Origin of the sequence: Micromonospora sp. NPDC049081 (assembly GCF_040648835.1) — a bacterium.
Taxonomy (GTDB): Bacteria; Actinomycetota; Actinomycetes; order Mycobacteriales; family Micromonosporaceae; genus Micromonospora; species Micromonospora antibiotica.
Map to the genome: position 1 here is coordinate 1 of NZ_JBEZEK010000024.1, position 106,123 is coordinate 106,123.

Genomic DNA, 106,123 nt, shown 5'->3' on the forward strand with positions numbered 1-106,123 from the left:
ACCACCCAAACCCCCCACACCCTCCACACCACCCTCACCGCCAAAATCGACACCACCCACACCCTCCACACCACACTCCAACACCACCCCGACGTGAATCTCGTCGTCTTCGGCAGCGCCACCGGCACCCTCGGCAACGCCGGTCAGGCCAACTACGCCGCGGCCAACACGTTCCAGGACGCCCTGACGCACCACCGTCACACCCTGGGGCTCGCCGGCACCACGATCGCGTGGGGACTGTGGCACACCGAGTCGGGGATGGGCGCCGGCCTCCAGCAGCAGGATCTCCAGCGGCTCGGCCGGATCGGCGTACGGCCGATGGACGTCGCGGACGGCCTGACCGCCCTCGACGCGGCCGTCGACCTGGGGCAACCGGTGACCGTCGCGATGGGGCTGCACCTGCCCACCCTCGCCGCCCGTGCGCGTGACGGGCTGCTCGCGCCGCTCTTCCGGGCGTTGACCGGGCCGGTCGACGCAGCCTCGTCGGAGCGGGACGGTCCGGCGACGCTCAGGCCGCTGCCCGAACGACTCGCCGGGCTCACCGACAACGATCGGCACGCCCTGCTGCTGACCCTGGTCTGCGAGAACGCGGCGATCACCCTGGGCCATGCCGGGACGGCGGGCATCCCCCCGGAGCGGCAGTTCAAGGACCTCGGCATCGACTCGCTCACGGCGGTGGAGCTGCGTAACCGGCTCGCCACGGCGACCCAGCTGCGGCTCTCGGCCAGTCTGATCTTCGACCACCCGAGCCCGGCACAGCTGGCGAGGCACCTCGGTGAACGGTTGACGCCCCGGGAGCAGGACCCGTTCGCGGTGTTGTTCGCCGAGTTGGACCGGCTGACCGCCGACCTGACGGTGGCGGCACCCAACGCCGCGGCGATGGGCCGGCTGGCCGCCCGGCTGGCCGGCTTCCAGGACCGGGTGGAGGAGCAGCGGTCCGCCGTGGTGGCGGAGACCGGTGACGAGGTGACCGCGATCTCGACGGCGACCGACGACGAGATCTTCGACCTGATCGACAACGAACTCGGCATCGGCTGAAGGAGTCGCACATGACCGCACCAGTGATCATCGCCGGGGGGAGCCTGACCGGGCTCATGCTCGCGCACGAGCTGACCCTGTGGGGGATCGACGTCGTCGTGCTGGAGCGCAGCCCCGGCCTGACCGACGAGTCGCCCGGACAGGCGATCAACACCACCACCGCCGAGCTGCTCGACCAGCGGGGTCTGCTCGCCGGCCTGCGCGGGCACGTCTCCCCCGTGCAGGGCACCCACTTCTCGCTGATGTGGTTGGACATGTCGCCGCTCGACGGCCGGCACCAGCCGGCCATGCTGCTCGGGCACCAGTTCATCGCACGGCGGCTCGGCGACGCCGCCGTGGCCCGGGGGGCCGACGTGCGCCACGGCCACCGGGTGACAGCCTTCCACCAGGACGACGACGGCGTACGGGTCCGGGTCGCCACCCCCACCGGCGAGTACCACCTGTACGGCAGCTTCCTGGTGGCGGCCGACGGCGAGGACAGCACGGTGCGCGCGGCGGCCGGCATCGACTTCCCGGGGGCCGGCCCGGCGAACTGCGGCCTGGTGGCCGACGTGGAGGTAGCGGTCGCGGACCTGCCACCGGAGCACCGGGGGTCGAAGTTCTGCCCCGGCGGGGGCGTCTACTCGGCGGTGCCGGTCGGGCCGGGGCTGCTGCGGGTGATCACGGCGGAGTTCGACGTCGCGCCTCCCGCCGACACCGCGCCGACGACCGCCGAGCTGCGGGCGGCGATCGCCCGGCTCACCGGGGCGGAGTTCCCGGACGCGCCGGTGCGCTGGATCCGTCGCTACGGCGGCCAGACCCGGACCGTGGACCGGATGCGCAGCGGCCGGGTCTTCCTGGCCGGCGACTCGGCGCACACCTTCTATCCGTTGGCCGGCCTGCGCCTCAACCTGTGTCTGCAGGACGCCGTGAACCTGGGCTGGAAGCTCGCCGCGGAGCTGTCCGGGTGGGGCCGCCCCGACCTGCTGGACACCTACCACGAGGAGCGCCATCCGCAGGCGGTCCGGGCGGCAGCGGCCACCGATGCGCAGCTCGCGCTGATCCATCCGATCGACCGGGTGACCCCGCTGCGTGGCCTCTTCGCCGATCTCCTGCGCCTGCCGCAGGTCAACACCTACCTGTTGGAGCTGTCCACCGGGCTCGACGTCCGCTACGACGTCGGGGTGGAGCCGACCGGTCCGGTGCCGGCGGGTCGCCGGCTGCCGCATGTGCCGCTGACCGGCGTACGGCCCCTGGCCGCCCCGGCGACGGGGGCGACGACGTCGGGCGGCGTGGCCGACCTGCACCATGGCGGGCGCGGGGTCTACCTGGACCTGGCCGGCCGGACGCCCGAGGCGGCCGGACGCACCCTGGCGGCGCTGGGTGACCGGGTGGACGCGGTTCGCGCGGACCCGACCGGGGAGATCCCGGTGGACGCCGTCCTGGTGCGCCCGGACGGTCACGTCGCCTGGGCCGGGGATCCGGTCGCGGATGCCGAGGGGTTGTCCGGCGCGCTCAAGTCGTGGTTCGGTGAGCCGGCCGGGTGACCGGCGGCACGGCCAGCGCCCCCGACCGGTGGTCGGGGGCGCTGGCCGTCAGGGCGGTCGGGTCGGACCGGTTCGGGGCAGGCGGGTCAGGGTGCGGTGACGGCGTCGGCGAGCTGCTGCGACCAGGCGGTCACGGTGGGTGCGGCGGCGAGGTCGCCGAAGCGCACGCGCATCCCGGCGCGACGCCAGCCGTTGACCAGCCGCATCAGTTGCAGGGAGGTGAGGCCGAGCTGGACCAGGTTGGCGTCGTCGCCGATGGCTGCGGCGTCGAGGCCGATCACGACGGCGATCGCCTGCCGGATCTCCTCACGTGTGGTTGCCGTGGTTTCCTGCTGCACGGTGGGTCCTTCCGGTCGACTCAACGGTGCTCTTCGATGATCTTGACTACCGCGCAGCCGACCTCGATGCCGACGCCGACCGCGAGCAGCAGGACGTGGTCGCCCGGGCCGACGGCACCGGTGGTCACCAGGTGGTCCAGGGCGAGAATCTGGTCGCTGGCGCCGCAGTGCCCGACCGTGCGGCTGAAGTCCCACACGGTCTGCTCGGCGGTGATCCCCAGCGGGTCGAAGATCCCGTTCTGGAGTTGGTCGAGGGCCACCCCGCTGTGGGCGACCCGGGCGATGCCGGCCATCGTCACCCCGGCCTCGTCGAGCACCCGGTCGACGGTCTCGGTGACCAGGTCGCCGAGGTGGAACACCGGTGGGGTGACACCGTTGGCCCACTGCTCGGCCCAGTAGCGGGAGCGCGCCTCGAGGTCGACCCGCTGCCCGGTGGTGATGCTCGGCGGGAACAGTGGTTCGCCGCCCCGGTGCAGGACCTCGGCCGCCGGGTTGGACGCCGAGCCGACCGCGAGGAGTTCGGCGAAGCCGCCCCGGGTGGACAGCAGGGCGGCGCTCGCGCCGTCGGCCAGCACGTAGTGCGAGCTGATCCGCCAGCGGTCGACGACCGGGGTGGAGAAGTTGTCGGCGGCGGTGAGCAGGACGGCGGTCGACTCCGGGTCGGCCATCAGTTGCGCCGCCGCCAGCCGCAGCGCCGACAGCATCCCGTTGCAGCCGTGGTGGATCTCCAGCGCCGGCACCCCCCGCCCGCCGAGCGTCTCGTGCAGGATGTAGTGCGGGGCGGACCAGGTGTCGGGCCCCTGGTAGTGGACCGGGCAGTGCATCAGCGCCGCCACGTCCTCGGGGCGGTGGGCGGACCGCTTCATCGCCTCCGAGGCGGCCTGGAACGCCATGTCGGGGGCGGGCATGTCCGCTGCGACCGCGATCGAATGAAGATCGCTGTGGGTGCGGTTCGCCTCGTCGTACCAACCGCGTTTCACGGCTTCTTCGGTGGTGATGCGGTCCGGCAGATACGTGCCGACACCAGCGACAAAGACGTTCTGGACTTTCATTGCCACCCGCTTTCGGGAAATGGTGCGGCCAACATCCCCAACGGTCCCCGGCCCGCCTAACGGCGACCTAAAGAGGATCTTGGTACGGGCCGGTGGTGGCGCACCCGCCCGTCCGGCGCCCCACCCGGCGGGACGGATCCGGTCGGCGCAGCCGCCAGCACCGCCCCGACCGTCGGTCCGGGCCCGCCCGCTCGTGGCGAACGAGCAGGTGTCGGTACTTGCGGGGCGGCTTTTCATGAGGGAGAGTCACAGCGCGGGCGAGTCGCATCGCCGACAAGAGACCTCTATTCGAAACGCTCCCGTGCACGTCGTTCCCGGCACCCGACACCGCTGGCCCGGGCCCTCCCGCACAAACACCTTCGGCAAAATTCTCGGAACGGTCTTAACGACCATATCGACAACATGAAATAAAGCAGGTTGACACTCTCGCCGAAACATGATTAATTGCGATTCGTCACATCTCTTGGGGAGGGACACGTTGCCATCCGGGGATGATCGAGAGTCGTTGATCACCGCCGATCAACCAATTGTCTTCAAACTCCTCGGTCCCCTGGAAGTGTGGGTGGACAGCGTCCGCGTACCCCTCGGCGGCACCCGGCAGGAACTGGTGCTCGCGGCCCTGCTGCTGGCCACCGGATGCGTCGTCACCCTGCAACAACTCGTGCAGGTCGTCTGGGAGACGCAACCACCCTCGACGGCGGCGCACCAGATCCGGAAGATCGTGGCGGACCTGCGTCGGCGGCTGCCCCCCGGGCTGATCGTCACGGACGGGCCGGGCTACCGGATGGACGTCCACGACACGGCGGTCGACCTGAAGATCTTCGAGAGACAACTCGTCCGGGCCCGGGCCGCCGAGGACGGCGGCCGTCCCGACGAGGCCATCGACGCCCTGTCCACCGGCCTGTCCCTCTGGCGCGGCGACGCGCTGAGCGGCATGAACGGCCTCACCGTACGCACCGCTGCGGCCCGCGCCGACGAACGACGCCTGATGACCGTCGAACGTCTGATCACCCTGCAACTGGAGATCGGCGAGGAGGGTGACCTGGTCGGCCAGCTCCGGGCGCTGGCGGCCGAGCACCCGATGCGGGAGCGGCTGCTGGTCCTGCTGATGACCGCGCTCTACCAGGCCGGCCGGCAGGCCGAGGCCCTCCAGGTCTATGCCGACGCCCGGCAGTCGCTCGCCGACCAGTTGGGCATCGACCCCGGGCCGGAGCTGAACCGGCGGCACGAGCAGATCCTGCGCAACGACCCGGTCCTCGACCCGCGCGCCGCCACCCGGGCGTCGGCACCCGCGGCCCGGGTCGTGACGTCGTCGAACCGTCCGATGACGATCCCCCGGGACCTGGTCGACTTCACCGGGCACGTCGACACCCTGGAGTCGCTCGTCGGTTACGCCCGACCGGACGCCACGGCGCTGACCCTCGTGTCCATCAACGGAATGGGCGGTGTCGGCAAGACCACCCTGGCGATCCACGCCGCACACCGCCTGGGCAAGGGCTTCCCCGACGGTCAGCTCTTCCTGGACCTGCACGGCTTCACCTACGGCCGGGAGCCGGTCGACCCGGTCGAGGCGCTGGGCATCCTGCTGCGGGCGGTGGGCACCCCGGGCGAGCAGCTCCCCACCGACCAGGTCGGCAGGTCGGCGCTGTGGCGGGCCAAGACCGCCGACCGGTCGCTGCTGATCCTGCTGGACAACGCCAGCAGCGCCCAGCAGGTCCTCCCGTTACTGCCCAGCTCGGCCACCAGTCTGGTACTGATCACCACCCGGTCACGGCTCAACGGGCTGGACGGGACCCACTCGATCACCCTCGACCCCCCGCTCGACGACGAGGCCAGCGCGATCGTCCACCGGCTGCTCGGTGACCGGCACCGGGCGACCGAGGCCGAGGTGCAGGCCCTGGTCGAGGCGTGCGGGCGGCTGCCGCTGGCCCTGCGCATCGCCGTGGCCCGGCTGCACAACCGCCCGAAGTGGACGCTCGGCTATCTGATCGGCCGGCTGCGCCGCGAGGGACGGCTCATGCGGGAGTTGGTCCTCGACGACCGCAGCGTCGCGGCCAGCATCGGCCTGTCCTACCACGGGGTCGGTCCCGACCATCAGCAGATGTTCCGCCTGATCGGGATGTTCCCCGGGGAGAGCTGCGACGCCTACACCGCCGCGGCGCTCGCGGGCGTCGCGCAGGAGCGGGCCGAGCAGATCCTGGAGGACCTGCTCGACTCGCAGTTGCTCATCCAGCGGCAGCTCGACCGGTACGAGATGCACGACCTGGTCCGCAACTTCGTCCGCACCGTCCTCGCCCAGGACGACGACGAGAACGCCACCGCCCTGCACCGGTTGCTCGACTACTACGTCGTCACGGCGGAGACCGCGGCGAACCGGGTCCAGCCCGGTCGGTTCGTGACCGAAGCCCGGGTACGGCATCCGCCGCAGGACGTTCCGCCGCTGGACGACCAGGCGGAGGCGCTGGAGTGGTTCGAGGCCGAACGACGCAACCTGCTCGCCGCGATCGACCTGGCGACCGACCGGGGGCACGACTTCCACCTGTGCCACCTGCCCCGCACGATGGCCTTCTTCCTCTACGTCCGGGGCGAGATGCACGAGCACGTCGCCACCTTCCGCAACGCCGCGGCCGCCGCCCGCCGCATCGACGAGCCGGTCCACGAGGGACTGAATCTGATCAACGTGGCGATCGCGCACTGGTATCTCGGGGAGTTCACCGAGGCGCTGGAGTGTTACGCCGACGCGCTGGCCATCGCCCAGGACACCAACGACACCGTCGGGGAGGGCACCTGCCTGGGCCGGATCGGCATCGTCTGTGCCAGCATGGGCCGGTTCGAGGAGGCGCTCAGCTACCAGCAACGGGCGCTGGCCATCCACCGTACGATGGGCGGCCTGGCCGAGCAGGGCAATGCGCTGAGCAACATCAGCCAGCTACAGAACGTCCTCGGCATGCACGCCGAGGCGGTGACGAGCGCCCGTGAGGCGGTACGCCTGCTCGACGGCCGTGACCAGCCGGCCGACCTCGCCTCGGCCCTGACCCGGCTCGCCTCGGCGCAGAGCAGCCTGGGCGAGGGGACCGCCGCGCTGGCCACGCTGACCCGGGCGGCCGTTCCGGTGCAGACCACGAACAGCCGCCGGGCCCGGGCCATGCTCGAGACGCGGTACGCCGAGGTCCTGATGCGGCTGGGTCGGCTCGCCGAGGCCGAACGGCACGGACTGAGCGCGTTGAGCCTGCTGGGTGGCCTGGAGAACCCGGCGCTGCGCGCGGAGGTGGAGAACGTCCTCGGTCGGGTCTGCACGGAACGCAGCGACTTCACCGGTGCCCTGACCCGGCACCGGACGGCCCACGAGAACGCAGACCGGATCGGTCTGCGTCTCGAACAGGCGCGCGCGTTGGACGGTATGGGACGCGCCCACGCGGGTCTCGGGGAACTGGATCAGGCGATGACGGACTGGCAGGCCGCGCTGAGCCTCTACCGTGCCATGGGCGTCACCGGCGACGATCTGGAGCAGCACCTCGGGCGGCTGGAGCAGTCCCGGTCGGCCGTCGCGCACTGACCGCCGGCCCGATGCCGGGCGGCCACCGTCACGGGGCACGGCATCCGCACCTCGAAACAGCACCGCCCGACGACATCGATCAATGCGTTGCCATGGTGGGGCGTCCTAGAATCCGCTACGGATCGATGACGTTATTCGGTCGGCGGGCGCCTCAGCGTGGTCCACCATTGTCGAGCAACGGCCCGTCGGCGACCACCGTGACAACGGTGTGGCCCTCCTGACCGGCAGCTACCTGACCGCGATCTGCGCCGAGCCCGGTAACCGCGGAGGCCCCAACAGCCAGGCACAATACGACAGCGGCCCGAACCAGGATGCGGATCTTGAACATGACGTTCCCCCGATGCTCGTCGGTCGTTTTGACAATGCCACTGTCACAACCGTCGCTACCGGAACGATCCCACATCGCTACCCATGAATACCATTGCGATCCCAGATGGCGAGGACGACGACAGTGCGGCACTTATGGGCGCATGACGCAAAACGCATTCAAAACCAACGGTTGTGGCGACTTCGGTCTATCGGGTAAACATGGTGTGCCGGCGTGGACCGCCGTCGCCGCACCCGGGTGCCGCCTCCGCCACCGGCCGACGACACCCGCCCGGCGTCCCGCCGCCGTCGTTCCCGGCTCCCGGCGGCCCGCCCTCCCCACCGCGAACTGCGGCGATGTGGCCGGCGGGAACGGATCGGGACTGATTCGGTATCGACCTGCGCCACAGTGGCGTAGTGACTTGGGTTGACCAGACGGCGGACTGACTCGCCACGACAGCGCCGGCACTCCACCCGATGCCACGCACCGCCGACACCGCGCCGGCGGGCCCACTCGACGGGGGGAACATCCGTGAAGTACGAGATCCTTGGCGAGATACGGGTCCATGGCGTCGGCGGTGTCGTCACACCACGTACCCGCAAGACCGAGACCCTGCTGGCGGTGCTGCTGGCGAAGACGAACCAGATGGTCACCTCCGACCAGTTGCTCAGCGAGATCTGGGGCGAGGACACGCCCAGCCGGGCCAACGACGCGCTCTACGTCTACATCTCCCAGCTTCGCAAGGTGCTACGCGCCAGCGGCCACGACGCCGCCATCATGACCCGGCCCCGGGGGTACACCATCCTGACCGCCGAGGGCGACCTGGACGCCGACGAGTTCCGCCGGCTGGCCCACCTCGGCCAGCAGCTACGCCGGGCCGGCCAGTTCTTCCCGGCTGCCCAGACCCTGCGCAGGGCCCTCCTGCTCTGGGGCGGACCCGCGTTCAGCGGACTGATCGACAGCCCGGTCGTGTACGCGTACGCCACCCTGCTCAACGAGCTGCGCATCGAGTGCCTGGAGCAGCTGATGGAGATCGAGCTGACCCTCGGCGGCCACCGTGAGATCGTCGGCCAGCTCTCCGCCCTCATCACCGAGCAGCCCCTACGCGAGAAGCTCTACCAGTACCTGATGCTCGCCCTGCACCGTTCGGACCGCCGGGCCGAGGCGTTGGCCGTCTTCCACACCGCCCGCCAGCGGCTCGACATGGAGATCGGCATCGAGCCCTGCCAGGCCCTGCGCGATCTGCACCAGGACATCCTCCAGGACCGCGACCTCGGATCGTCGATTCTGGTCAGCCCGCTGGCGGCGGCGTCGTGACCACGACCACGGCGAACGTGCCGTACCGCACCGACGAGCCCGACCTCTGGCTACGCCGGTTCGGCACCCGCAGCAGCGGCGGACCCACCCTGATCTGCCTGCCGCACGCCGGCGGCGCGGCGACGTTCTTCCGGCCGCTCGTCGAACTACTCGCCGCCGAGGCGGACGTGACGTGCGTGCAGTACCCCGGCCGGCAGGACCGCCGCAATGAGCCGCCGGTCGGCACCATCGACGCCCTGGCCGACCTGCTGACCGAGGTGATCCGGGCGGCCGTGCCCGGACCGGTGGCGCTGTTCGGGCACAGCATGGGCGCGATCCTCGGCTTCGAGGTGGCGTTGCGCCTGGAACAGCTCGGGGTCGCCCCGCTGTGGCTGTTCGCCTCCGGTCGCCGGGCGCCCGGGGTGTCCCGGCACGAGACGGTCCACCTGCGCGACGACCGGGGGTTGCTCGCCGACGTCGCGGAACTCAGCGGCACCGATGACGACGTCTTCGCCGACGAGGAACTGACGGCGATGGTGTTGCCGGCCATCCGGGCCGACTACCGGGCGATCGAGACGTACGCGCCCCGGGCCGGGGTGCCCCGGCTGCGGTGCCCGGTGACGGCGCTGCACGGCAGTTCCGACCCCCGGGTCGAGCTCGCCGACGCGCGGGCCTGGGCGGGCCACACCGACGGCGGATTCCGACTGCAACCGTTCGCCGGCGACCATTTCTTTCTGCTGCGGCACTGGGCCCCGGTGGCCCGGGCGATCCGGGCGGATCTGCGGCTGGGCTGAGCCCCATCGACACGGACCGGCCCCGGTGCGCACAGGCAGCGGGGTCGGTCGGATGGCGTCCCCCATTGCCGTCCGCAGTGGCGAAGATCGGCGTCGATCGACGCGGGGTCCGGCTTTAGAACGGTTTCAGTGACCGGCCATAGCGTTCCCCAGACGGACAGTGGAGCGAGGGGACCGAAACACGATGAATGAATCGACCACCTGGCGAGCATTGACGACAGGCAGCACCGACGAGGTCGCGTTGGCCATCGACTTCGACGCCACCGGCCGCCCGGAGGCGCGGTTCGCCGACCTGGCACCGCACCTGGGGCCGGATTCGAGCGTGTGGGAGACCGTTCCGCTCGGCATGGACGCGTTGGCCGGGCCCAGCGGCGAGGGATACGTGAAGCGCTGGGCCGACGAGGTCCGCGACAGCGGCCGTACGGTGACGGCGGTCATGGGATTCTGCGCCGGGGGCGCACTGGCTCCGGCCCTGGCCGCGCAGGTGGGTCAGTGGCAGGCGGAGCCCCAGCTGATCCTGTTCGACCCCGAGACCGTCACGCCGCTGACCATGTACTGGCAGTTCGCCAAGATCATCGAGGTGGCCACCTCCTCGCTGACGCCGACCGAGCTGGACGAGGCGCGGGAGGCGGGCCGGCAGGCCCAACGCGACCTCGCCGGCCTGGAGCCGCTGGCGGACCGGCTCAGCGAGATCTTCGGACAGGTCGGCGCGGTGGCCTTCCCCCGACTCGGCCTGGACGCCACGAGCGGCGCCGAGGTGGTCACCCTCTTCCGCTCCTTCATCAGCTACCTCTGCGCCGCCGGCCAGTTCGACCCGCTGCCGGCGTGGTCGCGGGCGACGGTGCTCACCTCGGCGAGCCCCACCAGCGGCCTCAACGGGTACCGGACGATCAACCCGCAGGCCCCGACGAACCTCGCCGGCAACGAGATCACCTTCCCGGTCGAGCACGCCGGGATGCTCGCCGACCCGGCGGTCGCCGCAGCCACCCGCGAGCTGCTCGGCCGGGTACGGGTCCACGGGGGGGCACGGTCGTGACCGGGCCGGCCGCCGCCACCCGCAAAGAGGAGGCGCTGTGGATGCTCGACCAACTCGTCCCGGGCTCCGGCGTCAACAACCTGGCGGTGGCCCTCGACGTCGAGGGTGAACTCGGGGACTGGGAGCTGGAGGAGACCCTCGCCCGACTGCTGGAACGGCACGCCACGCTGCGTACGGTCTTCCGCGACACCCCGGCGGGGCTGTTGCGGCACGTCCTCGGCCCGACCGAGATCACCATCACGCTGGACCAGTACGAGGTCACCCGGGCCGACCTGGAGGAACTGCTCACCGACTACGTGGGTCGCCCGTTCGCGATGGACGGCAGCCCGCTGCTGCGCGCCGGACGGTTCCGCACCCCCGAGGGGGACGTGCTCTGCCTCGCCGTGCACCACCTCAACTTCGACGCCCTCTCCTCGGTGGTGCTGACCGAGGAACTGGTCGCCCACTACACCGCGATCTCGGAGGACGCCGAGCCGCCCGCCGAACTGGCGCAGCCGGCCCCGGTCTGCGTGGAGACGGCACCGAGCCAACGCAGCCTCACCTACTGGCGGGACCAGCTGGCCGGGTTCGACCCGTCCGGTCTCGCCCTGTGGTGCGAGGCCCCGGACGTGGCCCAACCGACCCTCACCGGCGACCGGGTCAGCGCCCGCCTGTCGGCGACGGCGTACGACGCGGTGCGTACCCTCGCCCGGCAGCTGCGGGCACCGGAGGCGGTCATCCTCTACGCGGCGTACAGCCTGCTGTTGTCCCGGCACGGCGCCGGCCGGGACGTCGTCGTGGGCGCACCCGCCTCGCTGCGGACCGCCGAGAGCAGCCGGGCCGTCGGCTACCACATCAACACGCTGCCGCTGCGGCTGCGCATCCCGCCGGGCGTCACCTTCGCCAGCCTGGTCGGGGAGGCCCGTGGGGTGTTCCTCGCCTCGATCATCCACCGCGAGGTGCCCGTCGAGGCGCTGATGGCGCAGTTCCGACCGGCCACCGGTTCCTGGCGCAACCCGGTCTTCAAGCACCTGTTCAACTACGTCCCGGACGAGGGGCAGGCCAGCTACGACCTCGGTGGGCTGCGGGCCGAACGACGCATCGTGGAGAACGGCTTCAGCAAGTTCGACCTGGAGTTCTTCGTCATCTCGACGGCCGGCGCGCTGGACGTACGGGCGGTCTTCTACACCGAGGTCCTCGGGCGGGCGGACGTGACCGCCATGCTGGCGCGCTTCGACGCGCTGCTGGTGACGCTCGGCCAGCGCAGCGGGGAGCCGGTCGACGCGCTACCCCTGCACGCCCCGGCGGACCTCGCCACCATCGGCGCGGCGAACGCGACCACCCGTCCGGTACGAAGCCCCTCGGTGCTGACGGCCATCGCCGCCCGGGTCGCGGCGGCACCGACGGCGGTGGCGGTCCGCGACGGCGACCGCGAGGTGTCGTACGCCCAGATCTGGGCGGCGGCGGAGCACACCCGGACGGCCCTACGCGCGGCCGGGGTGGGCCCGGGCGGGGTGGTCGCCCTGCTGGGCCGGCGGGGTCCGGAACTGGTCGGCGCGGTCCTGGGCACCTGGCTGGCCGGGGCCGCCTACCTGCCGATCGACCCGGCCCACCCGTACCAACGGATCGTCCACCAGCTCGACGACTCGGGCGCGGGGGTGGTGATCGCCGATCCGGGCACCCCGGTGCCGGAGGTACCCGGCCGGGTGGTGCTGCACCCGGTGGAGGTCACCACCGCCGAGCCGACCCCGGTCGACCCGGCCACCGACGGGTTCGCCGCCGGTGCGGACCCGGCCTACCTCATCTACACCTCCGGGTCGACCGGACGTCCGAAGGGCACCTGGATCACCCACCGGGCGCTGGCCAACCTGATCGAGCACTTCGTCGAGCTGCTCCACGCCGACGCGCGCACCGCGACCCTCTGGCTGACCACGTTCAGCTTCGACATCTCGGCCCTGGAGCTCTTCCTGCCCCTGGCGGCCGGCGGCTCGACCGTGGTCGCCCCGGACGCCGCCCGCACCGACGGGTCGGTGCTGCTGGACGTGCTGCGGCAGCATCCGGTCGACATCGTGCAGGCGACACCGACGACCTGGCGGCTGGTGGCCGAACAGGCGGGGGACGTCCTACGCGACGTCCAGCTGCTCAGCGGCGGCGAGGCGCTGCCCGCCGGGCTGGCCCGGCAACTCGCCGGGGCCGGCCGGGAGCTGCACAACGTCTACGGCCCCACGGAGACGACCATCTGGTCCACCGCGGCGCTGCTCGACGCCCCGTTCAGCGGGCCCGTCCACGTCGGTACGCCGATCGCGAACACGCAGGTCCTCGTCGTCGACCCGGAGGGTCGCGAGCTGCCGGTGGGCCTGCACGGGGAACTCTGCATCGCCGGCGCGGGTGTGGCGATCGGCTACCACCGCCGCCCGGAACTGACCGCCGAACGGTTCGGCGGGCACGAGCGGTACGGGCGGTTCTACCGCACCGGGGACCTGGCCCGCTGGCGGCCGGACGGCACCATCGAGGTGCTCGGCCGGATGGACCGCCAGGTGAAGCTGCGGGGCAACCGGATCGAGCTGGGCGAGGTCGAGTCGGTGCTCGGTGAGCATCCCGCGGTCGACGCGGCGGCGGTGCTGGTGCACGGTGGCGCGGACGGCACACTCGTCGCGTTCGTCGTCGGCCCCGACCCGCACGACGCCGTCCACGACGACCTCTGGCGGCACGCCATCGGGGTGCTGCCGCACGCCGCGGTGCCGCAGGAGTTCATCGTCGTGGCGGGCTTCCCGACCACCGGCAACGACAAGGTCGACTATCCCGCGCTGGGTCGGCTCGCCGAGGAGCGGCAACGCCGGGCACGCGAGGCCGTACGCCCGGCGGCGGCCAGCGGCGACCCGGTGGTCGACGAGCTGATCACCCTGTGGCAGGACCTGCTCGGCCACGCCGATGTGCACGCCGCGTCCAACTTCTTCACCGCCGGGGGGCACTCGTTGCTCGCCGCCCGGCTCGTCCAGCAGGTCGAGGCCCGGCTGCGGGTCCGGCTCGCGCTGGCCGACATCTTCGCCAACCCCACGCCGACCGCACTCGCCGAGGGCGTACGGGCGGCCCAGCGGCAGCGCCTCGACCGGATCTCACTCAACTAAGGAGCATCCACCATGACAATCACCAGCGACCTGCCCGTCGTCGACCTGCCCGCGCTGCCGTTCGAGCGCGACCAGTTCGACGTCAACGGCATCGCACCCCTGTTCCGCGAGCTACGGGACACCCAACCGATCGTCCGGGTGCGTACCTCGGCCGGTGACGAGGCGTGGCTGGTCACCCGGTACGAGGAGGTCAAGACGCTGCTCAACGACCCGCGTCTGGGCCGATCGCACCCGGAGCCGGCCAAGGCGGCCCGGGTCGCGAACGCGGCCGTGCTGACCGGGCCGCTGGGCACCCCGGACAAGGAGGTCGCCGCCCGGCAGCGGTTCCGGCGGCTGATCGGGCCGTCGTTCGCCGCCCGCCGGGTGGAGAAGCTGCGCGGGCAGGTGCAGGAGATCGTCGACCAGCTGCTTGACGATCTCGCGGCGAGTCCGCAGCCGGCCGACTTCCACGAGGCCCTCTCGTTCCCGCTGCCGGTCCTGGTCATCTGCCAGCTGCTGGGCGTGCCGACGGAGGACCGCACCGAGTTCCGGCACTACTCGGCCGGCGCCACCGCGCTCGACGACCCCGCCGCGGCGAAGGCCGCCTGGGAACGGCTCGTCGCCTACATGTACCGGCTGATCGACATCAAGCGGGCCGAGCCGGGCGAGGACGTCTTCTCCGACCTGCTCGCGGTCGCCGAGCAGGAGAACCTCACCGACGACGAGATCGCCCGGATGGGTGCCGGCCTGCTCTTCGCCGGCCACGAGACCACGGTCACCCGGCTGGACCTCGGCACCCTGCTGCTGCTCACCCACCCCGACCAGCGGGAGAAGCTGCAGAACGACCTGAGCCTGGTGCCGTCCGCGGTCGAGGAGATGCTGCGCATGGTCGCCCCGTCCACCCAGGACGTCCTGCCCCGCTACGCGCACCAGGACATCACGGTCTGCGGCACCGACGTACCAGCCGGTGACCTGGTCCTGCTGGCCTTCACCGCGACCAACCGGGACCCGGACGTCTTCGTCGACCCGGACCGCTTCGACATCACCCGCGACTCGGACCGGCACATCGCGTTCGGGCACGGGCCCCGGTTCTGCATCGGGTCGAGCCTCGCGCGGGCCGAGTTGCAGTGCCTGTTCGCGACGTTGCTCGTCCGCTTCCCCAACCTCCAGCTCGCTGTCCCCCCAGCCGAGCTGGAGTTCCGCGACTTCACCCTCACCGGTGGCGTAACCTCCCTTCCCGTCACCTGGTGAGCTGAGTTCGCGGAACCAACTGGCACCGCCGGCCACGTCCCGCCGGCGGTGCCAGTGCCGTGCCCGCCACCACCCTTCCGGCATACCCGGACCCGGCCCCACGGGATGCCCCGGCCCACATGGGCCGGTCCCCGCGAAACCCCGGTCCGCGCGAAAGCCCGGTCCGCGCGAAAGCGAAACCGCCGTCCACACCCGCCCGGAGCCCGGTCCCTGCACAGGTCCGCCGGCCGCGCCGACCGCTACCTGCCCGACCCGACTGCCGGGCACGGATCAGGTGCGAACAGCGCGGTGGCCGCCATCGGGGGGATGATGGCGGCCACCGCGGGTGGGGGGAAATGTCACTCGGCGACGCGGGTCTGCGCCGTCCAGCGGTAGATGACGACGTCGCCGTCGACTGCCGTCAGCGACTCTTCGGTGCGCTCGAAGTGCTCGTAGCCGCAGCCGTACCGGACTTTGATCTTCGGCTCCAGGCTGCTCACCAGCCGGGCCCGGAAGTCGTCGGGAAAACCGTTCGGGCCGCCCTCGAGACGAACCTTCACCTGCGACGTGGTCATGGCCATACCTCCGGCTCTGTGCGGTCGACGGGCTGTGCCCGACGGTGGGGTCGGGAAGCGCCGGTGCCGACGTCCCGGTCGGTGACGATGTCGGGCCGGTCCCCGGCCCGCACGGTCCGGGGACGTCCTCGGCCCCGCCCCTCTCGTCCCCGGTGCACGGCGATCAGCCGATCGTCCAGGTGTCGCCGCTGTCGAGCAGTTCGGCGAGCATCCCCGTCGGATCGTGCGGCATGGTCGCGGTGGCGTGCGCGAGCTGCGTGCGTACGGTGTCGTCGTAGCAGGGCCGGTCGATGGCGCGGAACACGCCGACCGGGGTGGTACTCAGGTCGGAGCCGGAGAGCCGGGTCAGCGCGAACGCGTACGCCGGGTCGGTGACCGACTCGTCGTGCACCACGATCTCGCCGGCGGGCACCTCCGCGGTGCGGCGTACGACGAGCCCGAAGCCGCCCGGCGGATGCGTGACGCAGAACCGGCCGTCCGCACCGAACCGGATCGGCTCGCCGTGGGTGAGCCGGATCAGGTGGTCGTCGCGGACGTCCGGGTCCTTGAGCGGCGCGAAGGCACCGTCGTTGAAGATGTTGCAGTTCTGGTAGATCTCGACGAACGCCGAGCCGCGGTGGGCCGCGGCGGCCCGCAGTACCGACTGCAGGTGCTGACGGTCGGCGTCCAGGGTACGGGCGACGAAGCTCGCCTCGGCGCCGAGCGCCAGCGAGAGCGGGTTGAAGGGTGTGTCGGGCGAGCCGACCGGCGTCGACTTGGTGGTCTTGCCCAGCTCGGATGTCGGCGAGTACTGCCCCTTGGTCAGGCCGTAGATCCGGTTGTTGAACATCAGGATCTTGAGGTTGACGTTGCGGCGCAGGGCGTGGATCAGGTGGTTGCCCCCGATCGACAGCGCGTCGCCGTCACCGGTGACCACCCAGACCGACAGGTCGGGCCGGCTGACGGACAGGCCGGTGGCGATGGCGGGGGCACGCCCGTGGATCGAGTGCATCCCGTAGGTGTCCAGGTAGTACGGGAAGCGCGACGAGCAGCCGATACCGGAGATGAAGACGATGTTCTCGCGCGGGATGCCCAACTCGGGCAGGAACCCCTGCACCGCGGCGAGGATGGCGTAGTCACCGCACCCGGGGCACCAGCGGACCTCCTGGTCGGAGCGGAAGTCCCGGGCGGTCAACGACAGGGCGACCTCAGGCATCACCGATCACCCTCTCGAAGACGTTCGCCAGTTCGCCGGTGGTGAACGGCGAACCCTCGACCTTGGTGTGGGACACCACGTCGACCAGGTACCGGGCGCGCAGCACCCGGGCGAGTTGCCCCAGGTTCATCTCGGGGACGACCACCCGGTCGTAGCGGGCCAGGACGTCGCCGAGGTTCGCCGGCAGGGGGTTCAGGTGCCGCAGGTGGACCTGCGCCACGGCAAGTCCCCGTCGGCGCAGCGCCCGGCACGCCGCCGTGATCGGCCCGTACGTCGAGCCCCAGCCGAGCACCAGCACCCGGGTGTCCGGGTCCGGGTCCTCCACCTCCAGGTCGGGCACCGGGATCGACGCGATGCGGGCCGCCCGGGTGCGGACCATGAGGTCGTGGTTGGCCGGGTCGTACGAGATGTCGCCGGTGCCGTCCGCCTTCTCCAGGCCGCCGATCCGGTGCGCCAACCCCGGGGTACCCGGCACCGCCCACGGCCGGGCCATCGTCTGCGGGTCCCGCAGGTACGGCAGGAACCGGCCGTCCGGGCCGTTGGGTTCCCGGGCGAAGCTGACCCGGAGGTCGGGCAGCCGGGACACGTCGGGCAGCAGCCACGGCTCGGAGCCGTTGGCCACGTAGTTGTCCGACAGCAGGATGACGGGGGTGCGGTAGGTCAGCGCGATCCGGGCCGCCTCGATCGCCGCGGCGAAGCAGTCCGCCGGTGTCGCCGGGGCGATCACCGCCAGTGGCGCCTCGCCGTGGCGGCCGAACAGCGCGATGTCCAGGTCGGCCTGTTCGGTCTTGGTCGGCATCCCGGTCGACGGGCCGGCGCGCTGCACGTCGATGACGACCAGCGGCAATTCCAGCGCGACCGCCAGGGAGATCGTCTCACCCTTGAGCGCCACCCCCGGCCCCGAGGTGGTGGTCACCCCCAGCGCCCCGCCGTAGGAGGCGCCCAGGGCCGCGCCGATCGCCGCGATCTCGTCCTCGGCCTGCACGGTGGTGATGCCGAACCGCTTGTGCTTCGACAGCTCGTGCAGGATGTCCGAGGCGGGCGTGATCGGGTACGCCCCCAGGAAGACCGGCAGCTCCGACCGGACGCCGGCCGCCACCAGGCCCAGCGCCAACGCCGCGTTGCCGGTGATGTTGCGGTACCGCCCGGGCGGCATCGGGGCCGGCGCGACCTCGTACCGGACGGTGAAGTCCTCGGTGGTCTCGCCGTAGTTCCAGCCGGCCCGGAAGGCGGTGACGTTCGCGGCGGCCAACTCCGGGCGGGTGGCGAACTTGCGTTCCAGAAACCGCAGGGTCGACGCGAACGGACGGGCGTAGATCCAGCTCAGCAGGCCGAGCGCGAACATGTTCTTGGCCCGTTCGGCGTCCCGCTTCGACACCCCCGTGTCGGCGAGCGCGCCGATGGTCAGCGTGGTCAGCGGCACCGGATGGACCTCGTACCCGTCGAGCGAACCGTCCTCCAGCGGGTTGGCCCGGTAACCGACCTTCGTCAGTTGGCGTCCGGTGAACTCGTCGGTGTCGACGATGATCGCCGCGCCGCGCCGCAGGTCGGCGAGGTTCGCCCGGAGCGCGGCCGGGTTCATCGCGACCAGGACGTCGGGTGCGTCGCCGGGGGTGAGGGCGTCGGAGGCGGAGAAGTGGAGCTGGAAGCTCGACACGCCCGGCAGGGTGCCGGCGGGCGCCCGGATCTCGGCCGGGAAGTTGGGCAGCGTCGCGATGTCGTTGCCGAGTTGGGCGGTCTCCGAGGTGAACCGGTCCCCGGTGAGCTGCATCCCGTCGCCCGAGTCACCCGCGAAGCGGATGACCACCCGGTCGAGCTGCCGGACCGGAGCCTGTCCCGTCGCCGCGCCGGTCGTCGTCGTGTCGTGCACCATCGTCGTCATGGTCTCGCCTCCCGATCGTCAGACGCCGAAACTGGAGAGCACCTCGCGCAGCCGGGCGGCGAAGGCGCGGGGGTGGGTGGTCAGGCCGGCGTGCCCGCCGGGGAAATCCGTGGTCGCCACCCCGAGGTGGGCCGCGAGGCGCTCGGCGGCGACGTAGCCCCACACGCCGTGCGAGTCCTGCCCGCCGGCCGGGACGACCCGGGTCGGCGCGGTCTTCATCGCGTCGAGATCGTCCATGTCGAGCCGGTAGTCCCGGAACGCGGGCAGGTCCCGGGCCAGGAAGAACTCGATGTTCGCGGTGCGCCGCTCGTCGGGTGGGGACATGGTCACCCCCGGCTCGGTCTCCAACCGGCGGAAGTCCACGCCGTTGAGCGCGCCCAGGCGTAGCAGGGCCGGCAGGCCACCGGTGCCCCGGTGCAGCTCCTCCGCCTCGTCCAGACCGGCGTTGACCGTGCGGCACATGTCGTCGGCCAGCAGGTCGAGGATCGGCGGCTCGTGCGTGACCAGCACCCGGACCTGCTCCGGGTGCCGGGTGGCCAGGTGCAGCCCGGTGAGGCCGCCGATGCTCGAACCGAACACCACCGCCGGCTCCGAGGCCACCTCGGCCAACAGCCGGTGCACGTCGTCGGCGTGGGTCTCCACGGGCACCGGACGCCCGTCGTCGGGGTCGATGACGCTGCGCGACAGGCCACGCCGGTCGTAGGTGACCACCGTGTACGCGTCGGCGAGCTGCTCGACCAGACCGGCCGCCCGGTCGGCGTCCCCGTCCCCGCCCTGGAGTATCAGCAGCACCGGCCCGGAACCACAGATCTGGTAGTACAGGTTGGCGTCCGGAACCCGAAGCGTGCGACCGATCTCACTCATACGCCCGATCGTCGCGGGCGGACCTAACGCGAACCTTGCGTGTGGCTGTAGCGCCCCGCCCGCCCGACGCGGGCCATCCTGCGGCGTGCCTGGGCGGCGGCAACGTCCGACGCGCGGGCATGCCCACCGGCAGCGCACCCGGCGGTGGCGTGCCTGACCCCGTCGCCGCCCGGCGGTGGCGCGCCTGACCCCGTCGCCGCCCGGCGGCGTGTCTAGGTGGTGGGGGCGAAGGTGGCGCGCAGCGCCGGTTCCAGCGACCGGCCGGTGGTGGGCGTGATGAACATTTCGGCCAGCAGCAGGTCGCCGAGGTGGGTCGGGTTGAGGCCCGCCTCCCGGCGCGCGAGACCGTGCAGCAGGCCACCGCAGCCCAGCGAGGCGCGGACGACGGGGGCGGGCAGACGGCCGACCCGACGGGGACGGCCGACCGCGTCGGCGATGCGGCCCATCATCGCCGCCCAGGTGAGATTCTCGTCGGCGACCGGGACGTCCTCGCCCCGGGCCTGTTCGAGCGCGTCGACGGCGACCTCGGCCACGCTGCGCGCCGAAGCGGCGGCCGTTCCACCGACGGGGACCGCCAGCGGCGCCCGGGACCGTGCCCACCGGTCGAGCGGGCCGGCCCAGTTGGGCAGCCGGTCGCCGGTCCGGCCGAACACGAACGGCAACTCCAGCACGGTGACCGGCAGATCCGGGCCGGCGGCGGCCCGGCCCTCCCGGGCCTGTTCCCACCGACACCTGATGTACGAGTGGCGGGTCGTGAGACGCCACCGTGGATGCAACCGGTCGAAGTGGGTGTAGTAGGAGCCCATGACGACCCCCCGGGTGAGCCCCTCCTCGCGGGCGGCGGTGAACAGGCGCACCACCGGGTCGACGAGTTCCCGACGCAGGAGCGGGTGGATCGGCCGGGGCAGCACCCGCTGCTCGTCCGCCCGGGTGGCGAGGACGACCCCGTCGTGGCCGGCGAGCAACGGCCGGAGGTCGTCGATCGCGGCGGACTCCAGATCGAGCAGGTGGTCGACGCCCGGCTGGGCGGTACGGGCCACCGTGGTGACCGGGTGGCCCCGCCCGCGCAGCACCCCGACCACATGGGTGCCGATCAGGCCGCTGCCGCCCACCACGAGAATTCTCACGTCCCATCGTCCACTCCGGACGGGGCGGCTTGTCAAGCGGTGCACCGCCGCGAGGTGCTGTCAGGTGCCGAAACCGAACGGCACGTAGCGGTCACCGAGGACGTGCCGGAAGCCGTACGGCAGGATGCCCGCCACGGTCGACGCCGCTATCGCGTAGGCAGGGTCGCCAGTTCGGCGAGGAGCCGTTCGGCGCGACGGGTGTGCAGGAACGCCCCCCGCTCGGCGGACACCGCCCGTGCCTGCTCGGCGGCGGCGGTCACGACCTCGACCGGCTCACCCTGGGCCCGCAGGAGCCGGGCCCGCAGCAGGAGCAGCAGCCCTTCCGGATGGCGCTGACCGCAGGATTCCAGATAGAAGTCGGCCTGGTCGAGCGCCGTCGCGGCGGCGTGGACCGCCCCACCGGCGATGAGCATCTCACCGAGCAGCCCGTGCCAGGCGGCGACGTCCGAGCGGGGCGGGTCGAGCAGGTGCGAGGCGATGAGCTGTCGCGCCCGGTCCGCGTTGCCGATCGGGTCCCGGCCGGTGACCGCCAGCGCCCAGTAGCGGGCCAGCCGCTGGTAGGTGCCGAGGAAGACGAAGGAGAACCCGGGATCGACCGCTATCCCCCGCCCGGAGGCGCGCAGCGCCAGCACCGGATCGCCGACGATCACCGCGATGCGGGTGGCGGCGCACGCCCACACCGTGACCATGTACGGGTCCTCGCCGGCCAGGTCTTCGAGCCCGTCGAGCAGGGCCCGCCCGTCCGCCACCGCACCGTGCAACGTGGTGACCTCGGCCAGCATCGCGGCCATCAGCAGCTGGAGGTCGTGCCGCACTGGGTCCCCGTCCCGGCGCGGAATGTCGAAGATCATGTCCCGGGACCGGTCGAGCCAGCGGATCGCCTCGCCGATCTCCCCGTAGTCCCACTGTTGCAGGCCCCAGGCGTGCAGACCGCAGGCGAGCACCCACGGATCGCCGGACTCCTCGCCCCAGCGCAGCAGCCGGCGGGCCAACGGGGCGCTGCGGTCCAGCTCGATCGCCTGGACCAGGGCGGCCCAGCGGGAGTAGAGGAAGCTGGCCGCCTCCCGTTCCAGGCCGAGGCCACAGGCCAGGTGCTCGGCCCGCTCCAGCAGGTCGGTCACCGAGAAGCCGTACATCGACCGCATCCCGAGGACCGCGGTGAGCTGGGCCAGCGCGGCCAGCTCCCACTCGGCGAGGCCCGCGCCGCGGGCCACCTGCACCGCCGCGCGCAGGTGTCGCTCGGCGACGTCGAGCGCCGACTTGCCCGCCGCGTGCCGGCCCGCGCGGATCAGCGCCCGGGCCGTCCGGGCCGGCTCGGCGAGCAGACCGGCGGACCACAGGTGGTGCGCGAGGCGCTCGGCCACCGTCTCGGCGTCCGGCCCGCCCCGTTCCAGCGCGTCCGCGATACGCAGGTGCAGCTGCCCGACCTGTGCCGGTCGGGTCGTCGCGGCCACCGCCTCGCGCACCAGGTCGTGGGCGAATCTCAGCGAGAACGGATCGTCCGGCCGGCTCTCCAGCATGCCGAGCGCCTGCACCGGTTCCAACCGTTCGAGGCAGCCGTCGAGGTCGAGGCCGGCGGCGCGGGCGAGCAGTCCGAGTTCCACCTCCCGGCCGATAAACGCGGCAATCCGGAGCAGGTCGCGGGCGTCGGCGTCCAGCCCGGCCATCCGGTCGATGACCACGTCCCGTACGGTGGCCGGCACGCCGGCCCGCCCCCGGGGCCGGTCGTTGAGCAGGCGGGACAGCTCCCGGACGAAGAACGGGTTCCCGGCGGTGCGGGCGAGGATGCCGCGGGTCGCATCGGGGGTGGGCACGGCACCGGTCTCCCGGCGGATGAGTTCGGCCACCTCGGCTTCGTTGAGGTTGCCGAGGATGATCCGCTGGTGGCCGGGGAGCCGGCTGAGCGTGGCGAGCATCCGGGACAGTGCGGAGCCGGGGGTGGGGGCGCGGTCGCGTAGCGCACCGATCAGCGTGGTGCGGTCGGGCAGGCGGGCCGCGAGGTGGCTGACCAGTTGGAGTGACGCACTGTCAGCCCACTGCAGGTCGTCGAGCACGAGCACCATCGGCCGCTGCGCCGAGGCCGCCGCGATGATCGCGACGACCTGCTCGAAGAGCCGGAACGGGAAGCCGTTGTCGGGCAGCACCGGCGCGGCGAGGACATCCCGGCGCGGTTCCAGGAGGCTGCCCAGTTCCCGGCCGACCGAGGTGTGTCGTTGCCCGGCGGGCAGCCCGTCGAGGACGGCGCGGATGACCTGCACCCACGGCCACATCGCGGGGGCGCCGCCGCCCTCGGGGCAGTGCCCCCGGACGACGAACGCGCCGCGCTGCTCCGCCTCTGCGGTGGCCTCCCGGAGCAGCCGGGTCTTGCCGACCCCGGGCTCGCCCTGGACGACCACGAGCGCGGTGCCCCCGGCGAGGGCCGCCGTGGTCGCGTGGCGCAGTGCCGCAAGTTCGCCGGCCCGGCCGACCAGGCCGCCACCGGTCGGGGCCTGTAGCGGGGGTGCCACGGGCGGCACCGACCGCGGCGACGCCGGGCCGAACGCCCGGTGGTAGGCCTGCCCCAGGGCCGGGCCGGGGTCGACCCCCAGTTGCTCGGCGAGGTCGGTGCGGACGGCCCGGAACACGGCCAGTGCCTGTGCCTGCTGACCGGCGGCGGCCAACGCGGTGACCAGGCTCGCCTGCACCGGCTCGTGCAGGGGTGCCATCGTCGCCGCCAGGCGCAGGGGGGCCAGCACGTGGTGCGGCTGCCCCAGCGAGACGGCCAGGTCGGCGGCGACGACGGCGGCGGCGAGGAACTCCCCGTCCAGCGCCGCGAAGAGGGCGACGGCACCCGGCCGGTGCACGTGCCCGTCACCGGCCGGCCCCCGCCACAACGCGAGCGCCCGCAGGTATGCGTCGAGGGCGGCCACGCCCCGCCCTCCGACCCGGTGGGCGTCGGCGGCCACGACGTGCTCGCGGAAGGCGACCAGGTCGAGCATCTGCGCCGTGGCGGACAGCCGGTAGCCGGTCGGGTGCCGGTGCAGGTAGGAGCCGACCGCGCGGGGTGGTAGCTCGGGTTCCAGCAGGCGGCGCAGCGCACCGACATACTTGTGGATGACGTTGAGCGCGGTCGCGGGGGCGTCGTCTCCCCAGACGAGGTCGATCAGCTCGGTGGCGCTGACCGGCCCACCGGCGCGGGCCAGGAGCAGGGCGAGCAGGTAGGCCCGCTGGCGGGGACCGGGGTCCAGCTCGACGCCGTCCCGCCAGGCCCGGAGCGGGCCGAGGATCTGCAGTCGCAGTGCGCCTGGCGAGCGGATCCGGTGCTCGCCCCCGACGCCCTGTCCCGACATCAGCCCCGCCACACCTCGGTACCCCCGGCCGTCGACGACATCGACGGCCTTCAGCTTACGCGAAAGGCCGCAATGCCGACCGGAGAGCAGGGCGTGCCCGAGGCGGTGGCCGGCTGACCGGGCGTCACTCACCAGCGCCAGCCGTCGCGCCCGTTGTCCGGCACGGACTCCACACTCAGGTGCGCGTTCAGGCCGTGGCCGGTCAGGTAGGTCTGGACGAGTTGGCCCTGCACGACCGTGTTGTTGTAGATGCTCATCGAGGTGCTGTCCTGGTGGACGCACCAGAGCTGTCCCTCGCTGTGCGGGTCGTAGTCGTCGAGCACGACGTGGGCGCCGGGCCGGGGCAGGCCCCCGTCGGGGGTGGACGTCAGGTACTCGTCGCCGTGGAGCAGATAGAAGCACCGGTCGGCACCGCGCTGCCCGGCCGGCACCGGCTGCCACTCCCTGGTGCCGGTCGTGGTGGGCAGCAGTTGTACCGGTCGGCCCTCGACACCGTCCGGGCCGGCCACCCCCAGCTCGGCCTCCGTGCCGGCGGGGGCGGTGACGGGCAGGATGTCCCGCCGCAGTTCGAGGTCCGTCGAGGAGGAGAAGAACCAGCGTTGGTACGGCGAGTCGGTGGCGTCCCGGGCGGCCAGCAGGAAGTCGCCCGGCAGCGCGGTGAGCGCCTGCCCGGTCAGGTAGTTGAGCAGGGTGTACGTGCCGTCGCCGTTGCTCACCGGCCGCCACAGCTGGGCCAGCGACGGTGACCAGCCCAGTGCGGCACGGGCGTCCGGGGCGGCGTCGGCCAGGCCCAGGTAGCGGTCGTCGGTCGAGTTGCCCTCCCGTACCCGTTGCAGGCGCAGGTGACCGGGGAACTCGTTGTCCCATTCCAGCCGCCACTGTTGCGCCCGCGACGGGTCGTACGCGGTGTCCACGACGAGCGGCCCGCCGTTGGGCTCGGCGTCGGCCACCCGGGTGGTGGCCGCGTTGCGCAGCAGGGCCCGGCCGGGCATCGTCGGCGTGGACAGTGGTGGCACCTCCGCGGCGGCGCGCAACTCGAAGCCGTAGGTCACCGGGTGGTGGTCGGAGTTGATGATCGTCGTCTCCGTGTGGGCCTGGAAGAGCCTCGGCGCACCGTTGCCGTAGGCGGTGACGGCGTAGTCCAGCGTGCGTACCGGCCCCAGGGTCGGGTGGGTGTTGCCGTCCGGGGCCATCACGCCGTACTGGTTGGCCGGTAGGGCGTTGCGCAGATCCTGGGGCTCACGGTTGAAGTCGCCGAGCACGATCCACTCGTACGGGCCGTTCGGGCCGGGATTGTTCTGGATGTACGTGCGGATGTTCGCCAGCGTGGTCGGGATGTCGTTGCCGGCTCCGTTGCCCGACCAGCCGTGCACGGTGAAGAAGAACGTCTCACCGATCCGCACGCCGAGCGCCGGCCGGGCACCCGCCTGACCGGCGACCAGGGCGATCTGGTCGGCCCGCTGGGCGGTGGCGATGGCCAGGTTGACCCGGTTCGGGCCCTGCGTCGAGGTGTCCGTGTTCAACCAGTAGAGGTGACGGGTGGGTTCACCGAGCAGGGTGCCCAGGTAGTACTCGTACACCGGAGGGAAGACACCGTTGTTCTGGAACACGTTCTGGGTGTACTGGCCCCGCTCGTGCGCGCTGCCGGCCGGTGGCGACCCGGCCTCCTGGAGCGCCACCGCCAGCGCCCCCGCGCTGAGGAAACCCGTCACGGTCGCGTACTTGTTCTCGTAGGTGCCGCCCGCGCTGGAACCCGCGCCCTGCATGTTCCAGGTCACGACCGTCCGGCGGTTGCCGTCGCGTGGTTCGAGTTGGCCGACGTCGCGCAGGAACAGCGACGGCCACCGTTCGCCGGTGCGTACCGCGACACCCTGGCCGGCGTAGTTCACGGTCTCCCGGCCGGACCAGTCCTTGATCGCCGCACCGCCCTGGCTCAGCGGGGTGAACGCGCGCGGATTCGCCTGGTCGGACCCGAACTGGTAGATCGCCTCCGCATCGGCGCCGTCGCTGGAGTACGGCTCGTAGGGCAGGTAGGGACCCCCGGCGACGGACTGTTTGATCATCGTGTTGCGGTGGAAGACGTTCTGCGGGCCGGACGCGCCGGACCACTTGATCGCCTTTGCCGCCGCCGCCCACCAGATCGGAAACCAGGTGCCGTCCTCCAGTTCGCCGCCCTCGCCGCCGCAGTTGGCGGTGCAACTGCCGGACCGGTGCTCGTACGGGACACGGACGGTGTTGCCCTCGAACAGGTTGTAGCGTTCCCAGCCGCCGTGCAGGTTGAGGTCGGAATCCAGGTCGTTGCCGAACGCCACGTTGCCGCTGGCCGACCACTGGAACGTGAAGTGCCGCAGGTTCCGGCTGGTGTTGTAGGCCCAGAGCGAGTCCCAGACCCGGCTGCCGCGCAGGTAGCCGTTGCCGCCCTTGCCCTTGTTCCACGCCCCGTCGAACGTGTTGTGCTCGATCTGGAGGTTGCGGGCGACCTCGGTGACGATCGGGTGCGAGCCGGTCATCGACCCGGCCAACCCACGCGCCCAACTGTTCGCGGCCCACTTGAAGGCGATGCCGTGTATGGCGTACTCGGGGGCCAGGTTGCCGTAGTTGTGCACGGCGTCGGTCGGGCTCGGCTGGTAGACGCCACCGAGCAGCTTGGGCAGGCCGGACATCTCCTGGGAGAACGCGAAGTTCTCGAAGCCGACGCCCTCCACCGCACGCAGCGGGGTGATCTTGCTGGTGTAGACGTTGCCGGCGATCGGCGCGGAGCCGTCCGAGGTGGAGTCGACCGGTGCGTCGTACTCCAGCGGGCGGTCCAGGGTGACGGTCTTCGCCGACGTGTTCACGGCGGTCGCCCGGAACATCTGCTGGCGCATGTGCAGGTTCTCGCGGGTGCCCGGGTCGTCCGGCGCGAGCCCCTGCTGCTCGTAGAATCGCAGGCTGTTGGCGACCCCGACCCAGACGTAGCCGCCGACCCGGAAGCCGTCCATCTTCGCCTTGGCGTCGAGCCGGATCACGTTCTGCCCGGCGCGGGCCGAGAATCCGGGGTCGGTGGAGGCCGATCCCAGTTTCTGGCCGGAGGCCCAGTGCTGGTTGATCGAGCCCTCGAACAGGTCCTTACGGTTGGCGGGGGCGGCGGACCACTCGTCGGCGTACCGTTCGGCGACCTCGCGGGTCTGCACCTTGAACAACGCCCGGCCCGGCCAGATCCAGCCCCCGGTGCCGGTGTCCGGTGCCGAGCCGAACGTCATGGTGTCCTGGTTCCACCGGCTGCCGTCGGCGGTCAGCGTGTCGTACCGGGTGTTGACGTCCGGCCGGAACACCACCCGGGTCCCGCCGCTGCCCGCGCCCTGGCCCCGCAGCACCAGGAAGTTCGCGTCGACGTAGATCTGCCGGGAGATGTCGATCCGCCCGGCCGGCAGCGCGATCAGCGAGAGCCGGCGGGCGTTGCCGGACGGCGAGCAGTTGGCCTTGATCCGGTCGATGGCCGACTGGAGGCCCACGCTGTCGTCCACCGAGTCGTCCGCACGGACCCCGAACTCACCGGCCAGCCGGGCCGGGTCGATCGTGCAGGCGCCGCCGGCCAGATCTCCGTCGGTCGGCAACGACTGGCCGCCGAGATAGCCGACCCGGGACCAGTCGGGCATCCCGGCGACCCCGCCGATCCGGTTGCCGGCGGTCAGCTCGGCATCCCCCGCGACGCCCGCCACCAGCGACGCCGCCCCGCCTGTCGACGGCGGCACCCCCGCCGGCCGGGCCGCTGCCTGCGCCGACGACGGCGGGGGCACGGCGACCGTCGAGATGAGCAACAGCCCCAGCAGTACGCGGGCAGCGCGGACCATGAGCGTCTCCCTGTTCCGGGTGGATCAGTACCGGTAGTAGTGCGCGTCCTTACGGCCACCGGAGGCGGTCGTGCCCTCGGCGGCGATGCCGATCCCGGTGACGCCGTTGTAGAACGTCTCGTACTTCCGGTTCGGGCCGATCACCAGGAAGGTGTCGGTGCTGGTGTTGAAGTGCCCGACGACCGAGATCAGGGTGGCCTCGCTGCCGGTCGGCACCGGCCCCCACCAGCAGTCGGCTCCCGGGTCGAGGACCGGGCCCAGGGGCAGGGTCTGGTTGTTGAGCGCCAGGTACTCGAGGTGCACCCGGTAGTTGCCCCAGGGGCAGAGCTGCACCCACCCGTCGCGGATGGTGGAGGCCGAGGCGGGCGTCGTGGGCGCCACGACCAGCGCGACCGCGCCGATCGACGCGACGACCGTCGCCAACACCCGCCGGAGCTCGAAACGCTTCGATGTCATGCCAGGCAGGGTAGGTCGCCCCAGTGGACAGACAGTGAATCCCCGATTCAGTACGCCACACCGCCTGATCACCCGGCACTATCGGTGACGGAGAAGCCGAGAGTGGTCGTGGCGTGCCGCACCTCACGACCGGGCCGTGAGCTGACCCCTCCGGCCCGCGCTGAGGTCACCACTGCGAACCGGCGCGTCATCAGCCGAACACACCCGGTGATGTTCTTCGATAGTGTCGCTACATGGCCCACAGTCGTGAACAAGCCCCTAGGCAACGATCGATCCCCGCAACGCACTCGCACCGGCCGCCCGGCGGGCACGGTGGCCGGCGGTGACGGGTCCAGATCCTGCATCAGGGCCGTCCCCGTCGGCTCGGCCCGCGTGCACCGGCCGTGTCCACTGAGGTCATCGCGGTACTGCGTCTCGCGCCACTGGCGCTGGGCTGGCCGAGCGTGTATCGGTTCGTCAGACGCGACATCGACGAGATCATCGAGGTCTTCGACCGGACGGTAGGGCCGATCATCGACGCGAGCATCACCGGCGAAGGCCGACAACGGGAGATCTCGCGGATCCTGCTAAGCACCAGCGTCAAGGTGTGTCTGGGCATGTCGGGCTACGCGCAAGCCGTGGGCATCGCATTCCAGGCCGACCGGGCCGTGCTGGGAAGCTCCTTCACCCGGGTGTACGACGACCTGTTCGACAACTTCCACGTCCCCGACCTGGACGAGCGGTTGACGGTCCTGTTCGACGGCGGGTCCTTCCAGCCGCAGTCGGATGCCGAGATAATGCTGTTGGGGCTCTACCGCGCCATCGAGACGGTGCTGCGGCACGAGGATTCCGTACCGGTCCATGCGGCACTTCGCCGGATGCACAGGTTCCAGATCCAGTCGCGGCAGCAGCGCGGTTCCGTCGTCTCGGGGCAGGCCCTGCGGCGGATCACCCGCGGCAAGGGCGGACTCGGCACGACAGCGCTCTTCGGGCTGCTCCGGCCGGCGCTGCCACCGCTCGACCAACGGCTGCTCGTGGAACTCGGCGACGTCCTCCAGGTGTTGGACGACTACCACGATGTGGCGCTGGACCGCGCCACCGGCGTGACCACCGAGGTGACGCTGGGATCGATCACCCTGTTCGAGACCGGCCGACGAATCGGGCACCTACGCCGGGAGTTCCGCCACCGGTACCCCGAGGGCAGCCGTGACCGACTGTTCGGCATGCTGTTCATGATGCTGGCGGGTGGGCTGGTCCATCACCTGATCGACCGACATCGGCAGCGATCCGGCACCCTCGCCCGCCCGCGTCTACCCGCAGCGGAACCCGACTCCACCGATCGCCGGCCGCATCGGTTGCTCCTCTGGCCGGCGGGGAACATCCGTCCCATGGCGGCAAACCCCCGTGCAGATGACAGCCGCTGACGTACAGGCATTGTCTAGCGGTTTGTCTTCACGTTCGGTGGGTGTGCGATCGCGGCCGGTAGAGTAGGCGGGAGAAAGTCGATCGCTCCTGAACAGTGAACCCGGGAGACGAGCGGGCCGCGTGGTCGCCGTGGCGAGGAGCACGGCGGCAGCAGCGCGGTGGGGTGCCGGTGAGAGGCGGCAGGCGGTGGGGACAGCAGAGGGAATGCTGGCCGATTCGGGCAGCGTACGGCCGGGCGTCCTGATACCCCCGGCACCACTGGGCTGGCCAACTGCGTTGTTGCGGCGACTCGCCGTCGGCTCTCACCGGTCGTCCTTTGCACACGCCCGCAATGTGACACTGGGCTGGCTGGTGGCCGCCGTGCTTGCTGTGATCACCGATCGTCTGCTGGTCGAACACGTTCTGGCTACCTGGACCGCTGTCGCGCTGATCGGGTACACGCTCACGCGTGCTGCCGCACTGGTGCTCTTCGAACGGCGGCAACAAGCCTTCGAGTGGAGTTGGCTCGACGCGCAGTCACAACTGCTGCGGCGACACCCCTTCGAGGTGGTCGCGCTCCGGGTACAGGTAACCGTCGAGGAGAGCCGGTCCGCCGTCCGCACGGTGGATCTGACCAACCCCGCCGACGTGGCCTGGTTGCTGAACCAACAGGCCGACCTCGGTGCCGGCGTCTCACCCCAGGCGCGAATCGAATTCGGCTACTGGGGCAACGACGGTGCCGGGCGCGGCAGCGACAGCGTGCGGAGACGTCTGACCGACCTGCAGATCCGCCCGGTGGACATACCCATCACCTGGGCACGCATACGTTTTCCGCAGGCCCGCTACGTCGCGGTGGTGGACGACGCCGGGTCTGGCGACCGGTGGCCCGGCCGGGTGGCGCACTGGTCCCTCAGCGGGCCGGTGCAACTCACCACGGCGCGGGCGACGTGATCCCCGGCCCGCCCGACAGTCATCCGCGAGCTGCCGGCTCCGCCTCCGGCGCTTCCACCGGCCCCGGTCCGGGCCGGCCCAGACGGTCCTGAAGCAGCGCGTGCCGGAACTGGTAGAGCGGCCCCACCTGGCGTAGCACGCCGAGCTTGTGCGCGTCCGCAAGAAACGTCATCAACCGTAGCGGCGTTTTGCCACGCCACGCCAGCCAGATCCGCGCCAACACGAGCTGAGCCCACGCGCTGGTGGCGTAGACCATCATCCCGAGGCCGGCAGCCCCGAGCAGCAGCCCCACCGAGGCACCGAGAAGTCCCTCCGTCGCCGGGGTCAGGTGATAGATCAGGCCGTACTGTTCGGCCCCGACGACGCCCCCCATGAAGCCACCGACCAACGCACCGGCCGTCGCCCCCAGGACGGTCCCGTACAGGACGGTGCTGCGGTCACCGCGCAACACGTTGCCCGGACTGGCCGGTTCCTTCGTCTCGGTCGGCTCGGTGAACCGTCGCACCATTCCGAACACCAGGCCGAAGAACAAACCGATCAACACCCCGTAACCGGCGCTGAACAGCAGACCGACGATCAGACCACCGACCAGGGCGCCCACCACGCCGAAGCCGATGTCCCGAACCAGAAACTCCGGAGCCAGATCCGCGCGGCGAAGCATCCGGGGCACGAACCGACGTGGCCGCTTGTCCCGCAACCTTCCCAGCGGGAGCGCGGCGAAGAAGCCAACTCCCAGGCCGAAGGCCGCCCCCAGGTAGGGCCGGCCGAACAACGCGAACATCACCCAACCCAGTAAGCCACACCCCAGCGTGCCCACCGTCACCCGCACGACCTGCGGGACCGGACGGGGCACCGCCCGGGTCAACTGCCACCAGGCGAGGTCACGGGTCCCCAGGGTCTGGAGATGCATGGCCAGGAAGACCAACGCCTGCTGGGCGACCGCAGGATCCCACCGACGGGAGGCCCGGGTCGGATTCGGCACGCCACGGTGCGGGCGGGCACGGAACACCGTGGGGATGAACCGATCCAGGAAATACTCCTCGACGTCACGCTGCCGGGGAAAACGGTCCCTGTCGAGCAGCTCACCCGGTGACACGTCCTCAGCTCCATAGACGGTCCGTGCAAGCGCGAGCATCAGCGGGTTGGTCAGTGTCTGTGCCAGCTCGTTCGACGGATGGGCCACCAGGTCGGCCAGGACCGGCTCCCACTCCTCCAACCGGGCGTCGGCGCTGGCGTCAAGCAGGAAGTTCGCAGCCGCCTGAGGTTCAAGCGGCCGAAGACGGACGACCAGCACACCCATGAGCAAGTTCTGTTCGTTGGCCGCCAGGAATTCCTTCGTACGGCAAGTCAACACGAAAGGCTCGCCGGACCAGTCGCTGTCGAGCGCGTGCAGTGCCACGGACCGAAGCGCTGGTGCCATCTCGTCCAGGCCATCCAGGATCGGCAACACCATGCGCTGGGTGACGATCTCACGGACCGCGGTGGCGCCGAACCGGACCTCGCTACCCAGGAACGGATAGTCCTCCACCAGTCGCCGGACCAGCCAGTCGTCGAGGTTCTCCGCCGGGTCCCAGGAGGCGATCTGCAACAGCAGCGGCACTCGCCCGGTTGCTTCCTTAAGCAGGTCGAGGGCAAGAATGACGCACAGACCCGTCTTACCCGAACCTGGTTCGCCGATGACCACCATTTTGCGGGGCTGCCCGACGAATTCATCGATCAGCCGCGGTAGCTCCCCGGTGGACGGCAGCGGTACCCGGGCTCTCGGCCGTTCCGTCACCTCCCAACGGACCGGCATCTGACGCGTCTCCTGAAGCTGACGCCGACGAGCCTCCTCATCCCACTGCTTGCGCACCTCGATGGCGAGCACCTGCACGGCCTGGTCGACCTGCTCCTCGGTGCTCGGCGTGCCGGTTCCCGGCGGGGCGACCTTCAACAGCGGCAGCAGCGCGGCCACCGTCGACACGATCGTCAGCACTGTCGTCAGGTTGGAAACACCGAACCGCATCCACACGCCTGCGGTGACGGTGCCCAATACAAACCAGAGGAGTAGTGGATACGCCGCCCTACGTCGCCACATGTTCGCCATCGAACCCCGTCGACCTACCCTTCACCCCGCACCGACGCCGCGTGCATCCCCACGCCCACGAAGCGTGCCACGCCCATCGCAGGCAGTAAAGCGGGGGCAGTGTCTGCCACGGTGAGCGGTGCGGTCCTCAAGGTCACAACGGGAGATCCAGGCGATTCGATCTCAGGGACCCGTCAGGACTCCTCTCTACCTCCGAGCTGACGCTGCGCCCGTTCGGCGACCTCACTGGAGACCCTGCCCATCACCGATCTGGCCCGGCCGAAGGCGCCCACACCGAAACGGCTGGCGGCACCGATGCCCTCCGCACCGGTCTCCAGCACCTTGTCCTTGACCCCTACGCCCGTGTCGAGGACCTTGTCACGCACCCCGGTCCCCGATTCGAGGACCTTGTCACGCACCTCCACCGCCGCGTCCCGCCATCGCCTCGCACTCCACGACCGATGGTCGCGATCGATGCCGAGCCGGCCGTGGAACTCGACGACGGCGGTCCCGACGTGGTTGGTCGAATGCACGACGGCGCGGGAAGTGGCCGGATTGAGCAGCACCTTCGCGTTGGCCGTCCCGGCGGCCGCGTCCATCCGGGCCAGCAGACGCTCGGTGCTGCGCGAAATGAGATCAAGGCGATGACGTCGGGCGATCCGGACAGCGACCCGATGCTCCTCCAGGTCTTCCGGCGACGCATCCAGCACCCGGTCGAGTTCGAGCACGGCGACCGCGTCCTGGAGCTGGAAGCAGCGGGCCAGCACGGCGAGCCACTCCTGCACCTTGATCTCGGCTTCCCTGGACGTCCTGGCCAGGTCACCAATCTTGGTCTGGGTCTCCATTTTCTCGGCGATGGCGTCGAGCTGCCGCAGCGCGTACGCCTGGGTCCGGGCCAGTGGCACCGGCGTGGCCTGCACCTTCGACCAGGTGACCTCGGAAACCCTGCCCACCTGCTCGCGGATCGTCAGCGCCTCGTCGATGACGAGTTCCACCCCGATCATGTCCGCCACCACCGCATCGGTCTGGGCACGGAGCACTGCGTCGACCTTGGCGTCGATCACAGCGAGGTATTCGGTGATCTCGTCCATGGCCTGTTGCATCGCAAGTTGCGTCATCAGCCCGGCGGCGCCGGTCAGGACCGCCGGATTGGTCAGCAGTGTGCCGGGGTTCTTGTGCACTATCTCCAACAGACCGGTGATCTTGCCACGGTCGGTCAGCACGGCACGGCTGAGGCCGTCCCCCGAGCCCTTCATCAGGTCGTACTTCTTCATCGCCTGCGCCGATGCCGCGGTCAACTGGACCCAGCGACCGGAGTGCTCCGCGATCTCGGAGCCGCTCTTGGCGATCGTCGATCCGGTACGCAGGGTGGAGCTGAGCCTTTTGAGCCCGAGGTCTTTCGACGGCAGCCGTTCAGCGGTAAGGAAGCGATCGACAGTCGCCGGATGCCCGATGACCGCCAGACCATCGCCGTCACTGATCAGCTGAATCTCGTTCTCCAACGTCCACTCCTCGCGGCCCTGGCACGAATTCGTCCCACGCTACCGGCGACGTCGCCACCCTCACCATGGGCCGCTCGTCCCAATGGTCTCGGGGTCGGTGGATGCCGTGCAGTAGGTGGAACCGGTGGCCGGACGGCTCATTCCGTTCGCGGCCTACCGAACGATCCGGTGAACAGCGCATTGACCGCAGAACAGCGGGAACACGGGTCGGCAATTGCTCCCGGCGGCGTCGGTCGCGGGCTACGACTCCCTATCCGAGACTCAGACCGTGCCGTTCCAGTGCATCCTGGATGATCCCGAGCGCCTTCGGTCCCATGCCGTGCAGCTTGGCCAGCTCGGCGCGCGGCACTCCCACGAGGTCACGCAGCGTCGGATAGCCGGCGTCACGCAGGGCCCGAGAGGCGGGCGCACCGATCTTCGGCAGGGTGTCGAGGTCGGCGCTCACAGCACTGATCGTAAGCACACCCGGGCAGCGGCGCGGTCCCGCGTACCCCGGGCCTCATCCGCCAGCACGACGACTCCTTCCTGCCCGCATCGCCCGCAGACTGACACGGCTCGGTCCTGTTCCGGCACCTGGTCCAGCGCCTCGCCGACACCGCCCTCACCGGACAACCTCCAGCCTGGCTCACCCCACCCCCCACCTCCGGCAGAGCCACCAGGCACCAGGTGCATCGGGCACGCAGCGGGCAGGGCTGGCTGAACGCCTAGGCTCGGCCCATGGAAGGCATCGAGGCTGGGGCCATGTTCCTGTGTGGCGCGCTGAGTTGCCTATTCGTCTGCCTCATGCTGTGCGCCGTCGCTGCGACATGGGCTACCCGGCCCGAACGTAGACGCTGAACCCCCATCCACGATGCCCGGCGGACCTGCACCACCCTCCTGGCCGACCTCGACCTGCCTCGACGGGGCGTCATGCGGATCCCCCGGCACGGCCGCTTCGCGGTGCCGATGGAGATCTACACCCAGGTCTCGTCCACCGCGACCCGGGACGCCCTCAAGCGCCTCGGCGCATCGCTCACCCCGTAGCCGGGCTACTGTGCTTCGCTGCGGTACGACAGCAGAAAGGCCACCTCCCGAACTCGGGAAGCGGCCTCTGACCTGCGGAACTGAGAGTGGGCGATGCTGGTATCGAACCAGCGACCTCTTCGGTGTGAACGAAGCGCTCTCCCACTGAGCTAATCGCCCTCAGCGCCGTTGACTCTACCCGATCGTGGGGCGGAGCCAAAAACCCGGGGTGCCCGTTCAGGTCGTGGCGAGGTAGCGCAGCAGTTGGGCGACCAGGTCGATGCCGAGGCTGTACTTGAGCGAGAGCCAGAGCACCACGGCGACGAAGACCAGGCCGACGGAGCCGAGCAGGAACCGCACCGGCAGCGACCTGGTGGTGGCCCACCGGGTCCAGGCGTGGACGTGGCGGCGGGTGAAGCCGAGCAGTCGGCGGGCCCAGTGGAACTCGACGGCCCAGATGGCGAGGCCGGCGATGACGATCAGCCAGCCGGGGCCGGGCAGCGGGATGAGGGCGATGCCGACGGTCACCACGAGCGCCCCGGCGACGGCGATGAATATCTTGAGGGCGACCCGGCCGGTGGGGTTGGCCCGGATCAGCTCGAGGGTGGTGCGCAGCCGCCAGCGCCAGCCGGTGGGGCGGGCGGCCAGGGCGGTACGGCCCGACCGGCCCGCGCCGCCCCGGGCCCGCCCGTTGGCGGCCGGTCGGGACCGGCCTCGGGCGGCGCGGGAGGCGCCGGCGGTGCGCCCGGTGTCGGAGGTCGTCCGACCGTCTCGGTCCGATGGTGTGATCGGCACCCTGTCACCCCGCCTTTTGGCTGCTCGGGCCCCTACTTTCGGTGACTCGGCCGTACTCACCGCATCCACTGAGGAACGCTTCGTGGCCATTTCACCCCCCAGTGTCGTCCTGGACCGTCACTTGCGCAGACCACTGGACGTTACCGGAGTAAGTCGACGACTGAACCACCCGACTTCGGACGGGCTCCCGACTGGGCAGAACCGGAAATCCTACAAGAATTCTCACATTCTCACGGCGATTCGGACCCCCTTCCCACCACTGGGTGAAGTCAGCGTATGGCGGAGCGTAGCCAGCAGTAGCACCTGAGTATGGGAAAAGCGGGACACGCGCGTTCCGCAGCGGTGCCGGGGGGAGAACGTCCATGAGTGTCATCCGACCGACGACCGTAGAGGTCGAGACGTCGCTAAGGCTCGTCGCGCCTGACGCCACCGCATTGCCGGTGCGTGCCAGCCTGCGTTACGACCCTGCTGATCCGTATGCGGTCCATGTCCTGTTCCACGCCGAATCGGCCGGGGGCGAGGCGGTGAGCTGGTCCTTCGCCCGCGAACTGCTGGTCACCGGCCTCGACGAGCCGGCCGGCATCGGCGACGTCCGGGTCTGGCCCTGGGCCACCCCGCGCGGCGACTTCGTCGCGCTGGCCCTGTCGTCGCCCGACGGTAACGCCCTGTTCGAGGTCCCGCGCAGTGTGCTGGTGCGCTTCCTGCGCCGGACCTACGTCGTCGTCCCGCGCGGCCGGGAGGCCGAGCACCTGGACGTCGACACGGCGGTGACCCGGCTGCTCGCCGGCCGCTGACCGACCCGTACCGGAGCCGCGCGGATCTGCCGAGTCCGCGCGGCTCCGGCCGTCCACTTCCAGTCCGCACCATTCCGACCCCCACCGCCGGTACGGACCGACCGTTGGGCACCCGGGCGCGACCCAGCCCGCCGGTACGCGACCCGACCGCCGGCCCCGGGCGCCACCCAGCCCGCCGGTACGCGACCCGACCGTCGGGCACCCGGCCCGACCCAGCCCGCCGGCCCGACCGCCGGACCCCCAGGCCCGGCCGCCCACCGCCGGACCCCGGGCCCGGCCGGCCACCCGTCGGGTACGCCGGTCAGCCGTGGGTGGTGATGCCGCCGTCCACCGGGATCACCGCGCCGGTCAGGTACGCCCCGGCCCGCGACGACAGGTAGATCGCCGTGCCGGCCATGTCCTCGGGGCGGCCGATCCGACCGAGCGGCACCTGCTGGGCGATTGCCGCCCGCGACGCCGGGTCGTCCAGGGCGAAGGCCATCATCTTGCTGTCGAACGGGCCCGGGGCGATCGCGTTGACCGTGATCCGCTCGGCGGCGAGCTGGTGGGCCAGGCTGCGGGTGAGCATGTGCACGGCTGCTTTCGTCGCGGAGTACGCGTACACCTCCATGGCCGGCACCCGGAGGCCGTCGATGGAGCCGATGTTGATCACGCGGGCTGGGTCGTCGTCGTCGGCTGCCGCGCGCAGCAGCGGCAGCAGTGCGGTGGTGAGCCGGAAAACCGCCTTCACGTTGACCGACCAGAGCTTGTCGAACGCGGCGTCCGGGTACGACTCCAGCGGCGCACCCCAGGTCGCGCCCGCGTTGTTGACCAGCACGTCGAGCCGGTCGTACCGTTCGCCGACGGCGGTGGCGAGGGCCTCGGCGCCCGCGTCGTCGCTGAGGTCGGCGGGGATCGCCTCGCAGCGCCCCTCGGCGGACAGTTCCTTGGCCACCGCCTCGCACACGTCTGCCTTGCGGGACGAGATGACCACGGTGGCCCCGGCCCGGACGAAGCCCCGGGCGATCATCAGCCCGATCCCCCGGGAGCCGCCGGTGACCAGGACCGTCTTGCCGTCGACCGAGAACAGATCCGTCATGAGCACCCCATCGCACGTCGCGGTCCTTACCGATCGGTAACGTAGTCCGGTCCCGGCGGGCGGACAACCCCGCGACGGTCGACCGGGCCACCCGGGAGCGCGACCGGGTCCCGTCGCCGGGATGCGACCCCGGCCGTCCCCGGTTACGGTCGAAGACGATGGTCCCTTCCGGTCAGCTTCCCCCGGCAACCCGTCCCGACCTGCCCAGCCCCGAGATCGACATCCTGGAGCTGGGCGACCTCACCCCCGGCGCCGGCCAACCCCGGCCGGTCCTGCTCGACGACGATCTGCTCATCCTGGTCACCGGTGGGCACGGCATCGTCGAGCTGGACTTCCACGCGCTGCCCTGCCGGCCCGGCACCCTGCTGCGGGCCACGCCCGGCCAGGTGTTGCGCTGTCCCGCGCGGCTCGACGCGATCGTGCTGCGCTGGCACGCCGACGCCCTGCACGGGCTGGACGTCGACCCCGCCGCGGTGCCGCACCACCACCAGCTGACCGGTGAGGACGAGGACGCCGTCATCAACGAGGTCTCCCAACTCGTGGTGGACCACCGGCGGCACCGGGACGACCCGGCCGTCCGCGCCCTGCTCCGGCACCAGCTCGCCGTCCTGCTCATCCGGCTGGCCCTGCTGCCCGCTGCCCGCGACTCCGAACGGGCACCCGACGACACCGATCCGCAGCGGACCGAGGCGGCCACGTTCCGCCGGTTCTGCCGGGAGGTGGAGGCGGGTTACCCGTACACCCGCCGGGTGGAGGACTATGCGGCCCGCCTGGGCTGCTCGGTGCGTACCCTGACCAGGGCCTGTCTGGCGGTGACCGGGCGCAGCGCCAAGCAGGTGGTCGACGAGCGGGTCGCGCTCCAGGCCCGCCGGCTGCTCGCCGCCACCGACGAGCCGGTGGCCCGGATCGGTCGCCAGCTCGGCTTCCCCGAGCCGACGAACTTCGGCCGGTTCTTCACCCGGGAGGTGGGGGTGAGCCCGGGTGCGTTCCGGGCCGCCCGGGGGCGGTCACCGCAGCGGATCGTCGCGCCACGTCGACCCGGCGGCCCCTGCACCCCCGCCGGACGGGCATGATGGCAGGGTGCAGATCTCCGCGCGCGGCGACTATGCGGTTCGAGCGGCCCTGAGCCTGGCCACCGCCTACCCCTCCCTGCTCTCCACCCAGGCGATCGCCAGCGAGCAGGACATGCCGCGCAAGTTTCTCGAAGCGGTCCTGGCCGACCTGCGTCGGGCCGGCGTGGTCCGCGCGCAGCGCGGCGCCGAGGGCGGTTACACCCTGGCCCGACCGCCGCGCGAGGTCACCGTCGGGGCGATCCTGCGCGCCGTCGAGGGCCCGTTGGCCGGGGTACGCGGGCTGCGCCCCGAGGAGACCAGGTACGAGGGCTCGGCGGAGAACCTTCCCCGGCTCTGGGTGGCCGTCCGCGCCGCCGTCCGACAGGTGCTCGACGAGGTGAGCCTCGCCGAGGTGGTCAGCGGCCGGCTCCCGACGCACGTGCGGAGGCTGACCACCCTGCCCGACGCGTGGGAGCCGCGCTGAGTCACCGCGTCCGTCCAGCTCGGACCGGAGCAGGTTTCGGATTTGGTGGATGCGGGCATCTACCGGGTCGAGACGGCAACGACGACAGGGAACGCGAAGGGAGCGCCACGATGGGCCTGATGTTCCGTAAGCGCAAGAAGTACGGGCCGATCATCCTGAACTTCACCGAGAACGGCTTCTCGTCGTGGAGCATCAAGATCGGCCGCTGGTCCTGGAACTCCAAGGCCAAGGCGCACCGCGTCGACCTGCCGGGGCCGCTGTCCTGGAAGCAGGACAAATCCCGGGCGTGACGTCCTTCGTCGAACGGGGCACCGGTGGTTCACCGGTGCCCCGTTCGACGTCTGTACCCCGCTGCGGCATCGGTCGGGTTCCGGATTCGCCGGGTCGGCCCCGTCCCCACGGCGCAGAATCGCCGCATGGCACGCGACGACGGGAGCTATGCGCGGGCACGCCGGCACACCCTGGCGGCCTGCGCCCTGCTGTTGGTCAGCTACTTCCTGATCCCGTTGGAGCCTGATCCGAACGGCCTGCGGCTGACCCTGCGCGCGGTGGGCACCCTGCTGCTGATCGCCGTGGTCACCTTTCTGGTGACCCGCCAGGTGGGTCGTCAGCTCGGTGCCGCTGCCCCGGTCGGCGAGGACGAGGTCCGGTCGTTGAGCCGCCTGGTGGTGGCGTTGGTCGCCGGGCTGCTCGCCTTCGCGGTGGCCGACTACGTCGTGGCGGGCAGCGGGCCGGACCAGTTCTCCGGGCTGCACACCCGGCTGGACGCGCTCTACTTCGCCCTGACCACCCTCACCACCGTCGGCTACGGCGACGTACACGCCCAGGGGCAGCTCGCCAAGGCGATCGTCTGCGTGCAGATGGTGTTCAGCATCGGGGTGATCGCCACCGGGGCGTCCATCGTGGTCAGGCAGTTGACCGGGAGGCCGGGGCGGGGACCGCGCTGATCAGCACGTCCCCGCCGAGCCGCCCGTGCTCCGGGTCCCGGCTGACCGCACCGGTGTCGAGCAGCTCGGTGAGCGCGCGCCCGGCGTCCACCGCCCGGTACGCCGTCGCGGTCAGCGCGTGCCGCCGCAGCTCGGTCACCGTACGCGGACCCTGCCGGGTCAACTCGGCGAGCAGTTCGCCGCACAACGGACCGGCCGCCGGTGGCCCGGCGACGTCGAGCAGCCCGCCGGCCGGGTCGCGGTAGCGGATCGCAGCGCCCCCGCCGGTCACCATGGACCCGTCGGCGCCCCTGGACCCGTCGCCCGCACCGGGCCCGTGGGTTGCCCTGGACCCGTCGGCGGCACCGGACCCGTCGGCGGCCCAGAGGGCGTCCTTGAACGCCTCCAGGCTCTTGTCCAGCCCGGTGCCGAAGGCCACCCGGCGGGCCGGTGACCCGTCGACGGGCACCAGCTCGACCTCGGCGACCAGCGGAAACCCTGCGGCGGTCAGAGCCGGCCGCAGGGCGGTGGTCGTGGCGGCGGTGAGCAGCACCTCGGCCGGTCGGCCGGTGGTCGTGGCGGCCAGCAGCGCCCGGTCCGGCGGCACGCCGTCGACCAGGGTGAGCAGCGGTGCGCCCGCCGCGCCGGCCGCCTTGAGTGCCACCGGCAGCCGGGCCGGGTCGCCGGGCACCACGTGCACGGCCACGTCACCGGGCAGGCCGGCCTCGACGACGCCGAGCCGGGCGGGCAGTTCGGGGCCGCCGTCGGCGAGCACCAGCACGGTGAGCCGCCGGCCCCGGAGCCGGTCCGCGTGGCCGGCCACCACCCGCAGGGCCGCCTCGGCGCTGCCGGGGTCACCGGCGTACGCCAGCGCGAGGGTGGCCCGCCGGGAACGGTGCAGCGCCCCCGGCAGCCAGTGGTCGAGCTGGCGGACGAGCAGCTCCCGCAGGACGGCGTCGATCGACATGCTGTCGTTCTACCCTACGGCCGTTCAGACCGGGACGGAGATCCCCACCCCGCCCCGGGTCTGGCCGCCGTAGCGGGCCCGTTCGCGGTCGAGGTCGAGCCGGCCGATCCGCTTGCGGGCGGCGAGGGTGTCCTCGTCGAGCTGGTCGGCCGGGACGATCCAGACGATCTCGAACTCCAACCCGTCGGGGTCGCGGCCGTAGAGGCTCTTGGTGGTGCCGTGGTCGGAGGTGCCGACCAGGGCGTCGGCGGCGGCCAGCCGCTGTGCGGTCGCGGCCAGCTCGTCGAGGGTGTCCAGCTCCCAGGCCAGGTGGTAGAGGCCGACGGTGGCCCGGCCGGCCTGCGAGCGGCCGGCGTTCGCGCCGATCTCGAACAGGCCGAGGTCGTGGTCGTTGGTCGAGTCGGGGGCCTGGAGGAAGGCCGCGCCCCGGAACCCGTCCGGGGTCATCGGCACCGGGCGGAAGCCCAGCACGTCGCGGTAGAAGTCGATGCTGCGACGCAGGTCGGAGACGTAGAGCACGGCGTGGTTGAGGCGGTGGATTCCCATGCCACCCACGGTAGCTCGTTTTGGTTGAGCGTTCAACTATTACGGCTATGATGACGGTCATGACCCGCTGGCTGGACCACGACGAGCAGCAGACCTGGCGTGCCTTCCTGACCGCCTCCCGGGCGCTGAGCGACACCCTCGACCGCGAGCTGCAACGCGACGCCGGGATGCCGCACGCCTACTACGAGATCCTGGTCCGGCTCTCCGAGGTGCCCGACCGACGGCTGCGGATGAGCGAGCTGGCCGACCTCACCGGCTCGTCACGCAGCCGACTCTCGCACGCCGTCGCCCGGTTGGAGACCGCCGGCTGGGTCCGCCGCGACGAGTGCCCCACCGACCGGCGCGGCCAGATCGCCGTCCTCACCGACGACGGTTTCGCGGCCCTCGCCGCCGCCGCGCCCGGCCACGTCGAGGGGGTACGCCGGCACCTGTTCGACGCGCTCAGCCCCGCCCAGGTGGACCAGCTGCGCCGGATCAGCGAGACGTTGGTCGCCCACCTGACCGGTTCTTGACCAAGTTGCCGACCGGCAAGGGTTGTACTAACGGTTGCCGGCCAAGCACGATGGGGCGTGTCTTCCGGCTTCGGTGAACTGACCCTCCAGGCGCAGCACCTGGTGTCCGCCGGCGACCTGGCCGGCGCCCAGCGTCTGCTGGCCGACGCGCTGACCGACGCGGACCCCCGCCCCGACCACGCCTCCCCCGAGCTGGCCGAGGCCGCCGGCCTCCAGGCCCGGCTGCTGGTCACCCTCGGCGAACCACACTCGGCACGCGGCTGGGCCGCCTTCGCGTACGCGGCGTCGAGCCGGTTGTACGGCATCTCCGACCAGCGGACCATCTCCACGGCGGCCACCCTGGCGGCGGTCCTGCACCGGGTCGGCAGCGACGCCCGCGCCGCCCGGCTCTATTCCGAGGTGATCCTGGAGCTGACCGCCTGGGACGGCCCCGAGTCGCTGCGGGTGCTCGCCGCGCACGCCGACCTGGCCACCGTGGAGTACGCCCGGGGCCAGTGCGCCCAGGCCCGCGAACGCCTCCAGGACGCATGGGAGCTGCACCGCGAGGTCTACGGCGACGGGCACGCCAGCGGGATCAAGATGCTCGCCCGGCTCGGTGCGATGCAACGCGACTGCGGCCGTTTCGACGAGGCGCACGACAACCTCGCTCTCGCCCGCGAGCTGGCCCGCCAGCACCTGGCCGCCGACGACCCGCTGGCCCGGCAGGTCGCCGCGCTGGCCCGGGCGGCTGCCGACCCGGATCACGTCTGCGACGACGAGCCCACCCCGGAACGCGACGCGCCGGTGGTGCCGGCCGCCCGTACCCCACCACCCGCCGAAGGGCCGCCCGACCTGTCGGCCTGGTCGGCCGGGGTGGTGCCCACCGACGAGGCGTACCCGCCGACGGTGCCCGGCCAGCGGCTACCCCCCGACGACACCGGCTACCCGCAGGGCACCGGGCGGCCCACCGCTTTCGGTCACCCGGCGGGCTTCGACCCCCCCGACCAGCCGACCGGCGCCGGCTACCCCACCCGTGACGGCACCGGACACCCCGGCGGCACCGGCTATCCGGCCACGTCGGACCATCAGGCGGCATCGGGTTATCCGACGACGCCTGGCTATCCGGCGGCACCCGGCTATCCGGCGACATCGGACCATCAGGCGGCGTCGGGCTATCCGACGACGTCTGACTATCCGGCGGCACCCGGCTATCCGGCGGCATCGGGAACCTCGGCCGGGTCGGGCTATTCGGCGACGTCGGACCATTCGGCTGGCTCTGGCTATTCGGCCAGGTCAGGCTGGGGCGGGGACGACGGTCACTGGCCGCCCGAGTCGGCCACCACGACGGCCGGGTCCGGGGCGACCGGCGACCGGCGGGAATCCCCCTACGCCCCGCCGCCGGGCCACCCCGGGCAGGAGGCCGCCGGGGTGCGCCGGGTGGTGCCGGCGGAGCCGCCGGTGGACCCGTCCCGGCTGCTGCCCGTGCTGGTGCCGCGCCGGCACGCCCCGCCCCCACGCCGCCCGGGTGCCGTACCGCTGGTGGCGGTCGGGGTCGCGGTGGTGCTGCTGGGCGCGGTCGCGGTGATCGCCGGGGTGTCCCAGGTGGGCAGTTCCGACGACCCGCCGCCCGTCGCACCGAGCGGGGCAACGCCGACCGCCGCGACGCCGAACGCCGTCCCACCCGCCTCGCCGGGGACCCCACCAGGCAAGGTGACGCTGCGCGACCGACCCGACGGCATCACCCTGACCTGGACGTACCCGGCCGGGAGCGAGGGGCCGGTGATCCTCTCCGCCGCGAAGGCCGGGCAGGATCCCCGCCCGTTCCAGACCCTCCCGCCCGGCACCGACAACTTCGTCGTACACGGCCTGGACCGCACCACCAACTACTGCTTCACCGTCGCCGTGGTCTGGTCCACCGACGTCGTGGCCCGCGCCAAACGCATCTGCACCACCCGCCGCTAACCCCTCCCCCCTCTCCCCTCCTCCCCTCCCCCTCGCCCCCGCCCTCGCCCTCGCCCTCGCCGGAGTTGATCAAGAGCTTTACGTCACCCAACCCTCGATCTTTGACGCAAACCTCTTGATCACCCAGGCACTCGGTTGGACGCGACGGTGATCAAGAGGTTTGCGTCACCCACAACGAAAATCCTGACGCAAACCTCTTGATCAACTCGGGTGGGGGGTGGGGTGGGGGTGGGGTGGGGGTGGGTTAGTCGGGGTCTGGGAGGACTGGGAGGTGGAGCCGGACTGTCAGGCCGGGTTTCGCGTCGGTGAGGTCGACCGTGCCGCCACCCCGGCGGACCAGTTCCCGGACGATGGCCAGGCCGAGCCCGGCGCCGCCCGCGTCCCGGGCCCGGCCCTCGTCCAGCCGGGTGAACCGGCGGAACACCCGGTCCCGGTCCGCCACCGGGATGCCCGGCCCGTCGTCGGTCACCGTCACCAGGTGGTACGCCCCGTCCGTCGTCGACTCGACGGCCAGCACGACCCGGGTACGCGCGTGCCGGACGGCGTTGTCGACCAGGTTGCCCAGCACCCGGCGCAGTTCGTCGGGGACGCCAACCGTCCATGCCGGCCCCGACGCCGCAGCGACGAGCACGACCGGCGGCCCGGACGGATCCCCGACACCCGGCGGGACGGTCGCGCTGCCCCCACCCGACAGCACCGATGCGCTGCCCCCACCCGACGGAACAGGCGGAACGCCGACACCAGGCGGAGCAGACGGATCGCCCCCACCCGACGGAACAGGCGGAACGCCGACACCAGCCGGGACGCACCGGCTGACCACATCCGACGGGACAGACGAAGCGCCGGCCCCGGGTGGGGTGGACGGGTCGTCCCCGTCCGGTGGCTCCGTCGCGGGGACGGGCGGTGCGCCCGGCCAGCGGGCGGCGACCTCGGCGAGCAACCCGCCCAGCTCCACCGGCCCCGCCTCGCGGGCGTGACCGGCCCCCGGTGTCGGCTGCTCGTCGAGTCGGGCCAGCAGCAGCAGGTCGTCGACGAGCCGACCCAGCCGTTCGGTGTCGGCGAGCAGGTCGGTGGCGACGACCGGCCAGTCGGTGCGGTCGCCGAGGCGCTGGGCCACCTCCAGCTCGGTACGCATGTTCGTCAGCGGGCTGCGCAGCTCGTGTGCCGCGTCGGCGAGGAACGACCGTTGCCGGGCGCGGGCCGCCTCCAGCCGGTCCAGCATGTCGTTGAGGGTGACCGCCAGCCGGTGGATCTCGTCCTGTGAGGCGGGCACCGGCAGCCGGTCGGCCGCGTCCCGGCCGGTGATCTCGGCTGCCCCGCTGCGCAGCGCCTCGACCGGCCGCAGGGTCGCCCCGACCACCCGCCAGGCGACCACCGCGAGCAGCCCCACCAGCAGCGGGAAGGCGACCAGCAGCACGGTCCGGGCGGCCTGGGTGGCGTGTCGGATGTCGACGGTGGAGCGGCCCACCAGGACGGTCAACGGTTCCCCCGCGGACTGGGCGGGCACCGCCACCACCCGCACCGGCCCCTCCCAGCCGAGCCGTTGGCCGGGCACCACGGTGCGTTGCCGGCCGGTGCCGGTGAGCTGGTCGGGACGGACCATCGGCACCAGCCGGTCGGCGTCGATGGAGGCGGCCCGGATCCGCCCGGCGGAGTCGACCACCTGTACCCGGAGCTGCCCGCCGGCCACCGGCAGCGGGTCGGGCAGGGCGTTCTCGCCGGCCAGCCGGGCGACCGCGTCGGCGGTGCGGAACGCCTCCTCGTCGACGGTGCGTTGCAGCGTCCAGCCGAGCGCGACCAGCAGCACCACCCCGCCGAGGGCCAGCCCCACGGAGAGGCCGGCCACGCCGAGCACCATCAGTCGGGCGCGCAGGCCGAGCACCGGCCAGCGGGGGCGTCTCACGAGGTCAACCGGTAGCCGGCACCCCGGACGGTCTCCAACCGGTCCCGGCCGATCTTGCGGCGGAGGTAGCCGACGTACACCTCGACCGCGTTCGGGGCGGTACGCAGACTGGCGTCCCAGACGTGGTCGAGCAGTTCGGTCTTGGAGATCACCTCGCCGGGGCGGCGGATCAGGTACTCCAGCAGTGCGAACTCCCGGGCGGTGAGCACCACCTCGGTGTCGGCGCGGGTGACCCGGCGGCGGGCCGGGTCCAGTCTCAGGTCCCCGACGGCGAGGACGGTCGGCCGTTCCGGGGCGCCCCGGCGCAGTAGCGCCCGCAGCCGGGCCACCAGCACCACGTACGAGAAGGGTTTGGTCAGGTAGTCGTCGGCCCCGCAGTCCAACCCGTCGGCCTGGTCGTACTCGCCGTCCTTGGCGGAGAGCATCAGCACCGGCAGCCAACACTCGTCGGCGCGCAACCGGCGGACCACCTCGTAGCCGGACAGGCCGGGGAGCATCACGTCGAGGATCATCGCGTCGTATCCGCCGTGCCGGGCGGCGTCCAGCCCGGCCGGCCCGGTGCCCGCCGTGTCCACCACGAACCCCTCGGCGGTCAGGCCGCGCTGCAACGCCGCCGCCAGCCGCGTCTCGTCCTCCACCACCAGCACCCGCATCATCCCAGCGTGCCACCCCGACGCGACCGACCGGAACGCCGTCCTCAGCCGGCTCACAGCACCCGACGGGCAGGATGGTCCCAGGAGGTGCCCCATGTCCGTACTGAAGAACCGTTCCACCCTGCGGTGGCTGGTGCCACTGGCCGCCGCGGTCACCGTCGTGGGCGGAGGTGCCGCGATCGGCACGTTCGCCGCGAACGCCGAACCCGCGCTGCCGCCGCGCAGCGCCGCCCAGTTGCTCGTCGACCTGCAGACCGCCCGGTTGGACGGGCTCTCCGGCACGGTGGTGCAGCGCGCCGATCTCGGGCTGCCGAAACTGGTCGGCCTGGCCGGTGGGGATGCCGCGCTGCTCAGCGGCACGCACACCCTGCGGGTCTGGTATTCGGGTCCGGACCGGCAGCGGGTCGCGTTGCTCGACACCCTCGGTGAGCGGGACGTCATCCGTTCCGGCCGGGACGTGTGGACCTGGGACAGCAAGGCCAACACCGCGACCCACCGGACCCTGCCGGAGTCGACCGGGCGGGCGGCGGAGGGCGCGTTGCCGGTCACCCCGAAGGAGGCCGCCGAGCGGGCGCTGGCCGCCGTCGACCCGAGCACGCTGGTCACCACCGGCCGGTCGGCCACCGTCGCCGGTCGGGACGCGTACGAGCTGGTGCTGACCCCGCGTGACGAGGCGTCCCTGGTGCACCAGGTGCGGATCGCCATCGACGCGACCGAGCACGTGCCGCTGCGGTTCGAGGTGCTCGCCAACGGTGCCGACCAGCCGGCCTTCGAGATGGCCTTCACCCAGGTCGACTACCGCCGGCCGGACGCCGACCAGTTCACCTTCAACCCGCCGCCCGGGGTGAAGGTGACCGAGGCGACCGGCGACCTCCCGGGTGCGGAGGCCGGGTCGAAGGACGGGGCCGGGTCGAAGGCCGACGCACACCGGAAGGCCGGGGCCGCGGCGAAGCCCGGGGCGGGCGACGACGCCGGTCTGCGTACGGTCGGGACCGGCTGGACCACCGTGCTGGTGGCGCGGACGGACGCGGCGGACGCGGCGCGCACCCCGGTCGGTGGCGCGGCGAAGCCGGGACCGGCCGACGGACCCGGCGCGGCGCAGGCCCTCGACATGCTCAACGGGTTGCCGAAGGTCAGCGGGGACTGGGGCAGCGGCCGGCTGTTCGCCGGGAAGCTGTTCAGCGTGCTACTCACCGACGACGGGCGGGTGCTCGCCGGGGCGGTGACCCCGGAGCGGCTGTACCAGGCCGCGCGGGGCTGAATCCCGCACGCTACGACCCTCGGGGGTCCGGGCCGGCGCGAGCCGGTACGGGCCCCCGTCGGCGTGTGCCGGTACGGGCCCCCGTCGGCGTGTCCGACCCCGGCAGCGCCGACCTCGCCTGCCGGGAGGGTGGCAACACACCGGGTGGGACGCCCTGCGGTGTGCCACGGGAGGGTGGCGTCGGCCGGGGCAGGGTGAAGGCTTGGTGGAGTGCCGACGCAGGCGGTATCTTGAACAGTTCCCGAAATGCAAAAAGGAATGGCACAAAGCCATTCCAGAAGCGATTTTAATCGACGAGGAGACGGCTTGTCAACGCACCCGGACGAGCTGCGGCAACCCGACGACGAGATCGGCCGCGAGCAGGAGTACGTCTCGATGCTCTACGGCCGGCTGGACGACCTGCGTGAGCAGGCCACCCGACGGCTCACCGACGAGCTGCGCACCGGCGGCGGCACCCTGCAGGACCGCTCACAACGCGACAGCGCCGTACGGATGTACGCCGACCAGGTCGAGCAGTTCTCGGCGGTCGAACAGGGGCTGGCCTTCGGTCGGCTCGACGGGGCCGACGGCAGCCGGCACTACGTCGGCCGGATCGGCATCTTCGACACCGACGGCGACTACGAACCGCTGCTGATGGACTGGCGCGCTCCCGCCGCCCGGCCGTTCTATCTCGCCACCGCCGCCAACCCGCAGGGTGTCCGGTTGCGGCGGCACCTGCGTACCCGGGAACGGAAGGTCACCGGCCTCAACGACGAGGTGCTCGACATCGAGACCGCCTCCCCCACCGGGCACGAGGAGCTGACCGGTGAGGCGTCCCTGCTCGCCGCGCTCAACGCCGGCCGGACCGGCCGGATGCGGGACATCGTCGAGACCATCCAGGTCGAGCAGGACCGCATCATCCGGGCCGACCTGCCCGGGGTGCTCGTCGTGCAGGGCGGCCCCGGCACCGGCAAGACGGCCGTCGCGCTGCACCGCGCCGCGTACCTGCTCTACACCCACCGCCAGCAGCTCTCCACCCGGGGCGTGCTGCTGGTCGGGCCGAACGCCACCTTCCTGCGCTACATCTCCCAGGTGCTGCCGGCCCTGGCCGAGACGGGGGTGCTGCTCAGCACCCCCGGCGACCTCTTCCCCGGGGTCAGCGCCCGCCGCGCCGAACCGGCCCGCACCGCCGCACTCAAGGGTCGGTCGGTGCTGGCCGAGGTGCTCGCCGCCGCCGTCCGGGACCGGCAGTGGGTGCCCGACGCGCCGCTGGAGATCGAGTTGCCCCAGCGGGAGGTGCTGCGGCTGGACCCGGAGACGGTACGCCTGGCCCGCGACCGGGTCCGGCGCACCGACCGCCCGCACAACCTGGCCCGCGCCCTGTTCGACATCGAGGTCGTACACGCACTCGCCGAGCAGGTCGCCGAGCGGATCGGGGCCGATCCGCTCGGCGGGGACAACCTGCTGGAGGAGGCGGACCGCGCCGAGATCCGCCGGGAACTGCGCGAGGAACCGGAGGTCACCGCCGCGCTGGACCAGCTCTGGCCGGTGCTCACCCCGCAGCGGCTGCTCGCCGACCTGTACGCCTCGCCGGAGCGGATCGCCGCCGCCGCGCCGATGCTCACCGACGACGAACGTGCCCTGCTGCACCGGCCGGCGGGCGACGGCTGGACGCCGGCCGACGTGCCGCTGCTGGACGAGGCCGCCGAACTGCTCGGCGAGGACGAGCGGGCCGCAGCCGCCCGCCGGGAACGCATCCGCTCCTTCCAACGCGAGTACGCCGAGGGTGTGCTGGAGATCGCCCGGGGCTCCCGCTCGATCGACGTGGAGGACGAGGCCGAAGGCGGTGAGATCCTCGGTGTCACCGACCTGATCGACGCCGACCGGCTGCTGGAACGGCAGGAGGAGACCGACCGGCTGACCACCGCGCAGCGGGCCGCCGCCGACCGGAGCTGGGCGTTCGGGCACATCATCGTGGACGAGGCGCAGGAGTTGACCCCGATGGCCTGGCGGCTGCTGATGCGCCGCTGTCCGAGCCGGTCGATGACGATCGTGGGGGACGTGGCGCAGACCGGTGCGCTGGCCGGCACCCCGTCCTGGGCCGAGGCGTTGGAACCGTACGTGGCGCGGCGCTGGCGGCTGGAGGAGCTGACCGTCAGCTACCGCACCCCGGCGGAGGTCATGGCGGTCGCCGCCGAGGTGCTCGCCGGGATCGACCCGCAGCTGCGCCCACCCCGCTCGGTACGCCACAGCGGGGTGCCGCCGTGGGACCGGACCGTCGAGCCGGACCGGCTCGGCGTGGAACTGGTCGAGGCGGCCCGTCGGGAGGCCGCCGGGCTGGACGGTGGCGGTACGGATGCCCGCCCGGGTGACCGGGAGGGGCGGCTCGGGGTGATCGTGCCGGTCGGGCGGGCCGACGAGCTGGCGGGTGTACTGCTGGCCGCGCTGCCCGAGGCGGCGGTCGGCGAGCAGCCCGAGCTGGAGAGCCGGGTGGTGCTGCTCACCGTCGGCCAGGCCAAGGGGTTGGAGTTCGACTCGGTGCTGGTGGTCGACCCGGACGGGATCGTCGCCGAGTCCCCCCGGGGTCGCAATGACCTCTATGTCGCGCTGACCCGCGCCACCCAACGCCTGGGGGTGCTCCGCCCGACCCCTTGACCCCCACCTCTCGAAGCGGGCCACCGCGTTCACCGGGAGACCACCGTGGGGGCGCCCGACCCCTACGCCCACCCCGACGCACCGGGCCCGTGATCGGCAAGATCGTGCTGCAACATGGATGTAGTGGCCTCCCGGCGAGAGGAGGCCACTACATCCATGTTCGAGCGTGATCATGGGGCGGGTGCCCCTCCAGCAGCGCGGTCAGTCGTCGGAGAAGTCGCCGATCTCGACGGCGCTGGCCGACTGGTCACTGACGGGGCCGCCGGTCGGGGTGCTCAGCCCGCCGGTGGTGGCGTCGCCGGTGGTCGTCGGTGCGACCGTGCCCGGGTGTCGTCCGGGCTGCCGGGCCACCCGCCGCACACTGGCCGGGCCGGCGGTGCCGCCGGTGGTGGTCACCGCCCCCTGGCCCCGGGTCGGGCCACCGTCGCGCAATACCTCCGGGTCGATCGGCACGTCGGCCACGTCGTCCGGGTCGTCCTCCTGGAGGGCTCTGGTCACGTCGACCCGGGGCACGGTCACCTCGTCGAGCGCCCCGGGGCCGTACACCCCGGCGGTGAGCCGCTCCTCGGCCTTACGGGTGGAGTTCCGCATCACGTCGTCGTCGCGCACGTCCATCACCTCGCAGAGTCTCGGCGGAACCCGCTGCGTGCCCGTGACCCGCACGACCAAACACCGCATCCAGCCCCGGGGACCAGGCCGGCAGCAGGCGGTCGAGACAGCGACCGCACCCCGTCCCACCCTCGCCCTCGCCCTCGAGCGGACCGCACCCGCCCGACCACGCACAGGCCCCACCCTGCGACCCCGGACGGGCCGCACCCGCCCCGACCACGCATAAGCCGCACCCCGCGGCCCCGGGCGGACCGCACCCGCCCGACCACGCTTAAGCCGCACCCCGCCCCGACCGCGCACAGGCCGCACCCCGCTTCGGCCCGGGCGGACCGGAGCTGGGTCGGCGCGGCGTCGCCGCGTACCACGGTCGGGGTACCGGAGGGCGGGCCCGGCGGCGGCGGAATTTCGGCCGGAAGCCGGTGTTACCTGCTCGCCGTCGGGGGGTAGACCCAGGGTGCCCCCGCCACAGCAGGCGAACCGTGCCGTGGCCGACCGCGGTAGCGGGGTGAGGGAGCGCAGGTACTCATCAAATCCTGAGGAGGACCAGATGAGCACGCAGGCTGCATCCACCAGGCCCATGAACCGGCCGATGGACACCGCCCAGCGCAACGCCATGATGAACGAGCAGACCCGGCAGATGCCGATGATGCACGACGGGCACCGGGAAGCGATGCCGTCTCCGGGTACGGAGACCAAGCAGTCGTTCCTGACGACCGAGTTCTGGGTGTACGCCGCCGCAGTCGCGGTCGTGGTGATCTCCGCCTTCTGGCGTGGTACCGCCACGAACGGCCTGAACATCAACAACCCGACGCAGGCGTGGTGGTTCCTGACCGCCCTGACCGGCGCCTACCTGGTGAGCCGGGGCCTGGCGAAGGCGGGTTCGGCGCGGCGTTCCGGCGCGGAGCGCAAGGGTCGTCGCTGACCGTAGCTGACCCGAGCAGCACGAGCTGCGCGGGACGATGGCCCCCGGGACTGCTCCCGGGGGCCATCGCTGCTCTGGGGACCGCCGAGCACGGTCCGACCGTCCTGAAATGTCACACTGGGACCGCCGAGCAGGATCCGGCCGTCCCGGTATGTCCACACCGGACCGGGGACCCGCCCGGCGACGGCCCGTCCGCCGGACGTGACCTCAGTTCACTCGTCGCCGCCGAAGTCGCCGCCGTCGTCGTCGCCCTCGAAGGCGTCCTCGAGCAGTTCACCGGCGACCAGGCCACCGGCGACACCGAGCGCCGCACCGGCCACCACGCCACCCATCCCCGGGCCCCGGCCGTGGTGGCCGTGGCCGTGGCCGTGCATCGGGTAGCCGTGGGTGGGGGCACCGTATCCGGAGGAGGCGCGCAGGTTGCCGTACGTGGAGGTGGTCTCGCGCAGCCAGCCGTCGACGACCTGGACCCAGTCGACGCGGTCGACGTCGGTGTGGGAGACGGTGTAGCGGCCGAACACGTCGTGCCCGGAGCTGAGGAAACCACCCCGCTTGTCGCACTCCAGCACCACCTCGACCCCGTGCGGGCCGGTCACGAAGGTCAGCTCCAGCTCGGTGATGGCCTGCGCGTACTGGGGTGCGGCGAAGAACTCGATCTCCTGGTAGAACGGCAACGTCTGCTGGGAGCCCCGGATGTGGCCCCGCTCCAGGTCGGCGTGCTTGAACCGGAAACCGAGCTGCTGGAACGCGCCGAGGATGTGCTCGTGCACCGGCAGCGGGTGCACGTTGACCTGGTCGAGGTCGCTCTTGTCGACCGCGCGGGCGATCGCCAGCTCGGTACGCAGCCCCATGGTCATGCCGTGCAGGCGCTGACCGTAGACGTCGGTGATCGGGGTCTCCCACGGAACCGGCAGCTGGAACGGGATGGCGAGCTGCTGCTTCGGCGCGAGCTGGAGCGGGCCGCTGACCACCATCCGGTGGAACTCCATGACGCCGGCGTACTCGCTGTCGCCGCCCTCGATCTCGACCCGGGTGACCAGGCCGATGACGACCTGCTCGATGTTGGCGGGGGCGTCCCCGCCGACCAGGTTCACGTTGCCGTCGAGGGTCAGGCCGGGCCGGGTGTTCGGGTTGGCCAGGACGGTGTCGACGCTGGGCCCACCGACCCCGAACGCGCTCAGCATCTTTTTGAAGACCATCGGAACTCCCGCTTCACGGTCGGCGCGTACTCCACCGTGGAGCACGCACGGTTACCCGCCGCACCCTAATTGCCAGGACTGTGAAGTGCCTGAAAGGACGCACCGGGGCGGACCAGCAGCACCAGCATCACGCAGGCCGCCACGAAGAAGACCGCCATGGCCGCCGCCATCGGCAGCAGGCTCGCGTACCCGAGGAGGCCGGTGAGGGGTGTGACCAGCGCGCCCGCGAGGAAACCCAGACCACCCTGGAGCGCGGCGGTGGTGCCGGCGGAACGCCGGCCGGCCTCCTGCGTCAGGGCGGTGCTGGCCGGCAGGGTCAGACCCATGCCGGCGACCACCACGGCGAGCAGCGTCCACGGCACGGCCAGCGGCCACCCGGCCTCCCGGTCGACCAGGGCGACGACGAGCAGCACGAGGGTGGCCACGGTGGACGCGGCGAGCCCGGCGGCCCGCAACCGGCCGGCTCCGACCCGCCTGACCAGCACCCGGAACAGCAGCCCGGCGGCGGCCATGCCGGCGGCGTTGGTGGCGAAGATGAGGGTGTATCGGGACTCGTCCACCCGGTAGGCGGTCTGGAAGACGAACGCCGAGCCGCCGATGTAGGTGAAGAACCCGGCGATGGCCAGGCAGAGCACGATCAGGTTGGTGAGCACCGTCCGGTCGCGCAGCAGGCCGGCCATCCGCGCCAGCGCCGGGCGTGGGCCGCCGTCGTGCCGGCGGTGCGCGGGCAGCGTCTCCGGCAGGCCGACCAGCGCGGCCACCGCCATCGCCGCCCCCAGCCCGGTGAGGGCGACGAAGACGGTACGCCAGGTGCCGTGGTCGAGGATCACCCCGCCGACGGCCGGTGCCAGCACCGGGCCGAGGAACGTCACCGAGGCGATGCTGCCGAACCGGGCGGCGGCCTGGTCGCCCTGCCACGCGTCGGTCACCATCGCCCGGCCGAGCGCCACCCCGGTGCCGGCCGCGATCCCCTGCCCGAGCCGGGCGAGCACCAGCACCCCGGCGGTCGGGGCGGCGGCGCAGAGCAGTGACAGCAGCACGAAACTCACGGTGCTCACCAGGACGATGCCGCGCCGGCCCCGTACGTCGCTGACCGGGCCGAGCAGGAGCTGACCGGCGGCCACACCGATGATGAACGCGGTCAGGGTCAGCTGCGCCATGGTGGCGCTGGTGTCCAGGGAGCGCCGCAGTTCGGGTAGGGCGGCGATGTACGCGTCGGTGGCGAACGGCCCGACCCCGGTCAGCAGCACCAGCGCGATCATGGAGGGCTTGCCCGCCGCCCGGTCGGGCCGGTACGACGTGGACGGCGTCTCGACCCGCGGAGGTGTCACCCATGGACCGTAGACGAGCCACGGGTGGAGTGCCGGTGGACCGTACGGGTCGGGCTTCGCGACCAGTCCTGGGGGCGAGGGTCCTCCCGCCGACTCAGTCGGCGTCGTCGAGGAGTAGGCCGCGCAGGACGCTGCGTACCGTCGTCGCGAAGAGGTCGTGGGGCGCGGACGGTGACGGGTCGGTGACGGCGGCGACCAGGTTCGGGTACGCCGCCAGGTCGATGCCGGCGAAGCCGACCGGCGGGGCGGCGGACTCCTGCCGGGCGAACAGCGACGTCACCCCGGTCATCATGGCGATCGCCTCAAACTTGGTGGTGGTCGCGGCCGGCACCGGCCGCAGGACGGCCAGGCAGTGGTCGAACCAGGCCAGGCTCTGCGGGCCGGGGGCGGTCGGCCGGGGCAGGACCTCCACCAGCCAGGGGTGCCGGCGGTACAGGTCGAGTTGCCGCCGGGCGAGGCGCAGCATGGTGTCGAGCCAGTCGTCGCCGGCCTCCGGGTAGGGGCGCAACTCCCCCGCCGCCCGGTCGACCATCAGGTCGAGCAGGTCGTCGCGGGAGGACAGGTAGCGGTAGAGCGAGCCGGCGCCGGTGTGCAGCGCGGCGGCGACCGCCCGCATGGAGACCGCGCCGATGCCGTCGGCGTCGGCGGTCGCGATCGCGGCGGCGACGATCTCGTCCCGGGTGTGTGTCGGAGCGGGCCCGCGCTGCCCACGGGCCGGCCGGGACCAGATCGGGGTACGCGCTGGCTCGTCGGGTGAGGTCACCGCTACACTCTAAAACTGCAAACGGCGTTCGCAGTTTTGCTGGGGAGGACGACATGCGACAGCACTGGACCGAGCAACGGGTGCCGGCGGCCGACGACGCCGAGATCGTGCTCCACTCCACCGGCAGCGGCCCGGGCATCATCGTGGTGCACGGCGGCGGCGTCACCATCGAGGTCTACCGCCGACTGGCGGTGCGGCTGGCCGACCGGTTCACCGTGCACCTCTACAACCGTCGCGGCCGGGCCGACGCGGCGGCCCGCGCCGAGCCCTACGACGGCGAGCAGGACGTCGACGACCTCGCCGCGCTGCTGACCGCCACCGGGGTCGGCAACGTGCTCGGCCACAGCGGCGGCGGCTTCGTGGCCCTGCGCGCCGCCGCCCGTGGACTGCCGATCGACCGGCTCGCCCTCTATGACCCGGCGGTCCAGGTCAACGGCTTGTTCCCCCTCGACTGGGTGCCCGCCGCCCGGGCGGCGGCACACGCGGGCGACATCGCCCGAGCCATGGCGATCACCGGGGCCGGCCTCAACACCCAGTCGGCCACGTCGCGCCTGCCACTGGCCGTCCAGGTGGCCATCTGCCGGCTGTTCCTGCGTACGCCGATCGGGCGCACCATGGGCGACCTGCTGCCGACCACCCTCGACGAGAGCGCGCTGATCCAGCAGCACGACAGCTCGCCGCAGCGGTGGGCCGGCATCACCGCCGAGGTGCTGCTGGCCTACGGCGGCAGCGGGCCGCCGTACTACCGGCCGACCAACGAGGCACTGGCCCGGGTCATGCCGCACGCCCGCACGTTGGCGGTGCCCCGCGCCGGCCACGACGCGCTCAACCGCGCCCCGCGACACCTGGTCGACGCGCTCGCCGACTTCTTCGCCACCCCGGTCACCTCGCAGCAGGCCCACTCGTGACCCGACGGCGGGCCGGCCTCAGCCGTGCGACACGGCCGACGTCGGCCCGCCGCCGAGGAAGCCGGTCAGGATCTCGGTGAACCGGGTCGGCTGCTCCTCGGCGGCGTAGTGGCCGCAGTCGTCGATGATCGCCTCGGTGACGTCGTCGGCGGCCAGCCGCATCGTCCGGGCGACCAGCGCGCCACTGTAGAGCGCGCCGCCGATGGCGAGCACCGGCAGCGTCAGCCGGGTCTTCGCCCGCTGTTCGTTCTGCGCGATCGTCTCGTCCAGCGCCCGGTAGTAGCCGAAGCTGGCCCGCAGGCCGCGCGGGTCAGCGACGAGCCGCCGCCCGCCCCGGGACTAGCCGTGCCGGTTACGCCGACCCCGCCCTCACCGACCGGTGAGCACCGGCGACGTGATCACCGACAACTCCAGCACGGCCGGCAACGCCGCCACACCCGGACCACCGGCCCGAACCCAGGCGACCAGATCAGCCACCACGGCGTCGTCGGCGACAAGCCCGAACCAGACCGGCCGGGCACCGCGGCGTCGCGCGGCCGGACCGGGGTGCACCACCATCACGTTGGACTGCGCGCACACGTCCAGGCACAGACTGGTCCGCACCCGATGATCCGGCTCCAGGGCCGCTCGCAGACCGTCGAGCTGCGCGTCGTGATCGACCGTCGGATGCTTGGTCCGGCTGCCGCAGCAACAGTCCCGGCACACCGTCACCATGCAACCCTCGACCAAACCCGTTCCTCCCCGTCGTGCCTCTCACCACGCACCCCTCGTCATGCGGCTACTGGCCCGTACGTCCGTCGATGCATTCGCGGAGCAGGTCCGCGTGGCCACAGTGCCGCGCGTACTCCTCGACCATATGGATCAGGATGTCGCGGACGCTGACCTGCTCGCCGTTGGCCATGCTGACCATCGTGCCGAGATCGGTCACCGAATCCAGCCACCTGTCAGCCATCGCGATCTGTTCCCGCCAGGTGGTGAACGCGTCGTCCACGACCTTCGGGTCAGCCACCGCACCGTCGAAGTCCAGGTCGTGTTCCTCAGTCGACCAGTAGAGCCGAGGCGCGTCCAGGTTGCCCTGCAGGGTCCGGTAGAACCAGTTGTGCTCCACGGCGGCCATGTGGCGGAGCAGGCCGAGCAGGCTCATCGTCGACGGCGGCACCGATCGAGAGGCCAACTGCTCCGGTGAGAGGTCTTCGCACTTCATGCCCAGCGTCAGGCGATAATTGGACAGATATTCACGGATGGTCGCCAGTTCGCCCACCGGGCTGACGGCGGACCTGGGGTCCGCTTCGGCTTCGGCCCACATGCCGTTGTAACCGACTTTCCGCTGACTGGTCATGCGTGCACCCTCCCCGATGGCTGCAACCCTGCCAACCCCGCCCGCCCCGAGAGCTGTCAACGCGTCCAGAAGGTCGCCGGAAGGGCTTCGACGTCGGTCGCGGACCGTTCGAGCAGTGCCGCGATGGGCAGCAGAGCGGTCCCCGCAGCATCCCCGGCGTCGGCCAGGTGACGGATCACCTCCGCCTGCCGCCGGGCCCGCTGCGGCACCGCGGCGGCGAACCCACCCCGGTCGCCCTCGTAGCCGTACGCGTCGAGCAGCAGACGCAACCGGCGGGCCCGCTCGCGCAGGTCGCCGTCGCCCAACGGGCTGCCGTCGCGCGGTGAGGCCAGCGGCACCCAGGTCAGCGCGGAGAACGCCAGGTCCCACTCCCGCGACGACGGGCCGGCGGTGTCCCAGTCGCAGAACCCGACCAGCCGGTCACCGTCCACCACCGCGTTGTAGGGGGACGCGTCCTGGTGCCCGACGACCAGCCCGGGGCCCATCGCGCGGCCGACGAACCAGCACTCGTCCGGCGGCGGCGTGAAACCGGCGGTCAGGTCGTGGACCCGGCGCAGCCACCGGCCGACCTGCACCAGCATCGCGTCGGCCGCCGCCCAGTCGGGCCAGGGCTCCCGGCCGCCGATCGTCTCCCCCGGCAGATAGCTGAGCATCTCGCGCCCCTGCTCGTCGAAGCCGAGCGCGCGGGGGGCGGCGTCGAACCCGGCATCCTCCAGATGCCGCAGCACCGCGTGCACGGTGGTCGTCCACCGCGACGCCCGCTTGTGTACGACACCATCGATCAACACGGCACCCGTGGTGTTACCGCCGGGCAGCACCTCTTCACGCATCTGCCCGGTATACCGGGCGTCACGACGCTGACGACACCGAATTTCGTCCGACCGGACCGGACCACGACCCGGTATTCACGACGATAAAGTCACAAGGTGCGCCAGTCAGCTTGTCGGCGATGGGCGGGGCTGGCACCAGGAGCGGTCATCGGGTTCCACACCGAGCGCTGGAGACAGGGCGGGGATATGGACCAGGGCACCCGCGACGAGTTGCTCGGCCGTCTGGCTGATGCGGTCGGGACCATCGCCGTCAAGCACCCGACGCGGGTTGCCGTGGACGGGCCGCCCGCCGCCGGCAAAACCATGCTCGCCGACGAACTGGCAGTCGTCCTGCGCGAACGTGGCCGCGATGTCATCCGCGCCACGATCGACGACTTCCTCTTCCCTCGGGCACAGCGCTACCCACGCGGCGAGTACTCGGCCGAAGGCTGCTACTTCGACGCCCACGACCGCGAGGCGCTGAACCGGGTACTGCTCGATCCGCTCGGTCCGGGTGGAGACCAGCGCTTCCGACCCGCCGTCTACGACGGCACCACCGACACCGCACTGTCCCCGTGGGTGACGACTGCCGCCACCGACGCCGTGCTGGTTTTCGACGGCGTCTTCCTCATGCGCCCGGAACTGATTGATCGGTGGGAGCTACGCGTCTTCGTGTCGACCACGCCGGAAAAGACCGTGGAGCGTGCCGTCGTCCGCGAGCGCCGGGCATCCTCCCGGGCCGAGGTCGAAAGGCGCTGGCGCGAGCGTTACCTACCTTCCCAGGAGTTCTACTTCACCACGGTCCGTCCGACCGATCACGCTGACATCGTCGTGCACAACGACGAGCCGCAGCAGCCCGCCTGGACGGTTCGGACCCGCTGACCGCCCTCGATCCGGCACCGCCACCGCGACCGGCTGCGAGGGCCAGGAGTTGTCCCACCCTTGTGGTCGGATCCCGGCATGCACATAGTCGTCTGCGGAGCGCTCGTGGTGAATGACGCGGTCCTGCTGGTGCACCGCAGTCCTGCCCGCCGGGCGTACCCGGATCTGTGGGATCTGCCCGGGGGCCACGTCGAGGCGGGCGAGTCCGAACGCCAGGCCCTCGCCCGTGAGCTGTGCGAAGAGGTCGGCGTCGAGATCGTCGCGGAGTCCTGCTCCCGGCTGGGCGAGCTGCGGTCCGGCAGCGGCGAGGACGCCGTACACGTGGGTGTGTGGCACGTCGGAGTCTGGCTCGGCTCGCCCACCAACCGTGCGCCCGACGAGCATGACGACCTCGCCTGGGTCGGGCTCAGCGAGCTGGGCGGCCTCCCCCTCGTGCACAGCGGCCTACCGGCGCTGCTCCGCGCCCTGGACCGGCCGCCCGCCTCACGCCTGATCGAGGAGGTGGCGTGACGGCAGGTAGTCGATCTTCGTGTCGGCGTAGACGCCGAGCGTGCCGTCGTCGAGGCACCTCAGGCCGACGCTGACCCAGCGCACCTCGCCGTCGGCACCGAGCGCGTAGCCGACCGCGACGGCGAACTCCTCACCCCCGCAGGGGCAGGAGCAGGACTCGTGACCGGTCCCGTCCCAGTAGTCGGCGCTGTCGCCGATGAAGGCGACCGTGCCGCAGGCGAGGCAGGTCCGCCGGGTCGCCTCCTCCTCGTCGATGTCGACGCGGAAGGCACGGCCGTCGCACCCGGCGCACCGGGACTCCACCACCGTGGCGACCGGGTAACCGCCCGCCGCGAAGTAGCGAAGGTAGTCGGCGAGGTCGTCGACGTTCTCCCCGCGCCACAACTTCCCGGACCTGTCGAGTGCCATCCCGGCATTCTGCCTGGTGCGGGCGGTGCGTCGGCGAGCGGACGACCCTCGTGCAGCTCAGACCCAGGTGGTGGCCAGCCAGATCGCGACGGCGGCGGTCACCAGCAGGACGATGTTGAGCCCGATCTGGCGGGTCTCGCCCCGGGACAGGTGCACCGCGATGCCGCCGACCTGGATCAGGACGAACCCGACGGCCGCCGCGACCGCGAGCCAGGGTGCGATCCCGGTCAGCGGCGGCAGGATCAGGCCGGCCGCGCCGAGCACCTCCAGCACCCCGATGGCCCGGACCAACGGCATGGGTACGCGGTCGACCCAGCCCATCATCGGCCGGAGCTGCTCCCGGCTCTGGGTGGCCTTCTTGCCCCCGGCGTAGAGATAGAAGACGGCCAGCAGGGCGGCGATGATCCAGTAGGCGAGTGTCATGACGGATCCTCCAGCTCTGAACACGATGGTTACGAGAAGGAACTAGCCACATCATGTGTCAGTATCGGAGGGCTTACAAAAGGCACACGGGTGTGCGTAAGGCACAGGGGGTGGTCATGTCGCAGTACGAACACACCTGCATGATCCGGGGCGACGGCGGCCGGACCATCCGGGCGATCCTGGACCGGATCTGCAACAAATGGACGTTGCTCATCGTGGCGACGCTCGACGCGGGCGCACTACGCTTCACCGAGCTACACCAGCAGATCCCCGGCATCTCCCAGCGCATGTTGACGCTCACCCTGCGCCACCTGGAGCACGACGGCCTGGTGTCCCGCACGGCGTACGCGCAGGTCCCACCCCGGGTGGAGTACGCACTGACCCCCACCGGCAAGAGCCTCATCCCGCCCGCGCTGGCCCTCGCCGGCTGGGCCATCGAACACGTCCCCCACATCGAGGCGAACCGAGCCCTCCACCAGACCCCGCCGGAATGACAGACCCCCGCCAGCCCCCGGGCCGACGCGACGCCACCCGCCGGTGACGCTGGTGGTTGACGCAGGCGCGCGCCTCGCCGGTGGCGCTCAGCCGCAGACACTCGTCACGACCGTCGCGAGCTACCGCACGTCATCGTCGTCGGGGCTGCACGGTGGTGAGAGGCTGACAGACCGCAGAACGGGCTCCTACCGGGAGCGCGGCGTTTTCTGTGGGAGACCCACGCGGGGGCGGTCGAGTGTGGACGGATTTCCCGTGGCGCTATGGTCGGCGAATGTCAGACAGCCGCTGCTCGCCGGGAAGCGCCCCCGGCGGGAAGCCTCCCGCGCTGCAAGGGGTCGGCCCGGTCCTGGCCGTGGTCGTCGCCGCTGCCGCCCTGGCAGGGGCAGCGGCCTGGGCGGCGGTACCTGCCAAGCTGAGCGTCCACGGAGAATTCGTGGATCTCTCGGTCTACCAGTACGGCGGCCGGTTGGTCCTCGACGGTATGCCGCTCTACGGGTCCCGCGACCCGGCGACCAACCTGCGGTTCACCTATCCGCCGTTCGCGGCCCTGGCGATGGTGCCGCTGGGTCCGCTGCCGTTCTGGCTCGCTACGGCGTTGTGGACTGCGGCCTCGGTGGCCGCGTTGGCCGGGGCCGTCGCGCTGGTGGGCCGCGCGCTCGGCCACCCCGTGGCAGGGTGGCATGTCGCGCTGCTGACCGTGGGTGCGCTCGCTCTGGAGCCGGTGTGGCAGAACCTCACGTTCGGCCAGATCAACCTGTTGCTGATGCTGGCGGTGCTCATCGATCTGGTCCATCCGGAACGACGCTGGTCCGGCGTCCTCGTGGGCATCGCAGCCGGGGTGAAACTGACCCCGCTCGTGTTCGTCGTGCTGTTGGTGATGGTCGGTCGCCGTACGACGGCAGGGCGGGCGCTCCTGGCTTTCGCCGGTACCGTGGCGATCGGGGTCGCGGTCATCCCGGGCTCGGCAAGGGCGTACTGGACCGAGAATCTCTTCTCGGCGGGCCGGGTGGGTCCCCCGCAACTTACCCACAACCAGTCGGTGTTCGGCGTACTCACCCGGCTGCTCGACGCTCCGCCGCCGAACCTGCTGTGGCTTGCGGTCGCCGGGCCGCTCGCTGCCGCGGTCGTGGTCATCGGCGCCGTGTGTTGGCGACGCGGCGATCGGGTGCTGGGCACCGGCCTGGGAGCGTTGGCCATGTTGCTCGCTTCGCCGATCTCATGGTCCCACCACTGGGTGTGGGCCGTTCCGGTCGGGCTGGCGCTGTGGCAGCACAACCGATGGGCGGGCCTCGCGTGGATCGCGGTCTTCGTGACCCGTCCGTTCCTATGGCCACCGTGGGGTTGGCGCCGCGAGTACGAATGGACCCCGGTGGAGCACGTCGTCGGCAACGCCTACGTCCTCGCCGCCCTCGCCGTGTCCGTCGGGGTGGCGGTGGCGCTCGGCCGTCGGGTCGGCCCGCTCGCCCGGCGACCAGATGACGGTGTGGGACGCCTGGATGGCCGGTCGTTCACCGGCCACCCTGGCCTGTCCGGTGGATGATCGCCAGGCCGCCTGCGCCACCTGGAGCACGACGGCCTGGTGTCCCGCACGGCGTACGCGCAGGTCCCACCCCGGGTGGAGTACGCACTGACCCCCACCGGCAAGAGCCTCATCCCGCCCGCGCTGGCCCTCGCCGGCTGGGCCATCGAACACGTCCCCCACATCGAGGCGAACCGAGCCCTCCACCAGACCCCGCCGGAATGACAGACCCCCGCCAGCCCCCGGGCCGACCCGACGCCACCCGCCGGTGACGCCCGGATGAGCCTGGTGTCGGCGTTCGTACCGATCTGGGTCCTCACCGTGGTCGGCTACGCGGCCTGTCGTGGGGGCCTGCTGGGCGCGGCGGGAGCGTCGGTGCTCGGCCGCTTCGTGTTCCATCTGGCGATGCCGGCCGCCCTGTTCCTGGCCCTGTCCCGGATGCCGCTCTCCGGGCTCGCCGGCCGCCCGCTGCTCGCCTTCGGGGTGAGCACGGCCGCGGTCGTCGGGTTCGGGTGGGTCGGCGCGGGCCGGCTGTTCGGTCGCGAGCCCGGCGAACGGCCCCTCTGGGGCATGGCCGCCGGCTACGTGAACTCGGCGAACCTCGGCATCCCGATCGCCACGCAGGTCCTCGGCGACGTGTCGTTCCTGGCGCAGGTCGTGCTGCTGCAGGTGCTCGTGGTGACGCCCGTGATCCTGATCGCCCTGGACCGGCACCGCGACCCGGCCGGGCGGGTACGGGTCCGTCGTATCGCCTCCCTGCCGGTACGCAACCCGGTGATCCTGGCGTCGCTGCTCGGTGTCGCGTGCTCGGCCGCCGACCTGCACCTGCCGTCGGCGGCCGGCGCGTCGCTCACCCTGCTGTCGGGCGCCGCGGTTCCCGCCGCCCTGGTCGCGCTCGGCGCGTCGCTGCACCACACCGCGCCCTCACCGGCAGAGCCGGCCGAGCCCGCCGCCCTGGCCGTGATCACCGCGCTGAAGCTCGTCGCGCAACCGGTCATCGCGTACGCGGCCGGGCTGGCCCTGCACTTGTCCGCGCCGCAGGTGCTGGCCGTGGTGGTGTGCGCGGGCCTGCCGACGGCGCAGAACACGTTCATTTTCGCCCAGGAGTACGGCGTCGGCGAGGCGGTGGCCAACCGGGCGGTGGTGCTGACCACGACACTGTCGCTGGCCACCCTGGCCACGGCAGCCGCACTGCTCGGGTAGGTCCGTGTCGGCGATGCGGTTGTCTCGACAGCGGGGCTGCCCACCATCGTTGAGGTAGTGGGCAGCCCACGCTACCTGTGGATCAGAGGTTGCCGCCGCGGTTGAGCCAGGCGCGGACTGCGCCTTCGCGGTAGACGACGAGGTAGTCGGCCTTCCCGTCGCCGGGTTGAATGCCGGATGGCCGGTCAGGCCCGGGCGCTCGCGAGGTTCGGCACTCACCGTCTTTGACGCCGCCGACGAAGCCCGTCCGGCCAACGGCCGACCCTCTGCCATCGGAGGGCCGGCCGTGCCGCATCGCGGTCGTCAGGTGCCGTTGGAGACGTGGATGGAGTAGCGGGTGGCGTCGGTGTCCGTGCCGTCCGCCTTGTGGCCGGTCACCGACAGGGTGTGCGTCTCGAAGTTCTGCGTCGGCGTGTAGGTGATCGACGCCCTCCCTTGGCTGTCAGCCGGCACGTCGGTCGACGGGCCGTCGTCGATCTGCCAGGAGAAGGACACGATTCCCGCAGTGCCGCCGCTGAACTCGAAGGTGCCGGGAACACCGGCACCGCCCGACCAGGTACCGCTCGGATACTGGGCGCTCACGACGTAGGGTGCATCGCCGACCGTGAAGTCGTAGTCCGTCACGGGCGAGAGTTCGCCGCCCGCCGTCGAGCTCCGCACGTGCAGCGTGTTCGTACCGTTGCGGTCGAACGGCACCGCGACGCGCGTCGCCGTACCGTCGGCGCCCGCGGGCAGGATCTGCTCCGGGCCGTCGTTGACCCGATAGTGGTACTCGGTCACCTCGCCGAACAGTTGGGTACTGAAATAGAAGTACCCGGTCCAGCCGATCCCCACCCGGGACCAGTCGTAGGTGCTGTAAACGGCGACCTTGTTGTCCCGAACGCTGAACGGCGCGATCCGCAGGTCCGATTCGGTGCCGTCCGAGCCGATGCTCGTGACCCGCACGTCGTCGTAGCCCCACGAGCCCGGCGTGTAGGTGACCGTCGCGGTGCCGTCGGAGCCGGCCTGGATGGTCTCCTCGTCGGCACCGTTGAACGAGTAGCGGTAGGAGGCGACGTCCGGCAGCCCAGGATGGAAAGTGAACGTCATGGTCCGACCGACGGTGCCGTCGCCCTCCGGCGTCTGCGTGACCACGGGGCCGGACCAGATGCCGAACGTGTAGGTGGTGGCGGGCGAGCGCGTACCGTCCGCCAGCAACGCCTGAACGACCACGGTGTTGTCGCCGGCGTGCGTCGGCGTGACCGTGATGAGAGCGTACGGATTGCCCTCGGTGGGCACGGTCTGCTCGGTGCCGCCGTCGAACCGGTAGACGAACCCGGTCAGGTTCGGCAGTTGGCTCTCCAACTCGACACTCAGCGGCACGCCGATGCCGTCCCGGCGCGGCCAGCTGTGCAAATCATGGGCGTAGGCGGTCGGGCGGGTGTCGATGATGTTGAACTGGTGGTCCGCTTCCATCGACGTGGAACCGTCCGCCCGCACCGACCTGACGACCATCGAGTGCCAGCCCGGCGTCGCCGTCCATGGCAGTACGGCGGTGTCGTCGTCGGCTGCCGGAATGGTCTTCCACTCGTCGTCGAGGTTGTACTCGTAGGCGACGACATCGTTGCTGTGCGGGGTGAACCGGAACGAGCCGACCTTGCCCGCGACCTGGTCGGTGTCCAGGTTGAACTCCGCCGACTCGATGCCGGGAGCGTCGGTGACCCAGACCTGCAGGGTCTCCTGCCCGATCAGCTTGTTGTTGGCGTAGCTCCGGACAGCCACGTCGATCAGGCCGGTGGCGGTGAACGTGACAGGGCCGGTGGCCTTGCCGTCGACCGCCGGGAGGCGGACCTCCGCGCTGTCCTTGAGCTGGTACCCGAACGCGGTGGTCTCGGGCTTCGAGGCGATGAACGTGATCGTGCTCGGCAGGCCGACGCCCTGCACGACGACATCGACGCGCGGTGCCGTCTCGGCGACCCGGAACCGGTAGTTCTTCTCGGGCCCCCGGTTACCCGCCGCGTCGACGGACGCGACATAGAGGTCGGTGATCAACCGTAGCTTGGGGGTGTACTTCAGGGTCGCCCTGCCGCCCGGGTGCCGGGCCGGAACCTGGCCGGAATACCCCATGGAGTCACGCCAGGTGAACGCGACCACGTCGCGGTCGCCAGCCCCGTCGAAACGGAACGTTCCCTCGATGCCGGTGCCACCGCCGGGGGAGTCACCCTCGGGATAGGTCCGCGACGACACCTTCGGCGGATCGGCCGGTGCGGTCAGATCCATGACCAGGTAGCAGATCCTGCTCCATGGGCCCTGGTCGTAGTAGTCGCTGGCCTGTGCCTGCCAGGCGAGGACCGTACCGTCGGCGTACTGGCTCAGGTCGGTGCCGTAGTAGTCGTGGAACTCGCGACGCTGGTCGGGATGGTCGACCGGCCAGATCGCGTACAGCACGGTCGGGTGGTCACCCTCGTCCACGTCACTGGGGGTGGCTGAGAAGACCGTGTTCCGCGCCGCCGGCGACGGCTTGGCCAGCGTGCCGCACGGCCGGTCCGGGTACTTCAGTTCGAGGTCCGTGACCGTGGGCGGGTGGTTCACCGTCGCACTGAGCACCGGCTTGTCGAAGGTACGACCGGTCCACCCGACGCCTTCCTGATCGGCGGCGACCCGGTACTCCAGGGTGATGCTCTTTTCACCTCGGCTGAGCGCCGCGTTGAGCGTGGCAACCATGTCGAAGCCCAGGTAGCTGGGGCAATAGGCGGCGCCGGCACCCCGCTTGGCGGTCAACAGCTTCTCGATCTCGGCCGGCGGACGCAGCCAGGTGGTGTTGCTCATGACCGGGCGGGTCCGCCACACCTCGATGGTTGCCGGGGCGGAGCAGTCGACGACCGTCTTCTCGTTCGTCCACAGGTATGAGCTGTGGACGACCGTGCCCTTCAGCGTGGTCAGGTCGTAGGTGAAGTAGGAGCGGTAGATGTGCGTCCGGTCGGCCTCGTCGCGGGAGGTTCCGACCGGCGGCGCCACCGCCGCATCGACGACCTTCGCGTCCGGGTTCTGCGAGTCGAGATAGGCCCAGCTCTTCAGCGTCACATCGAACGAGTCGGCGGCCGAGGCTGGAGAACCGGTGGTCACCATGGCTGCCACGACCGCAAGAACCGTCAGCGGTATGGCCGCTCTGAGGCGTCTCATATGGACTTGTACCCTCCCCCGTGGCGGCGTCTCTGTCGACGCCGAGGGCGTCATCGTAGCGAGGGGAGCGCGATCCGTAGGGGCGGTTTTCGACGCCCTCCGGGGTGCGGGACCAGGCAGCTCGGGTGGTGGCCGGCCCCAATGACATGGCCGGCGGGTGTCGGGAATGGCAGATCCCAGGACGACGAGTTCCCGGAACGGGTCACGTCAAATTGTGCGGATCGTGATCAGGTCTTCGAGTCCTGCGAGATCGCTGGCATTGCGGGTGTAGACGGCGGCGTCGTGGGCGTGTGCGGTCGCGGCGATGAGCAGATCCATCACTCTGGCGCGCGGCTGACGGCCGGTCTCGACGACGCGGGCAGCCAGTCGTGCGTAGCTGTCGGCGATCACGTCGTCGATGGGCAGTGGATCAAATCGGCGCTGGATGGCGCTCAACCGCGCCAACCGGAGTGCCCTCGCCTCGGCGGTCTTGGCGACCAGGACACCGAACTGGAGTTCGGCAAGGCTGGCAACGCTGATGGCCAGCTCACCCGGGATCGGCGTTACGTCGTTGGCGATGAGGACGCTGGTGTCGAGGATGCCCCGACTCACCGCTCGGCCCATGGGTCGGTGACGACACCGTCCAGGAGATCCCGATCGTCTGCCCAGGCGGGGTCCGTAGGTTGGTCGAATACCCCGGCGAGGTCGTCCCACTCCCGCCAGGTCCGGGGGCTGACCGGGCCGAGCACGGCTGCCGGACGGCCGGCGACGGTGATCGTCAAACGTTCACCCGCCTGCGCACGACGCACCAGGTCGCTGGCGTTCTGCCGCATCTCCCGAAGCCCCACCTCATGCATACGACCAACGTAGCACATGTGCTACGCGGTGCTGGCGAACCTCACTACGGACAGGCGCACCGCGATGCCGCGGCGGCGGAGGATCTTGGCGGCAGATGGCCCCCTGGAGGGCCGAAATCGCCAAGATCCTCCCGGAACCGACGTTCAGTGGGAGGCGTTGGCAAAGTCGAACTCGCCGTCCTTGACTCCGCCGACGAAGGCCGCCCACTCGTCAGCCGTGTAGACGATCGTCGCCGCGTCACGCGCCTTGCTGTGTCGCACGGCCACCCGACCCGAGCCGTCGAGCAACGGTCCCGCCTCCACACAACTCCCGCCGTTGCTGTCGCTCTTGGTGCTGATGTGCCAGGCAACCGCAGGCAAAGCCTCGTTCATGCCAACTCCTCTGCAATGGCCCCCATCAGGGCGGTGGACTCGTCCTTGCCGAGTGCGGACTTCGACAATCGATCGTACGCACGAAGAAAGCGCTCGGCCTTCGGCGACTCCATGTAGAGCCGGCCGCCGAGTGATTCGACGTAAGCAACCGCAGGGTACGGTTCAGGAAGATGGAAGATCCAGAACGTGCCGTCGAGTCCCTGGTGGAGAGCGACCGACGACGGCATGATCTGGATACGAACCTGCGGTAGGGCCTGGAGTTTCACCAGGTGTGCGAGCTGGTCCCGAAGAACCTGGGCACCACCGACCCGGCGACGCATGACGGATTCGTCGATGACGGTATGAATCGTGATCGGGCGTTCCTTGGAGAGCACTTCCTGGCGGGAGAGCCGCAGCTCGACCCAGCGGTTGATCATCGACTCGGACGCCTCCGGCTCGGCCGCGTTCCGGATCACCGCCTCGGCGTAGGCCCGGATCTGGAGCAGCCCCGGCACGAGGGTCATGTGAAAGCAGCACACCTTGTCGGCCCGGCCCTCCAGCCACGGGTATTCGATGAAGGACGAGTCGACGACGTCGCCGTAGTCCTCGTCCCAGCGGTCGGTGCGCCACACGTCCTCGGCCAGCGCCAGCAGGCGGGCCCGCTCGGCGGCGTGGTGGAAACCGTAGAGGTCGAGCAGTGCGACGACGTCACCCTTGCGGATCGGCCAGTCCGCCCGCTCGTAACGGCCGAGCGCCGACATGTCGCGTTGCAGGTGCTCCGAGACGAGTTTCAAGGTCATTCCGCGTTCTTCCCGGAGGGCGCGGAGTTGTTGGCCGAGCCACTGCGCGCGCAGGGTCCGTATGAACGGCTTGTGCGGCATGATCCACCTCTCGAAAAAGTTGACGAGGCCCGCGAAGGAACCATTGCTCCAGTTCCAGCCCACTGGAAATGTGGCCTTCGGGTGAGGGTGATCACCGGCCCCCGAGGACGCCCGGTGCAAGCGCAGTAACCGCGGCTGTGCCAACAGCCGAGAAGGTGACGAGAGACGGCCTCGCGGATGGCAGCCGCATACCGGATCTCGTCGGGTCTCAACATGAAGCCGAATTCCGGCTCCGACCGACTTGCTGAATACCTATCACGGCGGCGTGGGTTCCCGCGACCCCGTACCCATCAGGAGGCGACGAATGATCCGCGACGACGGCACCCTGCCGGCCCGGCTGCATCCGCTTCTGGTCCGCGACCACCAGTTCCCCACCGTCGGCTTCGGCCGGCGGGGCCTCGATCCCCGGGAGGTGCGCCGGTTCCTGATCCGGGTCGCCCTGGAGCTGGCCAGCCTGCATCAGGAGGTGTCCCGGCTGACCGGGGAGAACACCCGGCTCAAGCGGCTGCTGCGGGACCGCCGCAGCGCCCAGGCCAACCGTCCCCCGTGCTGAGCGATGACCCGACGACCGGTCCCCGCTACGTGCTGCACCTGCCCGTGACGGTGACGACCGAGGATCAGGCGTTGCGGTTCGCGTACGCGCTGGCGCGGTCGTTGGCGTTGGTGCCGGGGGTCGAGGTGGCCGGGGCCACCGTCTCCGCCGAGGACGCCCAGCACGTACGACGGTGGGTGTTCTGTGACCGGATCATGGCTGACCGGCGGCGCTGCCTGGCGCGGGCCGACCACGACGGGCCGTGCGACCCCGAACGGTGAACGAGGTCGGCGGGGACGCGACGGCGGTCAGTCGACCTCGACGACGACCAGCTCACCTACCTGTTCGCCGATCTGCTGGCGGCCGTCCGCCGGCAGCCCGGCGTCGGTGATCAACAGATCGGCCTCGGCCAGCGGGGCGATGGTGGCGATGCCGATGGTCTCCCACTTGGTGTGGTCGGCCAGCACCACCAGGTGCCGGGCCGCGCCGATCAGCCGCCGGTTGACCGCCGCCTCCAGCAGGTTGGGGGTGGTGAACCCGGTGCGCGGGCTCATCCCGTGCACGCCGAGAAAGAGCAGATCCACGTTCAGGGTACGGATCGCCGCCTCGGCCACCGGCCCGGTCAGCGCGTCCGACGGGGTACGCATGCCGCCGGTCAGCACGACCGTCTGGTCGACGCGCGGATTCTGGTAGAGCGCGTCGGCGACCGGGATCGAGTTGGTCACCACGGTCAGCCCGGGCACGTCGCCGAGCAGGGTGGCCAACGCGGCGGTGGTGGTGCCGGCGGACAACGCGACGGCCATCCCGGGCTCGACCATCCGGGCGGCCCGGCCGGCGATGGCCCGTTTCTCGTCCTGCTGACGGATCGACTTCGCGGCGAAGCCGGGTTCCTCGGCCGACCCGGGGCCGGCCAGGGTCGCCCCGCCGTGCACCTTGTCGACCAGCCCCCGCTCGGCCAACACCTCCAGGTCGCGGCGGATCGTCATGTCGGAGACGCCGAACCGGGCGACCAGGTGGCTGACCCGCACCCCGCCGCGCTGCCGGATCAGTTCCAGGATGGCGTTCTGCCGTTGCTGAGCGAGCATCGAACCTCCCAACCGCGCGGACGAGGGAACGGTACGCAGGTCAGGCCGCTGCGGCCGGGGGCGGTTCAACCGCTGGGACCGCCTCCGTCACCGCCTGCTCCTCCCGGACCACGGCCACCTCCCCGGCGGGCACCCGCAGCGTCCCGCCGCAGGGCTGACCGGTGAGCAGGTCGGTGCCGGTCGCGTCGAGGGTCACCTCGGCGTCGGTGTGGTTGACCACGAACAGCCAGGACCGGTCGTCGGCCCGGCGGCGGACCACCTCGACGCCCGTCGGGGCGGCGACCGGTGGGCGTACCCCGGCCTCGGTGAGCAGCCGGCCCACCAGGGCGTCGGTGGCCGCCTCGTCGAGCCGGGTGGCCAGGTACCAGGCGGTGCCGTCGCCGACCCGGTGCCGGGTCAGCGCGGGCACACCCGGCAGCGGACCGTCCTCGTAGGACGCCACGACCTCCGCGCCGGCCGGGTGCAGCCACTCGGTCCACACGTCGGCGGTGGACCCGTCGTCGAGGACGACCCGGTCGCCTGCCAACAGCGGGAAGAACTCTTCGGTACGCACCCCGAGCAGCTCCCGGAACGCCCCCGGGTAGCCGCCGAGCCGGATGTGGTCGTGCTCGTCGACGATTCCACTGAAGTACGTCACCAGCGCCGTGCCGCCCCCGGCGACGTACCGGCTCAGTGCCTCGGCGTCGGCGTCGCGCACCAGGTAGAGGGTGGGGACGAGGACCAGCCGGTAGCCGGACAGGTCGGTCGACGGGTGCACCACGTCGGCGGTGACGCCGGCCCGCCACAGCGCGTCGTAGAGCGCCCGCATCCGGTCGGCGTAGGTGACGTCGACGCTGGGGTGGGAGTCCAGCTCGACGCCCCACCACGCCTCCCAGTCGAACAGGATCGCCACGTCGGCGTCGACCCGGCTGCCGCGTACCTCGGCCAGGGCCCTGAGGTCGGCACCGAGCCGGCAGACCTCGTCGAAGACCTTGGTGTCGGGGCCGGCGTGCGGGACCAGTGCGGAGTGGAACTTCTCCGCGCCGGCCCGGGAGGCCCGCCACTGGAAGAACAGCACCCCGTCGGCGCCGCGCGCCACGTGGGTGAGGCTGTTGCGGCGCAGCTGGCCGGGGGTCTTGGCGACGTTGCGGGGCTGCCAGTTGACCGCGCTGGTGGAGTGTTCCATGAGCAGCCACGGGTCACCGCCGGCCACGCCCCGGGTGTGGTCGGCGGCGAACGCCAGGCCCAGGTGGGCGTTCGGGTCGGTGACGGTCAGGTAGTGGTCGTTGGCGACCAGGTCCACGTCGGACGCCCAGGAGTGGTAGTCCATGTGCTTGATGCCCATGCCGATCATGAAGTTGGTGGTGACCGGCTGGCGGACCCGCCGCTTGAGCACCTCCCGTTCGGCGCGCAGCTGGGCGCGCTGGGCGTCGGAGGAGAAGCGCAGGAAGTCGAGCTGCTGGGTGGGGTTGGCGAAGGTGAGCGCGGCGCGCGGCGGGTTGATCTCGGCCCAGTCGTGGTACCGCTGGCTCCAGAAGGTGGTGCCCCAGGCGTCGTTGAGCCGGTCGAGGTCGCCGTAGCGCTCCCGCAGCCACTCCCGGAACGCATCGGCGCTGACGTCGCAGTAGCAGTGCACGTTGTGGCAGCCCAGCTCGTTGGAGACGTGCCACATCACCACGGCGGGGTGCTCGGCGTAGCGGTCGGCGACCGCCTCGACCAGGGCCAGCGAACGCTGGCGGAAGATCGGCGAGCTGGGGCAGTAGCCCTGCCGGCCACCGGGCCACAGCACGGTGCCGTCGGCGGTACGCGGCAGCGTCTCGGGGTGCCGGTGCGCCAGCCACGGGGGCGGACTGGCGGTGGCGGTGGCCAGGTCGACGTGGATGCCGCCGGCGTGCAGGACGTCGAGGGCGCGGTCGAGCCAGTCGAACTCGTACCGGCCGGGGGACGGTTCGAGCAGGGCCCAGGAGAAGATCCCGACCGAGACGAGGTTGACACCGGCCCGGCGCATGAGCGCCACGTCGTCGGCCCAGACCTGCTCGGGCCACTGCTCGGGGTTGTAGTCGGCGCCGAAGTAGATCCCGTCGCCCTGCCAGCTGCCGTGTTGCCGCATGAGAGCAGAGCGTGCCCCTAGCGGTCGATCAAGTCAACACTTTCCAACACGAGCGGATTTTCCAACGTTTACCTCCCAGGCCGACTGCCAACGCTCCGATACCGATCCGGAGCTGCCCTCTTGACAGGGCCGCACGGACGGGTAGCTTCAAGCGCCACCGGGAGTTTGTGTTGGCCAATGTTCATTCTCGGTGGATCTATGTTGGCATTCTCCACTCCCTCCCCCACCACTGACGGCCCTCGGGCGCAGCGCACCTCTTCATCCGCAGGAGGCACCATGTCCCGTCCCCGCACCGAAGCCGAGTACCTCTCCCGGCTCGTACCGTCCTCCGTCGCCGGCATCGGACGACGCTCCCTGCTCACCGGGGTCGGCGCGGGCGCGCTGCTCGGCACCGGACTGCTCGCCGGCTGTGGCTCCGACTCCGGGTCGGGCAGCGACAGCAAGGAGGTGTCGCTCGGCTCCAACCAGTCCGACCCGCAGCCCAAGGGGGTCATCGCCAAGGTGATGGACGGGTTCAAGACCTCGTCCGGCATCACGGCCAGCATCAACACCGTCGACCACAACACCTACCAGGAGAACATCAACAACTACCTCCAGGGCAAGCCGGACGACGTGTTCATGTGGTTCGCCGGCTACCGGATGCGCTTCTTCGCCGCGAAGGGCCTGGCCGGCGACATCAGCGACCTGTGGGGCAAGCTCTCCGGCTACTCCGACGCGTTCAAGAAGGCGTCCACCGGGGACGACGGCAAGCAGTACTTCGTGCCGTCGTCGTACTACCCGTGGGCGATGTTCTACCGCAAGTCGGTCTGGAAGCAGCACGGCTACCAGGTGCCGACCACACTCGACCAGCTCACCGCCCTCAGCGCGCAGATGAAGCGGGACGGGCTCACCCCGATCGCCTTCGCCGACAAGGACGGCTGGCCGGCGATGGGCACCTTCGACATCCTCAACCTGCGCATCAACGGCTACCAGTTCCACATCGACCTGATGGCCGGCAAGGAGGCGTGGACCTCCGACAAGGTCAAGAAGGTCTTCGACACCTGGGCCGGGCTGCTGCCGCTGCACCAGCCGGACAGCCTGGGCCGCACCTGGCAGGAGGCCGCCCAGTCGTTGCAGCAGAAGAAGAGCGGCATGTACCTGCTCGGTCTCTTCGTCGCCCAGCAGTTCGGCAACGACGAGCAGGACGACATCGACTTCTTCACCTTCCCCGAGATCGACCCGGCCATCGGGGCCAAGGCGCTGGACGCGCCGATCGACGGCTACATGCTGGCCCGCAAGCCGAAGTCCGAGGCCAACGCCAAGAAACTGCTGGAGTTCGTCGGCTCCAAGGAGGCCGCCGACATCACGGTGAAGAACGACCCGACCACCCTGGTCGCCAACAGCGGCGCGGACACCAGCGGCTACACCGCCCTGCAGAAGAAGGCCGCCGAGCTGGTCGGCTCGGCCACCGAGATCGCCCAGTTCCTCGACCGCGACACCCGGCCGGACTTCGCCTCCACGGTGATCATCCCGGCGCTCCAGCAGTTCATCAAGAACCCCAGGGACATCGACGGGCTGGTCAACAGCATCGAGAACCAGAAAAAGTCGATCTTCACCAGCTGACGGCGAGAGGGGGAGGACCGTCGTGTCCGACCTGCCCCTGATCCAAGCGGATCACGCCGTACCGGCACCGACCCCGGCCACCCCCACCCGGGGTGGTCGTGGTCGGCGGCTACGGCTCCTGTCCCGCACCGACCGCGTGGTGATCACGCTGATGGTGCTCGTACCGCTGCTGCTGGTGGTCGCCCTGGTCTGGTTTCCCGCGCTGGCCACCGTGGCGCTCTCCGGCACCGACTGGGACGGCATCGGCCCGCTGAGCGAGATCGACTGGGTCGGTGGCCGGAACTATTCCGACGTGGTCAACATCTACCCGCCGTTCGTGCCGGCGATGCAGAACAACCTGCTCTGGCTGGCCGCGCTGTTCGTGGTCGCCACCCCGTTCGGGATGTTCCTCGCCGTGCTCCTCGACAAGGAGATCCGCGGCAGCCGGTTCTACCAGACCGCGCTCTACCTGCCGGTGGTGCTGTCGCTGGCGCTGATCGGTTTCGTCTGGCAGCTCATCTACTCCCGGGACCAGGGTCTGCTCAACGCCGTCCTGGGCAGCCAGACCGACTGGTACGGCGACCCGAACGTCAACATCTGGGCGGTGCTGGTGGCGGCCGGCTGGCGGCACGTCGGCTACATCATGCTGCTCTACCTGGCCGGGCTCAAGGGCGTCGACCCGTCACTGCGGGAGGCCGCCTCGGTCGACGGGGCATCGGAGACCAGCACCTTCTTCCGGGTGATCTTCCCGGTGCTGCGGCCCATCAACATCATCGTGCTGGTGGTGACGGTGATCGAGTCGCTGCGCGCGTTCGACCTGGTCTGGGTGATCAACAAGGGGCGCAACGGCCTGGAGCTGATCTCCGCCCTGGTCACCCAGAACGTCGTCGGCGAGGCCAGCCGGATCGGCTTCGGCTCCGCCCTGGCGACGATCATGCTGGCCGTCTCGCTGGTCTTCATCACCGTCTACCTGGCCGTCGTCATGAGGGAGAACCGGCGATGAGCGCGTCGACCACGACCCGTCCGCCGACCTCGGAGCCGGCGTCCGGGGCCGCCGGGCGCCGTCGGCCGCTGCGCCCCGCCCGGGTGGCGCTGCACCTGTTCCTCGGCGCGGTCGCCGTCGGTTGGCTCTTCCCGATCCTCTGGGCGGTGCTGACCTCACTGCGCTCCTACGAGTACACCGCCGCCAACGGGTACGTCTCGTTCGGCGGCTGGACGCTCGACAACTACGTCACCGCCTGGCGGACCGCCGAGTTCGGCAAGCACTTCCTCAACTCGGTCTACATCACCGTCCCGGCGGTGCTGCTGACCCTGTTCCTCGCCTCGTGCGTGGCGTTCGTGATCGCCCGGTTCAGCTGGAAACTCAACATCGTCCTGCTCGGGCTGTTCACCGCCGCCAACCTGCTGCCCCAGCAGGCGCTGCTGATCCCGCTGTTCCGGATCTTCACCGAGGTGCCGCTGCCGGAGTTCATAAGCGACTCCGAGCTGCTCTACGACAGCTACTGGGGGCTGATCCTGGTCAACGTGGCCTTCCAGTGCGGCTTCTGCGTCTTCGTGCTCAGCAACTACATGAAGGCGCTGCCCCGCGACCTCTACGAGGCGGCCATGGTGGACGGGGCGAGCATCTGGCGGCAGTACTGGCAGGTGACCATGCCGCTGTGCCGGCCGGCGCTGGCGGCCCTGGCCACCCTGGAGGTGACCTGGATCTACAACGAGTTCTTCTGGGCCACCGTGCTGATGCGCACCGGCGACAAGTTCCCGGTCACCAGCTCGCTGAACAACCTGCGCGGCGAGTTCTTCACCGACAACAACCTGGTGTCGGCCGGCTCGGTGCTGGTCGCCATCCCCACCCTGGTGATCTTCTTCCTGTTGCAGAAGCAGTTCGTCAAGGGCCTGACCCTGGGCGCGTCCAAGGGCTGAGGTCACCGCCCACACCCACCCGCACCTGCGCGAGCTGACGATCTCGATGGCCCCCACCCACACCCACGCGCGAGAGCGGTATTCCTGGCAGGCATAAATATGACCCACAGGCATACCGCTCTCGCGCGCTACTGACACCCCTCGACCTCACCCACCGTGACGGACGCCGGGGTGCCCGCACCGGAGATGAGCGCCATGACCGATCCGACCGTGATCCACCTGCGCCGGGGCCGCACCAGCCTGGTGCTCGACGCGCGCGGCCCGGGACTGCCCCGGATCGTGCACTGGGGGGCCGACCTCGGTCCGGTGCCCGCCGACGACCTGCCGGCCCTGGTCGACGCCACCGTGCCGCCGGTGGTGCCGAGCAGCTTCGACGCGCCGACCGTGCTGTCCCTGCTGCCCGAGGCGAGCGCCGGCTGGAGCGGCCGGCCCGGCCTCGCCGGCCACCGCGCCGGCCACGACTGGTCCACCGCATTCCGGCTCGACAGCCTCGACGTCGACGACCCGGGTGGGGCGGCGCGGGTGGGCGTGCGGGCGACGGACCCGGGCGTCGGGTTGACCCTGACCGTCGAGATCACCCTCGACCCGGTCGGGGTGCTGACCGTGCGGCACCGGCTGCGCAACGACGCCGACCACCCCTACGAGGTACGCGAGCTGACGCCGGTGCTGCCCGTGCCTCCGGTCGCCACCGAACTGCTCGACCTCACCGGGCGCTGGTGCCGCGAACGCACACCGCAACGGCACACGTGGTCGCAGGGCGCGTGGGTCCGCGAGGGGCGGCACGGCCGCACCGGGCACGACGCCACCCTGCTGCTGGTCGCCGGCACCGCCGGGTTCGGCTTCGGCCACGGCGAGGTGTGGGCGGTGCACACCGCGTGGAGCGGCGACCACGTGACCGTCGCCGAACGCCGCCCGACCGGGGAGTCCACCCTGGGCGGCGGAGAACTGCTCGCCCCCGGCGAGATCGTCCTCGGCCCCGGCGACGAGTACGCCACCCCGCTGCTCTACGCGGTGCACTCCCCCGCCGGACTGGACGGGCTCAGCGACCTGCTGCACACCCACCTGCGGGCCCGACCCAGCCACCCCCGCACGCCGCGCCCGGTCACCCTCAACGTCTGGGAGGCGGTCTACTTCGACCACGACCTGGACCGGTTACGGACCCTCGCCGACCGGGCCGCCGAGGTGGGGGTCGAGCGGTTCGTCCTCGACGACGGCTGGTTCACCGGCCGTCGGCACGACCGGGCCGGCCTGGGCGACTGGCAGGTCGACGCCGACGTCTGGCCCGCCGGCCTGGGGCCGCTCATCGAGCATGTTCGCGGGCAAGGCATGCAGTTCGGACTCTGGGTCGAACCGGAGATGGTCAACCCCGACTCGGAGCTGTACCGCGCCCACCCCGACTGGGTGCTCGCCGCCCCCGGCCGGCTACCCCTGCCGTGGCGGCACCAGCAGGTGCTGGACCTGGCCAACCCGGCGGCGTACGCGCACCTGCTCGGCCGGCTCGACGCGCTGCTCACCGGGAACCCGGGGATCAGTTACCTCAAGTGGGACCACAACCGGGACCTCACCGAGGCTGGGCACGCCGGCCGGCCCGGGGTGCACGCGCAGACCGTGGCGGCCTACCGGCTCTTGGACGAGCTACGCGCCCGGCACCCGCACCTGGAGATCGAGAGCTGCTCGTCCGGCGGGGCCCGGGTCGACCTGGAGATCCTGCGGCGCACCGACCGGGTCTGGGCCAGCGACACCAACGACGCCCTGGAACGGCTGTCCATCCAACGCTGGACCGGCCTGCTGCTGCCCCCGGAACTGGTCGGCACACACATCGGCCCGGGGCGTTCGCACACCACCGGCCGGGTGCACACCCTGGGCTTCCGGGCGGTCACCGCGCTCTTCGGCCACCACGGCATCGAATGGGACATCGTCGCGATCGACGCCGAGGAGCGGGCCGAGCTGACCGCCTGGGTGGCCCTGCACAAGCGGCTCCGACCGCTGCTGCACACCGGGCGGGTGGTGCGGTTCGATCATCCGGACCCGGCCGTACAGGCGCACGGCGTGGTCGCCCACGACCGCTCCCGCGCCGTGTACGCGGTGTCCCGGGTGGCCACCTCCGGCACGCAGACCCCCGGCCCGGTGCGCCTGCCCGGCCTCGACCCGACCCGCCGCTACGCCGTCCGCCCCGCCGAGGGGGTGCCGCAGCCGGCGGCGATGCAGATCACCGAACCCCGCTGGCTGCCCGGTGTGACGCTGGGCGGCGCGGTGCTGGCGACGGTGGGTCTGCACCTGCCGGCCCTGCACCCGGAACAGGCCCTGCTCCTGGAGGTCGACGCGGTCGACTGACCGCCCCGGGTCCGGCCGCAGGGCGCCATCCCGGCGAGGACGGTGGTGGCCGGGCCCCAGGGGACCCGGCCACCGGTGGTGCGGAGGCGGTCAGCTCGCGGTGCAGGTCACCGTGGGGGCCGGGTTGCTGCCGGTCCAACTGCCGATGAAACCGAAGGCCGCGCTGGCCCCGGCACCGAGCCGGCCGTTGTAGTCGACGTTGCGCGCGGTCACCGTGCTGCCGCTGCTGCTCAGCGATGCGTTCCAGGCCTGGCTGACGGTCTGGCCGTTGGCGTAGGTCCACTTCGTCGTCCAGCCGTTGATGGCCGCGCTGCCGGCGGTCACCTTGACCTCACCCTGGAACCCGCCCTGCCACGAACCGATGATCGTGTACGTCGCGGTGCAGCCACCGGTCGCCGGCGGGGTCGTGACCGGCGGGGTGGTGGGCGGCGGGCTGGTCGGCGGGGTCGTGGGCGGGGTGGTCGGCGGCGTGGTGGGCGGCGTCGTCGGGGTGGTGCCGGAGTAGACCGACGCCTCCTTCGCGGTCGACTTGATGCCGTTGACGCCGTTGAAGATCCGCTGCCCCCAGGTGGTCAGGGCGGCCGGGTTGAAGTTGGTGGTCATGTCGAGGTACTCCACGCCACCGCCGTTGCCGCTCCACGACCAGCCGAGGTAACCGATCCCGTTGGCCTGGGTGTACGACAGGATGGTGTCCTCGTCGGGGTTGCCGTCGGAGTGGTCGAAACCGAACTCGCCGACCACGATGGGCAGCTTGGCGGTGCGGAACCGGCCCAGGTAGTCGCTGATCTCGGCGGCGGTGTCGAAGACGCCGTACATGTGGATCGAGAAGACGGTGTTCTTCTGCGGGTCGGCGGCGAACACCCCGGCCGCGTTGTCGCGCATGGTGAACGACCAGTCCTGACCCCAGTTCGGGGCGTCCACCATGATCGTGTGGGTGATGCCGCCGGCCCGCAGCCGCTTGATCGCGTTGGCGTTGTCGGTGGCCCAGGTGGCGTAGCCCTGGTTGCCGTACGGCTCGTTGCCGATGTTGACGATGACGTACCGCTCCTGGCCCTGCAGGGCGCTGGCGATGCTCAGCCAGTAGTCGACCGCCCGATCCAGGGTGATCGCCCCGGCCTGCTCGCCGTAACCGGTGGTGTCGTGCACCTCCAGCACGCAGATCAGCTTGTTGGCCTTGCAGAGCGAGATGACGTTGCTGACGTCGGCAGCGGTGTTCTTGGTCCAGCGGTCACCGCTGGCCAGCACCACCCGGACGGTGTTCGCACCGAGCGCCTTGATGTTGGCGAAGGAGGTGGTCTGCTGCGGGTACCAGGTGTGGGCGTGGTTGACGCCCCGCATGATGAACTCGTTGCCGTTGGCGTCGTAGAGCTTGCCACCGGAGACCGTGAAACCGGCTGCGGCCTGGGCCGGCTGGCCGAAGGCGAACACGGCGGCGAGGACGGTGAGCAGGGCGACACCGGCGACGGAAAGTCGCTTCTTCATGGGTTTCCTCAGGAAGGGTCGACCCCGTTGCCCTGGCGGGGTGGCGATGCTGGTGGGTGGCGCTCGGCTGCAGCCCGACAGCCGCCGCCGGAACTCCCTGGCCGCGTGCGGATCAGCGTATGCCGATGGAGCCGGGAAGGCAACCGGTTAAGTTACTGACGCGTTTCCCGCCGGGCCTGTGGCGACCCACACCGACCATGGGCCGCCACAGGGGGCAGTCATCCCCACCACAGGATGTGACACCACCAGCCTGAACCGGTTAAGTCGGACCCTAGACCCCCCTCCCGGGACCGTCAAGGGTCACCCGGTCGGGCGAGCCGGCCGCACCGGCGAGGTTGACCGGCGTCGCGCAGGGGTATCCGGTGACGATCGTCGCCCGGGAGGAGAAACCAGGATGGTCCGCGTCGGCTACACCCTGATGTGCGAACAGACCGGCCCCAAGCAGTTGGTCGACCACGCGGTACGGGCGGAGGCAGCCGGCTTCGACCAGCTGGTCATGTCCGACCACTACTACCCGTGGCTCGACGCGCAGGGCCACTCCCCGTACGCCTGGTCGGTGCTGGGCGCGGTCGCCCACGCCACCAGCCGGGCCGAGCTGATGTCCTTCGTCACCTGCCCGATCCGCCGCTACCACCCGGCGGTGGTGGCGCAGAAGGCCAGCACCATCGGGGTGCTCTCCGACGGGCGGTTCACCCTCGGCCTCGGCGCCGGGGAGAACCTCAACGAACACGTGGTCGGCGGCTGGCCGCACGTGCAGCAGCGGCACGAGATGTTCTCCGAGGCGCTCCAGATCATCCGTCCGCTGCTCAACGGCGAGACGCTGACCTTCTCCGGCAACCACTTCGACGTCCCCGACGCCTACGTCTGGGACCGGCCGGGACGCCCCGTACCGATGGCCGTCGCCGCATCCGGACCGTCGTCCGCCGCCCTCGCCGCCGAGTACGCCGACGGCATCGTCGCCACCGAACCCGACTCCCGGATCATCCAGCTCTATGACGACGCGGGCGGCGCCGGGCAGCCCCGCTACGGCCAGGTGGCCATCTGCTACGGCCCCGACGAGGCCGAGTGCCGCAAGATCGTGCACGACCAGTTCCGCTGGTTCGGCAACGGTTGGAAGGTCAACGCCGACCTGCCCGACCCGGACGCCTTCGCCGCCGCCACCCAGTTCGTCCGGGAGGAGGACGTCGCCGACGGCATCCCCTGCGGACCGGACGTCGAACGGCACGTCGAGGCGTTCCGCGCCTTCGTCGACGCCGGCTTCACGCACGTGGCGATCGTGCAGGTCGGCGGGGACAGCCAGCCGATGTTCCTGGACTGGGCGCAGGAGCAGCTACTGCCCCGGCTCCGCGAACTGTGACCACGGTGGCCGGTCGGGCCGGGTCGCGTACCCGCCCCGACCCGACCGGCATCGGCCTCGACGCGTTGCGGCGGGCACTGGCCGCCCCGCATCCGACGACCGGGTCGGACCGGCCGCCCGTCCACACTCCCGACCCGGACCGCCCGGTCACCGCGCCGGGCCCGCAGGCCGTCGCGCGCCGGGTGCGGACGGCGTTGACCAGCGAGTTCCGGCTCGTCGACAGGCTGCGCACGCACACCCGGCGCTCCGCCGACCCGACCGTGCCCGGCATGCCCCCGGTGGTGCTGGTGCACGGGCTGGCCGTGTCGCACCGATACCTCACCCCGCTGGCCGAGACGCTCGGCACCACCCACCCGGTGTACGTGCCCGACCTGCCCGGCTTCGGGCTGAGCGCCCACCCCGGCCACTCCTACAACCTGCGGCAGCACGTCTCCCACCTGCTGGCCTGGCTCGACGCGTACCAGATGCCCCCGGTCTGCCTGGTCGGGCACTCGTTCGGCGCGGAGGTGGCCGCCGCGCTCGCGGCGGACCGCCCTGCGGCGATCCGGGCGCTGGTGCTGGCCGGGCCGACCAGCGACCCGAGCGCCCGGTCCCGGCGAGGGTTGGTCGGCCGATGGCTGGTGGACAGCCTGCGGGAGGCGCCCTGGCAGGTGCCGATCCTGGTCCGCGACGTCCTCGACGCGCGCCCCTGGCGGGTGGCCGCCACAATCGCGCACTCGGTCCACCACGCGGTGGAGGAGGATCTGGTCCGGATCGCCGTGCCCACCCTCGTGCTGGCCGGGGAACGCGACCCGATCGTGCCGCCCCGGTGGCGCGCCCAGGTGACCCGGCTGGTGCCCGACGCCCGGCTGGTCACCGTGCCCGGGGCCGCCCACAACGTGCTCACCACCGCCCCCGGACCGGTGGCCGAGGCGATCCGTGACCTACTCGTCCCGACCCTGGCCAGGTGAACCATGCGTTTCGGCAACACGCAGATCCGACCCCTCGGCGGCGGCTTCGGCTGCCTGCTGATGATCCTGTTCTCGGTGCTCGCCTCGATCGCCCTGACCGTCGTGGTCAACCTGCTCCTCTGACGACCGGCGGGGAGCGCGGCGTGCACGCTCCCCGCCGGTCGACGTCACAGCGGTCGCCAGGTCGATTCGTCGTCGTGGGTGGCGACCGGCCGGACGGCGGCGGCCAGGTCCCGGGCACCGTCCTCGCCGCCGAGCGCGGCACTGCCCGCCGGACTCCACGTTCCCACCACCCCCCGGCAGCCGGCGCAGCCGGGCACGGCACCGACCGACCAACTGCCGGACTCACCGTTCTGGCCGAACATCCACGCCGGTCGGCCCTGCACGCGGCCCGTCGGGTCATCCGGCTGGTCGCCACGCTCCAGGCCGACGGTCAGGTCCCCACCGGCGGCGGAGGAACCGGGAAGCCGGTAGTCGAGAATGGCCCTGCCCCATTGCCCGTCCCGCCAGCTGAGGTGGGCCTGGTAGAGCCGGGCGTCCGACGGCAGCGCCACCGGCCCGAACGGCACCCGGACCGGTTGCCGCTCCCACACCATCCCCGCGGCCACCCGGCGCAGCACCTCCGCCGGCCGGTCGAGGGTGAACCCGGTGATCGTGACCCAGGCGTCCGGGGCGTACTGCCAGGAGAGCACCGTCTCCTGGCGGTTGGGGCTGGTGTGCAGGAAGGCCGGGTGTCCCTGCACCGGATCGACAGGTGAGCCCGGCGGGGTGGCCCAGGGTGTCGGCTCGTTGCGCAGCTTTCCCGCGCTGCTGTTGTCCCGGCTCAGCTGGTCGGTGAAGAAGTCCACCCCCCGCGCGCCCACGGTCACCGTGACGCTGCCGGCCCGGAAGTCGGTCCGGGCCACCCCGACCGGCGTGGCGCGGAGCGCCAGGGTCGTCTGCCGGTCAGCGGTGGTACGAAGGTTCCGTTCGGACAGGTCGGCCGGTAACCAGGTCAACCGGAAAAGCTGCCGGGCCGGATCGAAGGCGGTGGGTGCCACCGTCGGCGGCCAGGTCCGGTCGGCCGGAGTCGGCGGCGGCCGTACTCCCAGCAGTGCGGTGACGCCGAGCAACGCCACGGCGGTGATCACCGCCGTGGCGGCGACGGCCAGCCGGCGACGCCGCACCGTGCGCTCCCCCGCCGTCACCAACACCGTTGCTCCCGGCCCCCCGGCCGGCAGGTCGTCGGCGGCCCGGGTCAGCATCTCCCGGACCAGGGTCTCGTCGTCGTGGATCACCGGGTCACCTCCGTCGGGTCCGCCAGCGGCAACTGCCGGCGCAGCGCAGCAAGTCCCCGCGCGGTCTGGCTCTTGACGTTGCCGGCCGAGCAGCCCAGCACCTCGGCGGTCTGCTCGACGCTCAGGTCGGCGTAGAAGCGCAGCACCAGCACCATCCGCTGGCCGGGTGGCACCGCCGCCAACGCGGCCCGCACCGCGACCGTGTCCACCACCGCGTCGGTCGGTGCAACTCCCCTGGGCTCCGGCTCCGGCGGGCGGTCGAGCAGGCGTACCCCGAACCAGCGGGACCGGCGCTCCTGCCGGAACGCGTTGACCAGCATCCGGTGCACGTACGCCCCGATGTCGTCGGCGGACCGTGCCCGACCCCACTTGACGTAGAGCCGGGTCAGCGTCTGCTGCACGACGTCGTCGGCACGGTGGGCATCTCCCCCGGTCAGCAGGTACGCCGTCCGGCGCAGCTTCGGTGTCGCCCCCGTCACGAAGTCGACGTACTCCTGCCGTTGCGTCGCGTGCATCGACCACTCCCCGTCCCGGACGCTGGCACTGTCACCGTACGGATGGCCCCCGGTTTGGAAACGGTTGCACGGGGGAGAGAACTCAGAACGGACGCCAGCCGGCTTCGTCGTCAGGGTCGGTGACCAACCGGACCCGGGCGGCGAGGGCGAGCGCGGCCCGGTCGCCGCCGAGCGCGGCCAGACCGTGCGGCGTCAGTACCCCGACCTCGGCCACCGTGCGCGGGGCCGCACCGGGAACCCGCCCGACCCGGTACGTGCCCAGGCCACCGGCCGACCACGCCGGCCGGCCGTCAGCGGTGGTGTTCCCCGGCCCGCCCGACCAGTCCCGGCGCACGCCGATGGTCAGGTCGCCGTACGGCGAGGGGGAGCCGGACGCGAGGTAACCGCCCCACACCCGGTGCCACCTGCCGTCGCGCCGCTCGACCGCCACCCGTTCGAGTCGGCAATCCGCAGGCGGTGGCACCCGGAGGAAGGGAACCGTGAGCGGTCGGTCGTCACCGACCAGCCCTTCGGCGATCTGCCGCAGCACCCGGGCCGACCCGGGCTGGTTGGTGGACAGCACCGCGGCCCACGCGTCGTGGGCGTACCGCCAGGACAGGGCGGCCCGTGAGCCGTCGGGACTGACGTACAGGTGCGCCGGACGGTCCCGCACCGGCGCGACGGCGACCCCGGGCGGAGTCGACGGTGCGGCCGACCCGGCCAGTTCCGGATCCCACTCGCGCAGCGGCCGGCAGACGTCCACGCCCCGGGCCCCCACCGTCACCGTCACCACCCGGCCGGCGCGCACCGGAGCGGCTCCCCGGCCCGGGGTCCACGCCGGCAGCAGGGCGGTGAGCGAGTGCTCCCACCGCTGCCCGGTGTAGGTCAGGTGGGTCAGCTCCCCGGGCAGCCAGGAGAGTCGGAAGACCCGCCGACCGGGATCGAACTCCGACGGCACCCCCGTCGTGCGACACCCGGCGTTCTCCTGCTCCCGCATGCTACCCATCGACCACTCCCCGTCCCGGACGCCGGCACTGTCACCCGTAGCGATGGCGGCGGGACCGGAAAGGGTTGCACGGGTTCCGTGGTGGGCGGTCAGGCCGGGTCGAGGTCCAGCTCGGCGACGACCGGGTAGTGGTCGGAGGCGTACTCGGTGTCGCCGCCGCGTACCACGTGGACGTCGCGCAGCCGGGCGGCGAGCGCCGGGGTGCCGAGCAGGTAGTCCAGCCGCATGCCGGAGAACTCGCCGCCGCCGTGCCGGGTCGGCGCGGTCAACCCGACCTCGGCCGGGCCGGCGGCGTGGGCCGGATCGGCCGGCCCGCCGCCGCGGGGCAGCTCAGGCGACCCGGCGGCGTGGGTCCAGAGGTCGACCAGGCCGGCGGCGAGCAGCCGGGCCACCGCCCGGGTGTCCACGGTCCGCCCGTCGCGGCGCAGGTGCCGCCGCCGGTACGCCGCCGGCAGCCGGGCCACCCGGTCGGCGTGGTCGGTGCCCGGGTCCAGGGTGTTCAGGTCACCGGCGAGCAGCGCCAACTCCCCCGGCGCGCGGCCTACCGCACGGGCGAGCCAGCCGGCCTCGATGCGCCGCCGCAGCCCGGTGTACGGGTCGAGGTGGGTGCCGAACACGGTGAGCGGGCCGGCGGTGGTGGCCAGCTCGACCCGCTGCGCCGCGTGGTGCAACGGTCGACGGACCGGCCCGGCGGAGCGGATGCGCCACGGCGGGCGGACCAGCACGGCAACCGGCTGACCGAAGCAGCTGCGGGCCAGGTGGGGGCGCATCCCCACCCGGTCGGCGAACCCGGCCAGCACCCCCGGCCGGTCGAAGCCGCGCAGCTCCTGCACGGCCAGCACGTCGGGGGCCTGCACGGTGACGACCCGGCACACCAGGTCCCGGCGGTCGGGGCCGGTCCGGTCCCGACCGCCGGTCCTGATGTTCCAGGTCATCATCCGCAGCACGGTGGCCGGCTCACCCGGGACGGCCGGCCTTGGCCAGCTCGTCGTCCAGCTCGTCGACCTGTTCCGACTCGATCTCGGGCCGGTTGCCCTCGTAGACGTCGGCGTTGGGTCGGATCACCCAGTAGAGCAGGCCGATCCAGAGGCCGCTGAGGATGAGCGCGCCCATGAAGTCGGTCGGGTGGTGCATGCCCCGGTACATCCGGGAGACCGCCACCCCGACCGGCATGATCACGGCCATCGCCACGAAGAGCCACCGCCACCAGCGGTCGGTACGGACGAACACGATGATCGCGATGACCAGCCAGAGGCAGGTGGTCGCGGCGATGTGCCCGGACGGGAAGGACGAGGTGGGCATCTGCCCGTCGAGGTTCTCCACCGCCGGGCGGGGCCGGTCCACCACCCGGGCCGAGGCGAGGAACAGGCTCAGCTCGCCGAAGAGCGCCAGCACCACGAAGAGCACCGGCCGCCACCGCTTCCAGATGGCCAGCACCAGCGGGCAGAAGACCAGCGAGACGATCAGGATGGCGTGGGTGTCGCCGAACTTGCTCCACCACCAGCTCAGCTCGGTGAGGAAGTCGGTGTGCCGGGCGGCGAACCAGCGCGGCACGTCGGTGTCCAGGGTCTCGAAGATGGTGCCCTTGGCGTGGTAACTGACGTACGTGCCGAAGGCGTACAGGGCGCCGAAGACGATCACCCAGCCGACCAGCAGCTCGGCCACGGCGGAGCGCGGGTGCTCCAGCACGTGCTCCTCGGCCGGGGCGGGGGTGATCTTGTCACTGGCCTCCGGTTCCAGCCCCTCGCTCAGCGGCGGCACCGGCCGGCCACGCTCGCGCCGCCACAGCCGGAAGGCGTACGCGGTGACACCGAGCCAGGCCGCGCCGAGCAGCCAGCCGCCGATCACGTCGGAGACGAAGTGCACGCCGAGCGCGATCCGGGTCAACCCGATCAGCGCCACCAGCACGGCGACGATGGCGATCGCCGGCTTACGCCAACGGGGCGCCATGGCGGGCAGGAAGACCAGCAGCAACGCCCCGTACGCGACGAACGAGCCGAGCGCGTGCCCGCTGGGGAAGCTGTTGCCGGGGGCGCTGGCGACGGGCACGTCGACCACCGGGCGGAGCCGGCCGACCAGGGCCTTGAGCGACGGGTCGAGGATCAGCCCGCCCACCCCGGTCACGATCAGGTAGACCGCCAGCCGGGACTGGCGACGGATCAGCAGGGTGACCACGGCGATCGTGACCAGCCAGATCAGCACCGGTCGGCCACCCAGGTCGGTGACCGCCTGGAGCACGGTGACCAACGCGTGGTGCGGCGCGACGAGCCCGTTGAACCATTCGGCCGCCTCGTGGTCGGCGTGGTACATCGGGCTCCACTTGAACCGGACGAGCATCAGCAGCAGCCCGAAGGCCACGCCCGCGCCGGCCACGGCCAGCAGGCCGGCGACGCTCCGTTCGGCGAAATGGCCGAGCGGCCGTCGGGCCGTCGTGTCCTTGACCGCGGTCACCCCGCACCTCCCTGCGTCAACGTGGCGAGGCGCGCTGTACCCGATTCTGCCGTCCCGTACACGCCCGTCCGGTGTGGCGGGCTCACAGTGCGGTCATGTCACCGGTGTCGAGCAGTTCCTCCCGCTCGGCCTCGGGCTCCCACAGGTCCGGCTGGGCCGGCTCCGGAGCGCCGATCCGCATCGCCTCCAGCTGGGCGGCGAACGACAACCCGCCGAACAGCGCCATGCCGGTGAGGTTGGCCCACAGCAGCAACGCCATCATCCCGGTCAACGCCCCGTACGTCTGGCCGAAGCCGCCGCTGAACTTGACGTACGCGGCGAGCAGCAGGCTGGCCAGCCACCACAGGGCGGTGGCGATGCCGGCGCCGAAGTAGAGCCAGGACAGGCCGGGCTGCTTGCGTCGGGGCGCGTGCCGGAAGATCACCGCCACCGCTACCACGGTCAGCACGAGGCTCAGCGGCCAGCGCACCACCTCCCAGAGGCCGGCGGCGAGATCACCCCACTCGTAGTGGCGCTGCACCGACTCGCCCATCGCCCCGCCGCCGACCAGGATCAGGAACCCGGCCAGGGCGGGCAGGCCGGCGACCACGGCCAGCACCGCCGCGCGCAGGTACTTCCACAGCGCGGGGCGGTCCCGTTCGACGCCGTAGATCCGGTTGGCGCCGCGCTCGATCTGGGCCATGGTGGTGGTCAGCGCCACCAGGCCGGTGATCAGGCCGAGGGTCAACGCCAACTCGCCGGTGCTCTCGGTGCGGTCCCCGTCGCCGAGGAGATCCTGCACCACCTGCTCGCTCTGCCCGGGGGTCAGCGCCAGCACGGTGTCGGCGACCACCCGGCCGCCCTCCTCGACACCCAGGTCGCTGATCAGGCCGGTGAGCGCGATCAGGAACGGGACCACGGCGAGGCAGAGTTGCAGGGCGAACGCGCGGGAGTGGCTGAACCCGTCGCCGTAGCGGAACCGGATGAACGCGTCCCGCAGCAGTTGCCAGCCACCTAGCCGGCGCAGCGTACGCCAGGCGTCGTCGGCGGCGAGTTCGTCCGACGCCATCAACCGGGTCTCGGGGACGAGCTTGGTGCTACTCACGGCGGGCTTCCTCGATCAGCTTCTCGCCGCGCTGCGCCGCCGCGTCGGCGTCGTACGCCAGATCCGGGTCCTGGGCCGGGCGCGGCACGCAGAGCCAGAGCGACCCGGGTCTGATCTCGGCGGTCAGGGTGCGGCCGGGTGCGATCAGGTCGCCGTCGAGCTGCCGGGGCTGGGCCCTGGTGCTGGTGATGACGACCTTGCGGGCCCGGTGGACCTCCATCCGGGGGACGCTGCCCTGCCGGCGGACCAGCGCCCAGCCCATGGCGAGCCAGTGCCGGACCCGGTTGGGGGTGAGCACGGCGACGTCGAGCCAGCCGTCGTCGGGCTCGGCGTCGGTGAGCAGGCGCACCCCGCCCTGGAGCCGCCCGACGTTGGCGACGAGCACGGTGCGGGCCCGGCGGCGCATCGGGGGCCGGTCGTCGATGCGGACGGTGAGCCGCATCGGGCGGTCCCGCAGGTGCTTGGCCGCCCCCACCACGTAGGCGGGCCAGCCGATGCGGGCCTTGGTGGTCTCGGAGGTGTCGGCCAGCATCTGCGCGTCGAAGCCCATCCCGGCCATGACCGCGAAGCACTGGTCGTCGACGACGCCGACGTCGAGTCGGCGTCGGCCGCGTTCGACGGCCACCTGGAGGCCGGCGGCCAGGTCGTTGGAGAGTCCCAGGTTGGCGGCGAGCAGGTTGCCGGTGCCCTGGGGCAGCACGGCGAGTTCGACGTCGGTGCCGGCGAGCGCGGTGACGCAGGCCATCACGGTGCCGTCGCCGCCGCAGGCGAAGACCAGCTCGGCCCCGGCGGCGACGGCCTGCTCGGTCTGGCCCCGGCCGGGGTCCTCGGCGGTGGTCTCGTACCAGGTCGGGGCCGGCCAACCGGCGGCGGCGAGCGCCTCCTCCACGGTCGCGCGGAACTCGTCGAGATCAGTCACCTTCGTCGGGTTGACCACCACCGCCGAGCGCGGGGCGCGGTCGCCGTCGGTCACCGTACGCTTCTGCTCTGCACCGTCCACGGCGTCAGTGTGCAGCACCCCGGCCGGGTCAGCGACCCGACGACGACCGACGTTGCATTGACCGCAAACAGGTTTGATCCGGGTTGGGACCTACCCGACCGGTCAGGCCGCCGTCCGCAGCGCCAACTCGATCCGTCGGCGCAGGTCGTCGAGGTCCACGCCCGCCTCGGTCAGCACCACCGCGCCCAGGCCGCCACCCTCGCGGAGCACGCCGAGCAGCAGGTGTTCGGTGCCGATGTGCCGGTGCCGCAGCCGGAGCGCCTCGCGTAGCGCCAACTCCAGCGCCTTGCGGGAACGGGGCGAGAAGGGCCCGCCGACCGGCCGGCGCAGCGGCCACCGTCGGCGTGGGGCCGGGACCGCCTCGCGTAGGGCGTCCGGGCCGAAGTTGTCCTCGATCCGGGCGACGATGGCCGCGAGGTCGATGCCGATCTCGCGCAGCGCGGCCGCGTCCGCCTCGCCGAGCCCGATCCCGCCGGCACCGACGTGCCGCCGGATCCGGGCGCGCAGGTCGTCGGCGTCGACGCCGGCGGAGGTGAGCACCCGGCTGGCGAGCGCATCGGTGTCGGCCAGGACGGCGAGCAGCAGGTGTTCGGTGCCGACGGGACGTCGCCCGTCGCGCTGGGCCTGTTCGACCGCGCTCCGGACGACGGCGCGGGCCCGATCGGTGAACCGCTCGAACATCATTCCTCCCAGGTTCCTCGGACCGCCGGTCGCCCGGCGTGCTTCTTGTGGACCGCCTGCCGGCTCACCTCGAGCGCGTCGGCGATCTCCTGCCAGGACCAGCCCTGCCGTCGGGCGTTGTCCACCTGGACCACCTCCAGCCGTTCGAGGAGCCGACGCAGGGCGAGCACCGCGCGCAGGCCGACCCGGGGGTCGGTGCTGCCGGCGGCTGCCGCGAGTTCCGTTGCCTGACTCATGCTGTCAACTTACGTTGACAATTCGGCTGTGTCAACCACAGTTGACGCACCCGACCTGCGCCGACACGACGCCGGACGCCCCGGTCCAGGCCCGCGACGGTGCTACCGTCCGCTGGTGTTCCGTCGCCGCACCACCGACCAGCCCATCGAGGCGGCCCGCCGGCTGCCCGTCGGCCGGATCGAGTGGGAGATCGCCGGCGGCACCGTGGCCGGTCACCGCTACTCGGCCAACTTCGACGTCCTGCACGTCGACCCGGAACTACCGTTCGCGGTGGTCGTCGACGGCATGGGCGAGGGCGAGGGCAGCCGGGTCGCCGGCAGCACCGCACGCGACACACTGCGCGAACTGGTCCACGCCGGCTGGCCGGCCGTCGGTCCCCGCGAGCTGCGTGCCGCCGTCACCGAGGCCCAGATCCGGGTACGCCGGGCCGGCGCCGCCGTCGACGAGCTGGCCGGCTGCACGCTGACCGCGCTGCTCGCCGCGCCCGACGGCGAACTGGCCTGGATCGTCCAGCTCGGCGACTCCCGGGCCTACCGGCTGCGCGACGGGCTGCTGGAACTGGTGACCGTGGACCACACGATGGCCTGGCTCGGGGTGCTGCACGGCTGGTGGCCGGCGAACTCCCGGGAGGCGTCCCGCGCCCGCTACCAGCTGCTGCGCTACCTCGGCCACCCCGACCGGCCCGACCCGGACCTGCTCGGGGTGCCGCTGCGCCCCGGTGACACCTGGCTGCTCTGCACCGACGGGGTCAGCGACCAGCTCGACTACCACCGGCTACGCGAACTGCTCGCCGAGCCGGACCCGACCCGGGCGGTACGCGCCCTGCTCGCCGCGAGCCTGGCCGAGGGCGGCAGCGACAACGCCACCGCCGTCGTGCTGCGCGTACACCCGGGGACCGGACCGACCCGTCCGGCTGATCGGGCTCCACCGCCTCCCCGGCGCGACTAGCGTCGGTGGGGACGGCGCGGGGCGTAGGGTGCGGGCGCCCGGGAGGTGAACCGGATGACCGGGTCCACGGGCGGGCCGGTGGTGGTCGGTGTCGGGCCGGCACCGACGGACCTCGCGGTGGTCCGGGTGGCCGCCCGGGAGGCCGCCGCGCACGGCCGGGACCTGGCCCTGCTGCACGCCTTCAACTGGGAGGCCGCGTTGGCCGGCCCGTCGGTCGCCGGCAGCCGCGACGCCGCCGAGGAACTGGTCGCCCGGGCCGCAACGGCCGCGAACGAGGTCGAACCAGGGCTGCCGGTCAGTGGGGAGATCGTCGAGGGGGCACCGGTCGAGGCCCTGATCCGCCGTTCCGGGACGGCGTTCCTGGTGGCCATCGGGGACGGCGGGATGGCCGGCTGCGGCGGCTGCGTACCCGCCGACGCGCCCGCCGTGCAGCTCGCCGCCCGCGCCGGCTGCCCGGTGCTGGTGGTCCGCCGCGACCCACCGCCCCCGGGCCCGGTGCTGGTCGGCGTGGACGGCTCGCCCAGCTCCCGGGCCGCGCTCGTCTTCGCCTTCGGCTGTGCCGCCCGCCGCCGGGCCCGGGTCATCGCGGTACGGGTGATCGAGCCGGGACGACCCGACGACGGCGACGACGTGCTCGGCACGCTGGTCGGCCAGGCCCGCCGGCACCACCCGGACGTGCCGGCGGAGTGCCACACCGTACGCGGCGATCCGGGGACCGTCCTGGTGGAGCAGTCCCGGTCGGTGCAGGTGGCGCTGGTCGGCGCCCGGGGCGACCAGCCGGGGCGGGGGATGCTCGGCGAGGTGAGCCAGACCCTGCTCTACCACGCGCCCGCGCCGGTCATCGTCGTCCGTGGGTTGGTTTCTGCCGGGGCGGGCGGGGCATGACGACCCGGCGAGGCCGGGACCAACGGCCCTGACCGGTGACCGGGCAATCGCGAAGACTGGGTCTGCCCGGGGCGAAACGGCGCTTCCGGGTGCAGAACTCCCCGACCCGCGAGAGGCTTTGGCAGCATGGACACCGCTCTCGACCTGCACAGCCCCCTGACCGACGACGAGCTGCGCCGGCTGGACGCCTACTGGCGGGCGGCAAACTACCTCACCGTCGGGCAGATCTACCTGCTCGACAACCCGCTGCTGCGCGAGCCGCTCGCCCCCGAGCACGTCAAGCCCCGGCTACTCGGCCACTGGGGCACCAGCCCCGGCCTGAACCTGCTCTACGCCCACCTCAACCGGGTCATCGTCAACCGTGACCTGTCGGCGATCTTCGTCACCGGCCCCGGCCACGGCGGCCCCGCGCTGGTCGCCAACACCTGGCTGGAGGGCACCTACAGCGAGCTGTACCACTCGGTGAGCCGTGACGAGACCGGCATGCAGCGGCTGTTCCGCCAGTTCTCCTTCCCCGGCGGCATCCCGAGCCACGTCGCACCGGAGGTGCCGGGCTCGATCCACGAGGGCGGCGAGCTGGGGTACGCCCTGAGCCACGCCTACGGCGCCGCCTTCGACAACCCGGACCTGCTGGTGGCCTGCGTCATCGGCGACGGTGAGGCGGAGACCGGCCCGTTGGCGGGCAGCTGGCAGTCCAGCGTCTTCCTCAACCCGGCCCGCGACGGCGCGGTGCTGCCCATCCTGCACCTCAACGGCTACAAGATCGCCAACCCGACGGTCATGGACCGGATCCCCACCGAGGACCTGCTCAACCAGATGCGCGGCCACGGCTACCAGCCGTACCTGGTCGCCGGGGACGACCCGGAGCAGGTGCACCAGCTCCTCGCGGCCACCCTGGACCGGGCCTGCGACGAGATCGCCGAGATCCAGCGGGTGGCCCGCTCCGGCGGCCACGTCGAGCGCCCCCGCTGGCCGATGATCATCCTGCGGACCCCGAAGGGCTGGACCGGCCCGGCCCAGGTCGACGGCAAGCAGGTCGAGGGGACCTTCCGCGCCCACCAGGTGCCCATCGCCGAGGTGCGCGACAACCCGGAGCACCGGGCCGAGCTGGAGCGCTGGCTGCGCAGCTACCGTCCGGAGGAGCTCTTCGACGCCACCGGCGCCCCGGTCGCCGAGCTGACCGCACTGCCGCCCAAGGGCGAGCACCGGATGAGCGCCAACCCGGTCACCAACGGCGGGCGGGTGCTGCGGGACCTGACCCTGCCGGACTTCCGCGACTACGCCGTCGACGTCAAGCAGCCGGGTGAGCCGGTGGTCGGCGCGGCCGGGGTGCTCGGCACCTGGGTCCGCGACGTGATCACCGCCAACCCGCAGACCTTCCGGCTGTTCGGCCCGGACGAGGTCGCCTCCAACCGGCTCGGTGCCGCGTTCGAGGTCACCGACCGGGCCTTCGACGGCCGGATCGAGGCCACCGACGACCACCTGTCCCCCGACGGCCGGGTGATGGAGGTGCTCTCCGAGCACCTCTGCGAGGGCTGGTTGGAGGGTTACCTGCTGACCGGCCGGCACGGCATCTTCACCAGCTACGAGGCGTTCATCCACATCGTCGACTCGATGGTCAACCAGCACGCCAAGTGGCTGAAGGTGACCCGGGGCATCCCCTGGCGGGAGCCGATCGCCTCGCTGAACTACCTGCTCTCCAGCCACGTGTGGCGACAGGACCACAACGGTTTCTCGCACCAGGACCCGGGCTTCATCGACCACGTGGTCAACAAGAAGGCCGAGGTCGTCCGGGTCTACCTGCCGCCGGACGGCAACACCCTGCTCTCCACCATGGACCACTGCCTGCGCAGCCGGCATTACATCAACGTGGTGGTGGCCGGCAAGCAGCCCGCCCCGAACTGGCTGACCATGGACGAGGCGGTCCAGCACTGCCGGCGCGGCCTGGGCATCTGGGACTGGGCCAGCACCGACGACGGTCAGGAGCCGGACGTGGTGCTCGCCTGCGCCGGTGACGTGCCGACCCTGGAGACCCTCGCCGCCGCCGACCTGCTCCACCAGCACCTGCCCGAGCTGAAGGTGCGGGTCGTCAACGTGGTCGACCTGATGCGGCTCCAGCCGTCGTCGGAGCACCCGCACGGCCTGCCGGACAACGAGTTCGACACCATCTTCACCCGCGACAAGCCGATCATCTTCGCCTACCACGGCTACCCGTGGCTGATCCACCGGCTCACCTACCGCCGGGCCAACCACGACAACCTGCACGTGCGCGGCTACAAGGAGGAGGGCACCACCACCACGCCGTTCGACATGGTGATGCTCAACGACCTGGACCGCTTCCACCTGGTCATCGACGTCATCGACCGGGTGCCCGGCCTGGCCGCCCGCGCCGCCCACCTGCGGCAGGAGATGGTCGACACCCGGCAGGCCTGCCGCGACCACACCCGCCGCCACGGTGAGGACGACCCCCGGGTCGCCGAGTGGCGCTGGATCCGGGAGACCGAGCCGCAGCAACTCGACGGGCAGTGACACCCCCGGGGTCCGTGGTGGGCCGGTCACCGGCCGGCCCACCACGCCCCACCAGCCAGGAAAGGACGAGACGATGAACTCCGACGAGATCCTGGTCGGCTACGACGGTTCCGCCGACGCGGGCGTCGCCGTGGACTGGGCGCTGGCCGAGGCGCGGCGCAGCGGACGCCCGGTCCGGCTGGCGTACGTCTTCGAGTGGATGACCGTCGCCGGCTGGGTCGGCCCGGGGGTGGCCCCCGGGGTCTGGCCGGACGACGACGCCCGACGGCAGGTCGAGGAACTGGTGCACAAGGCCGCCGCGGACGCCACCGCCGCCTGGCCCGGCGTCACCGTGCACGGCGAGGTCTTCGACGGCCCGCCCGCGCTGGTGCTGGAGGAACGCTCCGCCGAGGCCGGGCTGCTGGTGCTCGGCAGCCGGGGCCACGGCGGCTTCACCGGTCTGCTCGCCGGCTCCACGGCGGTGTCGGTGGCCGCCCACGCGCACTGCCCCGTGGTGGTGGTGCGGGAGGCGCAGGCCAAGGTCGACGGGCCGGTGGTGGTCGGCTACGACGGCTCCGATCAGGCCGGCACCGCGCTCGGGTTCGCCGTGGAACGGGCCGCGCAACGCGACGCCCCGCTGCGGGTGCTGCGGGCCTTCGAACCGCCGGACGACCGCTGGCGGCCCTCCGACCCGGACGCCGAGGCCCGGCTCGCGGCGGACCGGGCCGAGATCGACCAGGCCCTCGCCGGGTGGCGGGAGACCTTCCCGCAGGTGCCGGTCACGGTGGAGATCGCACCGGCCCGGCCGGCCGCCGCGCTCGTCGAGGCGAGCCGGGACGCGCAGCTCGTGGTGGTCGGCAGCAGGGGACGGGGCGGGCTGCGCGGGATGCTGCTCGGCTCGGTCGGCCAGCAGCTCATCCAGCACGCGCACTGCCCGGTAGCGGTCGTCCGCGAACGCTGACCACCCCGACCGGGGCGGCACGGATTGAGCCGGCGAGTGGATCAGGACCCGGGGGTGGGCGGGGCGGGATCGAGGGAAAGGTAGTCCTCCTCTTCCCCGGCCAGGTGCAGGCGCAGCACGGCGTCCAGTCCGTAGAGGCTGGCGAGCAGGTCGGGCACCTGGTCGGGGTGCAACCGCCCGTCGGCCCGGGCCAGGTGACCGCCGATCCGGTCCACCAGCCCGTGGATCTCCACGTGTTCCCGACTCATCGTGGCCGTCGCCTCGTCGCCGCCCAGCGGGCCGGCCAACGCCGGATAGAGCTGCCGCTCCTCGGCGTCGGCGTGCGGCAGCACCTCGTCGGTCAGCCGCCGGTGCGTGTCGCGCAGCGCCGGCAGGCACCCCTCGGCGGTCGGCCGGGTCGCCACCAGGTCGGCGGTGTCACGTACCCGGGCGAGCACGTCGCGTACGCCGGCATGCTGGCCGGCGTACCGGTCGAGCAGGGCACGGGTGGTCGGCGGCACGTCCCGGCGGCGCAGCCCGCCACGCAACGCCCGCAACGCGTTGAGGATGACCAGCACGTCGATGCCCTCCTGGAGGAAGGCGCCCGCCACCGGCGGCAGCCGACCGGCGGCGGCCACCAGCATCGCGAGCACCGCCAACCCCATCCCGACGGCGGCGCTCTGCACCGCGATCCGGCGGGCGTGGCGGGCGATCTCGACGGCGTCGGCGAGCCGGTCCAGCCGGTCCACGGTGATCACCGCGTCGGCGACGTCCGCCGACGCGGTCGCCCCGGTCGCCCCGGTCGCCCCCATCGCCACCCCGACGTGCGCCGCCGCCAACGCGGGCGCGTCGTTCACCCCGTCACCCACCATCACGGTCACCGCCCGCCGCGACTCCCGCCGGACCCGGTCCACCTTCTCCTGCGGCGAGCAGCGGGCCAGCACCTCGTCCACCCCCACCAGCCGGGCCACCTGCTCGGCGGTACGCGGCCGGTCCCCGGTGAGCAGCAGCAACCGGGACAACCCGGCCTCCCGCAGCCGGCGTACCGTCCGGCGGGCATCGGGACGGACCGGGTCCGCCAGCAGGATCGCGCCGAGCGGGCCCTGGTCACCGCTCACCCACACCGTCGACCAGCCGGCCAACTCGGCCCGGTCCCGGGCCAGCTCCGCCCAGTCGGGTAGGTCACCGCCGAGCTGCCCGACCCGCACCAGCCGGCCGTCGACCCGGCCGCTCACCCCGCGCCCCGGCTCCTCGGTCACCTCCGTCGGCGTGGCCAACACCAGCCCCCGCTGGCGGGCCTGCCGCACCAGCGCCACGGCCAGCACGTGCGGGGACAGCTGCTCCACCGACGCGGCCAGCCGCAGCACCTCGTCCCGGTCGCCGCCGGGAGCGACCACCGTCTCCGCCGCCCAGGGCCGGCCCGCCGTCAGCGTGCCCGTCTTGTCGAGCAGCAGGGTACGGGCCCGGCCGAGCAGCTCCAGCGAACCACCGTCGCGCACCAGGACACCCCGCCGGGCCACCCGCGACAACCCGGAGACGATCGCGATCGGGGTGGCCAGCAGCAGCGGGCACGGCGTCGCCACCACCAGCACCGCGACCGCCCGGACGAACTCCCCCGACCACACCCCGGCCACCGCGGCCAGCGCCAAAGTGAACGGGACGAACGCCGCCGCGTACCGGTCGGCGAGCCGTACCGTCGGGGCCCGGTGGGCGGTCGCCTCCCGCGCCAGCCGGACGATCCCCGCGTAGGTGCTGCCCGCCGCGTCCCGGGTGGCCCGCAGACCCACGGCGGCACCGGCGTTGACGACCCCGCTGGGCACCTGTTCCCCGGCGGCCCGGCCCACCAGTTGCGACTCCCCGGTCACCACCGACTCGTCCAGCGTCGCCGGGGCCGTCAACACACCGTCGACCGGCACCACGTCCCCCGGCCCGACCAGCAGCTGGTCACCCACCGCGACCCGGTCCAGCCCGATCACCTCGATGCCCCCGTCGGGGGTACGCCGCCGTGCCCGCCGGGGTGCCCGCTCCAGCAGGGCACGCAGGTCGCGGGTCGCCCGCCCCTGCGCGTACGCCTCCAGCGCCCGCCCCGTCGCCACCATCACCGCGATCACCGCACCGGCCAGGTACTCCCCGACGAGCAGCGCACCGGCCAACGCCAGCACCGCGATCACGTCCACCCCGAACCGCCGCCGCCACAGCTGACGCAGCACCGCCCAGACCGCCGGCACCAACGCCACCAGGGTCGACGCCGCCCAGACCACGTCGGCCGTTCCCCGCCGGCCGGCCGCCCACAGGACCGCCCCGACCAGCACCGCCCCGGCGAGCAGGGTCAGCGGCGTCCACTCACGCCAACGCGCCCGACGCCGGCCGACCGGTCGCCCCGGAACGCACTCCCGCTGTTCCGTGCCCACCTGCGGATCGTCCCAACGGCACCGCGTCAGTGGCGCCGAACGGGAAAACGACAGGCCGAAGTGCCCGTCCGGGTGGGACCTGCCGCCGTGTCCGTACCGGGGCGGACGGGGCAGGATGGGACGGTATCCCCACCCGTGGACCGACCGGGTGGGGCACGATGGGAGAAACGGAAAGGTCGTGCCGATGAGCCACCAGACGCCCGCGACGGACCGCCCGCTGACCACCGCGCTCGCGGAGGCAGCCGCGACGGCCGGCCACGCCCCGTCGGTGCACAACACCCAGCCGTGGCGCTGGCGGGTCCTGCCGGACGCCCTGGAACTGCGGGTGGTCCGGGACCGGCAGCTCACCGCCGCCGACCCGGAGGGCCGCCTGCTGGCGCTCAGCTGCGGCGCGGCCCTGCACCACGCCCGGGTGGCGTTGGCGGCCGAAGGCTGGACGGCGGTGGTCGAGCGGCTGCCCGACCCGCAGCAACCGGACCTGCTGGCCCTGTTGACCGGCCTGACCCCTGCCGGGGCCGACCCGGACGCGATGCGGCTGGTGCAGTGCATGCAGGTCCGGCACACCGACCGCCGGCCGGTCAGCGACGAGCCGGTGCCCGCCGAGGTGGTCGACGACATCACCCGCGCGGCGGACGACGAGGGTGCCCGGTTGCAGATCCTCGACGCCGACCAGGTGATGGAGCTGGCCGCCACCGCCTCGCACGCCGGCACCGTGGAGGCGGAGGACCCGCAGACCCGCGAGGAGTTGCAGTACTGGACCCACCGGGCCGACACCGGCACCGGACTGCCGCCGGAGGTGCTGCCGCAGGACCAGCCGCAGACCACCGTCCCGGCCCGCGACTTCGGCAGCCCCGGCAACCTCCCGGTGGGGCCGGGGCACGACAAGGCCGCCGTGTACGGGCTGCTCTACGGCGACGAGGACGAACCGGACAGCTGGCTGGGGGCCGGTGAGGCACTCTCCGCGCTGTGGCTGACCGCCACCCGGCACGGGGTGTCGGTGGTGCCGCTGTCCGGCGTGGTCGAGGTGCCCGGCACCCGGCAGAAGCTGCGGCAACTGCTCAGTGGGCTCGGCTACCCGTACCTGGTGCTGCGGATCGGGCTCGCGGACCCGGCGCACGCCGGCCCGCCGCACACCCCGCGGCTGCCGGCCGCGCAGGTGGTCGACACCTCCGCGGTACGCGACCAGCGGTCCTGACGATCTCGTGCCGGGCGGTCACCGGGCGCTAAACTCGCCCGCGTGGCCGCCAGCACCCCTGCTTCCCGCAACGAACATCCGGTCCCCTCGTTGGGGCTGAGCCCGTTGTCCCGGGTCCGCCTCGACGAGCTGCTCCAGGAGATGCTCGACCGGGTCGGCGACGTGGTGACCAGCCGGGAGCGGCTGCGGGCGCTACTCGACGCGGTGGTCGGCATCGGCACCGACCTCGACCTGCGCAGCACCCTGCGACGGATCGTGCAGGCGGCCTGCGAGCTGGTCGGTGCGCGTTACGGCGCGCTCGGCGTGATCGGTCCCGACCGGCTGTTGCACGACTTCATCACCCACGGCATCGACGCCGAGCTGCACGCGAAGATCGGTGACCTGCCGCACGGGCGGGGGGTGCTCGGCCTGCTCATCGACGAGCCCCGCCCGGTCCGCATGCCCGACATCACCCAGCACCCCCAGTCGTACGGCTTCCCGCCGAACCACCCGCCGATGCACAGCTTCCTCGGCGTGCCGGTGCGCATCCGCGAGCAGGTCTTCGGCAACCTCTACCTGGCCGAGAAGCAGGGCGCCGCGGAGTTCACCGAGGACGACGAGGAGATCGTCGTGGCGCTGGCCGCCGCCGCCGGGGTGGCCATCGAGAACGCCCGACTCTATGCGCTGGCCCACCGTCGGGAACGCTGGCTGGCCGCGACCGCCGAGATCACCTCGGTGCTGCTCGGCGAGGTACGCCGGACCGACGCGTTGACCCTGGTGGCCCGCCGGGCCCGCGAGGTCGCCGAGGCGGAGCTGGCGCTGGTGCTGCTCTACGACGAGGACGCCGGGCAGTTCACCGTCGAGGTGGTCGACTCCGCCGACGGTGACGCCGACGGGCTGGTCGGCGCGCTGCTGCCGGCCAGCGAGACCAGCTTCGCCGGCTCGGTCACCGAGCGTCGCCGCGAGCTGCTCGACAACCTGGCCGAGGCGGCACCCTGGCCGGTGCCGGTGGTCGCCGGCCCGGCGGTGGTCTCCCCGCTCGCCGCCGCCGACACTCTGCACGGGGTGCTGGTGGTGGCCCACCGGCCCGACGCCGGCCGGGCCGCCGACGCCGACGTCACCCTGCTGGCCAGCTTCGCCGGCCAGGCCGCCCTGGCCATGGAGCGGGCCCGGGGCCAGGAGGAACGGGAACTGCTGGTGGTCCTGGAGGACCGCGAACGCATCGCCCGGGACCTGCACGACGTGGTGATCCAGCGGCTGTTCGCCACCGGCCTGCAACTGCAGAGCGGCGCGATGCACGCCCGCCCCGACGTCGCCAAGCGGATCAACGCGGCCGTCGACGACCTCGACGCCACCATCCGGGACATCCGCCGCACCATCTTCGAGCTGCGTACCCCGATGAGCGCGGCGCTGCGTACCGAGATCCGGGAGGCGGTCGACGTGGCCGCCGGGTCGCTCGGTTTCCGGCCCGCCGTCGAGTTGGACGGGCCCATCGACAGCGCCGTGCCGGATCCGGTCCGCCCCGACCTCACCGCCGTGCTCCGTGAGGCGCTGTCCAACGCGGTACGCCACGCCGGGGCCAACCGGGTCGCCGTCGCCGTCCGGGTCGACGCCGGCCGGGTCACCGTGACGGTCACCGACGACGGGGTGGGCTGTGACCCGGCCGCCGCGCGGGGTGGCCTGGTGAACCTGCGCGAACGCGCCGAACGTCACGGCGGCGAGTTCGAGGTGCGCCGGGTCGAGCCGCACGGCACCCAGCTCTACTGGTCGGTTCCGCTGCGCGACTGACCCGGGCCACCGGCCGATTCGGGCTCAGCCGGGACGGTGCGACCGGCTCGGGCTCAGCGTGCGGCCGGTGTCCGGCTCAGCGCGTGGTCGGCTCGTTCGGACCTGGCGGACGGTGGGTCAGGATGTCGGCCGGCGCTGGGGTGGGTCAGGGGCGTTGGCCGAGCAGGCGGGTGGCGAGCACGGCGGCCTGGGTGCGGCGCTCCAGGCCCAGCTTGGCCAGCACACTGGAGACGTAGTTCTTCACGGTCTTCTCGGCGAGGAACATCTTGCCGGCGATCTCCCGGTTGGTCAGCCCCTCGGCGACGTACTCCAGGATGCGGCGTTCCTGCTCGGTGAGGCTCTTCAGCTCGCGCGGCTGCTCGACGCCGCTGCGGATGCGCTCCAGCACCCGGGTGGTGATCGCCGGGTCGAGCAGCGACTGCCCGGCCGCGACCCTGCGCACCGCGTCGACCAGGTCGGTGCCCCGGATCTGCTTGAGGACGTAACCCGCCGCACCCGCCATGATCGCGGCGAACAACGCCTCGTCGTCCTCGTACGAGGTGAGGATCAGTCCCTTGATCGACGAGTCGACCGCCCGGACGTCCCGGCACACGTCGATGCCGTTGCCGTCGGGCAGCCGGGCGTCGAGGATCGCCACGTCGGGGCGGAGGGCGGGAATCCGTCGGGACGCCTCCTGGGCGGAGCCGGACTCGCCGACCACTTCGATGTCGCCGCTGCTCTGCAACAGGTCGGCCAGGCCACGGCGGACGACTTCGTGGTCGTCGAGGAGGAACACCCGGATCATCCCTCGTTTCTACCCGCCCGGACGCGCTCGTGCACGGGCCGAAGGTCCCTAACCTGGCACGTCGCACCGTCCTTCCTCGGGTGTCACGCCGACTGGGCCGGCCTGGCGGGTCGGGCACGGGGCGCTCCGCCAGTGGGAAGGGCGGCCCGGTGGGTCGGGACGTCCGGCCCTGCCCGGCCCACCTGCCGGTGACGGACCGTGGAGGGGAACCACCACCGGGAACCGGGGCGGCGTCGGCCGGCCGGGGCGACACGTTCCCCGCTCGGGGTGGAGCGGCACGAACCGCCACGGAAGGAGCACGACCATGGGCACCGGGTACACCGAGACGCAACTGCGGGCCGCCGTCGCGGACGCCGTCCGCGCGCCCTCCCTGCACAACACCCAGCCGTGGCGGTTCCGACTGCGCGACGGCGGAATCGAGGTGTCGGTCGACCCAGCCCGCCGGCTGCCGGCCACCGACCCGAGCGGTTGGGGCACCCGGATCTCCGGCGGGGCGGCCCTGTTCAACCTGCGGTTGTCGTTGGCGGTGGCGGGCACCCCGGCGACCGTACGGCTGCGACCGTACCCGGCTGACCCGGACGTGCTGGCCCGGCTGGTCCCGGAGCTGCCGCGCCGTCCCACCCCGACCGAGCAGGGTCTGTACGCGGCCATCGGCCGCCGGTTCAGCAACCGGGCGCCGTTCTGGCCCGACCCGGTGCCCGCCGAGGCCCGCTGGCGGCTCGGCGAGGCGGCCCGCGCCGAACAGTGCTGGCTGGAACTGGTGATCGGGGTGAGCGCCGTCAACGCCTTCGCCGAGATCGCCCGCAGCGCCCACCGGGTGCTCGAACGCGACCCCGCCTACCGGGCCGAACGCGCCGACTGGGTGCGTACCGAACCCGCCCCCGACGGGGTGCCGGCCCGCGCCGGTGGTCCGCAGAGCGAACCGCAGGACCTGCTGCCGTCGCGGGGCTTCGGCGGCCTGGACCGCGCCCCCGGCCGCGACTTCGAGCCGGAACCGCTGGTGGCGGTGCTCGGCGCGGCCGGCAACACGGTCGTCGACCAGGTGCTGGCCGGGCAGGCGTTGCAGCGGGTGCTGCTGACCGCCACCGACGCGGGGCTCGCGGTGTCGATGCTGTCGCAGCCGATCGAGGTGTCGGGGGCGCGGGAGGCGCTGCGGCTGTCGCTGGGTCGTTTCGGCACGCCGCAGATGGTGATGCGGATCGGGTACGGCCAGCCGGGGGTGGCGACACCGAGGCGAAGCGTGGACGAGGTGTTGGACGTTGCGGTGGCACCCGGCTGAACCCCCGCCGCCCGGCCTGTACCGCGCTCGCCTCGCGCGGTCCGGGTCAGGCTGGATGGTGCGCGGTGAGCAGGGCGGCTTCCCGGGCCGGGTCGAGGCCGACGGTCGCCCGCGCCGGCCGCCCCGCGCGGGGCGGGACCGACCCCACCCGGTCCAGCCAGCGCCAGGTGTCACCGACCGTCTCGGCCACCGGACGGCAGGTCAGTCCCGCCGCGTACGCCTTCTCGACGCCACGCTCCTGCAACCAGCGGTACTCGTGGCCCGGGGGAATCCAGATCGGCAGGTCGTTCCACGGTTCGATCCCGGCGGCGAGCAGCACCTCGGGGTCGGTCCACCGCAGTCGGGCGTCGGCCCCGGTCGTCGCCACCGCCTCGGTGAGCAGTTCGCCCATGGTGGTGTGCCCCGGGCGGCTGATCACGTTGAACGCGCCGCCCACGCCCTCGGCGGCCCGGTCGAGCGTGAAGGCCGCGAGGTCCCGGACGTCGACGTACTGCACCGGCAGGTCGGCCGGGCCGGGTGCGAGGACGTCACCGCCCCGGGCCACCCGGCGCAGCCACCACGGCAGCCGCCCGATGTCCTCCCCCGGCCCGAGGATCAGCCCGGCCCGCACCAGCAGGGCGCGTTCCCCGAACACCTCGGTCGCGGCCAGTTCCCCACCGGCCTTGCACCGGGCGTAGTCGTCGTCGCCGGTGTCGTCGGCCGCCGACGCCACCACCGCCGATTCCTCACCGACCCCGGGGCGCACAGGCGGGGCGTAGACGGAGCCGCTGGAGACGTAGGCGTAGTGCCCGGCACAGTGCAGCAGCGTGGCGGCGTCGCGTACCGCGCGGGGTGCGCCGTCCCAGGTGTCGACCACCACGTCCCACCCGCCGCCGGCCAGTTCGGCCAGCCCGCCCGGCGCGGTCCGATCACCCCGCAACCGGTGTACGCCCGGCGGGGTGCCCCCGTGTATCCCCCGGTTGAACATCGTCACCGTCCAGCCCCGGCGTACCCCTTCGGTCACGATGGCGGACCCGACGAACCCGGTGCCGCCCAGCATCAGCAGTCTCATCCGTCCCACCCTGCCGGTCGGGGGCACCGATGCGGCACCCTGTTCACCGGCAGCGGATCTGCCGTCGGCAGAACCCGGGCCAGAGCACTGCTCGACTCCCCCGTCGGTCCTTCGTCGACCGACATACGGGTCGGTTCGGTCCACGTCACGCGCGGCCCGGTGCACCCGGTGTGGGTGGTGCAGGGGCGGTGGCGTGTCGACAGCAGGGACGGACCCGCCATATCGCCCGACGATCATCATGCACACGCCTACGCCCGGCCGGGTACCGGCCACCCGCCTCAAATTAAAAGGGACGAACAGGATTCTCGGCTGGTAAAAGCAAGCATTCCACTGGGCGGCTGAAAACGGTCCACGGGACGGGCAACTCCTCGGGCTCCGCTATGCCTGTGAGGCATATTCATGACGCACAGGCATATAGCTTTCCGCGCAACATGATGCAGGGGACGCTGCACCCAGCACAGGCATAAGGGCGGCCCGGCGGCCCGGCGGCCCGGCGGCCCGGCGGCCCGGCGGCCCGGCGGCCCGGCGGCCCGGCGGCGAAGAATGTCCGAATCTGGCGGTCCGGAAAACGGACAGAGGTGACGGCCGTGAGCCGCCTGACGGAATCCCGGCCGGCCCGGATGCGTTACACCCGGTGGACGGCCGCAGCGGCAGCCCCGCCACCGGGCCCGATGCAGCCACCTCCGGCAGAATGACCCACCACCGCGACGCGGAATGACCGACCACTGCCGGTCGTTACGCCTCCGGCGCGCCCCCACCGGAATGACTGGCCACCGCCGGTCGTTACACCCGGTGCACGACCCCACCAGCCGGCCCGGCCACCCGCCGGGAATGACCCCGGGACCCCGGTCGTTGTATCTGACTCCGGCCCGTGCGGCCACCGCGTCAGCGGCAGGCCCCGACCGGAACCCCCTCGGACTTTCCCCCATGAGCGCCCCGACGTGGTGCCCGCATCCCCCGCCGCCTGTCCCCACGGGCGCCCGGTGGGTGTCAACCCCCGAAGGAGCTTCCCCATGACCACGATCCTGCGTAAGAGTGTCCTCGGTATCGCCGGTCTCGCCTTCGCCGGTGGCCTCGCCGCCGGCCCCCTGCACCTCGGCGACACCCCCACCATCGACACCAGCCCCGTCGCCGTCGTCCAGGCCGACAAGCCGGCCGTGGACAAGGCCAAGCTGATCCCCCACGGCGTGCAGGGCGACCAGTCCCGCATCGACCTCAACGACGAGCAGACCCGCAACGCCAAGGCCATCATCGCCGCCACGAAGAAGGCCGGCAT

92 protein-coding genes, 1 tRNA gene and 2 pseudogenes are annotated in these 106,123 nt (G+C 72.0%); 45 read left to right on the top strand and 50 right to left on the bottom strand.

Going from position 1 to position 106,123, the window contains the following annotated elements; genetic code table 11:
- A partial coding sequence (locus AB0B63_RS26280; RefSeq protein WP_357023361.1) for a KR domain-containing protein occupies positions 1-1,038 on the top strand: 1,038 nt, incomplete at its 5' end.
- Between the two features lie 11 nt (positions 1,039-1,049).
- The gene (locus AB0B63_RS26285; RefSeq protein WP_357023364.1) at positions 1,050-2,564 is read left to right on the top strand and encodes an FAD-dependent monooxygenase; all 1,515 of its coding nucleotides are present in this window, start codon (positions 1,050-1,052) and stop codon (positions 2,562-2,564) included.
- Positions 2,565-2,650: 86 nt separating this feature from the next.
- Here AB0B63_RS26285 and AB0B63_RS26290 read toward each other — a convergent pair whose 3' ends face one another.
- Positions 2,651-2,902, bottom strand: coding sequence for a phosphopantetheine-binding protein (locus tag AB0B63_RS26290; RefSeq protein WP_208569850.1), 252 nt, complete (start codon positions 2,900-2,902; stop codon positions 2,651-2,653).
- 20 nt (positions 2,903-2,922) lie between these two features.
- On the bottom strand, positions 2,923-3,954 hold the full coding sequence (locus AB0B63_RS26295; RefSeq protein WP_244253278.1) for a ketoacyl-ACP synthase III family protein: 1,032 nt from the start codon (positions 3,952-3,954) through the stop codon (positions 2,923-2,925).
- Positions 3,955-4,516: 562 nt separating this feature from the next.
- On the opposite strand from AB0B63_RS26295, the gene AB0B63_RS26300 reads away from it, so the two are divergent.
- The 7 genes from AB0B63_RS26300 (at position 4,517) to AB0B63_RS26330 (ending at position 15,280) form a co-directional block, all read left to right on the top strand.
- Complete coding sequence (locus AB0B63_RS26300; protein ID WP_357023367.1) at positions 4,517-7,510, top strand: BTAD domain-containing putative transcriptional regulator; 2,994 nt, start codon at positions 4,517-4,519, stop codon at positions 7,508-7,510.
- A gap of 208 nt (positions 7,511-7,718) precedes the next feature.
- Positions 7,719-7,925, top strand: a complete 207-nt coding sequence (locus AB0B63_RS26305; RefSeq protein ID WP_208569853.1) for a hypothetical protein — start codon at positions 7,719-7,721, stop codon at positions 7,923-7,925.
- 423 nt (positions 7,926-8,348) lie between these two features.
- Positions 8,349-9,134: an AfsR/SARP family transcriptional regulator gene (locus AB0B63_RS26310; RefSeq protein WP_208569854.1), complete on the top strand. Its 786-nt coding sequence runs from the start codon at positions 8,349-8,351 to the stop codon at positions 9,132-9,134.
- Positions 9,131-9,907, top strand: a complete 777-nt coding sequence (locus tag AB0B63_RS26315) for an alpha/beta fold hydrolase (protein WP_357023371.1) — start codon at positions 9,131-9,133, stop codon at positions 9,905-9,907. The genes AB0B63_RS26310 and AB0B63_RS26315 overlap by 4 nt, the downstream gene beginning before the upstream one ends.
- Positions 9,908-10,091: 184 nt before the next feature.
- Positions 10,092-10,943, top strand: a complete 852-nt coding sequence (locus AB0B63_RS26320) for a hypothetical protein (RefSeq protein WP_357023374.1) — start codon at positions 10,092-10,094, stop codon at positions 10,941-10,943.
- Positions 10,940-14,050 carry an amino acid adenylation domain-containing protein gene (locus AB0B63_RS26325; RefSeq protein ID WP_357023377.1) on the top strand — a complete coding sequence of 1,037 codons (3,111 nt, stop codon included), beginning with the start codon at positions 10,940-10,942 and terminating at the stop codon, positions 14,048-14,050. Before AB0B63_RS26320 ends, AB0B63_RS26325 begins: the two co-directional genes overlap by 4 nt.
- 12 nt (positions 14,051-14,062) lie before the next feature.
- Positions 14,063-15,280 carry a cytochrome P450 gene (locus tag AB0B63_RS26330; RefSeq protein WP_208569858.1) on the top strand — a complete coding sequence of 406 codons (1,218 nt, stop codon included), beginning with the start codon at positions 14,063-14,065 and terminating at the stop codon, positions 15,278-15,280.
- Positions 15,281-15,618: 338 nt separating this feature from the next.
- On the opposite strand, the gene AB0B63_RS26335 is transcribed toward AB0B63_RS26330, so the two are convergent.
- The 8 genes from AB0B63_RS26335 to AB0B63_RS26370 all read right to left on the bottom strand — a co-directional run bounded on the left by AB0B63_RS26335 (position 15,619) and on the right by AB0B63_RS26370 (position 28,520).
- On the bottom strand, positions 15,619-15,834 hold the full coding sequence (locus AB0B63_RS26335) for a DUF5988 family protein (RefSeq protein WP_244253270.1): 216 nt from the start codon (positions 15,832-15,834) through the stop codon (positions 15,619-15,621).
- Positions 15,835-15,997: 163 nt separating this feature from the next.
- Positions 15,998-17,032 carry a 2-oxoacid:ferredoxin oxidoreductase subunit beta gene (locus AB0B63_RS26340; protein WP_357023381.1) on the bottom strand — a complete coding sequence of 345 codons (1,035 nt, stop codon included), beginning with the start codon at positions 17,030-17,032 and terminating at the stop codon, positions 15,998-16,000.
- A complete protein-coding gene (locus AB0B63_RS26345; protein WP_357023526.1) occupies positions 17,022-18,902 on the bottom strand; it encodes a 2-oxoacid:acceptor oxidoreductase subunit alpha in 1,881 nt (626 codons plus the stop codon). The genes AB0B63_RS26340 and AB0B63_RS26345 overlap by 11 nt, the downstream gene beginning before the upstream one ends.
- Before the next feature lie 27 nt (positions 18,903-18,929).
- The gene (locus AB0B63_RS26350; RefSeq protein WP_357023384.1) at positions 18,930-19,775 is read right to left on the bottom strand and encodes an alpha/beta hydrolase; all 846 of its coding nucleotides are present in this window, start codon (positions 19,773-19,775) and stop codon (positions 18,930-18,932) included.
- A gap of 212 nt (positions 19,776-19,987) precedes the next feature.
- Positions 19,988-20,902 (bottom strand): NAD(P)H-binding protein, encoded by a 915-nt coding sequence (locus AB0B63_RS26355; protein WP_357023387.1) that lies wholly within the window; start codon positions 20,900-20,902, stop codon positions 19,988-19,990.
- Positions 20,903-21,048: 146 nt separating this feature from the next.
- Complete coding sequence (locus AB0B63_RS26360) at positions 21,049-24,231, bottom strand: AAA family ATPase (RefSeq protein ID WP_357023390.1); 3,183 nt, start codon at positions 24,229-24,231, stop codon at positions 21,049-21,051.
- A 128-nt stretch (positions 24,232-24,359) separates the two neighbouring features.
- Positions 24,360-28,064 (bottom strand): hypothetical protein, encoded by a 3,705-nt coding sequence (locus AB0B63_RS26365; RefSeq protein ID WP_357023393.1) that lies wholly within the window; start codon positions 28,062-28,064, stop codon positions 24,360-24,362.
- Between the two features lie 24 nt (positions 28,065-28,088).
- Entirely contained in the window at positions 28,089-28,520 is a 432-nt protein-coding gene (locus AB0B63_RS26370) for a hypothetical protein (RefSeq protein ID WP_208569866.1), read from the bottom strand.
- Positions 28,521-28,903: 383 nt separating this feature from the next.
- On the opposite strand from AB0B63_RS26370, the gene AB0B63_RS26375 reads away from it, so the two are divergent.
- Both AB0B63_RS26375 and AB0B63_RS26380 read left to right on the top strand, forming a co-directional pair.
- Entirely contained in the window at positions 28,904-29,923 is a 1,020-nt protein-coding gene (locus tag AB0B63_RS26375; RefSeq protein ID WP_357023396.1) for a class 1 isoprenoid biosynthesis enzyme, read from the top strand.
- 334 nt (positions 29,924-30,257) lie between these two features.
- Positions 30,258-30,854, top strand: coding sequence for a hypothetical protein (locus tag AB0B63_RS26380; protein ID WP_357023400.1), 597 nt, complete (start codon positions 30,258-30,260; stop codon positions 30,852-30,854).
- A 19-nt stretch (positions 30,855-30,873) separates the two neighbouring features.
- On the opposite strand, the gene AB0B63_RS26385 is transcribed toward AB0B63_RS26380, so the two are convergent.
- The 3 genes from AB0B63_RS26385 to AB0B63_RS26395 all read right to left on the bottom strand — a co-directional run bounded on the left by AB0B63_RS26385 (position 30,874) and on the right by AB0B63_RS26395 (position 34,866).
- Positions 30,874-32,829: a hypothetical protein gene (locus tag AB0B63_RS26385; protein WP_357023403.1), complete on the bottom strand. Its 1,956-nt coding sequence runs from the start codon at positions 32,827-32,829 to the stop codon at positions 30,874-30,876.
- A gap of 284 nt (positions 32,830-33,113) precedes the next feature.
- Positions 33,114-34,421, bottom strand: a complete 1,308-nt coding sequence (locus AB0B63_RS26390; protein WP_357023405.1) for a hypothetical protein — start codon at positions 34,419-34,421, stop codon at positions 33,114-33,116.
- Between the two features lie 250 nt (positions 34,422-34,671).
- On the bottom strand, positions 34,672-34,866 hold the full coding sequence (locus AB0B63_RS26395; protein ID WP_357023407.1) for a helix-hairpin-helix domain-containing protein: 195 nt from the start codon (positions 34,864-34,866) through the stop codon (positions 34,672-34,674).
- Positions 34,867-35,225: 359 nt separating this feature from the next.
- On the opposite strand from AB0B63_RS26395, the pseudogene AB0B63_RS26400 reads away from it, so the two are divergent.
- Positions 35,226-35,444: pseudogene (locus tag AB0B63_RS26400) on the top strand (site-specific integrase); the annotation flags it as partial.
- 87 nt (positions 35,445-35,531) lie between these two features.
- Here AB0B63_RS26400 and AB0B63_RS26405 read toward each other — a convergent pair.
- Both AB0B63_RS26405 and AB0B63_RS26410 read right to left on the bottom strand, forming a co-directional pair.
- Positions 35,532-35,603 (bottom strand) — tRNA-Val (locus AB0B63_RS26405).
- A gap of 57 nt (positions 35,604-35,660) precedes the next feature.
- Positions 35,661-36,308, bottom strand: coding sequence for a TIGR02611 family protein (locus AB0B63_RS26410; RefSeq protein WP_208569870.1), 648 nt, complete (start codon positions 36,306-36,308; stop codon positions 35,661-35,663).
- Between the two features lie 272 nt (positions 36,309-36,580).
- Between AB0B63_RS26410 and AB0B63_RS26415 the strand changes: the two genes are divergently transcribed.
- Positions 36,581-37,012 carry an SsgA family sporulation/cell division regulator gene (locus AB0B63_RS26415; protein ID WP_053653619.1) on the top strand — a complete coding sequence of 144 codons (432 nt, stop codon included), beginning with the start codon at positions 36,581-36,583 and terminating at the stop codon, positions 37,010-37,012.
- Between the two features lie 301 nt (positions 37,013-37,313).
- On the opposite strand, the gene AB0B63_RS26420 is transcribed toward AB0B63_RS26415, so the two are convergent.
- Positions 37,314-38,090, bottom strand: coding sequence for a glucose 1-dehydrogenase (locus AB0B63_RS26420; protein WP_208569871.1), 777 nt, complete (start codon positions 38,088-38,090; stop codon positions 37,314-37,316).
- A 158-nt stretch (positions 38,091-38,248) separates the two neighbouring features.
- On the opposite strand from AB0B63_RS26420, the gene AB0B63_RS26425 reads away from it, so the two are divergent.
- The 4 genes from AB0B63_RS26425 (at position 38,249) to AB0B63_RS26440 (ending at position 40,573) form a co-directional block, all read left to right on the top strand.
- Positions 38,249-39,163, top strand: a complete 915-nt coding sequence (locus AB0B63_RS26425; RefSeq protein WP_357023412.1) for an AraC family transcriptional regulator — start codon at positions 38,249-38,251, stop codon at positions 39,161-39,163.
- A 7-nt stretch (positions 39,164-39,170) separates the two neighbouring features.
- Positions 39,171-39,626 carry an Rrf2 family transcriptional regulator gene (locus AB0B63_RS26430; RefSeq protein WP_208569873.1) on the top strand — a complete coding sequence of 152 codons (456 nt, stop codon included), beginning with the start codon at positions 39,171-39,173 and terminating at the stop codon, positions 39,624-39,626.
- Positions 39,627-39,736: 110 nt separating this feature from the next.
- Complete coding sequence (locus tag AB0B63_RS26435; RefSeq protein WP_208569874.1) at positions 39,737-39,916, top strand: DUF4236 domain-containing protein; 180 nt, start codon at positions 39,737-39,739, stop codon at positions 39,914-39,916.
- 126 nt (positions 39,917-40,042) lie between these two features.
- Positions 40,043-40,573 carry a potassium channel family protein gene (locus AB0B63_RS26440; protein WP_208569875.1) on the top strand — a complete coding sequence of 177 codons (531 nt, stop codon included), beginning with the start codon at positions 40,043-40,045 and terminating at the stop codon, positions 40,571-40,573.
- Here the strand turns inward: AB0B63_RS26440 and AB0B63_RS26445 are convergent.
- Positions 40,533-41,513, bottom strand: a complete 981-nt coding sequence (locus tag AB0B63_RS26445) for a hypothetical protein (RefSeq protein ID WP_357023529.1) — start codon at positions 41,511-41,513, stop codon at positions 40,533-40,535. The two genes, AB0B63_RS26440 and AB0B63_RS26445, sit on opposite strands and share 41 nt — an antisense overlap.
- A gap of 30 nt (positions 41,514-41,543) precedes the next feature.
- Complete coding sequence (locus AB0B63_RS26450) at positions 41,544-42,065, bottom strand: VOC family protein (RefSeq protein ID WP_208569876.1); 522 nt, start codon at positions 42,063-42,065, stop codon at positions 41,544-41,546.
- A gap of 50 nt (positions 42,066-42,115) precedes the next feature.
- On the opposite strand from AB0B63_RS26450, the gene AB0B63_RS26455 reads away from it, so the two are divergent.
- Positions 42,116-42,577, top strand: coding sequence for a MarR family transcriptional regulator (locus AB0B63_RS26455; protein ID WP_208569877.1), 462 nt, complete (start codon positions 42,116-42,118; stop codon positions 42,575-42,577).
- Between the two features lie 57 nt (positions 42,578-42,634).
- Positions 42,635-44,518, top strand: a complete 1,884-nt coding sequence (locus AB0B63_RS26460) for a tetratricopeptide repeat protein (protein ID WP_357023418.1) — start codon at positions 42,635-42,637, stop codon at positions 44,516-44,518.
- Positions 44,519-44,762: 244 nt separating this feature from the next.
- On the opposite strand, the gene AB0B63_RS26465 is transcribed toward AB0B63_RS26460, so the two are convergent.
- Positions 44,763-46,376 (bottom strand): ATP-binding protein, encoded by a 1,614-nt coding sequence (locus AB0B63_RS26465; protein ID WP_357023532.1) that lies wholly within the window; start codon positions 46,374-46,376, stop codon positions 44,763-44,765.
- A 41-nt stretch (positions 46,377-46,417) separates the two neighbouring features.
- Positions 46,418-47,074: a response regulator transcription factor gene (locus AB0B63_RS26470; protein ID WP_208569879.1), complete on the bottom strand. Its 657-nt coding sequence runs from the start codon at positions 47,072-47,074 to the stop codon at positions 46,418-46,420.
- A gap of 94 nt (positions 47,075-47,168) precedes the next feature.
- On the opposite strand from AB0B63_RS26470, the gene AB0B63_RS26475 reads away from it, so the two are divergent.
- Both AB0B63_RS26475 and AB0B63_RS26480 read left to right on the top strand, forming a co-directional pair.
- A complete protein-coding gene (locus AB0B63_RS26475) occupies positions 47,169-48,335 on the top strand; it encodes a sigma-E factor regulatory protein RseB domain-containing protein (protein WP_357023421.1) in 1,167 nt (388 codons plus the stop codon).
- Positions 48,336-48,710: 375 nt separating this feature from the next.
- Positions 48,711-50,969: an ATP-binding domain-containing protein gene (locus AB0B63_RS26480; protein ID WP_244253289.1), complete on the top strand. Its 2,259-nt coding sequence runs from the start codon at positions 48,711-48,713 to the stop codon at positions 50,967-50,969.
- Between the two features lie 201 nt (positions 50,970-51,170).
- On the opposite strand, the gene AB0B63_RS26485 is transcribed toward AB0B63_RS26480, so the two are convergent.
- Positions 51,171-51,584, bottom strand: a complete 414-nt coding sequence (locus AB0B63_RS26485; protein ID WP_244253290.1) for a hypothetical protein — start codon at positions 51,582-51,584, stop codon at positions 51,171-51,173.
- A gap of 631 nt (positions 51,585-52,215) precedes the next feature.
- Here AB0B63_RS26485 and AB0B63_RS26490 point away from each other — a divergent pair.
- Positions 52,216-52,500 carry a hypothetical protein gene (locus tag AB0B63_RS26490; RefSeq protein WP_208569925.1) on the top strand — a complete coding sequence of 95 codons (285 nt, stop codon included), beginning with the start codon at positions 52,216-52,218 and terminating at the stop codon, positions 52,498-52,500.
- A 212-nt stretch (positions 52,501-52,712) separates the two neighbouring features.
- On the opposite strand, the gene AB0B63_RS26495 is transcribed toward AB0B63_RS26490, so the two are convergent.
- The 3 genes from AB0B63_RS26495 to AB0B63_RS26505 form a co-directional block, all read right to left on the bottom strand.
- Positions 52,713-53,699, bottom strand: a complete 987-nt coding sequence (locus tag AB0B63_RS26495) for a sporulation protein (RefSeq protein ID WP_357023424.1) — start codon at positions 53,697-53,699, stop codon at positions 52,713-52,715.
- A 65-nt stretch (positions 53,700-53,764) separates the two neighbouring features.
- A complete protein-coding gene (locus AB0B63_RS26500) occupies positions 53,765-55,030 on the bottom strand; it encodes a multidrug effflux MFS transporter (RefSeq protein WP_208569882.1) in 1,266 nt (421 codons plus the stop codon).
- A 94-nt stretch (positions 55,031-55,124) separates the two neighbouring features.
- Positions 55,125-55,793, bottom strand: coding sequence for a TetR/AcrR family transcriptional regulator (locus tag AB0B63_RS26505; RefSeq protein WP_357023429.1), 669 nt, complete (start codon positions 55,791-55,793; stop codon positions 55,125-55,127).
- A 53-nt stretch (positions 55,794-55,846) separates the two neighbouring features.
- Between AB0B63_RS26505 and AB0B63_RS26510 the strand changes: the two genes are divergently transcribed.
- Positions 55,847-56,701: an alpha/beta hydrolase gene (locus AB0B63_RS26510; protein ID WP_357023431.1), complete on the top strand. Its 855-nt coding sequence runs from the start codon at positions 55,847-55,849 to the stop codon at positions 56,699-56,701.
- A gap of 18 nt (positions 56,702-56,719) precedes the next feature.
- Here the strand turns inward: AB0B63_RS26510 and AB0B63_RS26515 are convergent, their stop codons facing one another.
- From AB0B63_RS26515 to AB0B63_RS26530, 4 genes are all read right to left on the bottom strand, one after another.
- Positions 56,720-56,914: a hypothetical protein gene (locus AB0B63_RS26515; protein WP_357023434.1), complete on the bottom strand. Its 195-nt coding sequence runs from the start codon at positions 56,912-56,914 to the stop codon at positions 56,720-56,722.
- A gap of 156 nt (positions 56,915-57,070) precedes the next feature.
- The gene (locus tag AB0B63_RS26520) at positions 57,071-57,412 is read right to left on the bottom strand and encodes a hypothetical protein (RefSeq protein ID WP_357023536.1); all 342 of its coding nucleotides are present in this window, start codon (positions 57,410-57,412) and stop codon (positions 57,071-57,073) included.
- Between the two features lie 67 nt (positions 57,413-57,479).
- Positions 57,480-58,040 carry a DinB family protein gene (locus tag AB0B63_RS26525; RefSeq protein ID WP_357023437.1) on the bottom strand — a complete coding sequence of 187 codons (561 nt, stop codon included), beginning with the start codon at positions 58,038-58,040 and terminating at the stop codon, positions 57,480-57,482.
- 56 nt (positions 58,041-58,096) lie between these two features.
- On the bottom strand, positions 58,097-58,870 hold the full coding sequence (locus AB0B63_RS26530) for a phosphotransferase (protein WP_357023440.1): 774 nt from the start codon (positions 58,868-58,870) through the stop codon (positions 58,097-58,099).
- Between the two features lie 186 nt (positions 58,871-59,056).
- Between AB0B63_RS26530 and AB0B63_RS26535 the strand changes: the two genes are divergently transcribed.
- Positions 59,057-59,731 carry a uridylate kinase gene (locus tag AB0B63_RS26535; RefSeq protein ID WP_357023443.1) on the top strand — a complete coding sequence of 225 codons (675 nt, stop codon included), beginning with the start codon at positions 59,057-59,059 and terminating at the stop codon, positions 59,729-59,731.
- A gap of 78 nt (positions 59,732-59,809) precedes the next feature.
- The gene (locus AB0B63_RS26540; protein WP_357023446.1) at positions 59,810-60,241 is read left to right on the top strand and encodes an NUDIX domain-containing protein; all 432 of its coding nucleotides are present in this window, start codon (positions 59,810-59,812) and stop codon (positions 60,239-60,241) included.
- On the opposite strand, the gene AB0B63_RS26545 is transcribed toward AB0B63_RS26540, so the two are convergent.
- Together AB0B63_RS26545 and AB0B63_RS26550 are read right to left on the bottom strand one after the other, a co-directional pair.
- Positions 60,215-60,649, bottom strand: a complete 435-nt coding sequence (locus AB0B63_RS26545; RefSeq protein WP_357023449.1) for a hypothetical protein — start codon at positions 60,647-60,649, stop codon at positions 60,215-60,217. The two genes, AB0B63_RS26540 and AB0B63_RS26545, sit on opposite strands and share 27 nt — an antisense overlap.
- A gap of 57 nt (positions 60,650-60,706) precedes the next feature.
- Entirely contained in the window at positions 60,707-61,072 is a 366-nt protein-coding gene (locus AB0B63_RS26550) for a DoxX family protein (RefSeq protein ID WP_357023452.1), read from the bottom strand.
- 116 nt (positions 61,073-61,188) lie between these two features.
- On the opposite strand from AB0B63_RS26550, the gene AB0B63_RS26555 reads away from it, so the two are divergent.
- The 4 genes from AB0B63_RS26555 (at position 61,189) to AB0B63_RS26570 (ending at position 64,289) form a co-directional block, all read left to right on the top strand.
- Positions 61,189-61,566, top strand: coding sequence for a helix-turn-helix domain-containing protein (locus tag AB0B63_RS26555; RefSeq protein ID WP_357023455.1), 378 nt, complete (start codon positions 61,189-61,191; stop codon positions 61,564-61,566).
- A gap of 236 nt (positions 61,567-61,802) precedes the next feature.
- The gene (locus AB0B63_RS26560) at positions 61,803-63,107 is read left to right on the top strand and encodes a glycosyltransferase 87 family protein (protein ID WP_357023458.1); all 1,305 of its coding nucleotides are present in this window, start codon (positions 61,803-61,805) and stop codon (positions 63,105-63,107) included.
- Between the two features lie 21 nt (positions 63,108-63,128).
- Positions 63,129-63,311 (top strand): helix-turn-helix domain-containing protein, encoded by a 183-nt coding sequence (locus AB0B63_RS26565; protein ID WP_357023539.1) that lies wholly within the window; start codon positions 63,129-63,131, stop codon positions 63,309-63,311.
- Between the two features lie 54 nt (positions 63,312-63,365).
- A complete protein-coding gene (locus AB0B63_RS26570) occupies positions 63,366-64,289 on the top strand; it encodes an AEC family transporter (protein ID WP_357023461.1) in 924 nt (307 codons plus the stop codon).
- A 303-nt stretch (positions 64,290-64,592) separates the two neighbouring features.
- On the opposite strand, the gene AB0B63_RS26575 is transcribed toward AB0B63_RS26570, so the two are convergent.
- From AB0B63_RS26575 to AB0B63_RS26595, 5 genes are all read right to left on the bottom strand, one after another.
- A complete protein-coding gene (locus tag AB0B63_RS26575) occupies positions 64,593-67,406 on the bottom strand; it encodes a hypothetical protein (protein WP_357023464.1) in 2,814 nt (937 codons plus the stop codon).
- 252 nt (positions 67,407-67,658) lie between these two features.
- On the bottom strand, positions 67,659-68,042 hold the full coding sequence (locus AB0B63_RS26580; protein ID WP_208569894.1) for a PIN domain-containing protein: 384 nt from the start codon (positions 68,040-68,042) through the stop codon (positions 67,659-67,661).
- Positions 68,039-68,287, bottom strand: a complete 249-nt coding sequence (locus AB0B63_RS26585; RefSeq protein WP_204957158.1) for a type II toxin-antitoxin system prevent-host-death family antitoxin — start codon at positions 68,285-68,287, stop codon at positions 68,039-68,041. Before AB0B63_RS26585 ends, AB0B63_RS26580 begins: the two co-directional genes overlap by 4 nt.
- A gap of 144 nt (positions 68,288-68,431) precedes the next feature.
- Positions 68,432-68,659: a DUF397 domain-containing protein gene (locus AB0B63_RS26590; RefSeq protein WP_219468885.1), complete on the bottom strand. Its 228-nt coding sequence runs from the start codon at positions 68,657-68,659 to the stop codon at positions 68,432-68,434.
- Complete coding sequence (locus AB0B63_RS26595) at positions 68,656-69,519, bottom strand: helix-turn-helix transcriptional regulator (RefSeq protein WP_357023468.1); 864 nt, start codon at positions 69,517-69,519, stop codon at positions 68,656-68,658. Before AB0B63_RS26595 ends, AB0B63_RS26590 begins: the two co-directional genes overlap by 4 nt.
- 304 nt (positions 69,520-69,823) lie before the next feature.
- On the opposite strand from AB0B63_RS26595, the gene AB0B63_RS26600 reads away from it, so the two are divergent.
- Together AB0B63_RS26600 and AB0B63_RS26605 are read left to right on the top strand one after the other, a co-directional pair.
- Positions 69,824-70,072: a DivIVA domain-containing protein gene (locus AB0B63_RS26600; protein ID WP_357023471.1), complete on the top strand. Its 249-nt coding sequence runs from the start codon at positions 69,824-69,826 to the stop codon at positions 70,070-70,072.
- Positions 70,073-70,101: 29 nt separating this feature from the next.
- A complete protein-coding gene (locus tag AB0B63_RS26605; RefSeq protein WP_357023543.1) occupies positions 70,102-70,332 on the top strand; it encodes a hypothetical protein in 231 nt (76 codons plus the stop codon).
- A 27-nt stretch (positions 70,333-70,359) separates the two neighbouring features.
- Here the strand turns inward: AB0B63_RS26605 and AB0B63_RS26610 are convergent, their stop codons facing one another.
- Both AB0B63_RS26610 and AB0B63_RS26615 read right to left on the bottom strand, forming a co-directional pair.
- Complete coding sequence (locus tag AB0B63_RS26610; RefSeq protein WP_208569898.1) at positions 70,360-71,136, bottom strand: DeoR/GlpR family DNA-binding transcription regulator; 777 nt, start codon at positions 71,134-71,136, stop codon at positions 70,360-70,362.
- Between the two features lie 40 nt (positions 71,137-71,176).
- A complete protein-coding gene (locus AB0B63_RS26615) occupies positions 71,177-73,225 on the bottom strand; it encodes a beta-galactosidase (RefSeq protein WP_357023475.1) in 2,049 nt (682 codons plus the stop codon).
- Positions 73,226-73,501: 276 nt separating this feature from the next.
- On the opposite strand from AB0B63_RS26615, the gene AB0B63_RS26620 reads away from it, so the two are divergent.
- From AB0B63_RS26620 to AB0B63_RS26635, 4 genes are all read left to right on the top strand, one after another.
- Entirely contained in the window at positions 73,502-74,827 is a 1,326-nt protein-coding gene (locus AB0B63_RS26620; RefSeq protein ID WP_357023478.1) for an ABC transporter substrate-binding protein, read from the top strand.
- Positions 74,828-74,849: 22 nt separating this feature from the next.
- Positions 74,850-75,809, top strand: a complete 960-nt coding sequence (locus AB0B63_RS26625) for a sugar ABC transporter permease (RefSeq protein WP_208569901.1) — start codon at positions 74,850-74,852, stop codon at positions 75,807-75,809.
- Positions 75,806-76,726 carry a carbohydrate ABC transporter permease gene (locus tag AB0B63_RS26630; protein WP_357023481.1) on the top strand — a complete coding sequence of 307 codons (921 nt, stop codon included), beginning with the start codon at positions 75,806-75,808 and terminating at the stop codon, positions 76,724-76,726. Before AB0B63_RS26625 ends, AB0B63_RS26630 begins: the two co-directional genes overlap by 4 nt.
- 195 nt (positions 76,727-76,921) lie before the next feature.
- A complete protein-coding gene (locus tag AB0B63_RS26635; RefSeq protein WP_357023484.1) occupies positions 76,922-79,060 on the top strand; it encodes an alpha-galactosidase in 2,139 nt (712 codons plus the stop codon).
- Positions 79,061-79,150: 90 nt separating this feature from the next.
- Here the strand turns inward: AB0B63_RS26635 and AB0B63_RS26640 are convergent, their stop codons facing one another.
- Positions 79,151-80,542: a cellulase family glycosylhydrolase gene (locus AB0B63_RS26640; protein ID WP_208569904.1), complete on the bottom strand. Its 1,392-nt coding sequence runs from the start codon at positions 80,540-80,542 to the stop codon at positions 79,151-79,153.
- 394 nt (positions 80,543-80,936) lie between these two features.
- Between AB0B63_RS26640 and AB0B63_RS26645 the strand changes: the two genes are divergently transcribed.
- Positions 80,937-81,899 carry a TIGR03557 family F420-dependent LLM class oxidoreductase gene (locus AB0B63_RS26645; RefSeq protein WP_208569905.1) on the top strand — a complete coding sequence of 321 codons (963 nt, stop codon included), beginning with the start codon at positions 80,937-80,939 and terminating at the stop codon, positions 81,897-81,899.
- 5 nt (positions 81,900-81,904) lie between these two features.
- Positions 81,905-82,849 carry an alpha/beta hydrolase gene (locus AB0B63_RS26650; RefSeq protein ID WP_357023489.1) on the top strand — a complete coding sequence of 315 codons (945 nt, stop codon included), beginning with the start codon at positions 81,905-81,907 and terminating at the stop codon, positions 82,847-82,849.
- Between the two features lie 167 nt (positions 82,850-83,016).
- Here the strand turns inward: AB0B63_RS26650 and AB0B63_RS26655 are convergent, their stop codons facing one another.
- The 9 genes from AB0B63_RS26655 to AB0B63_RS26695 all read right to left on the bottom strand — a co-directional run bounded on the left by AB0B63_RS26655 (position 83,017) and on the right by AB0B63_RS26695 (position 91,078).
- Positions 83,017-84,126: a hypothetical protein gene (locus AB0B63_RS26655; RefSeq protein ID WP_357023492.1), complete on the bottom strand. Its 1,110-nt coding sequence runs from the start codon at positions 84,124-84,126 to the stop codon at positions 83,017-83,019.
- A complete protein-coding gene (locus AB0B63_RS26660) occupies positions 84,123-84,641 on the bottom strand; it encodes a SigE family RNA polymerase sigma factor (protein ID WP_357023496.1) in 519 nt (172 codons plus the stop codon). The genes AB0B63_RS26655 and AB0B63_RS26660 overlap by 4 nt, the downstream gene beginning before the upstream one ends.
- A gap of 82 nt (positions 84,642-84,723) precedes the next feature.
- Positions 84,724-85,626 carry a hypothetical protein gene (locus AB0B63_RS26665; RefSeq protein ID WP_357023499.1) on the bottom strand — a complete coding sequence of 301 codons (903 nt, stop codon included), beginning with the start codon at positions 85,624-85,626 and terminating at the stop codon, positions 84,724-84,726.
- An 89-nt stretch (positions 85,627-85,715) separates the two neighbouring features.
- Entirely contained in the window at positions 85,716-86,573 is an 858-nt protein-coding gene (locus AB0B63_RS26670) for an endonuclease/exonuclease/phosphatase family protein (RefSeq protein WP_357023502.1), read from the bottom strand.
- Between the two features lie 10 nt (positions 86,574-86,583).
- Entirely contained in the window at positions 86,584-88,077 is a 1,494-nt protein-coding gene (locus AB0B63_RS26675) for a phosphatase PAP2 family protein (RefSeq protein ID WP_357023505.1), read from the bottom strand.
- An 82-nt stretch (positions 88,078-88,159) separates the two neighbouring features.
- A complete protein-coding gene (locus AB0B63_RS26680; RefSeq protein WP_208569911.1) occupies positions 88,160-89,161 on the bottom strand; it encodes a YihY/virulence factor BrkB family protein in 1,002 nt (333 codons plus the stop codon).
- The gene (locus AB0B63_RS26685; protein ID WP_208569912.1) at positions 89,154-90,161 is read right to left on the bottom strand and encodes a diacylglycerol kinase family protein; all 1,008 of its coding nucleotides are present in this window, start codon (positions 90,159-90,161) and stop codon (positions 89,154-89,156) included. Before AB0B63_RS26685 ends, AB0B63_RS26680 begins: the two co-directional genes overlap by 8 nt.
- Positions 90,162-90,263: 102 nt before the next feature.
- Positions 90,264-90,842 (bottom strand): Clp protease N-terminal domain-containing protein, encoded by a 579-nt coding sequence (locus AB0B63_RS26690; RefSeq protein ID WP_208569913.1) that lies wholly within the window; start codon positions 90,840-90,842, stop codon positions 90,264-90,266.
- Positions 90,842-91,078, bottom strand: a complete 237-nt coding sequence (locus AB0B63_RS26695) for an HTH domain-containing protein (RefSeq protein ID WP_067310060.1) — start codon at positions 91,076-91,078, stop codon at positions 90,842-90,844. Before AB0B63_RS26695 ends, AB0B63_RS26690 begins: the two co-directional genes overlap by 1 nt.
- Positions 91,079-91,193: 115 nt before the next feature.
- On the opposite strand from AB0B63_RS26695, the gene AB0B63_RS26700 reads away from it, so the two are divergent.
- The 4 genes from AB0B63_RS26700 (at position 91,194) to AB0B63_RS26715 (ending at position 96,381) form a co-directional block, all read left to right on the top strand.
- The gene (locus AB0B63_RS26700) at positions 91,194-92,027 is read left to right on the top strand and encodes a PP2C family serine/threonine-protein phosphatase (protein ID WP_208569914.1); all 834 of its coding nucleotides are present in this window, start codon (positions 91,194-91,196) and stop codon (positions 92,025-92,027) included.
- A 54-nt stretch (positions 92,028-92,081) separates the two neighbouring features.
- Entirely contained in the window at positions 92,082-92,912 is an 831-nt protein-coding gene (locus AB0B63_RS26705) for a universal stress protein (RefSeq protein ID WP_357023510.1), read from the top strand.
- Positions 92,913-93,038: 126 nt separating this feature from the next.
- Complete coding sequence (locus AB0B63_RS26710) at positions 93,039-95,441, top strand: phosphoketolase family protein (protein WP_208569916.1); 2,403 nt, start codon at positions 93,039-93,041, stop codon at positions 95,439-95,441.
- Positions 95,442-95,514: 73 nt separating this feature from the next.
- A complete protein-coding gene (locus tag AB0B63_RS26715; RefSeq protein WP_208569917.1) occupies positions 95,515-96,381 on the top strand; it encodes a universal stress protein in 867 nt (288 codons plus the stop codon).
- 41 nt (positions 96,382-96,422) lie between these two features.
- On the opposite strand, the gene AB0B63_RS26720 is transcribed toward AB0B63_RS26715, so the two are convergent.
- On the bottom strand, positions 96,423-98,771 hold the full coding sequence (locus tag AB0B63_RS26720) for a heavy metal translocating P-type ATPase (RefSeq protein WP_357023515.1): 2,349 nt from the start codon (positions 98,769-98,771) through the stop codon (positions 96,423-96,425).
- Positions 98,772-98,886: 115 nt separating this feature from the next.
- On the opposite strand from AB0B63_RS26720, the gene AB0B63_RS26725 reads away from it, so the two are divergent.
- Positions 98,887-99,966, top strand: coding sequence for a nitroreductase family protein (locus AB0B63_RS26725; protein WP_357023518.1), 1,080 nt, complete (start codon positions 98,887-98,889; stop codon positions 99,964-99,966).
- Positions 99,967-100,062: 96 nt separating this feature from the next.
- Positions 100,063-101,733, top strand: a complete 1,671-nt coding sequence (locus AB0B63_RS26730) for a GAF domain-containing sensor histidine kinase (protein ID WP_208569929.1) — start codon at positions 100,063-100,065, stop codon at positions 101,731-101,733.
- 145 nt (positions 101,734-101,878) lie between these two features.
- On the opposite strand, the gene AB0B63_RS26735 is transcribed toward AB0B63_RS26730, so the two are convergent.
- The gene (locus AB0B63_RS26735) at positions 101,879-102,517 is read right to left on the bottom strand and encodes a response regulator transcription factor (RefSeq protein WP_208569920.1); all 639 of its coding nucleotides are present in this window, start codon (positions 102,515-102,517) and stop codon (positions 101,879-101,881) included.
- Positions 102,518-102,821: 304 nt separating this feature from the next.
- Here AB0B63_RS26735 and AB0B63_RS26740 point away from each other — a divergent pair, with 304 nt between their 5' ends.
- A complete protein-coding gene (locus tag AB0B63_RS26740; protein WP_357023520.1) occupies positions 102,822-103,796 on the top strand; it encodes a nitroreductase in 975 nt (324 codons plus the stop codon).
- A 46-nt stretch (positions 103,797-103,842) separates the two neighbouring features.
- Here AB0B63_RS26740 and AB0B63_RS26745 read toward each other — a convergent pair whose 3' ends face one another.
- Complete coding sequence (locus AB0B63_RS26745) at positions 103,843-104,847, bottom strand: NAD-dependent epimerase/dehydratase family protein (protein ID WP_357023523.1); 1,005 nt, start codon at positions 104,845-104,847, stop codon at positions 103,843-103,845.
- Positions 104,848-105,860: 1,013 nt separating this feature from the next.
- Here AB0B63_RS26745 and AB0B63_RS26750 point away from each other — a divergent pair.
- Positions 105,861-106,123: pseudogene (locus tag AB0B63_RS26750) on the top strand (hypothetical protein); the annotation flags it as partial.

Excerpts from the sequence above, each read along its gene's own strand:
- AB0B63_RS26615 (WP_357023475.1), bottom strand. The coding sequence starts at position 73,225 with ATGCGGCAACACGGCAGCTGGCAGGGCGACGGGATCTACTTCGGCGCC.
- AB0B63_RS26330 (WP_208569858.1), top strand. The coding sequence starts at position 14,063 with ATGACAATCACCAGCGACCTGCCCGTCGTCGACCTGCCCGCGCTGCCG.
- AB0B63_RS26690 (WP_208569913.1), bottom strand. The coding sequence starts at position 90,842 with ATGTTCGAGCGGTTCACCGATCGGGCCCGCGCCGTCGTCCGGAGCGCG.
- AB0B63_RS26725 (WP_357023518.1), top strand. The coding sequence starts at position 98,887 with ATGGGACGGTATCCCCACCCGTGGACCGACCGGGTGGGGCACGATGGG.
- AB0B63_RS26620 (WP_357023478.1), top strand. The coding sequence starts at position 73,502 with ATGTCCCGTCCCCGCACCGAAGCCGAGTACCTCTCCCGGCTCGTACCG.
- AB0B63_RS26715 (WP_208569917.1), top strand. The coding sequence starts at position 95,515 with ATGAACTCCGACGAGATCCTGGTCGGCTACGACGGTTCCGCCGACGCG.
- AB0B63_RS26570 (WP_357023461.1), top strand. The coding sequence starts at position 63,366 with ATGAGCCTGGTGTCGGCGTTCGTACCGATCTGGGTCCTCACCGTGGTC.
- AB0B63_RS26350 (WP_357023384.1), bottom strand. The coding sequence starts at position 19,775 with ATGAGTGAGATCGGTCGCACGCTTCGGGTTCCGGACGCCAACCTGTAC.
- AB0B63_RS26345 (WP_357023526.1), bottom strand. The coding sequence starts at position 18,902 with ATGGTGCACGACACGACGACGACCGGCGCGGCGACGGGACAGGCTCCG.
- AB0B63_RS26660 (WP_357023496.1), bottom strand. The coding sequence starts at position 84,641 with ATGCACGCGACGCAACGGCAGGAGTACGTCGACTTCGTGACGGGGGCG.
- AB0B63_RS26425 (WP_357023412.1), top strand. The coding sequence starts at position 38,249 with ATGGTCCCTTCCGGTCAGCTTCCCCCGGCAACCCGTCCCGACCTGCCC.
- AB0B63_RS26485 (WP_244253290.1), bottom strand. The coding sequence starts at position 51,584 with ATGGACGTGCGCGACGACGACGTGATGCGGAACTCCACCCGTAAGGCC.
- AB0B63_RS26525 (WP_357023437.1), bottom strand. The coding sequence starts at position 58,040 with ATGACCAGTCAGCGGAAAGTCGGTTACAACGGCATGTGGGCCGAAGCC.
- AB0B63_RS26705 (WP_357023510.1), top strand. The coding sequence starts at position 92,082 with ATGACCGGGTCCACGGGCGGGCCGGTGGTGGTCGGTGTCGGGCCGGCA.
- AB0B63_RS26465 (WP_357023532.1), bottom strand. The coding sequence starts at position 46,376 with ATGGTGCTCGGCGTGGCCGGCCTCTCCGTGGGGCTGGCCCTCGGCGGG.
- AB0B63_RS26745 (WP_357023523.1), bottom strand. The coding sequence starts at position 104,847 with ATGAGACTGCTGATGCTGGGCGGCACCGGGTTCGTCGGGTCCGCCATC.
- AB0B63_RS26420 (WP_208569871.1), bottom strand. The coding sequence starts at position 38,090 with ATGACGGATCTGTTCTCGGTCGACGGCAAGACGGTCCTGGTCACCGGC.
- AB0B63_RS26365 (WP_357023393.1), bottom strand. The coding sequence starts at position 28,064 with ATGGTCCGCGCTGCCCGCGTACTGCTGGGGCTGTTGCTCATCTCGACG.
- AB0B63_RS26320 (WP_357023374.1), top strand. The coding sequence starts at position 10,092 with ATGAATGAATCGACCACCTGGCGAGCATTGACGACAGGCAGCACCGAC.
- AB0B63_RS26600 (WP_357023471.1), top strand. The coding sequence starts at position 69,824 with ATGATCCGCGACGACGGCACCCTGCCGGCCCGGCTGCATCCGCTTCTG.
- AB0B63_RS26440 (WP_208569875.1), top strand. The coding sequence starts at position 40,043 with ATGGCACGCGACGACGGGAGCTATGCGCGGGCACGCCGGCACACCCTG.
- AB0B63_RS26540 (WP_357023446.1), top strand. The coding sequence starts at position 59,810 with ATGCACATAGTCGTCTGCGGAGCGCTCGTGGTGAATGACGCGGTCCTG.
- AB0B63_RS26435 (WP_208569874.1), top strand. The coding sequence starts at position 39,737 with ATGGGCCTGATGTTCCGTAAGCGCAAGAAGTACGGGCCGATCATCCTG.
- AB0B63_RS26710 (WP_208569916.1), top strand. The coding sequence starts at position 93,039 with ATGGACACCGCTCTCGACCTGCACAGCCCCCTGACCGACGACGAGCTG.
- AB0B63_RS26610 (WP_208569898.1), bottom strand. The coding sequence starts at position 71,136 with ATGCTCGCTCAGCAACGGCAGAACGCCATCCTGGAACTGATCCGGCAG.
- AB0B63_RS26530 (WP_357023440.1), bottom strand. The coding sequence starts at position 58,870 with ATGCGTGAAGAGGTGCTGCCCGGCGGTAACACCACGGGTGCCGTGTTG.
- AB0B63_RS26585 (WP_204957158.1), bottom strand. The coding sequence starts at position 68,287 with ATGCATGAGGTGGGGCTTCGGGAGATGCGGCAGAACGCCAGCGACCTG.
- AB0B63_RS26550 (WP_357023452.1), bottom strand. The coding sequence starts at position 61,072 with ATGACACTCGCCTACTGGATCATCGCCGCCCTGCTGGCCGTCTTCTAT.
- AB0B63_RS26735 (WP_208569920.1), bottom strand. The coding sequence starts at position 102,517 with ATGATCCGGGTGTTCCTCCTCGACGACCACGAAGTCGTCCGCCGTGGC.
- AB0B63_RS26360 (WP_357023390.1), bottom strand. The coding sequence starts at position 24,231 with ATGTCGGGACAGGGCGTCGGGGGCGAGCACCGGATCCGCTCGCCAGGC.
- AB0B63_RS26630 (WP_357023481.1), top strand. The coding sequence starts at position 75,806 with ATGAGCGCGTCGACCACGACCCGTCCGCCGACCTCGGAGCCGGCGTCC.
- AB0B63_RS26590 (WP_219468885.1), bottom strand. The coding sequence starts at position 68,659 with ATGAACGAGGCTTTGCCTGCGGTTGCCTGGCACATCAGCACCAAGAGC.
- AB0B63_RS26555 (WP_357023455.1), top strand. The coding sequence starts at position 61,189 with ATGTCGCAGTACGAACACACCTGCATGATCCGGGGCGACGGCGGCCGG.
- AB0B63_RS26285 (WP_357023364.1), top strand. The coding sequence starts at position 1,050 with ATGACCGCACCAGTGATCATCGCCGGGGGGAGCCTGACCGGGCTCATG.
- AB0B63_RS26495 (WP_357023424.1), bottom strand. The coding sequence starts at position 53,699 with ATGGTCTTCAAAAAGATGCTGAGCGCGTTCGGGGTCGGTGGGCCCAGC.
- AB0B63_RS26635 (WP_357023484.1), top strand. The coding sequence starts at position 76,922 with ATGACCGATCCGACCGTGATCCACCTGCGCCGGGGCCGCACCAGCCTG.
- AB0B63_RS26545 (WP_357023449.1), bottom strand. The coding sequence starts at position 60,649 with ATGGCACTCGACAGGTCCGGGAAGTTGTGGCGCGGGGAGAACGTCGAC.
- AB0B63_RS26595 (WP_357023468.1), bottom strand. The coding sequence starts at position 69,519 with ATGCCGCACAAGCCGTTCATACGGACCCTGCGCGCGCAGTGGCTCGGC.
- AB0B63_RS26415 (WP_053653619.1), top strand. The coding sequence starts at position 36,581 with ATGAGTGTCATCCGACCGACGACCGTAGAGGTCGAGACGTCGCTAAGG.
- AB0B63_RS26470 (WP_208569879.1), bottom strand. The coding sequence starts at position 47,074 with ATGCGGGTGCTGGTGGTGGAGGACGAGACGCGGCTGGCGGCGGCGTTG.
- AB0B63_RS26295 (WP_244253278.1), bottom strand. The coding sequence starts at position 3,954 with ATGAAAGTCCAGAACGTCTTTGTCGCTGGTGTCGGCACGTATCTGCCG.
- AB0B63_RS26335 (WP_244253270.1), bottom strand. The coding sequence starts at position 15,834 with ATGACCACGTCGCAGGTGAAGGTTCGTCTCGAGGGCGGCCCGAACGGT.
- AB0B63_RS26455 (WP_208569877.1), top strand. The coding sequence starts at position 42,116 with ATGACGGTCATGACCCGCTGGCTGGACCACGACGAGCAGCAGACCTGG.
- AB0B63_RS26490 (WP_208569925.1), top strand. The coding sequence starts at position 52,216 with ATGCCGATGATGCACGACGGGCACCGGGAAGCGATGCCGTCTCCGGGT.
- AB0B63_RS26370 (WP_208569866.1), bottom strand. The coding sequence starts at position 28,520 with ATGACATCGAAGCGTTTCGAGCTCCGGCGGGTGTTGGCGACGGTCGTC.
- AB0B63_RS26535 (WP_357023443.1), top strand. The coding sequence starts at position 59,057 with ATGGACCAGGGCACCCGCGACGAGTTGCTCGGCCGTCTGGCTGATGCG.
- AB0B63_RS26740 (WP_357023520.1), top strand. The coding sequence starts at position 102,822 with ATGGGCACCGGGTACACCGAGACGCAACTGCGGGCCGCCGTCGCGGAC.
- AB0B63_RS26640 (WP_208569904.1), bottom strand. The coding sequence starts at position 80,542 with ATGAAGAAGCGACTTTCCGTCGCCGGTGTCGCCCTGCTCACCGTCCTC.
- AB0B63_RS26475 (WP_357023421.1), top strand. The coding sequence starts at position 47,169 with ATGTCCGTACTGAAGAACCGTTCCACCCTGCGGTGGCTGGTGCCACTG.
- AB0B63_RS26645 (WP_208569905.1), top strand. The coding sequence starts at position 80,937 with ATGGTCCGCGTCGGCTACACCCTGATGTGCGAACAGACCGGCCCCAAG.
- AB0B63_RS26450 (WP_208569876.1), bottom strand. The coding sequence starts at position 42,065 with ATGGGAATCCACCGCCTCAACCACGCCGTGCTCTACGTCTCCGACCTG.
- AB0B63_RS26410 (WP_208569870.1), bottom strand. The coding sequence starts at position 36,308 with ATGGCCACGAAGCGTTCCTCAGTGGATGCGGTGAGTACGGCCGAGTCA.
- AB0B63_RS26480 (WP_244253289.1), top strand. The coding sequence starts at position 48,711 with ATGCTCTACGGCCGGCTGGACGACCTGCGTGAGCAGGCCACCCGACGG.
- AB0B63_RS26695 (WP_067310060.1), bottom strand. The coding sequence starts at position 91,078 with ATGAGTCAGGCAACGGAACTCGCGGCAGCCGCCGGCAGCACCGACCCC.
- AB0B63_RS26665 (WP_357023499.1), bottom strand. The coding sequence starts at position 85,626 with ATGGGTAGCATGCGGGAGCAGGAGAACGCCGGGTGTCGCACGACGGGG.
- AB0B63_RS26510 (WP_357023431.1), top strand. The coding sequence starts at position 55,847 with ATGCGACAGCACTGGACCGAGCAACGGGTGCCGGCGGCCGACGACGCC.